The organism is Geobacillus stearothermophilus ATCC 12980, assembly GCF_030369615.1.
GTDB classification, from domain to species: Bacteria; Bacillota; Bacilli; order Bacillales; family Anoxybacillaceae; genus Geobacillus; species Geobacillus stearothermophilus.
On the sequence record NZ_CP128494.1, the window covers coordinates 2,558,816 to 2,674,158 of the forward strand.

Genomic DNA, 115,343 nt, shown 5'->3' on the forward strand with positions numbered 1-115,343 from the left:
CGACCATTGCAGCCGTCAATGAGCTGATCGATGTACCGATTGACTATTACGTGACAACCGATTTTGACGGGTTCCAGAAAATTGTCGATTCCTTAGGCGGCGTCACGGTGGATGTTCCGTTCACATTCAAAGCCCAACTGACCGGCTCCCTCAAATGGCATACGTTCCATAAAGGCAAACAAGAGTTGAATGGCAATGAAGCGCTCGCCTATGTGCGCATGAGAAAATCGGACCCCCGCGGCGACTTTGGCCGAAACGAGCGGCAAAAACAAGTCATTCGTGCCATTATTGACAAAAGCACATCCATCACCTCGCTGCCGAAGCTGGATGACATCATCGCCGATTTAGGGGATCACGTGCGGACGAACATCCCTCCGGCCGATTTGTTATCGTTCATCTATGTCTATCAAAAAATGAAAAACGCGGATGTAGAAAATTTGCATTTGAAAGGATACGACGAAACAATCAACGGCGTGTACTACTACATCCCCGACGAGCAATCGGTCAGCTCAATCAATAAAACGCTGCGGCAAGCGCTCGAGACGTCCAACGCCTCCCTCACGCGCAGCAATTCACCATCCACACAAAACCAAAATTAACGATCACAAAGAAGGTGCTCCCAAAAGCAATGGGGCGCCTTTTTCCATTTACAGCGTATATCATGCCGCAATGATGATGAAAGAACACAACTTTTCATGTCCTCTGTTTTTTTCTCTTTTTCAACAAAACTTTTCATTTTTTCTCATAATAGGACTGAATTCGGGTTGGATAAAACGGCAAAATTCGCTATGATAGTATAGAAAACGCAAACTTGAGAAAAAAGGGGGGATCGAATCCTTGAAAAAAACGCTTCTTTCCGTCTTGTTAGCGACTTGCCCGCTGTGGCCGTCGGCCGCCTTGGCCGCCGATGGAAGTCCGTCCTCATCCTCACCGACACTCATGGTCGCGGAGCATAACGCTTTGCTGAGGAGAGGAGCGACGGATTCCTATCAAATCGTCGAATCCATTTCCGCTGGCCAACAAGTAAAGGTCATCGACAAGTTCCAAAACGCTGCTGGCGAAACGTGGTATCGCATCGAATATAAGGGCATCACAGGCTGGGCGCGGGCAGACGACTTTTCTGAAGCGCATGTCTCTTCCGCCTTCCCTAACGTGATGTTCGCCAAGCAAGACTCGTTGCTGAGAAGAGGGGCAACCGATTCATATCGGTCCGTTGGCTCGATTCCCGCTGGCCAACAAGTGAAAGTCATAGACGAGTTTCAAAATGCCTATGGTGAAACGTGGTACCGCATCGAGTACGGAGGCGTCACCGGCTGGACGCGTGCGGACAGCTTTTCTAACCAACCGCCTTCCATGCTCGTCGGAAAGCGTGCGGTGATCGCCGCCAACGACATCGCGATGCGCAAGGGGGCATCCCCTTACTATCCGGTCGTCAAAACACTGTCTAACGGCGATGTCGTCTCCATCATTGCCGAGTTCACCAATTCGCTCGGGGAACAGTATGTGCGTGTGGAGTGGGCGGGAGTCAAAGGATGGGTGAAAACGGAACAGATCTACATACCCAAACAGCTTCCGACACTTTTGCCGACATTCATGAACGTTGTGCAGTCCTCCCCGGTTCGCCGCGGGGCGAGCGTCCATTACCGCGCCGTCGCCACAGTGTCACGCGGTCAATCTGTCAAAGTGATCGATTTGTTCGTCACAAATGGTCAGGAACTTTGGTGCCGCGTTGATCTCGGACATGTCCGAGGATGGGTGTCGGAAAAAGTGTTGACGATGTCATCAACCATGTCGGTTCCAAGCGGTGTCTCGGATACGTCCAGCGTCTCAGGCCAGCCGCTGACGGTCAGCGTTTCGGTCGCCAATGTGCGGCAAGCTCCATCTTTAAAAGCAAAAGTCGTCACCCAACTGAAAAAAGGAACCAAACTGAACAGCCTGTCAAGCGCCAAAGATGCGTCGGGAGCGCTTTGGTACAAAGTGCCCCTCAATGGAAAAACGCTCGGCTGGGTGCACGAGACGGTCGTAACCAAATCCTACCTTTCCCCACCAGCCAACCAGGGGATGCAAAAGCAGGTGACAACCGCTAATGCGGCGCTGTTTGCCGAACCTTCGTTGAGCGCCGCCGTCATCGAGCGGATTGCGAAAAACCGAACGGTCACGGTTTTGAAGACGACAGAAGCATCTCCGTTCGACTGGGTGCAAGTCACCTCTGCATCGGGGAAAACGGGATGGATGCCGGTGTTTGAAGTAAAAGCCCCATCCTACGTATACGTCAAACAGGCGGGCACTCCGCTGCGCCGAGGTGCATCTTCGAACTATCAATCGTTGAAGGCGTTGGCAGCGAATGAGCGACTTGCTGTCCTTTACGAATATCATGGATGGCTGAATGTCGAAACATCCAATGGCGTCCGCGGATGGGTGGAGGAATCAAGCACCTCTACCGTCGCCTTAAATAGTCTCGTTGAACCGACTTTTTCGACCATCAACGACAATGCCTATTTGACGTGGAAAAAAACGTCTAATTTCCGCGTCTCCTATTCGTTGTTGCCGGGCAATCGTCTGAAAATCACCGGCTCGTTTTCCTACGCTGAAGTCCCGTCGACCGATATTCCAGGCATACAAACCGTGGAATGGACCGGCAGCAGCCTGCTCATCACCTTTGAACCGGGGTACACGTTCACCCTTCGCCATTACAGCGACCGATTGGCGCTGAAAATTCTCGAGACCGGACTCAAGGGCAAAAAAATCATCATTGACGCAGGGCATGGGGCGCACGACACCGGGGCGATCGGCCCTGGCGGCACGCGGGAAAAAGATATTACTCTCGACACCGCCTTATTGCTAAAAGAAGAATTGGAGCGGGCCGGAGCGATCGTGAAATTGACGCGAAGCACCGACATCTTTTTGGAGCTGTCTGAACGGACATGGATCGCCAACAGTTCCGACTACGACGCCTTTATCAGCATTCACGCCGACTCGTACTCGCGGACATCTCGCGGAACGACAACGTACTACAACGTATCGAGCAACTTCAATGGGCCAAAAAGCGAGCAGTTGGCCGCCATCGTGCAAAAACATCTTGTCCAACAGCTCGGAACATATGACCGCGGCCATAAAACGCAAAACTTTTACGTCAACCGGAAAAACGAGCTGCCGAGCATTCTCGTTGAGCTCGCCTTCATCTCCAATCCAAATGAAGAGGCGCAGCTCAAAACGAAAGCGTTCCGCCAAAAAGCGGCCGTCGGCATTCGCGAAGGACTGGAAGAGTATTTCAGCCAATTCTAGTTTGTTCGCGTTCGGAGAATAATAGCATGAGAAGGCCGGTAATGCAACGGATTGCAAAGCTTTACGACGGAGTTCGTCAAACTGAGAAACATGGCAGCATCGCGTTTTCATTCCTTGCGATTCCTCATGAACCGAGCGAATCCGTTGTTTTTCACCGGCCTTTTAGGAAAGCTATTATTCTCCTTTCTTTCCATATCCAAAAACGGGGGAGATGAACATGATGAAACGAAAAGCCAAATGGGCCGTTGCTGCCAGCCTGGCGGTCGGAATGACGGCAGGCGCCCTCTTGTTTACGCCATCGGCGATGAAAGCATCAGAAGAAGTCGTGTTAGCGAGCGTCGACTGGGTGACTTCCCAGCTCAACCCGATGAAAAACGACATTGCCAACCTGAAAGCACAACTGGCCGCCCAGCAACAACAAATTCAACAACTTCAACAACAACTTGCTAGCAAACCCGCTTCGCCTTCTTTGCCTTCTGTCGTCTATGTAGTGAAAAACAATGCGGCCGTCCGCAGCGGAGCGTCAACGAGCTACCGCGTCATCACTTATAAACAGGCAGGGGCTTCACTGCAAGTGGTCGGGGCGCACCTTACTTCCCAAGGATTGTGGTACAACATCATCCTCTCCTCATCGTTGAAAGGTTGGATTTATTCCGGCGATGTCTCGACATCCGCCGTCAGCAGCGACAGCACCAAGCACGTCATCGCCACGGCCGCGGTCAATATTCGAAAAGGAGCGACGACTTCTTATCCGATTATTGCGACCGTTCCAAAAGGGACAGAGATGGTCTATATTCAGCCGTTTACCAACAGCAAAGGGGAGAAATGGTACAACGTGCAACTGTCTGATGGGCGTCAGGGTTGGATGGCCGCTGAATTTGGTGAGGTGAAGTAGACGGTGAAAAAATTGGCGTGGTTGGCCGTCGGCCTGTTTTTGCTCATCGTCTCTCCTTCCGCGTCGAACGCCGCTGGGGTGAAAACGTACAACAATACCGTGCAAGTCCTTTTATATAAAGGGACATCGGTGACAGTCGCCGTCGAAGGAAACTATCAAATCGTCAATAAAGAGACGTTGACGATCACCCCGCTGCCAAGCGGGACAAATCTGACATTTCAGTCTTCCTCTTCGACCGTGTTTGTCACGTACAATGGAAAGACGGATTTTTCAAGCACCGGATTTACCATTCAAGAAACGATCGGCGCGGCGCCGTTGTCGCTTGTCAAGGTGAACCAAACGCGGTATCGGGGAAGCGTCGACATTCGCCTGCAAAACAGCGCCTTGTATGCTGTCAATATTTTAGATATGGAAGATTATTTAAAAGGAGTCGTGCCGAGCGAGATGCCTGCCTCTTGGCCGCTTGAGGCGCTGAAGGCGCAAGCCATTGCGGCCCGAAACTATGCCTATAAACATAAAACAAGTTTGACGACCAATCCAAACACACAGACGTATAAAGGATATGATGGAGAATCTCCACGATCGAACGCGGCAGTGGATGCAACAAGAGGATGGTATCTGAAATATAATGGCAGTATCATTGAAACGTATTACCACTCGACAAGCGGCGGCAGAACCGCCAATGTAAGCGACGTCTGGAACTCGTCGCAAACCGCCTACCCATATTTGGCGAGCGTCGATGACCCGTATGAATCATCGCCGTACAGCCGATGGTCATTCACCTTCTCCCCAGCTGTGCTGTTGCGTTCGTTCGGGTTCAACGATCCATCGGTTGTTTTATACGACGTCTCGATCGCCAAAACCGGCGCGAACGGAGAAGTGGGGGCCGTCACGATTGAAACCTCGGCAGGCGAAAAAACGGTGAAAGGCAATGAAGCGATCATCCGCAAACTGTTCCCGCTAGACGGCAATCAATTTTACGGCATCTTGCCGTCCAACTGGTTTGACATTCAAGTGCAAAAAAGCGGCCCATCCGTGTCGATTCAAACGGCCAGCGGCAACATCGCCGCCTCTTCCTTGTCATCTTACTCCGTCCAAACAGGGATCGGAACCGTTTCGCTCGCCGGCGTCGAAGGAATCAAGGTGCAAACAACGGATGGCATCGTGCCGCTTTCCGCCTCGCCGTCAGGGGTTAGCTCGATCACTGTCACGGGAAAAGGATGGGGGCACCGGATCGGCATGAGCCAATACGGAGCAAAAGCATTTGCCGAGCGTGGATGGACGGCGGAGCAAATTTTAGAACACTACTTCCCCGGTGCTGAAGTCTCGTTCTAGCGACAGAGTCCATGATGTCATACGGGATTTTGCTCTCCACCTCGGCATCACTCGGGAACAAAAAAGGGCGTCCTTCTTTGTGAGCGGAACGCCCTTTCTTCTTTTTCTATTTTTCTGTCCATCTGACGGATTCGCGTTTTGTTTCATCGCCAAGGGCGTGAAGCAAATCGTCGACAATGCGAATCCATGAGTATTGCTCCACCGCCAACTTACGCCCATTTTCCGCCATCTTTTCGTATTCCTCGCTCGGAAGGCAAAGCAACTCGAGAACCGCGGCAGCGATCTGTTCAGGATTTTCTGGAGGAGCGATTTTTCCGCAATGGTATGTTTCTAAAATCTCGGCGCTCTCCCCTTCGCCGCAATACAGCACCGGGGTTCCGGTGGCGATCGCCGGGAAAATTTTCGACGGCCTTGCCCCTTTAAACAAATCGATGTTGCGCAGCGAAACGATGCTGTAATCGGTGATGGAGAAAATCTCCGGCATCTTCTCAACAGGAACGGATCCGTAAAACGTCACATTGTCAAGGCCGAGCTCTTCTTTTAACGCCATCAGCTTTTCTCGCTCTTGGCCATCGCCGACAAACAGGAAATGCGCCCGTTCATCTTTTGCTTTGACGATGGCCGCCGCCCGCAGCACCGAATCGAGCCCTTGGGCGTATCCCATCGTTCCGGCGTACGTAAACACCACTTTTCCTTCGAGCCCTAATTCCGCAAGCAACTCTTTGTTTTTCGGCAGCGGGCGAAACACATCCGTGTTGACGCCGTTCGGCAATAAAAAGACATCCTCGGGCGCCTTTCCTTGTTCAATCATATAATCGCGAATGCCTTCTGTCGCGGCAGCGATTTTCCAAGCCTTCCGGTATAAAAACAGCTCGAGCCATCTCGCCATTCGGATGAACAGCCGATTTTTCAAAATGCCGAGCTCAACGGCCGATTCCGGCCAAATGTCAGCGACGTTGAAGACAAACTTCGCCCGTTTCAACTTCGCGCCCACGTACCCGGTGATCCCTAAAAACAACGGCGGGGAATTGCAAATGATCACATCCGTCGGCTTCGCTTTCACAAGCAGCGAATAAAACGAGCTGAACGTAAACGAAAAATACGAAGCGAGTCGCTTCCAAAAGCTCCCCTTTGGCGACGGATAAATCCATGTCCGATGAACGGGAATGCCCTCCCATTGTTCGAACAAATAAAACAGGCCGCGGTATGGCTTGGGGATGACGCCGTGCGGATGATGCGGGAATGCCGTAAGCACTTCCACTTGATGCCCCCGTTTGATCAGCTCTTTGCTCACCTCATACACACGAATTTGCGGTGCGCCCGTTTCCGGCGGGAAGTGTTGGCATAGGTAAATGATCCTCATCGTCCGCTCCACACCACTTTCCCCCAAAATCGCAAACGAACGTTCCATTTTGAGCGCCAAGAGGCGAGCGCAAACGAGGCGTGGAAAAAGGGCAACGCCCCCCTGGCATCGTTCCGCTGTCCTTGGATGTATAGTCGTTGCCGTAAGCCAACGGCCATCACGAGCTTGCCAACGGAAAGCCGCCGGCTTCGCGTCCTAGCCGCCGCTTTCGGCAACAAACGAGCACCAACCGCGGCGGCTGATATGACGGCTTTGTTCCTCATCGACTCCCTCCACCGCCTTTCAACGTTTGTTCATACAATCGGATCATGCGCATCGCATTTTCCGTCCAATCGTAATGTTCATGAACATGGTTGACGCCGTTTTCCCCCATTCGTTGCCGCAGCCTCTCATCAAGCAACAGCCGTTCGAACGCCTCCGCTAGCTTTTCCGGACTGTTTTTCGGCACAATCAACCCCGTTGTTCCCTCACGGACGACTTCCGGCAATCCACCGACGTTGGAGACGACAACGGGAACGCCGCACGCCATCGCCTCGACGGCGGCAACGCCAAAACTTTCGCTGTCTTCAGTCGAAGGCACGGCGAAAATATCCATTTGATTGATGTACAGTGGCACTTGTTCGTTCGGAACTTTGCCGACAAACGTCGTCACGGATTGGATGCCGAGGCGGGCGCACAGCTCCTCGTATTCACTTCGCTGCGGCCCATCGCCGACGATCAACAGCTCCGTTTGTGGATGCCGCTCGTGCACAACGGCAAACGCTCGAATCAAATCAGCGATCCCGTACTTGTCCGAAAGAGCTTTCACTGTGCCGATCGTCACGGTCCGTTTCGGCTGTTTCGGCAATGGTTTGAAGCGGGCGACATCCACCCCAAACGGCGTCACCTCGATCGGTTTGTCCGTATACTTTCCGGTTTCTTTCGCCATCACATGACTTGTCGAACAAATGACATCCGCTCGCTGCAATGTATATTCAAGCATCCGTCGGTTCCAGCGATTGGCATTCGGAAACTGATACACGTCGCGTCCCCAGACGGAGACGTAAAACGGATGATACGAAGCAAGCGCCCCGATCAACCCGTAGCTGGAGGCATAATGGGCGTGCAAAATATCTGGTCGAAACGAAGCGAGCAGCCGCTTTAATGAAAAGACAGTGGAAAAATACGACAACTTCCCCGGCAGCCATTTCGGCAGCACGACTGTCTCGACTTCTTTCGCTTGCTCCGGCCCGTAATGGTCTTTAAACGTCACGACTTTCACATCGATGCCTTGCGTTTGGTAAAAGCGGGCCCACTTATGCGTATGGATCGATTTGCTTGGAGCCAATAAGGCGACTTTCATCGGAGGCCCCCCACCAACGTTTCTTTCACCTTTTCCACTCTCGCTTCCCATGAATGTTTCGCCATAAACGTCCGCGCAATGCGCAAGCGGCACTCCTCGAGCATGTCCGCCATCTTGGCGATCGCTTCTGCCATCGACGACGGGTTGTCGTCGCAAATGACGCCATACCCATCCGCTTCAATCAATCGCTTTTGCGCCGAGCAAGCGGTGGCGACAATCGGCAGGCCGCTCGACAGATAGTCGACCAGTTTGACGGGAACGGAAAAATCATTATACTCGCTCCGCCGCCGCGGGATGAAGGCGAAATCCATCTCCGCATACAAACGGTCGAGCGCTTCGCCGCTGACGTGCTCGACGCGCACTTGCAAGGCGGCAAGCTCTTCTTTCACCGCAAGCGGCTGCCGCTCGTACTCGTCTTTTCGGCAGACGACGGTGAGCGAAACAAGCGGCTTGCGGCGGTTTGCTAAGCGAATCGCCTCAAGCAGGAGCAAAAGCCCATAGTCAGCATTGTTGATGCCGCCAACATAAATGGCATTCAGCGGCTGTTTCGCCGTCCCGAACCGCTGAAACGGCTTTTGCTTCCCACCCGGCGGCAAATCGACCATCGGGCGGCGGATCGCGACATATGTTCCCATTTCGAGACTCGGCAAAAAGATGACATCGCAGTACCGCTCGTAAAACCGTTCTTCCCAACGGTACATCATTTGCATGGCCGCTTTTTTCCAACCGCGGAGCGGATACAAATCAGGAAACTTCCAATAGACGTCGCGGTAAAAGACGCCAATGGGAACGTTGCGGCCTTTCAGGTAGCGGAGCACATCCCGATCGACGAACGGACGTTGCGGCCGGTGTCCTGGGTCCGTGAGCCAAAGCGGAATCGTCTGGTTTTCCATATAACAAAACCAGACATCATCGAGCTTGCCTTGGCTGCGGAGCTCTTGAAATTGCTTCTCCCGCTCGGCTGACGTGCCGGCGATCAGAAGAACGTCCACTCCCTCTTTCGCTCCCCAGCGCAAAAACGCCTGATGCATTTCATACGGCCGCAGCTTTGACCCGCTGTTTCGTTCCGCGACGAGTGAAAACGGGTAATAAATCAATACGGTTTTCATCATTCATCCCTCATCCGTGATTCGCCTTTTCGCTGCAAACCATGCCCGTAAATCCCCCTGCACCCGCAGCCACAACGCCATTCCGCCAAACAATGCCACGAGCAGCACCCAGGTCGGATTGAACAAAAAATCGGTGAACCCACCGACGAGCGTGCGGGGGATGTTAATGGAAAAATAAACGAACAAACTTAAAAACAAAGGATTTTTTGGCAGCCGTAGAAACCCAATATACAACAGCTGCGTCACGACACCGACATACAGCGTGCCGATGACGATCCCCACATAACCGAAATTGGCATACGCCTCAGCAACAAAAAGGGTGTTCAACACTCCCCCTGTCCCGTCTTCAATCCGCTCTGGGAACACGTGCGCCATCACGAGGCGGGCGGAGCGGACATTCTCGACGTCAAACAACCCTGTTAAAATCGAGGGCAAGCTTTTTCCATAAAGAAATGGCAGCGCTTCGCCGAACAAATTCAAATGAAGAAACATCGGCGCGATTTGCGCCAAAATCATGCGGCCGATCGGGCCTTTGTTGTAAGACAAAAAGGTCGCAACATCTTGCACCCCTTGAATGACGGTGTACATGCCGACGAGCACCGCCGCCCCCACTCCCCCATACAACGCCAATTTCGCCGCCGACAGCCTTGTTTTTCCAATGTAGATGCGAATCAGCAAAAACATCATCACGTAAAAGAAAATCGGCGATTTGGCCAAATCATACACATTGACGAACACCGCTCCGACAAACAGACAGATAAACAGCAGCTTCCACCGCCACTCGTGCGTCAGCTCGGCAAACAAATAAGCGATAAACGACAAAAGCGGCGTGAGCGTAATGGCAAAAATATTGCGAACGAGCACGTTTCCGGCAAAATGGCGCGACGCCTCAATGCGCAACGCAGCCAAGCTCTCATCCGTCCCTGTCAAGAGCGCAAACACCGGAATCGTCGGCGTTTTCCAAATCATATACGCAATGGCGGCAAAACTGAGGAGCGACAGCGCCAAAAACGCATAAAACACTTGGCTGCCCGTCGCTCCAGCCAACGGAGAAAGCGGCTTTTGCAAATAGGCGCGAAACTCCTGCCTCGCTTCAAATCCGCACAGCCTTGAAACGACCACCATCGACAGCGGGAACACGATCATGACAAAGCATACGACAGCAAATCCAATCTGCCGGTATTCCTCGGGCCGAAACAGCTTGCGAATCATGTAGTAATCGTCCATCCCCAAGGCGATCAGCAGCGCGCCGATGAAGCTTGACAGAAGGAACGAGTAATAGTACACAATCGACACGAGATTCGGCGCCGTCCATGAAAGCGTCCCCGCTGCATAGCGAAACATCAAGGTGGAGACGACAAGAACAATCAACCCAATCAACACGTCCAACATGCCGACGCACCCTTATCGCTGTCCGATCGCCGCCACGATTTTCTCCGCCGCATGCCCATCGCCAAAGACGTCCGCATAAACAGGGGCGACTTCCTTGTGGACCGCCGCGACGATCTTCTCGCGGTCCGTGCCGGTTAAGATGTTCGCCCCGCCTTCGAGCGTTTCCACCCATTCGGTTTGTTCGCGCACCGTCACGCAAGGCACACGAAGGAAATACGCTTCCTTTTGTACGCCTCCTGAATCGGTGATGATTTTTTTCGCGCCGCTCTCTAACCGAAGCATGTCCAAATAACCGACCGGATCGATCAGCCGAAGCCCTGGAATCGCCGAAGCGTCCAAGCCGTACTCTTCAAGCTTATGCCGCGTCCGAGGATGAATCGGCCACACTTTCGTTCCGTCAATATCCCGAAAAGCAGCCAAAATGGCTTTCAATTTGTCGGGGTCATCGGTATTTTCCGCTCGGTGAATGGTGATCAAGTAGTAGGATTGTTCCGCCAGCGACAAATCAGCCAAAATCGTCGATTGGCGCTGTGCGAGCTCCTTGTTGTACAAAATGGCGTCATACATGACATCGCCGACATTCCAGACGTTTCGCGTAATATTTTCTTTTCGTAAATTTTCCACGGCCGTCTCCGTTGGACAAAATAAGAGCTCGGAGACATGATCGGTCATGATGCGGTTGATTTCTTCCGGCATCTGCTTGTTGAAGCTGCGCAGTCCGGCTTCGACGTGGATGACGGGAATATGGAGCTTCGCTGCGACAAGAGCGCCCGCGAGCGTCGAGTTCGTATCGCCATAGACGAGCACATAATCCGGTTTTTCCTGCATGACAATTTCTTCAATTTTCATCAGCATTTCGCCCGTTTGCTTTCCATGGCTGCCTGAACCCACCCCTAGATAGTAGTCAGGCGTCGGAATGTTCAACTCCTCAAAAAAAATGGCCGACATATTCGGGTCATAGTGCTGCCCGGTATGGATCAGCACTTCGGTATATTGTTTTCGCAAGACGCGCGAGACGGGGGCAGCCTTGATAAACTGCGGTCTGGCGCCTAACACGGTGGCGATTTTCATCCGAAGCACCTCCTAGATCAGATGAGCGGTTATCAAGTATTTTGCGCATTTTCATCCTCGATCGTGCGCACCGGACGGCGCAAATCACGATCAACCCGGCTGGCAAAGAGTGTGGCGGCAAACAGGCCCCAACCAGCGAGCACCCAGCCGTCAGCAATCGGCGCCTGCTGAACGTAGACGATGACGATGAGGGAGAGCAATGTGCCGACCAAAACCAAAGCCATCTTTTTCCATGACACTGGCACAGGATACACTTGCTGGCTTTTGCGAAAAATGAAAGCCACAGCGACCATATACGTCATGAGGCTGGCCGCGACCGCCCCCCAGCTGAGCCAAAGCGGCACCAAAACGGCGTTCAATGCAAGATGAAGAAGCGCCGCTAGCGTGAACACCCGTGAAATATAGCCGGTTTCCTTTGTCAAAAACAAGCCGGTGGAAACAATCAGATAATAAAAGTTCAAAAACGTGACGGCCGATAAAAACGGGATATAGGACGCTGCATCGCGATATTCCGGTTTGAAAAAGGTTTCCACAAGCCACGGGCTCGCCGTGGCGATCAAAAGCAACCCAAACGCTCCAATGAGCAAAAGCGCCATATACACTTTCGCAAACAGCGCACGGCTTTCCGGCCGGTCTTTCATCGACATCGAATACGGACGCCACGCCATCTGCACGCCGCTCGTGATGAGCGTGATCACGGTCGCGAGACGCAAGGCAACCCCAAACACCCCGACTTCCTCCAACGACGCAAACCGTTGGATGAAAAACGTGCTGACGTTGGCGATCACCCAAAAGGCGAGCGAAGTCGGCACGAGCGGGGCGGCGTAGGCAAGCAGCTCCTTTAACACGTCAAAGCGCACGCGCCACACCATATACTTTACGGTCAAATGCAGCATCAACAAAAACACGAGCGCGCTGCTCACGAGCCGGCCGATGAGCAACCCTTCCGGCGTCGCCGCGAACCACCGGAGCGCCGCATACGACAGCACAGCGACAAGCAGCATTTTCACGAGCGTCCAAATCACGACTTTTTTCGTCTGAAATTCAAACCGCAGCACCGTCGTCGCCATGACGAAAATCGTATCGAGCAGCAACGTCGCGATACTGATGTACAGCAAATCGACATAGCGAGGTTCTTGAAACAGCGCGCCTGCGATCCACGGACCGGCCAAAACGACAGCCAAAAATAAGATGGCGACGACAAACAGCCGGAAGCACATGACGTTGCGCACATACAAAAGGCGCTTCTCTTTGTCGTCCGTGTCGTAATAGTAAAAAGAGAGCGCCGAATCCGTACCGAAAATGACGAGAAATGTCAGCATCGACGTCCATTGGTCGATCAAGTAGACCGCCCCGTACTGCGCCTTGGACAAATAGCTTGTATAAATCGGCAGCATCAAAAAGGCAATCATCTTCGTGCCGACGTTCATAAACGCGTAAAGGAGCGAGTCCGCTCCTAAACGCTTGAATGCCGAGAACAATTTATAACAACTCCCGCTCGTCGACCATTTTGCTGAAGCGCGCCGGGAATCCTTTCACGACCGTCCTCGGTTCCGTATCTTTTGTGACGAGCGCCCCAGCGGCGACAAACGTCTCTTCCGCCACCGTCACGCCCGGCAGCAAAATCGCTCCGCCTCCGACGCGCGCCCCGCGCTTGACGGTCGCCCCTTTGATTTTGGCGAACCGTTCTTCCGTCCGCCCCATGTAGTTGTCATTGGTCGTCGTGACGCACGGGGCGATGAACACATGGTCTTCGAGCGTCGTGTAGGCCGTGATGTAGGAGTTCGACTGGATTTTCGTCCGATCGCCGATTTGGACGTGGTTTTCGACGCACACCCCGCGCCCGACGATCACATATTGGCCGATGTGCACGTTTTCGCGCACGCTCGCCAAATCAGCGATCAATGTGTAGGCGCCGATCACTGCTCCTCGATAGATGACAGCGTTGGCGCCGATCGTGCAATGGTCGCCGATGACAAGCGGCGGCAGCTCGCCCGACAGCTTGACGGTGCTCGTTTTCGCCGGCTTCGGCGGTTTGCCGAGCACCGCTCCGTCGGCGATCGTCACGCCGTCGCCGACGACGGTTCCTTCGTGAATCGTGACGCGATGTCCGATTTTAACGTCGTTTCCGATTTTGACATTCGCCTCGATGACCGTGAAATGGCCGATTTCGACACGTTCACCGCAAACAACAGAGGGATCGACAACGTTCATGGTTTCGTCTCCTTCGCTTACAATTTGACGTATTTGGCCGGTTTCGACACATCTTTCATAGCATTGCGTGTGTCAAACACGACCCGGCTGTGACGAGCGACCATTTCATAGTCGATGTTGGAATGATCCGTCGTAATCAAGACAAGATCTGACTGTGCAAGCAGTTCCGGCGTCAGCTCGACCGTCTCAATCACCCGGTTGCACGCCCGGAACGACGGAACATACGGGTCGACGACCGCAAATTTCGCTCCGTATTGCTCGAGCAGCTCGACGATTTTCAACACTGGCGATTCGCGCACATCATCAATGTCTTTTTTGTAGGCGACGCCGAGCACCGTCACTTTCGAACCGCACAGCGCCTTGCCTTCTTCGTTTAAAATGAGCATCGCGCGGTTGACGACATATTCCGGCATGGCGTTGTTGATTTCTCCGGCCAGCTCGATCAAGCGCGTATGGTAGTTGTATTCGCGCGCCTTCCATGTCAAATAAAACGGGTCGATTGGAATGCAATGGCCGCCAAGCCCCGGTCCCGGATAAAACGCCATAAATCCGTACGGCTTCGTTTTCGCCGCCTCGATCACTTCCCAAACGTCAATGCCCATCCGTTCGCACAAAATGGCCATTTCGTTCGCCAACGCAATGTTGATATGGCGGAACGTATTTTCAAAAATTTTCTCCATTTCCGCCACCGCCGGACTCGACACTTCGTGGACATCGCCTTCAAGCACAGCTCGATACATGGCCGCTGCCACTTTCGTGCACGTCTTTGTCACGCCGCCGACGACTTTCGGCGTATTTTTCGTCTTAAACTGCTTGTTGCCCGGGTCAACCCGCTCCGGCGAATAGGCAACGAACACCGTTTTCCCGACGACGAGCCCCTTTTTCTCCAGCGCCGGTTTCACGATTTCTTCCGTCGTGCCTGGATAGGTGGTCGATTCCAACACGACAAGCATCCCTTCATGGGCGTATTTAGCGATTTCCTTCGCCGAGTTTTCGACGTAGGACGTATCCGGCTGATGATGCTCATCGAGCGGGGTCGGCACCGCGATCGCCACGGCATCGACTTCCGCGATCCGGGCGTAATCGGTCGTCGCCACAAGCCGCCCTTGTTTGACCATCTCATGCAAATCTTCATCGACGACATCGCCGATGTAGTTGATCCCATTGTTCACTTGATCGACGCGGCTTTGTTGGATGTCAAAGCCAATGACATGAAACCCTGCTTTTGCTTTTTCGACTGCCAGCGGCAACCCGACGTAGCCAAGCCCGACCACGCCGATGACCGCGTCGCGTTTCTCAAACTTTTTCAACAGCCGTTCCGCGTAGTTCATTCCTCTCATTCCTTTCTACTCAGATAGTTGCACTCTTGTCCCCGTTTCCGCCGAACGCAAAATCGCTTCGATCAGCCGAACAGGAGCCAATCCGTCCAAACCCGTGACGATCGGCTCGCGGTCTTCGCGAATCGCTTGCACCATATCTTCAATGATCCATTGGTGCCCCGGCTTGCCAAACGGGTCGGCGTTGATCTCATCGATGAGCTTTGCCCGTTCTTCCTCGCTGACGCCTTCCGCTTCCCACGTTTCGATAAAGTTGGCCGTCCGGCCGCCGATTTTCACTGATGCCGTTTCGCCGAAAATGGCGATCGATTCCTCCAAGTTTTGCGGATAAATCGTCGTCGCTGCCTCAATGACGCCAAGCGCCCCGCTTTCAAACTCGACGACCGCCGCCGCGACGTCTTCCGTCTCAATCTTGCGCAGACGGGTCGCCGCCATCGCTTGCACCGCCTTGACCGGCCCCATCAGCCAAAGCAGCAAATCCAAATTGTGAATGGCTTGATTCATCAAGACGCCGCCGTCAAACTCTTTCGTCCCCCGCCACGCCGCCTGGTCATAATAGGCTTGATTTCGATTCCAGCGCACCGTGGCGTTCGCATGGCTCAGTTTTCCGAACATCCCACGCTCCATCGCCTCTTTCAGCTTCCGAATAGCCGGACGGAAGCGGTTCGGATGAACGACCGCGAGCTTCACGTCGTATTCTTTCGCCGCGCGGATCATCTCTTCAGCGTCGCTCACACGGAGCGCCATCGGCTTTTCCACAATGATATGACGGCGATAGCGGGCCGCCAGCTTGGCCAGCCGCGCGTGCAATCCAGACGGAACACAAATGTTGACGACATCGATCTGTTCGTTCTCCTTCAACATCGTCTCCATATCAGTGTAAACAGGAACGTCCGACACGTCGCGCAAACGTTCCAGATTCGTGTCGCACACGGCCGCCAGCTCGGCACCGTCCGCCTTTTCAATGGCATCGATATGTTTTTTGGCGATATGCCCCATGCCGACAATGGCAAAACGGATCATGAAGAATAGTACCTCCTCGCGTCCAATATATACTTCCAAAGCACGAGCCAAACGACCGTCAAAAACAGGCCGAGGACAAGGCCGACGGCCATCAGCTGCCCCGTATACGTTTTCGATTTCGCCACCGTTTCCGACAATACGGCCGGTTTTTCGTAAAAGACAAGATTGCCGCGGATGCGATTGACGCGCTCCATCACTTCAGTCAAGTTGTTTTCCGACTCGACCAACAAGTCGCTGATGTCATGGAGCTGTTCTGGATTCAAGCGGCCCGACTGTATTTGTTCGCTATAATAATCGACTTTTTGCTGCAAGGCGCGCTCCCGTTTTTCCAGCGCATGCAAGTATTTCGTGGTGACATCAATCCGCTCTTGCGAATGGCGCTTGAGCTCCTGGCTGTATTCCGACACAACAAGCTTCAATTCTCGACTCACGTCTTGTTCATCGTCGCCTTTGACCGTGATTTGCACGTACTGTTCTTCAGGAACGACGACATCCAAGTTTTTCACATCTGGAAACTTCGCTTCTATATTTTTCGGATCCGTCAACTCTTTTACATCAATCGATCCGGTAAACACGACAGCTTTCCCCGTATACTTCTCCCCCTGCAGCAAAAGCCGCCCTGCGATGACGGTCAACACGATCGTCGCAACCGGAACAACAAGAAACCACCATTTTCGCTGCCACAAAAAGCGCAAATATTCGTACAGCACAAACGGTCGTTTTTCCGCCGTCAATCCGGCCACCACCCCTTATCATAAAATAACAAAGTGTTGTGAACAAAACAAATGATCCAACGCCAAAGGAAACGCCATTGCTGTGCGCAAGTGACGTTTCCTTTGGCCGGTTGGACGATCAAGCGAAATGACGGTAAAATTCCGCGATTTTCTCGACGACGTACTGTTGCTGCTCCTCTTTCAGCTCTGGGAACATCGGCAGCGACAGCGCTTCTTTCGCCGCTTTTTCCGCCTCCGGCAACTGCCCTTCCTTATACCCGAGCGAAGCAAACACCGGCTGCAAATGCAGCGGCAGCGGATAGTACACCATCGTCGCGATCCCCTGTTCTTTCAAAAACGCTTGCAACTCGTCGCGCTTCGGCGCTCGAATCGTGTATTGATGGAACACATGATAGCGACCGTCGACTTCTTTCGGCGTCACAACAAGGTCGCCGACCGCCTCCTCGAGCAGGCGCGTATACGTCGCCGCATGCTTGCGCCGCTGTTCCGTCCACCGATCCAGATGCGGGAATTTGACGCTTAAAATCGCCGCTTGCATCTCATCGAGGCGGCTGTTGTAGCCAAGTACATGATGGTAATATTTCGGCTTGCTGCCATGAACGCGGATGACCCGGCATTTTTCGGCCAGTTCGTCATCATTCGTAATGATCATGCCGCCATCCCCATAGGCGCCCAAGTTTTTCGTCGGGAAGAAACTGTACGTCGCCGCCGTCCCAAGCTCGCCAACGCATTTCCCGTTGTATTTCGCGCCGATCGCCTGGGCGGCGTCCTCAATGACAACCAATCCATGCCGCTTGGCAATCGCGGCAATCGCCTCCATATCCGCCATTTGCCCGTACAAATGCACCGGGATGATGGCTTTCGTCTTCTCCGTCACCGCCGCTTCAACTTGCGCTGGATCGATGTTGAACGTCACCGGATCGATATCGACAAACACCGGTTTGGCGCCGGCCCGCGCAATCGATCCTGCCGTCGCGAAAAAGGTGAACGCCGTTGTGATGACTTCATCGCCCGGCCCGACGCCGGCTGCTTGCAAAGCAATATGTATCGCATCGCTTCCGTTGCCGCAGCCGATTCCGTGTTTCGCCCGGCTGTAGGCAGCAATATCTGCTTCTAGCTTTTTGACATAATCTCCTAAAATAAAGCGAGAGGAGCGCATCACTTCATCCAATACGCGCATGATCTCCGGCTTCAATTGTTCATACTGTTCGCTTAAATCCAACATTGGCACGTTCATCGCAAGTTCCTCCGAATCCAAAAAATATGTAGAATAACCATGTTTAGTTTATCATATTTTTGCGTCAATATATAATGACAGTTTTGTGGCAATCTTGGCCTTGCCGCAAAAAAATCAGCGAAGGAACGGCAGAAGCTGCATAAACAACGAAAAAGAAGGGCATAATTTTCCAAAGACGGGGCATTCCTGAAAAAAGCCGTTTGTCCCTTTCATGGCACAAACGGCTCATTTGCTATTTATCGGTCATTTCCGTATACTTTTCGGCTTCCCCGAAGCAGCTTACGAATAAAAGTCATAAACGGTTTGTACTGATCATTGACCAAGCCGATCAGTTCAGCCAGCAGTTCCACGAAGACGATCAAGGCAAAGACGATGAGAATGGACTGCCATAACGTCGAGGCGGAGAACAAAATCGCGCTGATGGCAAACATCAAGCCAAACGCATAAATGAGCAGCACCGTGTTGCGATGCGAAAAGCCAAGGGCCAGCAGCCGATGATGAAGATGCAACTTATCCGGCGCCGAGATCGGCCTTTTATTCACAATGCGGCGAATAATGGCAAATGTCGTATCGAAAATCGGCACACCCAAAATGATCACCGGAACGACGAAGCTGAAGAGCGTCACGCTTTTGTAAAGCCCTAGCACCGACAGGACGGAAATCGCATATCCTAAAAACAACGCGCCGGTATCCCCCATGAAAATTTTCGCCGGGTGGAAATTGTAAAACAAGAACGCGATGACGCTGCCTAAGAGGATCAAGCAGAGCGTGAAAATGAGCATTTTGCCTGCCATGCCCGCCATAACGGCAATGGCCGCAATCCCAATGGCGGAAATGCCCGCGGACAATCCATCCAATCCATCGATCAAGTTGATGGCGTTCGTAATCGCGACAATCCAAAATATCGTGATCGGGTAGCTCCACAGCCCCAACTCAAACGTGCCGACAAACGGAACGGTCAAAAGATCGACCTTCAGCCCGGAAGCAACAACGACGAACGCCGCCAGCAGCTGGCCGGCCAGCTTCACTTTTGGCGACAGCTCGTACAAATCGTCGAGCATCCCGACGAGCACGATGATGATGGCGCCGACCGTCATCCCCGTCACTTGCTCTTTATACACCCCGCCGACAAAATAGCCGACGGCGACACCGATAAAAATGGCCAATCCGCCAAGCCTTGGCATGACTTTTGTATGCACTTTTCTCCCGTTCGGCCGATCGACCGCGCCAATTTTGACCGCGAGTTTAATCACGAACGGGGTGATGACCAATACTGTGATAAACGAAGCCAAACATGCGGAAAATGCTTCCATATTCATATGCAATCACCTTGGCCTTATAAAATCGCGGAAACACACATCATCTTTATGTTACCATATACGATGAGTAAATCAATCTTTTTTTACACCCCTTTTTTGTCCCCAAGGATGGAAAATTTCTTTTTCCCTTGCCGCGAGAAGCTCGAGCGCCAATCCGGCGAACGATTCCACATTTTACATCCTCCCTCCACAGGAAACATCTTGTGCTATAATTAGGTTTAAAGCACTTGGTGTGAATCATGCCTGTCTAGGAGAGGAATGGACATATGTTTGCAAAAGTAAAGCAACTATTTGACGAAAGCGCGCGAGACGTGCAGCGTCTTGCCAAGCTGGCGGCGCAAATCAATGAATGGGAACCAACCATTTCTTCGCTGAGCGATGAACAACTGCGCCAAAAAACGGTTGTCTTCAAAGAACGGCTCGAACGCGGCGAGACGCTCGATGACATAAAAACCGAGGCGTTTGCCGTCGTCCGGGAGGCGGCGCGGCGCGTGCTCGGTCTGCGCCATTACGACGTGCAACTGATGGGCGGATTGGCGATGCATGAAGGAAACATCGCCGAAATGCAGACCGGGGAAGGAAAGACGTTGGCGGCCACTTTGCCAAGCTACTTGCACGCCCTCCTTGGAAAAGGCGTCCACATTATTACGGCCAACGAATATTTGGCGCGCCGGGACTGCGAACAAATGGGCCGTGTGTTCCGCTTTCTCGGCTTAACCGTCGGCCTGAATGTGTCGCAAATGACGGCCAGCGAGAAAAAAGAAGCGTACGCGGCCGATATCACGTACGGCACCGGCACCGAGTTCGGCTTTGATTATTTGCGCGACAACATGGTGTACCGCCTCGAAGATAAAGTGCAGCGCCCGCTGTATTACGCCATCATCGATGAAATCGACAGCATTTTAATCGACGAAGCGCGCACCCCGCTCATTATCGCCAATAAATCGGGAATCGGAGCCGAATTGTTCCCGATTATGGCGCGCATCGTCCGCACCTTCGAAGAAGGAAAAGAGTATGAACGGTCTTTGGAGACGAAACAAATTTTCCTCACCGAAGAAGGGGCGCAAAAAATCGAGTGGGCGTTTGGCATCGACAATCTATACGACTGGGAGCATCACGTGCTGCTCCATCATGCGATGCAGTCGCTGCGCGCTTGGTTTATCATGCGGCGGGATGTCGATTACATCGTCAAAAACGGCAAAGTGATGATCGTTGACCCGTTCACCGGCCGGGTGATGGAAGGACGCTCGTTCAGCGACGGCCTGCATCAAGCCATTGAAGCGAAAGAAGGTGTGGAAATCACCGAAGAAAACGACATCCAAGCCACGATTACGATCCAAAACTATTTTCGCATGTATGAGAAGCTAGCCGGGATGACCGGCAGCGCTACGCCGTCGAAAGAAGAATTTTGGCAAACGTACCAGCTGCGCGTTATTACGATTCCGACAAACCGGCCATCCCGCCGCACCGACTGGGACGACCTCGTCTACCAGACGTACGAGGCGAAAGTACGGAAAATTATCGACGAAGTGAAAAAAATGAATGCCATCGGCCGTCCCGTTCTCATCGGCACGACATCGGTCGCACAGTCGGAACGGTTGTCAGCGGCGTTTTCGAAAGCAGGCATCCCTCACCACCTGCTCAATGCCAAAACGGAGGAAGAAGAAGCGCGCATCATCGCGACCGCCGGGCAAAAAGGGCAAGTGATGATCGCGACCAATATGGCCGGGCGCGGGACCGACATTTTGCTTGGAGAAGGCGTCAAGGAACTTGGCGGGCTGCACATCATCGGCACAGAGCGGCATGAAAGCCATCGCATTGATATGCAGCTGCGCGGCCGGGCAGGACGCCAAGGGGATCCGGGGTCTTCCCAGTTTATCATTTCGCTGGAGGATGATTTATTTCAGCTGTACGATCAAGAGGAGCTGGAAAAATGGCGAAGCAAAGTCAAGACGGATGAAACCGGGCTCATCGTGTCGCCCGACCCGATCAAGTTCGTCCAAAAAGTGCAAACAACGATCGAAAACGCCCATTATTCGGCGCGATTGCATTTATTGAAATTGGACACCGTGATCGACCAACAAAGCAAAGTCATCTACCATATGCGCGATCGCGTCTTGGCGCTGAAGCAAGCAGAGGTGCTGTCCGAGCTCCTTCGGCACATTCAGCGTTATATCACGCAAACGATCGACCGTTATTGTCCGGAAAACGTCTTTTTTGAAGAGTGGAACATCGAAGGACTGCACAACGAGCTGCGCCGTGCCTTTTTCCGGTTTGCCTATCCGATTGATGATCTTCGCCATAAGCAAAAAGAAGAAATCGCCCAACTTGTTTGGGACGAATACCAATCGCTTGAAGCGGCGCTCGCCGATCTTCCGTGCGACGAAGAACAAACGATGCGGCTTAAGCATTTGATGGTTGAAACCATCGACGCCCACTGGATTCGCCACTTAAATCAACTGAATGTATTAAAAGAGGGGATTCATTTGCGCAGCTACGGCCAAGAGGATCCGTACCGCGCCTTTGAAATGGACGCCTACCGCGAATTCGTCGCGCTGCAGCAAGCGATCGACGCCGGCATTTGCACGAAAGCCATGAACTATTTGAAAAGCCAGTTTGTCATCGATGACGAAGCGGCCGCCGCCGCGAACGAACCATAACCGCGGCGCAGCACGCCGCCTCGTAAAGGAGGTTCCCTATGATTTTCCGACGAAAACAACGCACGCAACCGGAAGCCGAGCTGCCGGCGCAACATGTCAAACAGCCGGAGGTCGGAACGAAAACGACGCTGTCGTTTCATCCGGACTGGCAGCTGTCTCCGGAAGAAACGTACGTCTATCGCTTTTACCACGAACAGCTGCCGCCGCTTCAGCCAAACCAAATTTCCATTTCCGGCGTCAAGCTGGTCGAATACAACGATGGGTTTGTCGCTGTCGCCATTTTGCGCAACACGCTGCCGAAGCCGGTTCGCTTTGAACGAATCCGCCTGTTGCTGCTTGACGAGGATGGCACGGCGATTGCCCGCAAAGAGTTTGATATGAGCGCTTTCGGCGAACTGCCGCCAATGACGGCCCGCCCGTGGCGGTTTTTGTTCGCCGCCGAGGACAAGCTCGTCGATCAGTTGCCTCAAGATGGATGGAAGATCGCCTTTGAACTGACACCGCGGCATCGGCTCGATCTAGAGGAAAGCTGGGAGCAGACGCTGTCGGCCAAGCAGCGCCAACAGCTGCAAGCCCTCGTTGACTCGGTTCCGCCTCCCGCTCCCGGAGAGGTGAACTTCATGGGCATTGAAGCGAAACAGCTGCCTTCCGGTGAACTAGGCGTCACGTTGCTCATTCGCAACGGCAGCGACAAACATATCCATTTTGAACAAATCCCGCTTGAAGTGCGGGATTATGCTGGCGATATCGTCGCCCGCGGATTATTTCCGTGCCATCTGGAAGTGAAAGCCCACACCAGCAAACCATGGACGTTCCTCTTCCCACCGGAATTGCTGCGCAAAGCAGAACCGGATTGGACGTCCTGGAAGGTGACGATCCCATCCTCCCCGGCACAGAGCGAAAAGCAAGAAACGCAATCAAGCGAGGAGTAACCGGCAAAAAGCTGGCCCCCATGGTCGCCAAACGACCGATGGAGGCCAGCTTTCTTTGCATCGTTCCGTTCAAAACGACCGCGCTCCCGTTGTCCGTTGAGCCTTAGACGCAACAGCCGAACATTGCATCATCAAGAACGACGGCTATCCAACCCATCTCGACGGGAGGGCCTTATTTCGTAGAAGCAGCGGTTTGAATCTCCATGTAAGCACCTTTTTTCATCGCCACGCCGTCTTTGCTTTTCAACACCGGCGGAATGACCAATAAATAGCTCTGCCCTTTGGCCAGCTTCGCTGCCGGTTTGATCAAAAGCTCCGTACCCCGGCGGATTTGCGCCGTCACCGCCGCTTCCCGTCCGCCTAATTGATACAATTTTACTCCGCTTACCGCGGTATTGGCGAGCGGACGAGAGAAGCGGACGACAAACGTCTTATCGACCGGCGCATTGCGCAGCTTGCCGAGCGACTGATACCCTTTCAGCTGGCCAATCAGCAAATCGCGGTGAGCGGCATACAGCTCTTTCCCAACAACCGTCGGCACATCCGGCTTCACCCCAACATGATGAATCGGCGTCCCTTTTGGCGAGAAAAAGTGGGCGACGGTCAACTTCAACATGCTGCCGTCCGACAGCTCAAACATTTCCTGCATCGATCCTTTGCCAAACGTCCGTTGCCCATACAAAACGGCCGCCTTTTGCTCCTTCACCGCCGCCGCCAACATTTCCGACGCGCTCGCGCTCGACGCGTTGACAAGCAGCCGGATCGGACCCGCCATTTGCACCGGCTGTTTGACAGCGGCATACACTTCTGGGTGATTCGAACGGTCGCGCAACTGAAACGCCTGTTTCACATTCGGGAAAAAGCCGGCGATTTGCTGCGCCGTTTCCACATATCCCCCCGGATTGTCGCGGAGGTCAAAAATCCACCCTTTCACCCCGCTTAACGAGCGAATGGCGCGTTCGATCTCAGCAGGCGCTGTCTCATCAAAACTATATAGCTGAATATAGCCGATATTCCCTGCCAGCCGTTTGAACTCCACGTTCGGCCAGTCGATTTTTTCCTGCTTGATGGTGACGCTGACGGTTTCCTCGGTCGACGGCCGCCAAACGGTTACGGCCACCGTCGTTCCTTCTTCCCCTGCGATCAAGCTCAATACTTTTTCCATTGTCTCATTCGTTACCGGCTGCCCGTCAACAGCCTGAATCACATCGCCCGGCTGCAGTCCGGCGCGGGCGGCTGGCCCATTGTCCAAGACAGACATGATGTGGACGCCGTTCTCATCTTCCTCAATCATCACGCCGATGCCGACAGACTCCATATCAATCCACTTCAAAAATTCCTCGTATTCTTCCTTTGTCATATAGGCAGAATACGGGTCAAGCTGTTTGACAATATCTTGCGGGGTGCTCGCCTTCAGCACTTGATCGCTCACTGGTTCCACATAATACTGGCGGACAATTTTCCGCACTTCTTCGAGCACCTTCGTTGACGCCGGAGCCGTCGCCGCCTCCGCCGGCGGACTCCAAACCGAAAATGAGGCCGCAAGCAATAGAAGAGCCGCCGCCCATCGCTGAATCACCTTCATATCCATCTCTCCTCTCCCGACATGCGCCAGTTTATTCGATATCGACATCTAAGACAACCGGCGCTTTAAAATCATCGATATACACCGCCAGCTGCTTGCGCGTCGCCGCATCCACCACGTTTGGCAGCCACCGGTCGCAAAGCGACAGCAACCGCTCCGCCCGCGCGATATCCCCTTCATCATACGCATCAAGCAACTTGTCCATGGCTTTCATAATATTGATGGGATCATACGCGCGCTGCTTGACAGCCAAAGCCGGGCGTTGAAACCATCCTTCCATCTTTTCGCGCAGCGACGCTCCCGGAACGCGGCCGATGAGAATCGCTGTTTTGCGAATTTGATATTCCAGCGGACCGTAGGAATCGTACACAACATCCACATCCCCCGTCCGCAGCGCCCAGTCGACGTTGGCCGCCAAGGCGCGCAATCGCTCCCCGCTTTCGACCGCGCTGATATAGGCGGAAGCCTTTTTCATCGTCTGTTCTCCGGCCGCGATCCGTTTTTCCAACTGCGCCCTTGCCGTTTGCGGACGCACGCGCGCCACTTCTTTTTTTGCCGCCTCATAATCGCGTTTGACTTGGTTGAAGAGACGGTACGGCTTGGACCATTGATTGGCTTTCATCGCCCGCTCAAGCTGGGCGGCATGCTGTTCAAGCCTCTCCACATTCGGGAACGAGGCCGCTTCCACCTGAACAGTCAACAGCGAAAACGACAACCAAAACACCGCCAGCCATCCGATGATGGAAAATGCTTTTCTCCGTTTTCTCCTCACACTTTCACCTGCTATCTACAAAAATATAAAACATGTATTTCAATTTTACTGGAAAAGACACAAAATGAAAATATGTTCTGAAAAAAATCGAACTTAAGCCCTTCCAAGCATAAATAAGGCTGACTCTTCAGCCACCTTTTTGACTGTCAGAGCCAGCCTTGATCAACGAAAGTCCGGCCAGTTCGTTTGCTGCTGATCCCCGTCGATTTTGCTCAGCGTCCGGTAGCGAAACGGAATGATGGCCTGTTCTGGCTTTCCAAGAAACTCTTTCGCCCATTCGAACGGAATCAAATCGAACTGTTCCTTGTTTTCGGCAATGAAATAGACGCCGACGACTCTTCCTTGTTGATTGAGGTCAATTGTCAAAAAAGCCGGGTAATACGTGCCGTCTTGCGCCCACAGCACCGCTTTGGCCGTCACCAGGCCGTCCCCTTCGTCTTCCACATCCGGATTGGCGATTCGCTCCAACACTTTGATCGCCCATCCTTGTTTTTTATATCCTCCGACCAGCTTCGGCGGGTTTTTCCGCAACTGCTCCAACAACGTTTGTTCGTCCATCGTCAAGCTTTTGCCTCCCTTGCGGTTTGCCTATCCACTCGTTTTATAATATATACAATACTTTTCAGAGAAATGCAAATGCCCAGAAGAACAGCATGCAAGGACTTTCACGATTTCGGAACCACTATCGATGAGCAACATCCCTTGTTCATTCACCATCCTTCTAGGCGAGCAGGGGAGGCGAGCGCATCAGCGGAAGATGGCGCGAAGGCCGTCGATATAAATCGCTCCGGCGTTTTTCCGTCCCGCTTCCGTTTCCATATAACGCACCGGCATCTCCAGCATGAGCGGAAGCGCGACATCGCTAGGCACAGCGGCCTGCACATATTTCCAACCGATCCAATCGACATGGCGGGCAAAATCGATCCAAATGCGGCGCCCGCTTCCATCCTGCAGCTGGGCGCGCAGCCAATGGCCGCTTCCGTCTCCATACACCCACATGCCAATCGCTTGCGGCCGTTTCGAAATCCAAATCGCTTCCTCCCGACTAGCATAGACGCCGGATGTCCCTGGCATCCCGCGAAAATCATATGAAATTTTCAGCGCCTGCTTTCCTTCTCTCACCTTTTCTGTCGTCCGCTCGACCGCAGCCCCCACATAGTTGACGCCCGATGCATTCCACTTCAACTCGTTCTCAAAATCATCAAGCACTTCTTCGCTTTCCCCGTTCTCTTGCGTCTCTTTGTACACAACAAGAAGCGCATTCGCCACCGGACGCGCAAATCCATCAGACGGCTTGTTTTCGACTTTGAGCTGCCCGTTTGGCTGGCGGACGACAAAGGTCGAAGAACCGCCGCCATCGAGCGTCATCGCATCGACGGCGCCAAGCTCATGCATCAGTTTGGCCAGCTCATTCAACGTCATGCCTTGGCTATGAGCAGGCTGGCGGCCATCGACAACGACGAGCATGACATTTCCGTTCTTGTCAATGCCGACGGCTGTACGCGGATGGACTCCTTTAATCGAAAACGGCTGCACTTTTCCATCCGCCACCAACCGGTATCGGCCGCCGAGCGCTTCTTTCACCCCACTCCATTCGGGCTGGTCATACTGAAGGGAAATTTCCACCGCATCCCCTTCTTTCGCCTGCCGCAAATAGTCACTCGCCCGGCCATGGCCCGATAGCACGAGCTCTCCAGGCTGGAGCGGTTCATTGCCTTGACCGACTACCACTTTCTTCACCGTTCCGGTGACCGTTCCATTCCCGTTCAACACCCCTTGTACATTCGTCAGCACGACTTCCGTCCCAAGAGCGTTCGTTTTCGTGGAGGCAGCGAAATACGGGGTGTACAAAATCAACTGATGAGCGCGCCGCGGCTTGTTGATGCCATCGACGGGATATGAGCCTCCTTCTCCAATTCGAACGCCAATTTGAACATCTGGGTTTCCAATCATCGGCTTTCCATCAGCGCTGATGCCAAAAATCGTCCGTTCCGCCGCCGGCGTTGTATTCGTCATCACGATCTCTCCCCGGTGCACCATCAAATCGGTCGGCGAACCATCCTCTTTGAAATAATCGCCGTTCACCGCCGCCAGTACGATTCCGTCGCGGCCATCGTACCGTTTTGCCTGCTCAAGCACCGGTTCAATGCCAAGCACTTGATCATTGGACAGCGCCGTCTCAATGGCCAGCCTCTCATTCGACGTATCGATGTCAAGCTTGTACACATGCTGCTTGCCGCGCGCGCCGACGATTTCCATTTCCTCTTTTTCCACCCCGGAGGCGATGCGCGTCGACACCTCCTTTACCACCGTGCCGACCGCCAGTTGTTTCGCTCCGTACCACCCAGGATTGACAAGCTTCAGCTTCTCCTTTGACGGCGTTTTATACACAACATGCCCTTTGATATTGGTGACGTAATATCCACCGCCAACCCCGTATTGGCCGCCAAACGCCTCGTCATACGAATACACCCGGTACTGTTCTCCAGGCTGCAACACGCGGACAAACGTCAGCGCCCCGTTTTCCCGTTTCCATAGGTTAATCGGTTTCACGATCTCCAATTTTCCAATCTGCCCCTGCACGAGGCGCATGCCTTCCCAGTAGACGACATTCGCTCCGGCATCCGCTTCTGCCGCCTGCAGCGCCGTCCATGCGGCCAACACCGCCCCGACCCCAATGCGGATGATGTTCTTCGCTTTTCCCACTAGTCCTATTTTCCTCTCTTTCTATCATTTTGTTGCCACTGATTCTATTATACGACAAACTTCTACAAAAAGGGGGATCATTTTCCATTTATTTAGTCCAAAAAAAAGAACGTCCCAGCACTGCTGGGACGCCCTGTAGAAGCGAAAACATCATCCGCGGTCACGGAGTATAAAACTCTTGAGAGTAGTAGGGTTGATGAAATGAATTGAACGCCACCCCAACGCCGAGGCGGGTAAAGTCCGGATATAAAAGGTTTTGCCGATGACCGAGCGAGTGCATCCACGCTTCATGGACAAAAATCGCATCGTATTGTCCGTAGGCGATGTTCTCTCCCGCCACGCGATACGCGATGCCACGGCGCTTCAGGCGGTCAAACGGCGACAGGCCTTGCAAGTTCGTATGAGAGAAGTAGTGATGGACCGCCATATCTTCGCTATGTTCACGGGCGGCCGCCGCCGCCTTCGCATCCCACGCGAGCGCCGGAAGTCCGTGCAAGCGGCGCGCCGCATTTGCTAAATCAAAAATTTGATATTCATAGGCCGTGCGCAGCTCCTCCGTCGGCGTTCCGTAAAACCCGGGCTTTTCATCCTCGAGCGCCCGATTGACGACAAGCACGCCATCCACCCGGTTGTTGTTGTACCGGTCATAAAAGAAGGTGACGTAGCGGCCGTTGACAAGATAGGTCCCGTATTCGTCATTTTGAATGTCGTAGACGGCATCCTTTTTTTGGATGAAGGCGAGCGGCCGACCGTAGCGCGCTTCCACCACCGTTTTCGCCGTTCCGATGCCCGTTCCTTTTTTCGTTTGGACAATCGGCTGATTCGTGTACATCGCCGCCACCCGATCACGGTCATAGCTCACCATCAAAAAGTTTTTGTAACCGCCTTGATCATACGCCTCCCAATATAGGCCGTAGGCGTTTTTCGTCTTGCGCTTCGCCGTGCCGTACATCGCTTCGACCTTGGCGCGCGAGTCGCCGATCGCCACCCCGTTCATCGTGACATCCGCCATGCTTGTTTTCGCCTGCTGCACGCATAAAGCAGCGGCCAACTTCTCTCTTGACGGCGTTTCATAGCGGACGCGGGCATCGTTCTTGATCCCATATCCTCGGCCGACACCAAAATAGCCGCCGCCTAGCGCGTACACGCGATACACCGCACCGCTTGGCAGCGTCTTCACTGCTTTGTTCGACAACCATAGCTCTGTCGGCGCCACCACCGTCACCCGGCCGATTTGCCCGGGCTTCAGTTCAGCACCGTCCCACCACACTTTTTCCGTGCCGACACGTTCTCCGCATCCCCCCGCCTTGACCATGGATGAACTCGGCATCCAAAGCCATCCGGCCGCCGCCAACAGCATTCCAATTGCCACGGCCTGCACCCATTTCCTCACTTCCGCCCGCTCCTTCCTTTCTCTTTTTCTTTCATCATAGAGGTCTTTCCGTCAAAAGAAAAGAGAAAAAAGAATGATTTCGAAGAAAAAGAGGGGGCTTTGGTGGCGCAAAGGTCAACATTTCGTCAAACAAGCTTCTCACCGGACTTGGCTAAGGGGCGAAATATAGGTTAAAATGGATCATATTATTCTTCCATTTTCGTGAGAGAGGAGCATACTTTATGAAGATCATGAAAAAATTTCTAACAGTCTCAGCGCTAAGCGCCGGAATCCTTCTGTCGCCATTTCACACCCACGATGCGCAAGCAAAAGTTTGGTGGAATGGCATGGAATTGGTGCAGGGTAACTATTCAGCCACATCATAAAGTGAGCTGAATATTTTCTTCTTTCCTTGTCTATGATGTGAATATTGATAGACAAGGAGGTGAATCGCATGTTGACGGTACAACAAGCTGTATTTACAGTTGAGAGCTTAATCGGCAAAGTTCAACAACAAAAACAGCTCATTCATCAACTCATTCAAGAAAATGAACATTTGCGTCACGAAAACAAACAGCTACGCAAAGAAAATGAACAACTGAAGTACCGTGTTCAAGAGCTGGAAGCACGCACGAAAAAAAAACAGCTCCAATAGCCATTTGCCCCCATCTTCTGACCGTTTTGAGAAAAAGCGTTCCTCCCGCGAGCCGTCTGGCAAAAAGCCTGGTGGGCAAGAGGGACATGAGGGGAAGACGCTCCGTCAAGTGGAACATCCACATCATCGTGTCGTCCACCGTGTGCATACGTGTCAAGGATGTGGAGCTTCTTTGCGTGAAGTCAAACCGTTCAAAGTCGATATCCGTCAAGTGTTTGATGTCCCTCCTGTGGCGATCGAGGTGACACAACATGAACGTGAAGTGAAATCGTGTCCACATTGTCGATGCGTGCAACAAGCCGAATTCCCATCCCATGTCACGAATCATGTGCAATACGGTCCACGGCTCACGGCGCTCGTTGTTTATTTACATCATATCCAATTGATCCCGTACAAGCGTTTAAGTGATACAATCGAAGCGTTATATCAACACTCGATTAGTACAGGAACCCTTGCCAATATGGTGAAACGAGGACGCGAAGCGCTGGAATCAAATATGGACATCATCGAAGACGCCTTACTTGAATCCAACATCCTGCATGTCGATGAAACGAGTTTGCGCATCAATGGGAAACTCGCATGGGTGCATGTCGCGTGTACATCGAGATATACATACTTGGCTCCTCACGCTTCTCGTGGAAAAAAAGCGACCGATGAGATCGGGATTCTTCCCCGATATGAAGGGACGATGATGCACGATGCGTTCGGTACGTATCCGAAATACACACATGCCACCCATGCCCTTTGTCATGCCCACCATTTGCGTGAGTTAAAAGGATTCATCGAACAGGGGCATACGTGGGCGATGCGCATGACCACGTTTCTGTTAGCCGCCAAGCAAGCCGTCGAAGCCCATCACGGTGCACTTTCCGAAGAAGAAGCGAGACGGTGGGAACGAGTGTATGATCGCATCCTAGAAAGAGCACAACACCGATTAGAAACGATGACGCCTCTTCCGAAAAAAGCACTCGCTTTTGTTCGACGCCTTCAAAAACGAAAGGAAGAAGCGCTGCGTTTCTTACGTGAAGTACATGTTCCCTTTGACAACAACCAAGCCGAACGCGATCTTCGCATGGTTAAAGTCAAAGAGAACATTTCGGGTACATTTCGCGAAGAAACATTCGCGCAGTCGTTTTGCATCGCAAGAAGCATCGTTTCCACACTGACGAAACACGAAAAAAACGTGTGGGATTCGTTATGTCTTCTGTTGGCAGGCGAAACGATCGATCGAGTTCTTTCCGCTACCTAGGGCATTTTCTATGACCGAAATGCCCTATTTGTGCTGGGCTTTTTTATACACTAGCACTGGGGTGAATAGTTACGGTGCAGGGACAGATCGGCAAATTAACTGTTTTGAAAGATACCGAGCTTTATAAGTTACAAGGAGAGAAGAAAGTCTACGTCAGAACGTTAAAAACCGGCGGAGTCTATCGCATTTACACGTTTAAACCTGGCATGTTAGGTTTAGGCGGCGGATATTATGTCGATCGCGATGCCCGGGTAAAATACGAAACTCCTTCCAAAGCAAAACTCAATCAAGTTAAAATAGAACAGCTGTTCCGTGGAGTAAAACTCGGCATGTCCACTTCTCAAGTCAAGAAGTTGGAAACCGCAAAATTTATCCTACAAGAAAATATAGACGGCGTCCAAGCTTGGGTCTATTCGACTTCTCTTTTCGGATATCATACGCTGCTCGTCTATGGATTTGAGAACGGAAAGCTTGCCTTCTACGGCTACTCGTTCGATGCCGGCCAGGAGTATACAAACGATCAGCTCACAGCGATTTATAACAATCTGAAACAACAGCTCATCACGCTATTTGGAAACCAGTATGAACAGTCCGATTCTGGCCAAGGCTACCCGCCTGCACTCGCATTTCACAAAGACGGCCTTGTGATTGCCCTTTCCTATGATGCGGACGGGTTGGCGGTTACGGTCACGAGTGAACAATAACGTGCAAAAAGCGAGGCTGCCCTATTGATTCGGACTGCCTCGCTTTCTGTTTTTACTTCCCATTCACCAACTTCAACTTCTCCTTTGACGGCGTTTCGTAGCGGATGTGCGTGTCGATGTCGGTCACGTAATACCCGCCGCCGACCGCGTACTGCCCGCCGAAGCGCGCGTCATACCCGTAGACGCGGTACACTTCCCCAGGCTGTAAGATGCGGACGAACACAAGGCGCCCATCCTTCGTCCGTTTCCATAGATTGATCGGCTTTTGCACCGTCAAGCGGCCGATTTGCCCTTTTTTCAACTCCACGCCATCCCAGTAGACTTTTTTCACTTGGCCTGGAGGAGTGGTTGGCTTTCTCGGTTTCTCTTTTGGTTTCGATGGAGACGGTTTTTGCGGCGGTCTGGATGGAGGCGCTTCGTTTCCCGGTGGAGCTGTGCCGCCCGGCGGAACGCTCCCCCCAGGGGATGCGCCATCCGATGGACCACCGCTGCCCGGAGAGGTGCCGTTGCCTGGTGTTGCCCCTCCGTCATGGGACGGCGTTTCGCTTCCCGGAGAATCGCCGTTGCTTGGCGGCGTTGTCAACTTCCCTTCACGCAACTGCTTCGTCTCCAAATTTAGCACGTAATCTTTCGTATTTTTCGCAATGGCTCCACCGTCGTTTTTGAACACGGCTGCTTTGCTTTCCGCTGACGGTTCGATATGGATCGCCACTTCTTTTTGCTGCGGAGCCGGCGTAAAGGTGTAGACAAATGCCATCTGATCATTGATCGGCACCCGCTCGCCATTGATCGTCAAAACACCGTTTTTAATGGCATTGCCCTTGATCGTCACTTGACTCCCTTGTTTTTGCACCTCTTCGATGACCACCGGCATATCAATCCAGCGCAAAATGCGGTCTTCCACAACCATCGTATTGTTTCCTTCATTGTGAACGGTCACTTTCAAATCCGTGCCGATCGAGCCGTATCCATAATAACTGACATCATCATCCCCAACGTCTGCAGGCGTATGATCAGCCAGCCCTTCCTGATCCCACGACCCGCCTTTCACATACTTATACGTGATCGTTTCCCCTTCTTGCACTTCAGTTGTAAATTGCCAATCAGGCGTCACCGCTCCATTGCGCGACATTTCCCATGCCCCTGTGTTCCAGCCGTTCAGGCTGTTCGGAATCGTAATGCGGGCATCGAGCGGCGTATAATCCGGCGCTTTCACTTTAAAAATCACCTTCACCATCACAATGTCCGGCGTCACCTTGACCGTGTTCGACTCCACAACATTGCCGGCGCGGTCATACAACTTGACAACATACGTGTACTCGGTGCCGTTTTCGACATCGTAGTCTGTAAATGAATCGCCGATCGAAGTGGTTGTATGCACGATATCACCGTTGCGCTCGATGACTAACAAATAAGCATCTCCATCTTTTTTCCCAACAAACGTCCATGATAAATTCACTTGTCCGGATTCAACCGCAGGCTGCCGCAGCTCGATGGCGTCTGCTGGCGCTATTTGGTCGCTGCTGTCTGCCGCAAACGTCACTTGCTTCTCTGCTGTATACACCCATTCCTTGCCGAGATTGGTCGTCAGCGCATAACGATACGTATACGTCCCTGCGGCGAGCGGAGTGAAGGAAGCCCGGAACACGTTGGCGTCGCCGTCTTGTCCTTGGTAGGACGCTCTGTATTCTTTCCATTTTTCGTCATGCGGGCCTTTCACTTGCAACACCGCTTGCAACCCATCGGCTGCTCCTTTGCTTGTCACACCGTCGATGTTCACTTTGACATCGATTGGTTGCGGCTGGGACAAGTCGAGTGTGGCATTGCTTAACGTGGTCACGAACTGGACATTGTCGCTCGTCAGCGGATAATGAGGAACGACGCGATTCGTTTCCACCTTTGGCGACTCATTCCCGTTCTCATCGACGGCGGTAACGGCAAAGTAATACGCAGTCCCGTTCGCCAACGAATCGATCGTCACGGAAGTCTCGTTCGTTTCCACCGCTAACGTATAACCAGCCCCTTGAATGGTTGATTGGTACACCCGATACTTCGACGCTTGCCCTTCCCAAGTAAGCGTCACGCGACCAACCGCGGCGCTTGCCTCCAAACTTCTGACCGCGGCAGGTATTTTCACCGTCACCGTCCCAAACATCATCCGTCCATCCAGGGCCGGAATCGTGACCGTCAACGTTCCGCCAGCGACCGTGGCTTTCTCGCCATCATGCAACTCATCCGTGAGTACGGTGCCATTCGGAAGCAACGAAGCGACGTCAAGCGCCACCGTCTTGTCCTCATTGCCGCGGTTGACGGCAATGAGCGCCACTTCACGCCCGTATTGGCGGGCAAATACGTATACATCCCCTTGCGCATACACCGTCTTGATGTCGCCATGGGCCAACAACGATTGATGGCGCTGGCGAATGTGCCCCACTTTCTGATAATGGGACAACAGATTTTGATCTTCTTTGCCCCACGGATACGTGCGGCGGTTGTCTGGGTCTTTTGAGCCTGTTACTCCCGCTTCATCGCCGTAATAAATCGTCGGCGCCCCCGGATATCCCATCTGCAAAATCGCCGCTAGCTTGAGCCTCTTTTTCCCAAGTTCCTCATTATAATTCGGATCAAGCTCCGCCCGCTCGGATGAATCCGTTCCGTTCCCAAGCAGAAAGACCGCCCGCGCCGTGTCATGCGAACCGATTAAGTTCATCAGCGCATAAAACGCTTCACTTGGGTAGTCTTCTCTTATGGCCGTCAGCCGTTTGTCCGCCTCTTCTGCATTTCCGTTTTTCAAAAAGTCAAGCACCGCCCCGCGGAACCGGTAGTTCATCACGGAATCGTACTGGTCGCCTAGAAAATATTTCGATGCGTCATCCCAAATTTCCCCTAAAATGAGCGGCTGCTCCCTCTCTTTTAACGTCGGACCGCGGTCGTACGACCCTTGAAGCAATTCTTGGCGGAACTCGCGCCAAAACGCCGGATCCACCTCATTCGCTACATCCAACCGCCACCCAGAGGCGCCGCGGGCAATCCAGCTTTTCGCCACCGAATCCGATTCACGGAAAATGTAATTCGCGAGCGCATCGTTGTTTAATTCACTCGGATACGATACCTTCTCCCCTATCACGGACTTAAACTCAGGCAAGCTGTCATAGCCCCACCATGACTGATACTTATAACGACCATCGACTTTTTCGTTTTCAATATTGAACCAAAGATGAAACCCATACGGGCTGAACGTCTGTCCCTCTTGTTTGAACTTCTCTTCCACTTGTCTCCGCGCTTCTTCCTCGCTCAATCCTTTTTCATTCATCAAATCGTAAACCGCTTCCCAATATTCATACGCGCCGACGGTCGGATAGCGGTGGTAGCGGTCAAAGTAAATCGAATCGTCGGATACGTGGTTGAACACCCCGTCTAAGATGAGATGCATTCCCCGGTTCGCAAGCGCTTGCACAAACGATTGGAATTCTTCCGGGGAACCGAACATCGGATCCAATTCTTTGTAATTGCTCGCATCATATTTATGGTTCGATGGCGCATTGGCGATCGGATTTAAGTAAATCGTGTTCACCCCAAGCGACTGCAAATAATCCAACTTTTGTTCAATTCCGGCGATGTCTCCGCCGAAAAAGTCATTCGACCATTCGCCGTCGCCATCGTAGCCGCTCGTTCCTTTCAGGCGCGGATTATCGGGCAAATCCGACCAATCGCGATGCTCAATCGGCTGCGCCCCGCGTGCCTGCTGCTTGCTGTTGTCGTTGGAAGGATTGCCGTTAAAGAACCGATCCGGGAAAATTTGATACACAACCGCTTCTTTCATCCAGTCGGGCGTCCTGTAATCCGGATCATACACCGTCAACTGGAACAGCTCTGCACGGCTGTCCACGGCTTTCCCCCATTGCCCTTCTTGCGTATCTTCGCCGTATTCCACTTTCGTTCCGGCATCTTGAGCAATAAATTTATACCCGTACACCCCGGGCGTCGAAGGGGTGAACACAGCCTCCCAATATTCATCATCCCCGAGCACGCCGACTTTTTCCATCGTGTAGACGTTGGCCGTGCCGGTCGTCGTATTTTTCACATACACATCCGCTTTCGTCAAATCGCCTTTTTTCGCCGCTAAGCGAAGCGTCACCTTCGTTCCCGCTTTCACCGCCCCAAACGGCTGGCGGTACAACGTATCCCATGTATTGTGTTTTAATCGGTCTTTCTGAACAACACCGTCAGAGCCATTGGGGTTGTAGTCGGTGTACACCTCTTTTGTTTTCGCATTGAAGAAGAATGTAATGATCGTCGTTTCCAAAACATTTAAGCGTGCATTCTCTTGTGGGTAGCTCTCATTCCAATTGTTTCCGAGGACAATTTTATATTCATACGATCCTTTCGGCACCTGCGCCTTAAACGTGTACACCGAGTCAAAATCATCATCGGTCAACAGCGTCGTCGATGTCCCCGGAGTCCATCCGTTGCTCTCCCTCTCATAGCCGATGGCCGGCAGCACCGTCCCGACAAGACGCGGCTGTTTCTCCTTCGCAATCGCCGTATACCATGTCGAATCCGCGATCGCATGCGTCCGGTCATTGTAATAAAACGTCACCTCGGTTTGCCGATCCAGCTTCAACACCAGATTTGCGCCATTGCGCCCACCGGCGCCGTAATTTTCATCCCAGCTGCCGTTGACCGCAATTTTGTACTCATAGGTCCCGGCTGGCAGCGTCCCGGTGAATGTATAAAGCCCATTCCCTTCATCATGCATCCTCGTCGCCAATGCCCCCGGGTCCCATTCCGCCGTATGGCCCAACTCATCTTGCAAATTGCCGACTAGCGTGATCGTCCGTGGCTGCGAGGCCGTGGATTCGGCCGTCCACCGATGCTCCCCATTCCCTAGAGCGCTAGAACTTCCTGTTTCGTTCGCAGCGGCAACCGCCTGGAAAGGAGTCAATGCCAGCAACAACACCGATGCCAAAACCAATGATAGCATTCTCCTTGCCCTCTTGATCATCCCCCGCTCCCTTCTCCTTTGTTTGGCCAACTTCCTTCTCTCCTCTCCTTTTTATTTCTTTGTGCAATCGTTTGCACAAAATGGTTGGTGCAAACGATTTCATCAATCTTTATCTTATACCAATAAACAGAATATTTCAACTATATTCCCCTCTGTTTTTTTATTTTCGATTCACTCCTAACTCAAAATCGTTTAAATTCGATATTGAAAACGATCACAAATAAAAATTATAATAGACGTAACCGTTCGAGGTTTTGCTTCCTGTTTACTCTTTTTATGCAATCATTTCCCTTCATTTTTTGGAATCCAAACCGTCGAATGTAACATTTGATTAAGGGGGAAGGGCATTGTGCTAACGTTTCACCGCATCATTCGAAAAGGATGGATGTTCCTGCTCGCGTTTTTGCTCACTGCCTTGCTGTTCTGCCCAACCGGACAGCCCGCCAAGGCTGCCGCACCGTTTAACGGCACCATGATGCAGTATTTTGAATGGTACTTGCCGGATGATGGCACGTTATGGACCAAAGTGGCCAATGAAGCCAACAACTTATCCAGCCTTGGCATCACCGCTCTTTGGCTGCCGCCCGCTTATAAAGGAACAAGCCGCAGCGACGTAGGGTACGGAGTATACGACTTGTATGACCTCGGTGAATTCAATCAAAAAGGGGCCGTCCGCACAAAATACGGAACAAAAGCTCAATATCTTCAAGCCATTCAAGCCGCCCACGCCGCTGGAATGCAAGTGTACGCCGATGTCGTGTTCGACCATAAAGGCGGCGCCGACGGCACGGAATGGGTGGACGCCGTCGAAGTCAATCCGTCCGACCGCAACCAAGAAATCTCGGGCACCTATCAAATCCAAGCATGGACGAAATTTGATTTTCCCGGGCGGGGCAACACCTACTCCAGCTTTAAGTGGCGCTGGTACCATTTTGATGGCGTTGATTGGGACGAAAGCCGAAAATTGAGCCGCATTTACAAATTCCGCGGCATCGGCAAAGCGTGGGATTGGGAAGTAGACACGGAAAACGGAAACTATGACTACTTAATGTATGCCGACCTTGATATGGATCATCCCGAAGTCGTGACTGAGCTGAAAAGCTGGGGGAAATGGTATGTCAACACAACGAACATTGATGGGTTCCGGCTTGATGCCGTCAAGCATATTAAGTTCAGTTTTTTTCCTGATTGGTTGTCGTATGTGCGTTCTCAGACTGGCAAGCCGCTATTTACCGTTGGGGAATATTGGAGCTATGACATCAACAAGTTGCACAATTACATTATGAAAACAAACGGAACGATGTCTTTGTTTGATGCCCCGTTACACAACAAATTTTATACCGCTTCCAAATCAGGGGGCACATTTGATATGCGCACGTTAATGACCAATACTCTCATGAAAGATCAACCAACATTGGCCGTCACCTTCGTTGATAATCATGACACCGAACCCGGCCAAGCGCTGCAGTCATGGGTCGACCCATGGTTCAAACCGTTGGCTTACGCCTTTATTCTAACTCGGCAGGAAGGATACCCGTGCGTCTTTTATGGTGACTATTATGGCATTCCACAATATAACATTCCTTCGCTGAAAAGCAAAATCGATCCGCTCCTCATCGCGCGCAGGGATTATGCTTACGGAACGCAACATGATTATCTTGATCACTCCGACATCATCGGGTGGACAAGGGAAGGGGTCACTGAAAAACCAGGATCCGGACTGGCCGCATTGATCACCGATGGGCCGGGAGGAAGCAAATGGATGTACGTTGGCAAACAACACGCCGGAAAAGTGTTCTATGACCTTACCGGCAACCGGAGTGACACCGTCACCATCAACAGTGATGGATGGGGGGAATTCAAAGTCAATGGCGGTTCGGTTTCGGTTTGGGTTCCTAGAAAAACGACCGTCTCTACTATCGCTTGGTCGATCACAACCCGACCGTGGACTGATGAATTCGTCCGTTGGACCGAACCACGGTTGGTGGCATGGCCTTGATGCCTGCGATCGCGTTGTAAAGATATTCCGCTCTATCATTGAGACAAAAAACACGGCCTTGCCCGCCATGAATGGCGGCACAAGGCCGTGTTTGATGTTACCATCCATTTGCTTGCTTCAACTTCTCCTTTGACGGCGTTTCATAGCGGATGTGCGTGTCAATGTCTGTTACGTAATACCCGCCGCCGACCGCGTACTGCCCACCGAAGCGCGCATCATACCCGTAGACGCGGTACACTTCCCCAGGCTGTAAGATGCGGACGAACACAAGGCGCCCATCCTTCGTCCGTTTCCATAGATTGATTGGCTTTTGCACCGTTTGATGATTGTACCGTGATTTTCTTCGCGAGGAAGTGAGACGAAATGACGATTTTCGACCTTTGAACCATTTCATATATGTCTCAAACATTCCTGGGTTACCATTAAATCCCTAGTTGAAATTCGTGTACAGTATATTTGCTTTTTGTCACAACTCCCGGGTGCCGCAATGTTTCATGCACGTTCTCATGATACAACCGAACGTTTTCATTCATGACCTTCCACTCAACCGATCGTTGATGGCAAAACCCATCGATATCATTGTCGAGATGTTTCACATAGCGATAGGGGCTAATGATCCCAATGCTGAGCCATGCTCCATTGCGAACCAACACGATATCCCCTTGTTCCATCGTATGGACAAACGCCCAGATTGCGCCAAGAGCGTTGCCAAGCTTCGCCCCCGAATAATGGTACACGTTGCGCAATCGCTCTTTCCGTTCATCTTTGCTTATGCCGTCCAAATTGCCAATCAGCGGCCAGCCAATCCCAATGACCTGGTCGCGAATGAATTCGTCGTACCGCTGAAAAAAAGCGGTACACGTTGATCGCCGTCAGCCAGTTTTTCTTGTCTAATTTTTGTCAGGCTCTCAGATATTACTGCTCCATTCATTTCGTCTACCCTATGCTTTTCTAATTTTTGAGCTGTTGTCTTCTTCGTTACTCCCATTTAAGAGTCCGGCTATTCCACATTTTCCAATATTCATTTTCTTTTAAAATTGAGTCATATACAGGAAAAAGAAAATCTCGAATTTTCTCCATGACGAAGGGAAACTGTAGATCTTCTTTTATACCCGTTCTTTGCAAAAATGCCTTCCACTGTTTGTTTCGGCTCTCATCTTCTGCAAAAGAAGATGAAAACACAGGATGTTCTTTTTCTAAATTCGTTCGACGTCTTTGAAAGGTTTCAAATATGGCTTCCCATAAAACACGTCCATCAAAATTCTCGGTTGATAAAAGCGTGAAAACATCATAAAAATCCTTCATTCTACTGTTGACAACAGATAGTGAGATCATCGCCTCAAACTTTTCAGCTATTACTGAATAAGTTGAGTAGACTCGAATCTCCGGGGGCTTCATATTTAATAAAGTAGGATACTGCATCTCTTGTGGTTTTGGGATCACGACATCACCAAATCCAATATCCAGTTGCAATTGCTTTTTTATTTTGCCAAGTGCTGCCGGAATTTTAATACGAATCCCTTCATAATCAGCACCCTCTTTAATTCGTTCAGCCGTAATGCCCTTTACATCAAATTCGACTCCATCTTCTTCAGTGGCTAACGCACAAATGGACTCAAACGCAGTTTTGATATATTGAATATCATTCGAAATTTGTCTGGCTAAAAAGTCAATATCTTTGGTTGGCCTAGATTTAAATTGTGTTAAGGAAAATAAAAAGAGACCGCCTTTTAGAACAAATTGATCCCGATAATGAGAAATGGAAAGTCGATATAGCAACCTTTCTTGAAAATACAACAATAAAATGAAATCAAAGGTTTTTCCGCTTTGTTTAGCAATATTCTTTAGTCTTTCTCCAACTGAAGCAGGTATATTTTTAATATTTCCCATTATAAAAGCACCTCTAAGTATTTTAATAAAACCGTCTTGATGCGCATTTTCTCAGCACATTCCACCAGTTTATTTATGTTTTTTTCAGGACTTTGTAAATAATTTCGCAAACCTTCTTTCATTAAATCGATTCCTATTTTTTCTCTGTATCGAATAATGTCGCAAATCGTTTTTTCACGATTATAAATGCTTATTTTATGGCCGCCTATTTCCACTTCTTCAATTCCATATTCAAACTGTTTTTTTGAAAAATAGAAAATTTTAATTGGCGGATAATCGGGCAAACTGGGTTTCCTTGATTTTCTTTCAATAGCAATTTGGTACTCCCACGGGTTATAAGTTGTTAACTCATAAAAAGACAATGCCGACAAAAGACAAAGAACACCATTCGGGATCACTTTTGATACTTCAACCACTTCTTCATTTTGATCATTTTCAAATGCAGCATAACGGTACAGCCCACGTTTTATCCTAATGATGTCTCCATTTTGCTCGAACTTTCGAATATAATATTTGCTCACTCCTTTTCTGGTTAAGTCTTCTGTCTTCGCAAATCCTTTTTGACGCACAAAAATATCTTTTATGATTTTGCTTACTTCTTTATTCATTCATGATCACCACTCTTTTCACCTAAAAGTCGGCATTTATCATTCATTGCAAACATTTCATATACTTATTCTCCATTATTCACAATATCCCTCTTTTTTTCACCTTAATGCATTCACTTATTATTATATGCCGACAATAAGTAAAATTCCTACCGTTATTTTCACATATAATACTGAACCATTTCGCTCATGAAAACGTGATCCACTCCACTCCCGGAAAGACATCGTGTTAATATGGAGGGAGAGACATGATCGGCTGGTTGCCTCATATATCGCCATTCAAGCAAAATAATGCCTATGGAGGCTCCATACCATACTGACTGTGTTCCAAACTGTCCTTGGTCAACCGCAATGTCTATGGCTACACTTTAACAGCGACGTCACTGCCACTGACTATTACTCCGTCAAATGATTTGAACTGTGAGCATCATAACACCTTCATTCATTACCAACTAACTTGAACGCTCTCCCCCTATGCTTGCACTTAGAGGCGGGAGATTCTTGGGAACCCCCGCGGCAGGCTATGAACCAAGCCATCCCCGTGCATCCCACGGTTCAGCGATCTTACGAAGACAGCGATTCATCCCCCACTTATGCTCACGCGTAGAAGTGGGGTCTTCTCAATTCGGAATGATAAGCATGCAAAAAGCGAGGCTGCCCCATTCATTCGGACAGCCTCGCTTTCTTGCTTACTCCCCATTCACCAACTTCAACTTCTCCTTTGACGGCGTTTCGTAGCGAATGTGCGTGTCGATGTCGGTCACGTAATACCCGCCGCCGACCGCGTACTGCCCGCCGAAGCGCGCGTCATACCCGTAGACGCGGTATACTTCCCCAGGCTTTAAGATGCGGACGAACACAAGGCGCCCATCCTTCGTCCGTTTCCATAGATTGATTGGCTTTTGCACCGTCAAGCGGCCGATTTGCCCTTTTTTCAACTCCACGCCATCCCAGTACACTTTTTTCACTTGGCCTGGAGGAGTGGTTGGCTTCTCCGGCTGCTTTGGCGGGTTGGGCTTTTCTTCCTTCCAAAGCGGCAAGGCAAATTCATATTGGGCAAATCCGCTCGGCAAGGCGGTGACATAGCGGATGCTGCCGTCTTGCGGCAAGTATTTTTGCGCTTCCGGCGACGATTCAAACGTGACGGTCACCGGCGCTTTCCCTTTCACTGGCGCAAACCGCCAGTTGCCATCCGCTGACGGGTTGATCGTTCCGTTTTCCCGAATGTAATCGATGATCACTTGCCGGTTTTCATCCGGCGCGGCCAAAATCGTGTTTTTCCCGTCCGGATTGATGATCCGGTTTGTCGTCGCCCGATAGTTGTTCGTTGCGACGATAAATTCCATGTTCGGCGTCACTGGCTTGCCTTCGAATTTCAAGTTTTTAATCCGATTCGCGTTCGGATTGATCACATTTTGGTTTTTGTCGTATTTCGCCGGCTCGGTGACATCGATCTCGTACGTCACGCCATCAATAATGTCGAAGTTGTACGTCGGGAAGTCGTTGTTGATAAGCGGCTGAATGCCTGTCTTGTTCGGGTCGATTTGGTTGAATTGCCCCGCCGACCACTCAAGCCATTCTTTCAACTCGGCTCCCGTAATTTTCAGCGCATACACCGTGTTCGGATACAAGTACAAATCGGCGACGTTTTTAATGACGATTTCCCCTGCCGGAATATCCGTGTAATAGCTCGCCCCGCCGCGTCCGCCGGCTTTGAACGGAGCGCCGGCCGACAGCACCGGAAGGCCTTCATCATCTTTGGCGAGGAGACCCCGACTTCTAAGCGAGAGCGAAAGTCGGGGAGGAATCGCCCTTCCTCCTTTCTTTTGTATATGATAGAATAAGAATGTGGAGAAAACCGTTGAATCAAGGCACTCCAATCCCCGTTACTCGATGTAGGGAGTTGGTTGCAGGAAACGTTGCAACCGTAAAACATCGAGCGTACATCCGTCTGTTGTGCGTGGAAGTCAAGTACTGCCTACAGACATGCCGAGCCACTCGGTAGCGATATAGGCATGACCTATGTCGTTGGGTAGTCGTCAACCTGCCCCTGATGCAACCCCAAGTCAAGGAAGGAGGACGAAGTCCGTTCGCACTTCTAGGGAGTTGCAAGCCCCCGCTTCAAGCGTTAGCTAAGTGGGGGTAGTTGACAACGGATCTTCCTTGCGGCTCTCTGCCTCTATCGAGCTTTCGCAACTTTTGAGAAGCAACGGATGCCCCTCCGTTAAAAGGAAATCTCTATTTTTCCTTCTTCAATCCATTTTGCCAAATTGGCATTTTTAATTTCTGTATGGAATGACTGTCCATCTAACGAATAAATGACCTTCCTCGACTCGTTTCGACCGCTGCTGTGCACAAAAGCATAGATTTCTTCGGAGCTTAATTTCGTATTTTGAATGGATAATTGTAGAATACGGTCATAAGACAGCAGGATGTATTGCTGTTTAAATCCTAAAAAATCATCGATACCTAATATTCCAAATAAACTTTCGTTATTTACAAAAGTATTATACATCGTATATACACCTTTGCCGTCATCACTACATATATAGGCAGGACCGTAGTACTGATGAACAAGCAATAATGAGAAAAAACAAATAAAGCGCTCTCCTGCATTATTTCCGTTATGTAAAATGATTTGTCTCAATTTCGGAAGATCCGAAATGGAGGATAATTCACATCGTTCCAGGTTATGAATAATATCTCTATTTACTCTGAAAGCTTCCAAAGCTACTTGTTTCATCGCATCAAATATGTATTGCTTTTTCGTCATTCCTTTTTCTAATAATTGATAAATGGTTTCCATCGATATAATGTATAGCTGTTTCTTCGCCGATAATTGTTTGAAAAGCTCAAAGTAATAATTATTATACCGTTCCTTTGTGGGTATATTCCTAAAAGACTCTTCTAACACTACATCAGGAATAAGAAAAACCGGGGACTGATGAAACGCCTGCAGCAAAAGCGGCAAATTTGATATTTGTTTTCTGAATTTCGTTAAGATCATATTATCTAACATATAAAATGCTTGATGTTCATTTAGTGACTGGTACAGTTGGACCGTATTATCTGAAATAAACGGGCGAACGGATTCTAAAACAGGGGAATCGAGGACCTTCATCCTTTCGTCCCCCTTTGATCATGCACTGACGCCAACACTTGTTCATATAGCTTATCATAAAATTTTTTAATCGATTGAAGATCCTCCTCATACATCAATCCTTTTGCCTTTTCATATAATTCATCAAACCCGCTGATGTTTATCGTATAACTAGGCTCGAACAATGATTTGTCTATATCATGGGGAATACGATTTCTATAATCATAGTCCAATGCATCTTTTGCTTCGTTAATCGTGATCAATTCGTTTTGAGCAAGTTTCACAACTAACGCTTTGTACGGGATCTGGAAGACACTGATTAATCGCATAATTTTTTGGGGGAGAGATTGTTTCATGTGAGCGGTCTCCAAAAATCGAAAACTTCTTTCCAACACAAAATCATTAATTAAAAATTCGGCAGCGAAGAGATTAGGAAGCCGCTCTTTTTCATCATAAATATGATCAATCATGATAAAATTTTGGTCAGGGTTCTTAATTTTCTCCTTATCAAAAAAGAAATGATAAAACTCATGCGCCCACATGAAATTTTCATATATTCTCGGCTGTGCGGTATTAATATGGACATAATAATCACCGTTATAGTAATACACAAGCCCACCATAGTCAGCATGTTGAATCGGAAACTGCAATACATTTGCATGCTCGTAAAGATAAGTTTTTATAAAATCAAGCGGCTTTACATGAGCAAGAGGATCTCCGAGGGAGTAAATACGGTCCATTGCCCTTTTCATTTTCGGCAAATGTGTTTTGTTATGCTCTAGAATCATTTCAAGATTGTCTTTTGCAATCAATGGACTACCCCCTTGGATGTTCGGAATTTGTCACTGATTTTAACACATCGATCAGTTCAACAAATTCGCTGAAAAGATGCATGCCCTTTTTGAATTCTTCGTCCTCTGCACCGTGAAACGAAAGGGCCACATAATTCATAAATGAATCAGATCGGCTGCGGCCAAACGTTTTTTCTTTGAATTCCATATCTGCCTTGTAAAAAAAGAACGGATCGTTAATGCGGAACAGCTTATTGATCTTTGCAACATACTCCTCCACATTTCCTTCGCCTTTTAAGAAATTATAATAAGCTGTCTTCTTAATACCAGTGCGTTCCATCACCCATGAATGTTTAATGCCTTTCCCTTCTATATATTTTTTGACGTTCTGACCTACAATTTTGTTTGTATTTACCATACACTTCACCTCTCGTATATCTAAAATGACGAATCCAACCTTGAACATCCCTGCGATGCTCAATGGGATGATCCGTGTGGAGTTTTCATCAAACTTTTGACCTTGCTTCTACAATCAATTATAAACTGAGAACAATTGATTTTCCATGTATTTTTCCTCAAAAAGCGGAATATATGATTAGTTTATGTCAAAAATCATGCAAAAGTTCTTGATTAAATTCATTTTTTCCTTAAAAACGGGAATAAGGACGTCCTTCCGTTAATGCAAAAAGGCGCCCCAACGTTTGGGACGCCTTCTCCCTTGATTTCTACAGCAACTGAAGCAACGCCTTTTTGTTCGCTTGCACTTGGTCGTTCAACGCCTTGACTTTTTCTTTTACCTTCTGAATGTCTGCGTTGTTGGCGCCGACTTTCTTTTCAAGGGCGCGAATTTCATTCGTCACCGCCCGCAGCTGGTTGGACAGCGCGATGAGCTGGCCGATGAGGCCATCAATTTGCTCTTGTTTTTCTTCATCGAGTTCCTCTTGGTCTTCACCAACAGGTTGTGGAGAATTCGGAGACGGCGCCTCCGTTACCGTTTGCCCGCTGGAAGCTGGAGCGGCAGCGTCATTGGCCGCTATGGCTTGTCCACTCGGAGCGTCAGTTGCCGCTGTGACTTCTGTCGGTTGAGAAGCAGACGGCTCGCCCGTTGGCAACGAATCAGCAGGCGTCGTTTGCGTGTCCGTTGCCGATTCCGCTTCGCTCAATGCTTGAATGCGAGCGGTCACTTTGTCTAGCCGCTCTTCAATTTGGCCTACTTTTTTATGTAACTGCGCCAACTTTTGCGCAAGCCATTTTTGTTGCTTGGACGATTCCTGTTTTTTCTTCGCCTCTGTTTCCTTTTGTTCCGTCTTCTTCTTGACGACGACTTCCACTTTCTTCACCATCGTTTCGCGCTCATGCGCTTTGCCCGCAGGTTTGGCGGCCGCCCATGCCGGAGAGGAGACGAGCATCGACGCCACCAAAATCGGCCATCCTTTCTTCAACATTACCAATTCCTCCCTCTAGAAATGTTGATGTATCAAGGCTTTTCGGCCCCTCAGGGGTGTCCAAAAAATATTTTTCGACAAAATCCCTTACATCCTTTTTCAGTTTTGTGGATATCTTACAGACCTAGGGTGCGCTTCGCGGCCACGGCTGGGGATATTTTCCTGCCGTGGGGGGGAAGCATATTCGATGCACCCTTTGGATCTCCGCGTCGCTGATGAGGACGAACCCTCCCATGTCTCCGGGCGTCTTCGCGCCAACATTCCCTCGTTCGGTCTCGTCATCAGGCGGAGGCCGGCCAAGCTCCTTTAGGGACTCAAGGTCGAATGGATGAAATCACGCCAGCTTCTCCGGTGTCATCTCGTTGTCCAACGATTCTTCCGTTCGCAGGGGGAGGCCTTAGGCCGCCCGTTGCACTTGGGACAAGACGTCCTGTTTCATTCGCTCCGCGTCAAACGCTTGTTTCTTCGTACAAATCGCAAACAGCACATTCAACAGCTTCCGGCACAAGGCGACGATGGACTGCTTTCCGGTCAGCGGATTGACGGATCGGGTCGTATAATACTCATGCAGCTCGCGAAACGCCTCGTTATGCCGAATCAGCGGAATCATCGCCCGAAACAGCACCGAGCGCAACCGTTTCCGTCCCCGTTTGGAGATGTGCTTTTGCCCTTTGCGCTGGCCGGAGGAGTTCTCCTTGAGCGTCAGGCCCGCCAACTTCACCAATTGGCGCGGGTCCCGATAATGGGCGAAGCTGCCGATCTCCGCCAACAGATCGATGATCGTGGCGTCTCCCAACCCGTCGACCGTTTTCAACCATTGGTACTCCATCGTCGTTTGAACCAATGCCTTCAACTCGGCGTCCAGTGCAGCGATCTCCGCCTCCAATTGGCGGTATCGGCGGACGAGCGCGGCGATCTCAAACCGGGCCATCGCTGTCCCTTCCGTCACCCCAATCGAGTCCTTCGCGGTGTTGATCAACGCCTGAATTTTGGCCTTCTGCGGGCATTTCATCCCTTTGCTTTGCCGGTACACCTCGATGAGCTCCTCGGCGGTCCGACCGGCCATATCAGCCGGAAGCGGCGTCCACTCCAACACCGAAAGCGCCGTTTTCCCCAAGTCACGAAACACGGTCCAAAACTCTGGAAAATACCGATCCGTCCAGCGGACGATCGCGTTTTTCACCGCCGTCTGTTCCTTGCGGAGCTTCTCTTTGAGCGTGCTTCCCACGCGCAAATCGGCTTCGATCTCGTGCAGCAGCCGGGGAACGAGGAATCGTCCGTCTTTTGCCAGTCTGGCAATGACCAGGGCGTCTTTGGCGTCGTGTTTCGTCGGCAGGTTGTCATCGAGTTCTTTCGACCGGCACACATGCGCCGGGTTGACCATGACCAACGGGATCCCGTGCTCCTCGAGGAAGTAGGCCAGGTTCAACCAGTAGTGCCCGGTCGGCTCCACCGCGACGATCACCTCTGACTTCCCAAACGCTTGCATCGCCTCCTGAATCGCTTTATACAGCTGCTGAAACCCCTCTTTCGACTGGAAGATCGGGAACGACTTGCGAAGCACGCGCCCCCGGTCATCCACGAAGCAGGCGTAGTGGGTTCGTTTCGCGATATCGATGCCCACGACAAGCGTTTGTTCCGTAACTTGATCAATTTTATAGTTTTGTGTACAATTCATCTGAAGTCCTCCTTGGTATGGTGAGTGATGTGGTTGACACCCCTGCATCATACCAAGAGGGCTTTTTTTGATCAAGTCCCCGGAAAAGCTCCTAACGGGAATGCTCCTAAAATGCAAAAAGGCTATTGATGTACGTGCTTATACATCAATAGCCCTCTACCAGTGATATGGTTTCACGGTTCGCTCTCTCCTTCCTGCTCACGACAGTTATATAATAATGTCGGGAGTTTTTTGATGCTGGAATCATAGAGATTCCTTGTCGCTCATCGAATCTGCCATACATGGTTGGAATCCCTTTAGTTTTGTCGTGAGATTTCCGGAAGAAATGTCGTGAGTCGGTCTCATTCCCGGCTGATTCGTTCCAAGTAGCGGATATAGCTCTGCAATAGGTTCCGGTCGTCACGGTCTGCAATCCGGCGCAGAGCGGCTTCGATTTCCCTTTGACTAATCTCAATCTCCTCGTTCACCACCTCCTCCAGCAACAGCTGAACGAGCTCGTCCTCACTAAGCATCTCCCCGTAGCCGTCCAATCCGTAGCTGTATTCCCGGTAGTACGGCACTCCGTCAATGATGATGCGATGGTATTTTGCCATTTTCCCTTCCCCTTTCATTTGGTCTAGCCGTGATATTCTCGTACGAACATCCGCCAATCTTAGACATATATTTCGTAAGCAATTGGCTCCCCATTCTTTATCCACACCTCGTACAATTTCTCCCCCGTTTCCTCATCTCTTACAAATCCCGCTATCCACTCGTTTCCGTTCCCATCGACATACGCTAGAGTCTCAAAAAGCAGCGGATTCGGCAGCTTTTTCAGATGCTCTTCAGGCACAAGATAGTTGTCCAGCTCTTCGTGATAGAATTCGTACGCTTCATAGCCCACCTCGTCAATGTTGACTGCTACGTTGAACGTTCTCTTCATTGTCCTTACAAACCAATTCATGTGCAACATCTTCTCGTCTCCTCTCAAATATATCCTTTTTCTTTCAGCGACAAATATCGTTCAGGGCAAACAATCAAATGGTCTAGCACATCGATGCCAATCACCCTTCCCGCCTCTACTAACCGTTTCGTTACCTCAATGTCCTCCCTCGACGGCTCGCAATGACCGCTGGGATGATTATGGGCTACGATGATGGAAGCCGAGTTGGAGAGAATGGCAGCCTTCATCACCTCCCTCGGATGCACGATACTAGCGTTCAGGCTTCCGACATGGCAAACGTTGATGGCAGTCGGCTGGTTTTTCGTGTCCAAGCAGACAACGACAAACTTCTCACGGTCGGCTTCCACAAGAAACGGCTTCAGCAGCTTGTACGCATCTTCCGGAGATTTGATTTGACGCTCCTTGTACAGCACGCTAGACTCCCGAACCAGCTTCAGGCTGACAATGTTGACGCGCTTCGCTGGCTGTTTGGCTGGCACCTCTCTTTCTAGCACCCCTAGCTGCTGGCAGTTGATGGTTTGATACTTGCTCATCCTTTTCCCTCCTAAAACAAAAATAGCCTCAATTCCCTGAAAGGAATTGAGGCTTTGTGACTGTAGGTTCACAATCATAATATATATTTGAAATTATGTTTGGTACAGATTAAAAAAAAGAAAAGCCCCGCAGAGATTTCTCTCCGCAGAGCTTTTCGACAATCTTCTAGGTTTATCAGGAAATCATCCATTACGATGCTGATTTTGTACCAATTTGAATACCTGTAATAGTATAGTCTTTATAACCTACAACTTTACCGTTTTCATCAACTTCAATAATTGAGATATGTTGTCCGTCTTGCGCATCAACCTCTACTGTACCACTAGTTACTTCAGTACCATAAGTTGTTCGTACAGTAGTATCAGTATATGCAATACCTTTTACTGGAGCTGCTGCTGCACTTGAACCAGCCGCTGCTGCATATAATTTATGACCATTTGCTAAATCAGAAACTGCTAACAGTGTTTTACCAGTAGTAACTTGGTTACCACCAGTTGGAGTAACTGTTGCAGTGAAACCTGTTTTATCAGCTGCAACACTTAAATCAGCTGCTTCAACTGTAAATGTTTTGTAGCCAACAACTCTATCACTGCTATCTACTTCAATAACAGTAATAATTTGGCCAGCATTTGCAGCAACTTCTGTTGTACCTACAGTGATTTCATTTGCAAATTTAGTTGAATTACGTGTAGTTCCAACAGCTGGCGCAGGTACTGCTGAATCGTCTACAGCATAATATAATTTGTGACCAGATTTGATTTTATCTGTTGCAGTAAATTTAGTTTTACCTACACCAGTTACACCTGGCACTAAGTCTAGACCAGTTACAGTCACACCATCTTGAGTTGCAGCAGGAGCTTTAACTGTGATTGCGATTGGAGCAATCTTAGAATCTTCATTAAACACTAGTGTTAATGTTACTGTACCTGCTTTCTTAACAGCTAATCCAGAAATGCTAGCATCATCTTTTAAGTTATCAACATTAGATACAGAACCAATTACAGATGTGTCGCTGCTTACGATGCCGCTTAATACAGATTTAAGAGCTTGTAATTTTTCATTAGTGTTAGGAGTTGCAGCAGAGTCAACCATTGGATTACCGTTTTGGTCTTTGATATCTAAGTTAGCTAGTAACTTAGCTAAAGCATCACCATTATCAGCAGCATCAAGCTCAATAAGGTCTGCTTTCTTAGTTACTACAGTAGCTTTTAATGTAGTATCGATGACTTCAACATCTACAGTACCTAGAGTGACAGTTCCAAGCTTAACTGTTAAAGTTTCTTTACCTACTTTTTTGCTACCGTTGTCAGTGATTACGTATACAGTATCACCATTTGCAGTAGATTTACTTGCATTAACGATTACACCATTTGTATCAGTTGCTTCACTTGTAATAGTTACATCGTTAGTGATGTCGCCAACAATATTTCCGTTAGCATCTACAGCATAAACTTTTAATTGAACATCGTTGTTAGCTGGACTTTCAGTTGCGCTCTTGTCGATTTTACCATCGTCAAGAACTTTAATTTGGTAGTTAGCTACTGGTCCGCCAGCAACTACATTTACAGGTACTTTAACTTCTTTAGTACCACTCTTAATTGTGATAGTAGTAGAACCTTCAGCAACACCGTTCACAGTTACAGTGTACTCACTTTGACCAATGCCAGAGTTAGATACAGAAACTGTAGCTGTTTCAGTTTTGTCAGAAGTTACGTTTACATTACCAGTGAATTTGTTACCGTATTGGTCTTTTAATGTTACTTTGAATGTAGCTTTTTGACCTTTAGCAACGGATACACCTGTGCTGTCGACTGCAATTGTTTCTAATACTGGGTTAGCTTTAACAGTCACAGGGATTGTCTTAGTAACCTCACCATATTTAACCTTAACCAGTGCAGTACCTGGAACGATTGGAGTTACGCTACCATCAGGAGCAACTACTAACACTTCAGGATTTAGAGATTCAAATGTATAGTCAGTTCCAGCTACTTTTCCAGTTAATTCATTACCATATTGGTCTTTGAACTTAGCTGTTAATGTTAAAGTACCGCTAGAGATTTGGTTACCATCTTTATCAAATGCGTTACCATTTGCGTAAAGAGTTACAACCTCTTTGTTGTCCTTAGTTAATTTTAATTCACTAACTTCTGCAGCTTTTTCATCCTCAACTGCAAGGATTACGTTACCAGTTGTAACATTTGTGCCTTTTACAGTAGCGTTAACAATAACTGACTTCTTACCAGTAGTATTGATGAATTTACCTTGAGTTAATTTTTCACTTGAAGTGAATTCTAACTCGAAGCCAGATTTAATTACGTTACCAGCAGCATCCTTAACAGTTACGTATTTAGTCAAATCAACTGCACTATCTTCAGGTAACTTATTGAAGTTGAATGTAATAGAAGCTGGTACTGGCTTGTTGTAAGTGAATTCGTTTGTGCTAGTTTCAAATTCTTTACCAGCTGTATCTTTTAAACCAGATGTTACAACAGTGTAAGTTTTACCGTCTACTAATGTATCATAAAGAGTTACAGTAGCAGTTAATCCACTCTCAGATACTTCAACAGACTTAGGATAAAGTTTAGTTTCAGTACCTTTTAAAGTAATAGAGAAGTTTTTAGGAATTGCTGTTGCTTTGTCTACAGGCTTAGTAAATGTAACTTTGAAGCTTGTAGAGTCAATCGCACTTACACTCTCAACCTTCGGCGTCAATGCTGCTTCATACGCCGCCTTGGCGTCTTGTGCTGCTTTTTGCAGTTCGGCTTTGAACGCATCGGTTACTTTCGATACGTATTGGTTGACTTGGTCAAGCGCGGCTTTCGCTTTGTCCAAGTTGCCGGCTTTGACAGCGTCTTGCGCTTCACGCGCTTTCATGGCAACGGTGATGTCGTAGATCAATCTGTCGCGCAATGCTTGAGCATCGGCTTTGAACGTCGAACGGAGGAGTTCGCGCGTCGATTGGCCGTAGACGCGGTCGAGAATGACCGTGCGCGTTTTGAGCTCGTACGAAATTTTGTGGTAGAGCTCTTCTGCTTTTTTCAGATCTTTCGCATCGACGGCTGCTTTGAGTTCTTGGCGCATTTTGTCTAATTTTGTCGCATAGTTGTAAGCGTCGATGTACGTAGCCACGCGCGCTTCGCCCGATTTCGGGTTGGCTTTGAATACATACGTTTCGTATATAGCTTGCAAATCAGCCAAATACGCGTCTTTTTTCGCGCCGCCGGCTTTGTTCACGACAGCAACCGCGTTTGCATACGCTTGTTTTGCTTTGTTGTAGGCGGCATATACATCTTTAATGGTAACTATTCACCCCAGTGCTAGTGTATAAAAAAGCCCAGCACAAATAGGGCATTTCGGTCATAGAAAATGCCCTAGGTAGCGGAAAGAACTCGATCGATCGTTTCGCCTGCCAACAGAAGACATAACGAATCCCACACGTTTTTTTCGTGTTTCGTCAGTGTGGAAACGATGCTTCTTGCGATGCAAAACGACTGCGCGAATGTTTCTTCGCGAAATGTACCCGAAATGTTCTCTTTGACTTTAACCATGCGAAGATCGCGTTCGGCTTGGTTGTTGTCAAAGGGAACATGTACTTCACGTAAGAAACGCAGCGCTTCTTCCTTTCGTTTTTGAAGGCGTCGAACAAAAGCGAGTGCTTTTTTCGGAAGAGGCGTCATCGTTTCTAATCGGTGTTGTGCTCTTTCTAGGATGCGATCATACACTCGTTCCCACCGTCTCGCTTCTTCTTCGGAAAGTGCACCGTGATGGGCTTCGACGGCTTGCTTGGCGGCTAACAGAAACGTGGTCATGCGCATCGCCCACGTATGCCCCTGTTCGATGAATCCTTTTAACTCACGCAAATGGTGGGCATGACAAAGGGCATGGGTGGCATGTGTGTATTTCGGATACGTACCGAACGCATCGTGCATCATCGTCCCTTCATATCGGGGAAGAATCCCGATCTCATCGGTCGCTTTTTTTCCACGAGAAGCGTGAGGAGCCAAGTATGTATATCTCGATGTACACGCGACATGCACCCATGCGAGTTTCCCATTGATGCGCAAACTCGTTTCATCGACATGCAGGATGTTGGATTCAAGTAAGGCGTCTTCGATGATGTCCATATTTGATTCCAGCGCTTCGCGTCCTCGTTTCACCATATTGGCAAGGGTTCCTGTACTAATCGAGTGTTGATATAACGCTTCGATTGTATCACTTAAACGCTTGTACGGGATCAATTGGATATGATGTAAATAAACAACGAGCGCCGTGAGCCGTGGACCGTATTGCACATGATTCGTGACATGGGATGGGAATTCGGCTTGTTGCACGCATCGACAATGTGGACACGATTTCACTTCACGTTCATGTTGTGTCACCTCGATCGCCACAGGAGGGACATCAAACACTTGACGGATATCGACTTTGAACGGTTTGACTTCACGCAAAGAAGCTCCACATCCTTGACACGTATGCACACGGTGGACGACACGATGATGTGGATGTTCCACTTGACGGAGCGTCTTCCCCTCATGTCCCTCTTGCCCACCAGGCTTTTTGCCAGACGGCTCGCGGGAGGAACGCTTTTTCTCAAAACGGTCAGAAGATGGGGGCAAATGGCTATTGGAGCTGTTTTTTTTCGTGCGTGCTTCCAGCTCTTGAACACGGTACTTCAGTTGTTCATTTTCTTTGCGTAGCTGTTTGTTTTCGTGACGCAAATGTTCATTTTCTTGAATGAGTTGATGAATGAGCTGTTTTTGTTGTTGAACTTTGCCGATTAAGCTCTCAACTGTAAATACAGCTTGTTGTACCGTCAACATGCGATTCACCTCCTTGTCTATCAATATTCACATCATAGACAAGGAAAGAAGAAAATATTCAGCTCACTTTATGATGTGGCTGAATAGTTACCTTTAATGTCCGGGAATTGGCCCGTTTCCGTTACCGTATGGCTGTACGTATAGTATGCTTCTTTCATTTGCGCTTTCGCTTGGCTGACGACCGTCGCCACGTCCGTTGCTGCTTGGGAAGCATGCGGGTTGGCTGCGACGAAAGCGCTCGCTGCTACAGCGCTGGCTGTGGCGAGTTTGACTGCTTTCTTTTTGTCCATAAAGCCTAAAATCCCCCTTCGTTTTTATGAAACTTTAAGACAATGATCCTAAACGGCTGCCGTTTAGTAGATTCATTGCCTAAAAGGTGCTAACATGAACCAAGATCATCCTGTGTGTCCAGATGATAGACTTATTAGCAAGGCTATCATTCAGTGCTAGCACTTTCACATCATTCCTTAATGTTCTACGTCTTCTATAATAATACATTTTTTTTCTAAATTCTAGCCCTAAATACAAATTTTTTAGAGAATATGCCATTGAAATTATTTCCATCGATGGCGACATTGATATGAATATGCCTGTAACAGAAATTTAGAACAATATTTTGGCAGTTTGATGGTTTTGGTTGGCAAACATTTTGTGCAAAAACATCAATCGTTTTTCTTCACCGTGACGTCCATCGGTTGGCCAAGCGTCATTTTGACGACGTCATAGCGGTCATTCAAGTACAAATCGAGAAAGCGGAACTGTCCTGCGAATTGTTCCGGACTGTTCGTGATGGAAAATTGCAGCTGCATTGCGTAATCGCCGCTGTTGGCGAGCTGTTCGGCGATTTTTTCGATCTCTTCCTTCGGCACGTTGTACGCTTTTAAGTAAGAGATCGAGTCGGCGATCGCTTCGGCGTTGTCGTTGAAGAAAATGGAGAGCGTCACCGTTGCGCCGTCGATGCGGCCTTCAAGCGGCAATGACATATTTTGGCCGTATAAGTACCAGCCGAACAGACGATTTCCTTTTTGCCGCTCAATGACGAACGGAACGGATTCATTTCCTGCCTGAAGAATGTATTGCCCTTTCAATGAGCGGGCGACAAGGGCGAGAAGTTCGTCTTTTGTGAACGGCACGTATTGGATGGCGGCCCCTTGTTTGGCATACAGTCCGCCGCCGAGGCTGTAATAGACGGCGCCGCCTGCCCGTTTTTGGCTGTAGACGCGATACTCGCGCCCTTGTTTCGCCGTCATGGCGGTCTGCCATGCCGCTCCGTTCAGGCGGTATAGAGGCGTGTCGCGCAAAATGACGACTTTGCCGATCATGCCTTGTTTCCATTGGACTTGCCCCCATTGGACGGCGGCGTCAACTGTTTGTCCATTTCCTCCGAGGGCGATGGCGGCGGCGAGGCAGATGGCGGCTGCCATTTGGGATGCATGTTTCATCTTCGTTTTCCTCCTCATTTTGGTCATCGTTGTCGTTCCAGCATGCTAAAAGAACCGCTTCGCCCCCAAGTACCGCTGTTTCCAATACGGTTGGTCGAGGCGGCTCGTCGTCACGCCGGTCGAAGCGCCGCTATGGATGAACTGGCCGTTGCCGATATAGATGCCGGCGTGCGATGGGCCGTTGGTGGTCGTGGCGAAAAAGACGATGTCGCCGACTTCCGGGGCGGAAACCGATGCGCCTGCATTCCACATCAAGGCGACGGTGCGCGGGATGGGGACGCCTTGTTGCTGGAACAGGTAGAAAATGAAGCCGCTGCAGTCAAATCCCTCTTCCGGCGCATCGCCGCCCCAAACGTATGGGGTTCCGAGCAGCTCAGCCGCATCGGCGACGAGTTCGATGACGTCCAGCTTCGCCGCAGGGGCTTGTCCGATCAGGCGCTCGTATGTTTCGCCGTCAACAATGCCGGTTGCGGGGAGTTGGGCCGCTTGTTGGAAACGACGGACGGCATCGGCGGTGGCGGTTCCATAGTAGCCGGTGATGTCCGTCCAGAAGTAGCCGAGCTCTTTGAGCTTCGTCTGAATGCGCTTGACGTCGTCGCCGAGCGCGCCGATTGAGAGGCGAACCGCCAGGCGCTCGCGCTCGATCGGTGCAGGGGAGGTCGTTTTCGCTTTTACTGCGCTCGCGAGGCGGGCAACGGTTTGGTTGTCGACCGCGCCGGTCACTGGCAGGCCGTTGTCGCGTTGAAAGCGGCGGATGGCGTCGGCGGTCAGCACCCCATAGTAGCCGGTGATGTCCGAATAGGTAAAGTAGCCGAGTTGTTTAAGCTGCTGCTGCAGCTTGCGGACGTCGTCGCCGCGCGAACCGATCGTCAGCGCGTCAGATAACGTGGCCGGCTGACTTGTTGCTTTTTGCTTCAGCCGCTCAAGCGTCGCCCGGTCCGCCCGCCCGGTGGCGGGAAGCCCGTTCGCCCGTTGAAACTGCTTCACGGCATCGGCCGTCACCGCGCCATAGTAGCCGGTGATTTGCGGATAGCGAAAATAGCCGAGCTGTTTCAGCCGGCGTTGCAAATCACTGACGGCCGCACCGCGGGAACCGATGGCGAGCGTGTCGTTTGACGCAGGCTTTTTCAGCTTCGCGTAGGTGGCGTCATCGACGATGCCGGTCGCCGGCAAGTTCATCGCCCGTTGGAACGCCTTGACCGCTTTTTCGGTGATGGCGCCAAAGTAGCCGGTCGCTTGCGGATACGTGAAAAAGCCTTTTTCTTTCAAGCGCTGCTGGAGCTGTTTGATTTCAGGGGAACTCATGCCTTTTTTCCATTCCGCCGCCTGGCTGTCATCCGGGGCAAGAAAAAAGGACGAAACCATGGCAGCGGCAAAGAAGGCGTGATTCGGTTTCACGGATGCGTCCTCTCCCTTCGCCGCCCCTTCCGTTTGTTGTCGTCTTGTCCTGAGTGGATGTTCAAGATGAGGCGCGGCAATGTTCTATATTTTCAGTATATCGTATGAAAGCCATGAAAGGAAATGCTTTTTTCCATTGGGAGAAGAAAGAAGATCATGAACCGGAATGGGGTGTTCCCCGTTTCGGACGCGACAGATTGGCGAACAAGTGCGATACATGCCGGTCATCGACAAGGTAAATCGACTGCAGCACTTCATAAATGAGCTGTTTTTCCATCTCCAGCCATTCATCTGCGCGGATCGGGATGTATTTTTGCCTCGGTTCGTTCCATTCATAAAGGGCGACGGTAAACTTTTTTTGGCGAAGATCGAGCTTGACGATAAACATGTAAAGCTGGCTCGTGCATTTAAATACAAAATAGAGCTGGGCTTCCTTTGAGCAGGTGATCGTGCGGAACAGCGCCTCGCCTTCCGATGCAAAACGCATCCGTCCACCTTCGTTTTTCAGCGAGCGCAGCGAATCAGTGAAACTGGCCGGGGCGATCGTTTTCAGCCGCACGGAAAACGGATTTTTCATTTCCTTAATATAGATATGGTACATTTTTTGGGCGTGCTTCTCCCCGTTTCGTTCACAAATGACAAAATCGGCAAGATAGATGTTCACCTTGACCCCCTCTTTTTGGTTCATAATTTCCCATTTTTAACTAATTGTACTATGTCCTTCCTGGGCAAAAAAAGAGGCCGAACGACGAAATCACGGACAAATCCGTTCTGATTTAGAAACAAAGAGAGAAATGGGCGAAAAAGGAACAATCATTGGCTCCACGCTTTTCTATCTTTAAATAGTAATGATGAAAAGCGTGGTGACGAACGATGACAAACTTGGGGGAGACGCTCAAACAACTGCGAAAACAACGGCGCTGGACACAGGAACAGCTGGCCGAGCAGCTGAACGTGTCCCGCTCGCAAATCAGCAAATGGGAAAACGGCAGCCTGCTTCCTGACATTCAATCGCTCGAAAAGCTATGCCATTTGTTTAACGTCAGCGCTGATTTTTTACTCGGCAGCGAACTCGGACAGCGGGAAGTGCTGCGGGAAGTGAAGCGGCTGTATGGGGAAACGGAAATGGGTGAAAAGACGCTCGCTGTCGTCGATTATGTGCTGCGAAACCGCGAGATCAGCGACGCGGTGTACACGTTGGCGAAATTGCCGGAGAAAAAACGAAAACATGTCGAAACGATGCTGATCACGATCATTAAAGAGTGCGCCGAAGCCCTCGGCTGACTCCCGCCCTTCGACAAAAAAAGCGCTAACATCGGCTGCTAGCGCCATCGTTGGGGAGTCTTGCGAGGACACGTTCTTTCTCTTGGGGATTCGTTAAGAAAGGAATGAATGGGGAAACAAATCATCAAAACGGGAGAAAGGGAACGGATTCAGTGGCCCTTTACGGAAGTCGCGAATCCGTTTAGACGTGCTCCGGCCATTCTGGTTTCTTTCCGGAGTGGAGAAATTGGACGGACTCCGCGACGACTTCGGTGACATAGACGCGTTGACCGTCTTTTTTATCGTAGCGGCGCGTTTGGATTCTCCCCGTCACCGCCACCATCGATCCTTTTCGGCAATAATTGGCGGTATGTTCCGCTGTTTTCCGCCATAAGACGCATGGAACGAAATCGGCATCAATCCCTCCTTCCGCGTTTCGAAAATTTCTCGCCACCGCCAAGGTGACGGTCGTCACGGCTGCTCCTTCGGCTGTGTAACGGAGCTCCGGGTCTTTCGTCAACCGCCCGACAAGCACCACTTGATTGACCATACGCCGGCGCATCCCTCCTTTCCATCCACCGCATCCTTATGATAAACGATCGCGTTTTTTGCCGTAAAACTGCGATTTTTGCATTTTTCTGCGCAATCTATAAGTACAATCCTCGTCAAATGCGGACAATGCGCCAGCAATAGCGCAGCAAAATGGCGTTTTTGGCATTTCGCAGCAAAATATGTGGATGGCTTTGGCGGAGACAGGCGCATCATCCTGTTTTTCTTCCCTTCGTTGGCTATGGTATAATCATGAATAGACAATCGTGATGAGGTGGGCGACCATGAAAACGTTCAAGCTTGTCGGGCTCTCGGTGATTGACGAGGGGATGCACCGCCGGGACATTCCGTTTATTGACGGCCTGATCATCAATAAGGAAGACGGGCAAAACCGCTGGCTCGTCGAGGCGTATTTGGATGATGAATACGAACCGGTATTTGCCGGATTGAAGGAGCGGACTGAGTTTCAGCTGCAAGTGACGATCACCAACCCGGGCAACGATCCGGCGAACATGCTTGTTGCCGTCCGTTCTATCACGAAAATGAACGGCCATATTAGCGTGCTGATGGAAGGGTTGATGATCCCGCGGCGGACTCATTTGGCTGAAATGGTATTGGCCGGCCTTGTTGAGAAAGGGTTGCAAGGCGAGGCGCTGCTCAAAGAATTCCGCCAGCAAATGGATGAGCGGCAAGGCGTGAGAGCGAGGGACGGACGGACATAATAAAAGGCTAGAGAGCGCGACTCTCTAGCCTTTTTGTATATCCATCGAGATCGGACGGCCATCAAACGTGGGCAGCGAAATCGACATGCACAAACGAAACCGGACAGTGTGGGCAGGTCGCCGATACGCGCCATTGACGCGCGACAGCTTTCATTCACTGACGCATCCCTCGCCAAAGCGAATGCTGTCCATGTCCATTGGCATGGACAGCTTACCATTCATTGTGAACGCGTTCCAGCGAAACGGTCTGAACCGGGCGGGCGGTGACGATGTAGCGCTTCGGGGCGCGGCCGATGAGACGGAACGGATAGCACGTCGTCACCGTCAACGTCGGACGTGCCTTGTTGACGAGAACGGTCCGATCATCGTCATCGACGATGCGGATGCGGACGATGCGATAATGAACAGCTGTGTCCGCCGCCCGGATGACGAGGGCATCACCGATCCCTAGTTCCCCAAGGCGGCGAAACACCGTGTCGCGATGCCCTGACAGCACAACATGCCCCTTTCCCCCCGGCCAAGCGCTGGCCGGGTAATGGCCGGCGCCGCGGCGCAGCTCTTGCTCGCGGACGCCTTCGTATACCGGGATCGCCACCCCGAGCTTCGGAATGACCAGCTCGCCAAGATGCGCCCCCAGCGGAGCAGCGGCTTGTTCAACCGGACGGCGGGACGCGTGGGCGGCTTCGGCCGCCGATGATGGAGACGAGTCCAAGGCAGGCAAGCGGACCGCCTCTTGATTCGCTGCTTTCCAGCCAACGATGTACCAATAGCCGTTCCAACCTGCTGTTGCCGCTCCGATGGCGAAAACGGCTGCGGCCGCCCAGCGGGCAGCTTTGCGTTTCCATCGATACCGAGGCGCATCTTTTTTCCACACTGTCTGCTCCCTCTTCACAGCCGCTCACCCTTTAAGGCGCCCCGCCCGCCGGTAAAGGAGAGCGCCTGCGACAGCCAGCAGCAACCCGGCCGCCGCCTGCGGCAAATACGGCGACGCCGTATCCGGCAATTTTTCTCCTTGCATCATCCCCTTCATCTCAAGCGCCAGCAGCCCGGCTTCAATCCCTTTCTCCCCGGCGCGGACGATGTAGCCGGACGTCAACATGTCCCTTGTCATCGCGATATCGGCCATTTCTTCACCTTGGCGGTTATACAATTTCACGTCGATCGTCTTCGTATCGGCTGCAGCGGCCGCTGACGGCTCCATCTCCCGCCCGTTGACATAGTACTTGGCCTCAAGCTGCAGCAAACGAAGCGCTTTTTCCCAAAGGGCTCGCAGTTCGCGACGTTGCTCATCCGTCCACGGCCCCTCGGTCTGCTCAAACGGGCGCAGCTGCGCACGAAGCGCCGCCAGCCGCCCAGCCAATTGCGGGTCGTCAATCGAGGCGATATGGCGGGTGAAGGCGCGTACTTCTTGTTCCGTCATCCCGAGCACCCCAAGCAAGTCGTTGATTTGCTGCATGGCGGCGTTATGCTGTGAGTAAAAGCGGACGGCCCGGTCTAAGTCTTCAACAAATGTGTAGTCTTGCACCGTTTCGCCAAACTGGCCGAGCAGCGCCTCGAGCTCCTCGACCGTCAGCCCGTGCCGACGCAAAACGGCATGAAGCCGCTCGTCAGTGATGGGCGTGCCGAGCCATTGTTTCATCTCATCCATGGTGCGAAAATCGGCGGCTGTCAAGCCGTATTGATCCAAATAAGCCAACAGGTCGCTCACTGTCCAGCCGACACTCTCAGCATACTGCTCAAGCTCGCTTCGGCTGATGGCCGCCGCCCCAGCCGGAAACGAAGCGAAAACGGCGACAAGCACAGCCATTCCTAGCCATTGCCGCATTCGGTCTTCCTCCCTTTCGCTTTCTTTGACGTACATTGGTAGTATTTTCCGAACATGCCGCTCTTATGTACGCCAACCAGCGAAAAAAGAAGAAAGCTTGGCCTAGAGCGCTTGAACGTTCTCCCACCTACGCAAACGCTTAGAGATGGGAGATTCTCGGGGACACCTGCCATAAGGCAGACTGCCAGCCAGACCATCCCCGTCTGTCCCTGTGACTTGGCTGTTCCAACGAAGTCCTTCTTTCAAGATATTTTGAGCGGCGTTAGGGGACATCCATGATGGAAGACGCTGATTCATTCCCCCCTTCGGCTGATCGCGTGAAAGCGGGGGCTTCTCGGTACATAAGAACAGGCGCCCGAGTTTCGGACGCCTGTTTCGTGTTAGGAAAGGTGGCTTACAGTTGCCTGTTGGAAGTAGGCGTTGTACAATGCGCGCACCGCCTCGTTGACGACGTCTTCTTTGACGCCGAACATCATGCTCACTTCGGACGATCCTTGGTTGATCATCTCTAAGTTGATGTTGGCATTGGCAAGCGCCGTCACCGCTTTGGCCGCCATCCCGACCGTTTTTTCCATCCCTTCGCCGACCACCATGATGAGCGCCAGTCCGTATTCCACATTGACTTCGTCGACCGCCAGCTCCTCGCGAATGCGGGCTAAAATGCGCTCTTCTTTTCCGTCAGCGAGCTGGCTCGCCCGCAAAATGATCGACATGTTGTCGATGCCGGATGGCGTATGTTCATATGAAATGCCTTCGTCTTCTAAAATTTGCAGCACGCGGCGGCCGAATCCGATTTCGCGGTTCATTAAATATTTGCTGATGTTGATGCTGCAAAAGCCTGTGTCGCTCGCAATGCCGGCGACTGGTTCGTCGATATGATTGCGCTTGGCGACGATCCACGTGCCTGGAGCCGCCGGGTTGTTGGTGTTTTTGACGCAAACGGGGATGCCGGCGCGGTAGACGGGCTCCAGCGCCTCGTCATGGAAGACGGAAAAGCCGGAATACGACAGCTCGCGCATTTCCCGATACGTAATTTCCTTCAACTTGCGCGCATCAGCGACGATCGACGGGTTGACGCAATAAATCGAATCGACGTCGGTAAAGTTTTCGTACACGTCCGCTTTGACGCCCGCGGCGACGATTGAGCCCGTAATATCCGACCCGCCGCGCGGGAACGTGACAATATGGCCCGATCGGGAATAGCCGAAAAATCCCGGGATGACCAAAACGCCGCGACGTTCGCGCAGCTGCTTCAGTTTGTCGTACGACTCCGGGAGCACTTGGGCGTTGCCTGGCTCATCAGTGACGATGATGCCGGCTTCCAGCGGGCTGACGTAGCTCGCCTCAAGCCCAAAATCTTGCAAATAAATCGCCATCAGCCTTGCGTTATGGTCTTCGCCGCTCGCTTTCATGGCGTCAAACAGGCGGGGCGGATCGTTCCGATAGGCGCTGATTTTGGATTGTAAGTCATCCACAAGTTCAGCCAAAAATCCATCAGCTTCCAACTCAAGTTCATCTACAATGTCGGCGTATCGTTTTGTGATTTCTTGCATCGTTTGTTCATACGGCTCATCCGCTGCCACCTGTTCGGCGAGCCGAATGAGCATATCCGTCACTTTCACATCATCTTTATACCGCTTTCCAGGAGCTGATACAACGACGATGCGGCGCTCGATATCCGAGCTGACGATGTCGGCCACTTTACGGAATTGTGCAGCGCTCGCCACCGAACTTCCACCGAATTTAGCTACTTTCATCGTTCATGACCCTTTCTGTCGAAAGTATCTATAATTGTTTATCATATCACATTTTTCCGCCCATGGAACTATTCATTTTTTAGAAATTTCCGCCAACGTCCCAAAACGCCGCCATCGCCGGCCATGACTCTCTTCAAAACAGATGGCGCCGTGCTTCGTCAATGGAAAGAAGGTGCTGCAACAGCCCCCCCCCCCGCCTTGACAAACGGATGATGGTTCAGCACAGCGCCGTTTTTCCATCGTTCCTCCTCGATTTTTTCCGAAAACGGCCGCTCTGCCTCACGTTTGTGCCACATTGCCGCGGCGGACGTTGGCGATTCCTTCTTTGCAGACGCCATACGGCAGCCACGAGCAGTTGCGGCATAACTCGTCCAAATCATCCGGCTTGACCCGTTCCGCCGTCCGCCGGATCAGTTCAGACTTCCAATACACATTGCCCGGCTCCAAACCTAAATGGCGAATGACGTTTCCGTCAAGCGAACGGACGTGGGCCTCGGAATTGGGGCCGGCTTCACACGTTGTCTCTCCATGATGCGGACAGGCGAGGCACGCCTCATCGAGCGCCGCGACGACTTCAATCGGGAAATCGTCGTGTTCATCGCGAATGCGGGCCACGATCTCCCACATTTTTTCCACGAACGACGGGCTGTAGCCCATGCCGCGAAACCCGTGCACACAAAGCAAATGGTGGCCGCGCAGACGCAACGGCTTCATGCTCCTCTCTCCTTTCCTTCGTCTCGTTCGAGCATATGACAGGCGCGTGAAAATATGCCTGTCGCGCCGTTCTTTCATCTCTAAAATCATCATACGCCAACTGGTCCCTAGCAGCAATCATGTATTTGACCGGCGCCTTTCCAACTTCTTTTTCATTCAAGGATGGGGAGCAACATGGTACAATGAAAGCGGCAACTTCGCAACGAAAGGAATGGCGAATGATGACGAAAGACGAAGCGGCACGTTGTCTTTCCGTTTTGCTTCACGAACTGACCAAACCATGGCGAAAAGAAAAAATCCATTCCGATGTGCTCGAAATCATTATGAAACTGCGCATCCAGGCAGCGGATGACGAACGCTATATGAATAATTTGCTCAGCAACATCGCCTTCGCCGGCGAATCGGCGCATGCGTTAAAGCAAATTTGGAGCTACATGCTGCGTGAGCAAACGTTTCTATCGCCACAGACGATCGAGGCGATGCTCACGGACGCCCAGCAAGCGATCCGGCGCCGGCTGCCGGAGCTGACCGCCCGCTATGAGCGTCCGTTTTTGTCCATCGATGACCCGCTCGAGCGGAAACGCCAGCTTGAGCGCTCCTACGGTGCGCTTCTTTTGTTCAACCGGATCGCCACCGACTTTTTGCTTGAGTTCGTCCGCGAAGAAAACGAAACGGCAGCGAGCGTCTTTTTCGCCGCCGACCCGAACGAGGCGATCGAAGTGTTCCATCATCTTTGCAGCGTCTACGCGAGCCGCTGGCTGGAAGGCCTGGAAGTCGATTGATGGACAAAGACGATGACTTTCTTGATAAAGCGCTTGAAGGCTTCACGATGTTCGCTCTAAACCAAGGCGAAGTGTGCACATGCCCGTCGCGCGCCCTCATCCATGAGTCGATTTACGACGCCTTTATGGAACGGGCGCTTGAACGCGTCAAGCAAATCAAGCAAGGCAATCCGCTCGATACGGAAACGATGATCGGCGCCCAAGCCTCCTCCGAACAGCTCGAGAAAATTTTGTCATACATCGACATCGGCAAACAGGAAGGCGCCGAACTTTTGATCGGCGGCGAGCGGAACATGCTGGAAGGGGAACTCGCCGACGGATACTATGTCAAGCCGACGATTTTCAAAGGACATCACAAAATGCGCATCTTCCAAGAAGAAATTTTCGGCCCGGTGCTCGCGGTCACGACGTTTAAAGATCATGACGAAGCGCTTTCGATCGCCAATGAGACGCTGTACGGCCTTGGCGCCGACGTCTGGACGCGCGACATCAACACCGCGTACCGCTTCGGCCGCGGCATCCAGGCCGGCCGCGTGTGGACGAACTGCTATCACATTTATCCGGCCCATGCGGCATTTGGCGGCTACAAGATGTCCGGCATCGGCCGCGAAACGCACAAAATGATGCTCGACCATTACCAACAAACGAAAAACTTGCTCGTCAGCTATTCGCCGAAAAAACTTGGCTTGTTCTGACATTGGTCCACCTGCTCTTCCACAGCATTTTGCCCACTGTTGCATCCATTGCCGCCAAAACCACGCAAACGCCTTTTGATGATGGAATGGAAAACAACGCAGCAACCATTCCATTCGACGAATCCAGCGCAGCTGCGCCAGGCCGGCGCCTGTCTTTGACCGTGATGCAAAAGGAGGTGCATCCGATGCCTCATTGAACCGAAAGTCATCGCCACCGAAGCGGCGTTAAAATTGATTGAAAAATTAAAGGCGAAATACGGCCCACTTATGTTCCATCAATCCGGCGGCTGCTGCGACGGCAGCTCGCCGATGTGCTACCCGCTCGGTGAGTTGATCGTCGGCGATTCCGACGTGTTGCTTGGCGAAATCGGCGGCTGCCCGTTTTACATCGCCAAGGCGCAATACGAATATTGGAAGCATACACAGCTCATCATTGACGTCGTTCCCGGGCGCGGCGGCATGTTTTCGCTCGAAGGCCCGGAAGGCGTCCGCTTTCTCACCCGCTCCCGCGTCTTCGGCCAAAGCGAGGATGCAGGTGCGCCGTAAGCCGCCCATTGCGGGATGCCGCTGTGAACCCGCCATGTGCGATGCATGAATCGCTTGGCCAATGAAAAGCACGGAGCTCGACCGCTCCCCTTCGCCCCCGTTCCCAGATGCTTTATCCCCTTCGGAGCGGTTTGTTCGTCGCAACAAAAAAATGGCGGTCCGCCACCTGACCAAATGAGGCGCGGTCCGCCATGTCCTTTTCTTTACAGACCTGCGAGCGAGAAAGCCCACTCCTTGAGGAGTGGGATGAAAGCGAGCCGTTTTCTTATATTGAATGATGATGAAAAAAACGGTATCATGTAATCGTCGCAAGAAGGTGAATCCATGCCGACCATCACACTAAGGCTGGAACTGCACAACCCAACGAAAGTCAAACAGGACATGTATGAACGGATGACAGAAGTGAATACCGCGTTTGCGAATTGGCTGTTGGATCATCCCGAGCTGAATCAAGCGACGAGCAAAATTTTTAAAGCGTTTTCGTCGCAGCGGTTTCCTTCCGCCGTCGTGAATCAAACGATTCGAGAAGTGAAGTCCCAAAAGAAAAACCAGAAAACAAAGAAGTTTCGAACATTCTGGTGTTGCTTTAACAACCAAAACGTAAAGGTGGAAAAGAAAGGAGCGTTCTACACGGTTTCCTTCCCCACACTGGAGAAGCGAATTGGCGTGCCGGTCGTCACGCGCCCCTATCAAGAAGCATGGCTGAATCGGCTGCTTAACGGAACTGCTAAACAAGGGGCAGCCAAGCTCTACAAAAAGAGAAAGAAATGGTACTTGGCGATCGCGATCACCTTTGAAGTCAAGCCGCGGCACGAAACAAAGGTGATGGGCGTTGACGTTGGGCTTCGCTATATCGCTGTGGCCAGCGTGGGAACGAAATCACTGTTTTTCAAAGGGAACCAATGCGCCTTTGTACGCCGACGATATGCGGCTTTGCGGCGAAGGTTGGGCAAAGCGAAGAAGCTCCATATGATTCGCAAAATCGGCCGCAAAGAGTCCCGCTGGATGAAGGATCAAAATCACAAAATCAGCCGTCAAATCGTGAATTTTGCGCTCGCCAACGGTGTTGGCGTGATTCGAATGGAAGCGTTGACGGGGATTCGCAAGCGGGCAACATCGGCCAAAGAAGTGGGGCGAAGCCTTCATGCTTGGGCGTTTCATCAACTGCAAACGATGATTGCCTATAAGGCGGAAATGGCGGGCATTCGCGTTGAGTGGGTGAATCCAACCTACACGAGCCAAACGTGTAAATGTGGTTATCGAGAGAAAGCGAACCGAAACGGCATCCGCTTTCGATGCCAAAGGTGTGGATACACTCTCCACGCCGACTTGAATGGCGCCATCAACATCGCCAAAGCGATTTCGGGCTTCGCCGTCTAACCTAGCGCACTGGTCACAGGTGCGCCGCCCATGGGGGTACATCCTAACCCGATGGGATGGGGTGATGACACACCCCTGAACTTGGGCGTTGTCCGAACCAGAAATGGATGAGGACGTGAGCGACCCAAGAATCCCACGCCTTTAGGCGTGCGGAGTGTCAATCAGCCTCTTTTGCCTGCTTCATCGCCTCTGCCCGATCAGACAAGACAATCCGTTTCAAACCGAACACGAAAAGCAAGCCGACCGCGATAAACGCGAGCCCGAACCAAAAGACGGCTTGCAGGGAATCGACAAGCGATTGCTTCAGCACCGGCACGAACATGTCCCGAAGCGGCGCTGGAATTTTCGCCATCGCTTCCGGACTGAGCAAGACAGAATACAAGCCTTGCGGGTCGGTATGGATCATATCGGCAAAGCGGTCGACAAGCCCTTTCGCCTGCGCCGGCAGCGCTTCGAGCTTTGGCATGAGCCGCTCGTCAAGCAAGGCTCTCGACCGGTGGTTCATGATGGCGCCAAGCACCGTCATCCCAAACGTCCCGCCAATCGAGCGGAAAAATTGGCTTGAAGATGTCACCACACCAAGCTCCGATTTCGGAAAGCTTTCTTGCAGGGCGAGCGTCAAAATCGGCATCACGAGCCCTGTGCCAAGACCGAGAATGATCATATACATCGTCGCCGTCCATTTCGACGTCTCGACATCCATCGTGCCAAGCAGCCCGAATGCGGACGCCATAACGGCCATGCCGATGATCAGCTGCGGCTTCACCCCGATCCGGTATACCAGTCGACCGCCAAGGACGCTGCCGATGATCATCGTGATCATCATCGGCGTCATAATCGTTCCGGATTGGGTGGCGCTCACACCGACAATGCCTTGCATAAAAAACGGCACAAACATAATCGCGCCGAACATACCGACGCTCATAAAAAAGCCGATGCCATTGAGCAGCGTAAACGTCCGGTTGCGGAAGAGCCAAAGCGGAATGATCGGCTCCTCCGCCCGTTTTTCCGCCCAAACAAACAAAGCGAAAAAGACAACCGCGGCCGCAAATAACGAAACGATTTGCCACGACCCCCACGGATATCGGTCGCCGCCAAACGTCAACCCCAACAACAAGCTGACGACGCCCGCCGTCAACGTCGCCATCCCGGCGATGTCAAATTTCACCGGCCCTTCGGCTTTATATTTGCTTAACCCCATCGCAATCAGCACCGTGGCGAGAATGCCGACCGGCAAGTTGATGTAAAACACCCAGCGCCAGTTCAAATGGTCGACGATAAAGCCGCCGATTTGCGGGCCGAGCACTGAAGCGAGACCGTACAAACCGCCGAACACCCCTTGCCATTTCGCCCGCTCCTTGCCGGTAAACACGTCACCGATGACAATCATCGCCATCGGCATCATAATCCCGCCGCCCAGTCCTTGAATGCCGCGGTAAACGATGAGCTCGGTCATATCGTTCGCCATGCCGCAAAGCGCTGAACCAACCATAAAAATGACCAACCCGCTCACATAGACAATCCGACGGCCCAATAAGTCGGCGAGCTTGCCGGCGATCGGCACGACCGTCGTCGACGTCAACATATACGCTGTCGTCAGCCACGTCATAATCCCCAATCCGTGAAGCTCCCCGACGATGCGCGGCATCGCCGTGCCGACGATCGTCCCATCTAATGCCGCAAACAGCATAGCAATGATCAGCCCGGTAATGAGCAACGGGCGATGACGAATGGTGCTCGTCGGCACTTCTATCGCTTTTTCCATACTTCTCTCTCCCATCCGTTTTGTCGTTGGTATTCATCCATTTCTTTGACCAATGCATCCAAAGCCGGTGCCAGTTGAGGCGTTTGTTGATGACGCAAATACAACAGCAGCGCTTCGACGATATAGACGCGGGGCGGCGCGTGCCGTCCAAGCAGCTCCTCCTCCAGCGCTGCTATGGCTTCGAGCACATCGCTTGCCTGCTTTGGATCGAGACCGTTGACAGCCTCCCGGACGGCGGCGAACGCGGAAACCAGCCGCTCCCGCTGACGCTCTCGCTCCTGCTCCTCCATCTTCACCCATGGCGCAAACGACTCTTCCGTCAAAAGCGGGCGCTCATCAGCCGTGAAGCTGGCGACAATCGCATCAATGCGCCGCACAAGAAAACGAGCTGCCTCGTCCGCATCAAACGCCTCCTCGCGAAAAAAGAAGTAAAACAAATATTGCCGGATGATGCCGTTCGTCATCATGGCGACATCATACACATACGGACCAACCGCCTCGCCATAGACCTCCGTTAGGCGCGTGCAATACCATAAAAAAAGGCGCCCATGCTGGCGAAACATATACCGCTCCACTTCCGGATTGACTTTCGGCAATTGTTCCGACATGATCATGCGCAAAAAGTCTTTGTACTCGCGAATGTGAGAAAAATGGGCCGCCAACTGGCGGACAAACCGCTCCTTTTCCGGGCCATCCCCGCCGGATGCCGTGAAATCTGCGACCATTTTTTCGCTGTAATAGCGAAGCACTTCAAGCAACAATTCCTCCTTCGAGGCGAAATGATGGTAAAACGCCCCTTTGGAAATGCCCCACGCCTCGACCAAATCTTGAATCGAGGTGGCATGATACCCTTTTTCCGCAAACAGTTTCATCGCGGTTTCAATAAAGCGAACGCGCCGTTCATCCATGGCAACGACTCATTCCTTTCCCATTCGCCCTCATCCATTGCCGGTACGACGGCAACACCGCGCGCGGTTTCACTAAATCGGCGCGCACACCTTGTTGTTGCAGCCATTCCACCAACCGTCGAGCATGGATCATTGTCCTCGCCTCCATATCACTTATGACTGGATGGTCAAAATAATTATAAACTAATGTTATACAGATTTGCAACTCAAAAATGATTTTTTTGACCAATAGGTCGATTTTTTGCTAATTCTGTTGAACAATCGGTCAATATCCCTGCCTTCAAACAAAAAACGGCCCCACCGCCTGATTGAAGACGGTGAACGGCCGTCCTTGCTATTCGATCGCTCTCGCCGCAAGCGCCAACGCGCCTGCGATGCCGGCGTTGTCGCCAAGCCCTGGAAGGACAATATACTCATCAATCCGTCGCAAAATCGCCTCATGCTCGACATACCCGTTGAGCAGTTCCTGCACATAGCGGCGCACAAGCGGCAACACGTGCGTCTGTTTCATGACGCCTCCGCCCGTGATCACCTTTTTCGGCGATAACACGAGAATGTAGTTGGCAATCGCCTGGGCAAGATAAAAGGCCTCCAACTCCCATACTTCACGGCGGTCCGCCAATTCCGCCCCTTTTTTCCCCCAGCGCCGCTCAATCGCGGGACCAGACGCCATCCCTTCTAGACAGTCGCCGTGGTATGGACAGACGCCGGCAAACGCGTCATCCGGATGGCGGCGGACTAAGATATGCCCCATCTCCGGGTGAAGCAGCCCATGCAACAGGCGGCCCTCGACGATTGCCCCAACGCCGATACCCGTTCCGACCGTCATGTACAGGCAGCTGTCAAGCCCTCGCGCCGCCCCCCAGCGCTGTTCGCCAAGCGCCGCCGCGTTGACATCCGTGTCAAATCCGATCGGCACGGGAAAATGCTGCTTCATCGTGCCGACAAAATCAAACTGTGCCCACGCCTGTTTCGGCGTGCTCGTAATATACCCGTACGTCGGACTGTCCGGACGCAAATCAACCGGGCCGAATGACCCGATCCCGATCGCCTCCACGTTGTGGGGGCGGAAAAAATCGATAACGTGCGCCATCGTCTCTTCCGGCGCCGTCGTCGGAAACACCGCCCGCTCATGAATGTTCCCTTGTTCATCGCCGATGGCGCAGACAAATTTTGTGCCTCCGGCTTCAATGGCTCCCAAAATCATATGTACGCCTCTCTTTCTTCATCTGCATCTTTTGTTGTATCTATTTTACTGGAAAAAGGGAGAGGATATCAATGGCAAAAAGCTGCGGATCAGCGGCTTTTTGAAACATAGGGAAATCAATTCTATTGTCCGCCGGGGTTGTTGATCTACACCGCTGATCGGCTCACCCCTTCACCGACCCCGCGAGCAAGCCGCGGACGAAGTATTTGCCGTGGAAAATGTACACAAGCAAAGTCGGCAGCGCGGCGAGCAAGACGCCTGCCATTTGCACGTTCCATTGGACGATTTGACTGCCGGATAAGTTTTGCAAGGCGACCATGATCGGCTGTTTGTCCGATGTCGTGATCGTCACCGCGAACAAAAACTCGTTCCAAATGTTTGTAAACTGCCAGATCGCCACGACGACAAATCCAGTGATGGACAAGGGGAGCATAATATAACGAAAAATACGGACAAACCCAGCGCCGTCGATTTTCGCTGATTCAATCATCTCATCCCCTTCGCGAATGAGCCAGCGGATGATTTCCGCTTCATGCAGCCCTTCGCCGATGTCAGGCAATTTAAATTCGTAGATCATGCCATATCCCCTTCCCCTTGTTCTCATGCTGTGATGGGAAACAAACACAATGGTGCAGCATCCATGGTGCGGCGATCATGAGGAAACATAGGAGTTAAGCGCTTACAAAAAACGTGGTGACCATTCGTTTTTTCTACCAAAATATAAAATGAATATTTTAAATTTTTAAACCTACAAGATTTATGATAGTCTATAGATTGTCAAACTGTCAATATAAGGAGAGCAGACATTTTTCGCCCGCTTCGACAATCATCGACAACCCCTTCTATTATCGCAAAATAATAATTCCTGGTTCGATTTGACCGAAACACCGAGAACAGGCTCAACCGCTGCTGATTTCAGTGATGGGTAGGCAGTTTTCCGAAAAACATGGAAGGACGTGAAACATGGCTGTCTCGTACCAATGAGCGGAAATGGTTCAAAAAAAGTTAATTGTACGAGGTTTCTCTAAGAAGAATGAATAAGTTCAATGGTATTTTGCAATACATCACTCGTCTTATAAGAGGAGGAAGCAATATGCGCCTTGCCACGATTCACCATATCGCTTTGATTTGCTCGGACTATGAACGATCAAAACGATTTTATACAGAAATTCTCGGATTTCGCCCCATCCGGGAGCAATACCGCGCTGAGCGCCGTTCGTACAAACTCGATTTGGAGGCTGATGGCGGCATTCAGCTTGAGCTATTTTCCTTTGAAAACCCGCCGAAGCGCCCAAGCTACCCGGAAGCGTGCGGACTGCGCCATCTTGCTTTGGCGGTGGACAACCTCGATGAAGCCATTGCCTACTTGCGCCAACACGGCATCGATCCCGAACCCGTCCGCGTTGATGAAGCGACCGGCAAACGATTCACCTTCTTCCAAGATCCGGACGGGCTGCCGATCGAGCTGTATGAAAACTAGAGAGAAAAGCACAGTTGCTCCATGACGATGACAAAACGAAGCCTCTCCGTTGATTTGTGGTACAATGGGGGCGATACAAATGAAGGAGGCCAAACAACATGATTCGATTCGCAACCATCGGCACAAACTGGATCACCGAAGCATTTCTTGACGCCGCGCGCCTCGTCGATTCCTTCGAACTCGCCGCGGTCTACTCGCGAACCGAGGAGACCGCAAAGCAGTTTGCCGACAAAGTCGGGGCGCCGCGGACGTTCACGGACTTGCAAAAGCTGGCCGAAAGCGACGGCATTGATGCCGTCTATATTGCCAGCCCGAACGCACTTCATGCCGAGCAGGCGATTTGGCTCATGAACCACGGCAAGCACGTCTTATGCGAAAAACCGCTCGCCTCCAATGCGAAAGAAGTCAAAGCGATGATCGAAGCGGCCAATCGAAACGGCGTCGTATTGATGGAAGCGATGAAGGCGACGTTGCTTCCCACATTCCGGTCCATCCGCGAGCACTTACCGAAACTCGGCCGCATCCGCCGCTATGTGGCGAACTATTGCCAATACTCATCGCGCTATGACGCCTATAAGCAAGGAACGGTGCTCAACGCCTTCAACCCCGCTCTCTCGAACGGGGCGTTGATGGACCTTGGCGTCTATTGCCTGTACCCGATGGTCGTTTTGTTCGGCCAACCCCGCAGCGTGAAGGCGCAAAGCGTGAAGCTCGAATCCGGCGTTGATGGCGAGGGCTCGATCGTGCTCGATTACGGCGACATGGACGCGGTCGTCTTTTATTCGAAAATCACGAACTCACACTTGCCTTCGGAGATTCAAGGGGAAGACGGAAACATGATCATCGACGCCATCCACACACCAGCCAAAGCGGAAATCCGCTACCGCGACGGACGCGTCGAGGACATCACCGCGCCGCAGGACAAGCCGCCGATGTATTATGAAGCACAAGAGTTTATCCGTTTGATCGAAAACGGAGAACACGAATCGGCCATCAACTCGCACCGCCATTCGCTTTGGACGATGGAAATCATGGACGAAGCGCGAAAACAAACCGGCATCGTGTTCCCAGCCGACGAGCGATAATAAAAAGGTTCCAACCTAGTCTTCCTGGGGCTCGGTTGGAACTCTTTTTCTTTCTGTCTCATTGGATTTCCTTGGCCGCCGATAAGCCATGGCTGTCACCTTCTGCTAAAATACGGGCCAAGCCATCCGCTTTCATGCGTCATGACAAACGTCCAGTTGAACTCACTGTCCACCACATATAGATCGATTTTGTCGTTTTCCGTTGCCAGATCGGCGGCTTTCAAGCCGGACGCATCCTCCACGGTGAACGCATCGTCGCCATGTTGAAAGAAAAGATAGCAACATGTTTTCTCTTCTTGATCAAACGCCATTTCCGCTTCTTCTCCTGTGAAACAGCCTCTCATCCCATAGCTGAACACATGCCATAAGTAGCCGTTGACTCCATTCCGATTATGAAGGTGGATGTGTTGTTTTTCTTCCGCTGTCAAATGGCCGGCAAACACCTCTTCCCACTGTTGTCGCCATTGCGCTCCGAAACCGGACTGTTTGCGGATTTTGATGTTTCGGCGAGCTAACTGATGAAATAACTCCATTTCGTTTCTCCTCCTGTGACCTAATGTGGCACCGCCTTCATCGATGTGCTCATTTCGTCTATCAACAAGATGGCTTCTCACCATCTTCGTCACGCTGAGCGGTTTTCGTCCGCCCAGCCAATTCCCCGTTTCCGGCCGCACTTCGACGAGCAGTTGCTGCGCACCCTATGCAAGATAGTTTCCCCGCTCTTTGCGCCTGCCTCGCTGCACCGCCCCTATTCCCCCGTCTCGGCAAACCGGCGGATGCGCGCGCCGATTTCATCGCGGACGCGGCGGAACACCGCGAGTTTCTCCTCTTCGGTCCCTTCCGCTTTCGCCGGGTCGTCAAAGCCCCAATGGACGCGCTTCACGTGCGGCGGTGTGACCGGGCAGTGGTCGGCCGCATGGCCGCACAGCGTCACGACCAAATCAGCGCGGTTGAGGAGATCCGGGTCGATGACATCAGACGTTTGGTTCGAAATGTCGATGCCGACTTCCTTCATCACTTTCACCGCATTCGGATTGAGGCCATGCGCTTCAATGCCGGCGCTGTGCACTTCCCATTCCTCACCAAGAAGTTGTTTCGCCCAGCCTTCCGCCATTTGACTGCGGCACGAGTTGCCGGTGCATAAAAAGTATATGACTTTTTTCTTCATCGCTGGTTCCCACCTTTACGTTGATGTTGGATTGCCCGAAGAAAAATACTTTCGCTGAAACGCCAATGCTACGTTGACAAGCGCCAGCATCACCGGCACTTCAATGAGCGGACCGATAACTGCCGCAAACGCCGCGCCCGAATGAATGCCAAACACCCCAACGGCGACGGCAATGGCCAGCTCAAAGTTGTTGCTCCCCGCCGTAAACGCCAGCGTTTAAAGTCAGCACCCGCAGCGGGCCGCGGGATTCGCTGTCTCGATTTTGCGAATGTTTTCGCCTTGGTCCGGAACGTACGACAACACCGCTTGCAGCAGCGAGTAGTATTCACTTTGCGGCCGGAGCGAATAATACACCCATTGCCCCCTCCGCTCCTCTTGGATCAGCCCGGCGTCTTTCAACTTGCGAAGATGCTGGCTGATCGCCGGCTGGCTGGTCGAAAACACCTCAAGCAGCTCGCACACACAGCACTCCCGCTGATTCAAAATCGCCAAAATCGTCAGCCGCGTCGGATCGCCGAGCAGCTTCAACACCCGAGCGGCTGCTCCTATCTCCATTGCGAGTTGCGGCATATCACCCCTCCATTCATCATCATATCATGATTTGCTTATATAAAAACGAACATCCGTCATGAAACGGCCACGCCGACCAATGAAATGGTTTCCGTCAATCAGTATGATATAAGTTAACCATGATGTATCGACAAAAGCAAGAAAAGCGAGCGTGCCGCATGTTTCCGCCGTACGCCCGCCAATGTCAGTCCATCCGCTTTTTCGCCGCCGACAGAAGATCGATTGCCTTCGTCCCCACCCCGACGAATGTTTCCAAAATCGCTTGCGCCCCAGCGATCGAAAAAATAAAAATGAACGGCATGGCGATCTTCGGGATGAATAAATACCCAAGCGCGAGAAAAATCGCGCTCCACACCCCCGCGCACCAGTAACAGTTCAACAAATAGCCGAATTTCGATTTCGGCACTTTTTTGATTTCCGTATGGCCGTCCTCATGCCGGATTGTCTCTTTTTTCATAAACGGATTGCGAATGAATTCGGTGATCTTATCAAAGACGATCAAGTGGGTGAACCTATAGCTGGCTAAAATGATCATGATGTACGTCATCCAGTCGAGTTCTCGAAGCATGGTGGGTTCCTTTCTTTTTCCATCTTTTTCTTTAGTATGAACCAAAATGCGTTTCTTTATGACCTCCGATGGTTAATGGAGCCGGTCGAGGGAACAAACACGTTGTTCATCCCATGCGCCTCCAACGCCCCTAAGGCCATTTCGTCATTATGGGCAAAGACCGCTTGAATGTCTTTATGGCTTTGCAAAATGTTTTCCATGAACGATAATCCTTTGGCCCGGTCAAAATCCGCCGCCTGTTTGGCCACGACTTTCATCCTATTTCGCGCAGGAGACTCCCACTTCAACGACCAAAGGGAGTAAGTGGGAGAGGAATGCGCGTTCCCCCTTTCTTTTGTGTATGATAGAATAAAGGCGTGGAGAAAACCGTTCAATAAAGGCACTCCAATCACGGCTACTCGATGTATGGAGTTGGTTACAGGAAACGTTGTAACCGTAAAACATCGAGCGTAGGTCCGTCTGTTGTGTGTGGAAGCCAAGTACTGCCAACAGACACACCGAGAGAATCAGTAACGATGCAGGCATGACCTGCGTCGTTGGGTAGTTGTCAACCTGCCCCCTGATGCAACCCCAAGTCAAGGAAGGAGGACGAAGTCCGCTTGTACTTCTGGGGAGTTGCAAGCCCCCACTTCAAGCGTTCGCGAAGTGGGGGTAGTTGACATTGGCTGCTTTGTCGATCACTTGGTGGAATCCTTCTCCCCGTTCACGTGCGGCCGAGGAGCCCGGAATCCCCTCCAATTCCACAATGTTTCCGCCGTTTTTCAAGTGGTCGACGATAAATTGCGCCGCCATTTTTCCCCCAGCCACATTGTCAGAAGCGATATGGGTGACCACTTTCCCGCCGTCCGCGCTGCGGTCGACGGTAATGACCGGGATGTTGGCGCTGTTGGCGGATTCAATCGCAGACGTGACAGCGCTCGAGTCCGTCGGGTTGACCAACAGCACATCGACTTTTTGCCTCATTGACTTCGTTCCTGTTCGGCCAAAAATGATTCCACCTCCTCTCGTCTCGGCATCCCAGCTTGCGCCCCGAGTTTTGTCACGGACAGAGCCGCAGCCGCATTGGCAAATCGGCACGCTTCATGAAGCGCCTTCCCTTCCGCGAGCGCCACGGCAAGCGCCCCGTTAAACGTATCGCCCGCGCCCGTCGTATCCACGACGGGAACGTGGAAACTTGGAATGAGCCGTTCTTGTCCATCTTGCCAAATGCGCACCCCTTTGGCCCCTTCGGTGACAATGAGCTGATCGACAAACGATTCTTCATCCATCTTGTCAAACAAAATGCCCCGTTCATGTTCATTCGGCGTCAAGAAACTCGCCTGCTCGAGCACCACGAGCGGCAGCGGCTGGGCTGGAGCTGGGTTCACGATGACGCGCACGCCGTGGCGATGCGCGATCGAAACGGCCCACTCCACAACAGGAAGCGGGATTTCCAGCTGCAGTAAGCACACATCGCTTTCGGCGATCACGGATTCATATGGATCCAGATCCTCCGGCGTCAGCGCATGATTCGCCCCAGGGACGACAATAATGCGGTTGTCCCGCTCAGAAATCGTAATCGCAGCAATGCCTGTACTCCCATGTGTAACCGACTTCACACAATCGACGGAAACGCCTTCATTTTGCAACGAACGGATGAGCTCTTGACCAAACGCATCATCCCCCACCGCGCCAATCATCCGCACATCGGCGCCGAGGCGAGCGGCGGCCACCGCCTGGTTCGCCCCTTTGCCGCCGGGAGTGGTGAGAAACTGTTCGCCTAAAATCGTCTCTCCTTGGTTTGGAAACCGCGCCGCCACAGTGACTAAGTCCATGTTGAGGCTGCCGATCACCGTAATCGATGGCCGAGCCATCTTTCTTCCCCCTCCTTGTACGAAACAAAAGCGATAGACTCCCGCGCCTCGACGTTTTCCCGAAGCCATATTGTGATTTGCCCGGATCACGGTTATAAATTAATAAGATAAAAGCATAGGATAAAAAACTGGACATTGACAACTGCCAATGCCCTGACCAACACGCACAGCGACCGCAAAAAGTGCAACGGTCTAGAAATAGGCAGAATCGCCCCACCCCCACCTACACCTAGTAGAGGACTTTTCTTTTGATACCGCACAACGACTGTCGCGACCAACGACGCAAACGAAATGATCAGCGACAACCACAGCAGCCATCATCCATTAGCCCCTTTTTATCAAGGGAGTTGCCGCTGCTCCCGTGCATGAAACCGTGCATCTGTATTAACCAGCATGTCTTAGAACACCTAAGGCGTTCGATCATTGCCTAACGCCCCTCTGCAAGCTTCTCACTTTTCCCTCCACCGTTCGCTTGCTTCATCCGCCCGTTTCGCCACCGCCATCATGCTCATGATGACGAGCATCACAAACGAACCCACAAACATTCCCGCGATAAACGCGACCATGGCCCTCTCTCCCTTTTCTCACAAACTCGTTATTGGCCATTCTTTCCGTTTACATCTAAATCTATACGATGGGAGAGCTTTGTTCTATTATACGCCGCGTTTGACCGCCCGATGCTTGGTCCTTGCCCAACAGCGGCAAGCCCATACAATCAAAAGCGCCAGGAGCGCCCCACATGAATCAATCGCCACATCTTTTGGCGTCGCCGTCCGTCCTGGTTCAAACGATTGATGCCACTCGTCGGTTGCCGCATACACTGTCGCAAACAGCCAAGCGCCCGCATACGCAAACCGTTTTGGCGCAAGCGCCCGCCACACAAGCGCGGCCAAAATGCCAAACTCGGTCAAATGCGCCGCTTTGCGAATCAAAAAATTCAAAAATGACGACCCCTCTTCATCCCCGCCGCCGAACGGCAAGTACGATAAAATCACCTGCAGCACATGCGCCGTATTCGCCCCGGTGAACCAGGAAGACTCGCTGAAGCTGTAAATGACGAGGCACCAGAGAATGACGGGGAGCCAGCGGGAAAGGAAAGCTCTCATCGTTTCACCTGCCAACAACCTTTTTCCCAACAAAAAAAGGTATCTAAACAACAAACGAAAGTAGACACCTTGTTCGCTGAACCCTTTATCATCATAACAGGGAGGGTGATCTTTTTCCATTTTCTTTTTTGAAAGCTGCTTTACCATTGCTTGAAAATCGTTCGCTCACAGGCTGGAAAGAAGATTTCTTTTCCGTTCCCCTCTTTTCTTTCGATCATTCCCCTTTTAAGGGAGATTCTCTCTCTAGTTTATGTTTTCATGAACAAGGGTATGGGTATAGTAGTAAAAGGAAAATGTGTACATTTTTTTCGGTCAGCATTATAATTTTTAGAAAGGAGAATCAATGAGGTGATCAATATGCCCTCCGCTTTGGAAACGAAAATGAGGGTGACACTGTCTTGCACGGAACAGACCAATAAACCGGATAAGGATCTTCCATTTGCCGAATTACGGAAAAAAATAGCCAAACCTTCTCCCTTTGGCAAAAAATTAGTGGACATCTACAAACAAGGACGGTAGCCGATTATGTCTTTTGTGATGACATATGAAGATGCCATAGATGAACATTTTGGACAAGCGTCTATATACATGCTCATTGAAAAGTTAACCTTCGCATAAGCGGTGCCCACTCTGGTTATACTGCTCCTAAGGAAAAGCATGGGAAAGGAGCGGAATTCTGCATGAAACGTCTCAACATCACCGACAACCATGGATGGACGCCCCGGAAACTCCGCAAGCAGGAACGGAAGATCAAAAACGCTCATCTCCGCCAACGTGTGATGGCCGTCCGCCTGGTCATGGAAGGCTATTTGGGCAAAGACGTGGCCTCCATGGTCAACGTGTGCCGCCAAACCGTTTCCCATTATGTGTCGCTGTTTAACGAAGGGGGCCTGGAACTCCTGCTTCATCGGGATTTTGCCCCTGGGCGAGAGCCGTTTCTCACCGAAGAACAGCAGGAAGAGATCAAACACCTTGTGTTGACCACGACACCCGCGGAGCTGGGCTGGGACATCGCTTCGGCGTGGAATACGAAGATCCTTCAATCCTATGTACACCACCATTATGGCATCTCCATGTCCCGCGAAGCCTTGCGAAAACTCTTGCATCGAAAAGGGCTTTCGTGGACCCGGCCGACTTACACGTTGGCGAAAGGAGATCCGGATCGGCAAAAACACTTCGAAAAACAAATGGATCTAATAAAAAAAACTTAATCGATCCAGATTCCGTCCTGTTGTACATCGATGAAACGCATATCCGATCGTATCATGTGTTGCGTACGACATGGTCAGAGGTTGGCCGTCAAAAGCAAGTGCCGACGTTCGGCCATCATGCTCACGTATCGCTGTTTGGCGCCGTTAACGTCCATGATGGCGAAACAGTTCTTTATCAAGCAGGAGCGGCCAATGCGACAACGTTTTTGGATTTCCTGCGGGTTCTCAAAGAGCGTTACCCGGATCGTCTCATCGTCTTGGTGCTGGATAACGCCCGAATTCATCATGCCAAAATGGTGAGAGAGTTTTTGCGGGAAGAAGGACGGAGTTTTCACTTCATTTACCTTCCTCCGTATTCTCCGCAACTGAACCCGATCGAACGCTTGTGGAAATGGCTGAAAGACACTGTCATTGCCAATGTGTTTCACAAAGATCAAAACGATATCTCCCAAGCCATTGCCCGGTTTGTGGACTACATCCATGAACGCCCGAAGGAAGTGCTACAACGCCTAGGGTGTGCAGTGTAATCCAGAAGTTAACTTTTCAAGGTGCATCTATCCTGAAAACACCATTTAAGACAAAAAACGGAGCCCACCTAGCCTTCGGAATCGGATTCCAAAGGAAGGTATTTCAGTATATATATGGTTAATAAGTGCTATGCACTCGTTTTTTCCAGTTTCACTTCGTACCCTAACCCCTCTAATCGTTTCACCGTTTGACGCACGATGCTCGCTTCTCGCTGCCGATCCCAGTAGTCGGCTCCCAACCCTCTATACGGTTCCTTTCGAGTTAAGATGTAATAGATCATTTCTAAAATCGTTCTCCCGACCGCGACACTCGCTCGATTCGCTCCTCTTCGTTTGGCGATCCGATGATACTTGGCCGATAGGTACGTGTTCTTCGTTCGGGCGGCGGCACGGGCGCATTCCACGAGGCACGACCTCAGCTTCTTGTTCCCTTTCCTCGTTCGACCTGACAACCGTTTCCCTGCACTCTCATGATTCCCGGGAGCCATTCCGGCCCATGAGGCCAAGTGCGCGGCGGTAGGGAACCGGCTCATGTCCGTCCCGATTTCCGCTACAATTTGTTCCGCGCTTTGCCGCCCCACTCCCGGGATCGTATCGATGAGCTCCAGCGCTTCATGAAAAGGGCTCGTTCGTTCCTCGATTTCTCGATCCAACCGGGCAATCGCTTCATCTAAATACTCCACATGACGCCATTGCTCGGCCAGCATCATGCGTTGATGCGGCCCCATCACTCCTTTCAACGCGCGCCGGAGCTCTTCCGTTTTTTGTTTCAGCCGCCCTTTGGCGAGCTGGGCGAGGGCCGCCGGATCGTCTTTTCCTTCGATAAGGGCGCGAATGATGAGCCGGGCCGACATCCCGTTGATGTCGGATACGACCGAAGAAAGCTTGATATTGGCTCCTTCCAGCACTTTTTGGATGCGGTTGAGCTCCCGTGCCCGTTCCTCGATCAAACTGCGCCGATAACGGACCAGTTCAGTTCCCGGAGCTCCCGCTGAGCTCGATGAGGGATGTAACTCCCTTTTAGCAATCCATGGCGAAGTAAGTCCGCGATCCATTCGGCATCTTTGACATCGGTCTTTCGCCCGGGAACCGCTTTGATGTGTTGGGCATTGACGACAAGCACTTCGATCGGCTCTGTTTCGAGGAGATTATACACTGGCTTCCAATATACGCCCGTCGACTCCATGGCAACGTGCGTCACCTTTTTTTCTTTCAGCCAATCCACCAACTCCTCGAGATCGTCGGTCAGCGTACCAAACGTGCGAATCTCTTTTCCTTCAGGGGTAAGGGCGCAAGCCGTAATCGATTGCTTATGCACGTCCAATCCGCAACAGCGTTCATACAAGACGCGCATCGGTCCCCCTCCCTGCTTCGTTCTCAAAAACAGCTGGTGCAGTAGCCTTTGTTCAAGCATTCTATCCTGCGTGCTTCCCTCAAGGGAGCGACATTCCGTAGTGCACCAGACTACTGGGGTCCGTCTATATATCGGACTTTTACGTACCATAGATACAACGACCTCATGACCCCAGCCGCAAGGAGACCATTCGACAGAAGGTTGTTTTCATCCTTCCGATGGTGACGAAATTTTTTTGTCATGGGAGTCTATATAATTAAATGAAATGCCTGGTAAATATTAGGTTGATTTTTTACATCCAATTCTTTTTTGTTTTTCATTCAAATAAATGTTTGAATAATAAAAGAAATGAGGTATAATATATTCAAACGGAAATTTGAATATGAAAGGGGGATAATGAATGAGTAAGAAAGATACATGTGAAATTTATTGTTATGACGAAGAAAAAGTCAATCGAATACAAGGGGAATTGCAAAAAGAAGATATATCCAGTGTTGTCCTGTTGTTTAAAGCACTGGCAGATGAAAATAGGGCAAAAATTGCCTATTCACTTTGCCAAGATGAAGAGTTATGTGTATGTGATATTGCCAATATCATTGGGGCTTCTGTTGCAACCACTTCCCATCATTTACGGACTCTTTATAAACAAGGGATTGTAAAGTATCGAAAAGAAGGAAAGCTAGCATTTTATTCGCTGGATGATGACCATATTAAGCAGTTAATCATGATTGCGTTAGCACATGATAAAGAGGTGAAAGTCCGTGTCTGAACAACAAGCAAAATTATCTAAATCAGAAGCGAAAACCTACCGTGTTCAAGGATTTACTTGTGCAAACTGTGCGGCAAAGTTTGAAAATAATGTAAAATCATTGCCAGGTGTTCAAGATGCTAAAGTAAACTTTGGAGCATCTAAAATTACCGTTTGGGGTACAACAACCATCGAAGAATTAGAAAAAGCAGGAGCTTTTGAAAACTTAAAGGTTCGGGAAGATAAAGAAAAAGCAGTCAAGCGTGAACCTTTTTGGAAGCAAAAAGAGAACATTAAAGTGTATATTTCCGCCGTTTTGCTTGTGATCAGTTGGTTTTTAGGGAAGCAATACGGAGAAGAGCATATCTTTGCGACAATTGGATATGCTGCAGCAATTTTAATCGGTGGATATTCGTTATTTATAAAAGGTTTCAAAAACCTAGTTCGATTGAATTTTGATATGAATACGCTGATGACAGTGGCGATTTTAGGAGCTGCAGCGATTGGTGAATGGGGAGAAGGTGCAACGGTTGTTATTCTATTCGCCATTAGCGAAGCCTTAGAGCGTTATTCCATGGATAAAGCTCGTCAATCCATTGAATCGTTGATGGATATTGCTCCAAAAGAAGCATTAATTCGTCGCGGAAATGAAGAAATGATGGTCCCTGTTGACGATATTCAAGTCGGAGATATTATGATCGTAAAGCCTGGTCAGAAATTAGCGATGGATGGAATCGTCATCAAGGGTACATCTACGCTAAATCAGGCTGCCATTACGGGAGAAAGTGTTCCAGTAACCAAAACAGTCGGTGATGAAGTCTTTGCAGGAACATTGAATGAAGAAGGGTTATTGGAAGTAAAAGTGACAAAACGAGTGGAAGATACAACTCTTTCGAAAATCATCCATTTAGTGGAAGAAGCTCAAGCAGAACGAGCACCTTCTCAAGCGTTTGTAGATCGTTTTGCCAAATACTATACACCAGCCATTATCATTTTTGCTCTTTTACTAGCCGTTATTCCTCCATTATTTATGGGTGCTGATTGGAGCGAATGGATTTATCGAGGTCTAGCTGTATTAGTGGTTGGTTGTCCGTGTGCGTTGGTTATTTCCACGCCTGTTTCGATTGTAACTGCCATTGGAAATGCAGCGAAAAACGGTGTGTTAATTAAAGGTGGTATTTATTTAGAGGAAGCAGGAAACTTAAAAGTGATTGCTTTTGATAAAACAGGAACATTAACAAAAGGTGTTCCTTCCGTCACCGATGTGGTCACTTATAATGGCGATGAAAATGAACTAATGACCATTACAGCAACCATTGAAAAAGGCTCACAACATCCACTTGCTTCCGCCATTATAAGAAAAGCAGAAGAAGATGGATTGAATTTTAATGATGTATCGGTTGAAGAATTCCAATCCATTACAGGTAAAGGGGTAAAAGCCAAAGTAAATAACGCAATGTATTATGTCGGAAGTCCAGGTCTTTTTGAAGAACTTCTTCCAAATGGCATCCAATCAGAAATAAAAGAACAAATTACAACCCTTCAAACACAAGGGAAAACGGTCATGATATTAGGGACGGAAAAAGAAATTCTGGCGTTAATTGCCGTGGCAGACGAAATAAGAGAATCATCCAAAGAGGTTATTCGAAAACTTCATCAAGTCGGTATTGAAAAAACGGTGATGCTGACGGGAGATAACCAAAGAACAGCCGAAGCCATCGGAAAACAAGTCGGTGTTTCCGATATTAAAGCCGATTTACTTCCAGAAGATAAACTGAATTTCATCAAAGAGCTTCGTGACAAGCATCAAAGCGTGGCGATGGTTGGAGATGGTGTGAACGATGCACCAGCTCTTGCAGCTTCAACCGTTGGTGTGGCAATGGGTGGTGCTGGAACCGATACAGCCCTAGAAACAGCCGATATTGTCTTAATGTCTGATGATTTAAGCAAATTGCCATATACGATTAAATTGAGCCGCAAAGCTTTAGCGATTATTAAGCAAAACATTACTTTCTCTTTAGGGATTAAGGCATTGGCATTACTGTTAATTGTGCCTGGTTGGTTAACGCTATGGTTAGCGATATTTGCCGATATGGGAGCAACATTAATCGTAACATTAAACAGCATGCGATTGCTAAATGTGAAAGAATAATGCAATAGTTGAAGAAGACACACAAAAAGACCGAATTTATTTCGGTCTTTTTGTGTGGTTTAAAAATCAACATTGAAATTTAACAAAGCCCTGATTAAAAACAGTCAAAACTAACAAAACAAATGACCTAAATTTTAGAGATCTTAATTAATTAAATGGGATTTTAATATATACATCGATGCTTGTTTTATTTTGGCCTATATGGACTCCAATGATCCAAGGGGAGATAAGGTATGTGAAATCCTCCAAAAGTGGCATAACGAAGGTGTAACGAAATTAGGGATCAGTACACATGTATTTGGGGAAGTAGTACATAACTTATTCATTCAAGAAATTCTATTACCATTAGAAATCCACCATAAAAATCAATCCAATTTACGTTCAAAGTCTCGCCATAATCATCACCTTGGGGAATCAGAAGAAAGCGTATCCTTCCTATATAACGTTTGGAAAAAACAGATGCCAAGTTTCTACAAGAAGAACGTTTTTATTAATATTTCAGAATTAATCAAATTAGTGAAGATGAATTATCCCTCAAAAAGAAACAAGTTGCAAATCTTCTACAACAATTCCATTGATCGATATAATGAATTTTTATCTGCCCTAAGGCAACATTTCCACATTGAATTCCTAACAACAGATGCCAACATTCAAGATTTAGCCTTGGCTCAAATGCGGCTGTTCCAGCTCGAAGCCTATGATGCCTTGCATTATGCCATTGCAACATACCACCATTATGGCTACTTCGCTACGCTTGATGGCGATTTTGTCCATACTCTTTACAACCAAGACCTCGACCTAGCACCGATCACAAAAATTGTCAAAATCGCCTAGCCTTGTGTCTTGATCGAATCGAAGCCCAAAACTAACATTAAGGAAGGCAAAGAGTTCCCATGCTCTCTTTATTTCCTTTATCCACTCACGCGAGCTGCACCAAGTTCAACCATGTGAATTGGTGACAAAGAAAGAGCATGCAATACATATCGATCCGCCTTTATGATGTACAAAAAAGCGGAAGCATCCTACTCTGCTTCCGCCAACAGTTTCAACGTCGCGGCGACAAACATTTGCACGCCAATCTCAAGCGCGTCTTCGTCAATCGTAAAGCGCGGGTGGTGGTGCGGGTAGACGATCCCCTTTTCTTCGTTTCTAGCGCCGACGTAAAAGAAGCTGCCCGGCGCTTTTTGCAAGAACGCCGAAAAATCTTCGCCGCCCATGTTCGGTTTCAAGCGAGCCACTGCCTCTTCACCGAACAGCTCGCGCGCCGTTTCTTCGATGACGCGGGTCACTTCATCGTAGTTAATGACCGGGCGGTAGCCATAGTCAAATTGAAACTCATACGAGGCGCCGTGCGCTTCGGTGATTCCTTTGACAATGCGCTCCATCCATTGCGGCACCGTCTGGCGCAGCTCGGCGTCGAACGTGCGCACTGTCCCTTGGATTTCGACCTCCCCTGGCAGGACATTATGGGCCGTACCCGCCACAAATTGTGTCACGGACAGAACAAGCGGCTCGAGCGGATCGACATAGCGTGAGACGATGTGCTGCAAGTTCGTCACGACTTGCGCCCCGATGGCGATCGCATCGATCGTTTGGTGCGGCATCGCTCCTTGGCCGCCTTTGCCGATGATGCGGATGAAAAAGCGGTCGGGTGCGGCCATCATCGGTCCATACACAATGCCGATTTTTCCACGCTCAAGCGGCGACCAAAGGTGAGTGCCGATGACGACGTCCACCCCGTCCATGACACCCGCTTGCACCATCTCCTCCGCCCCACCCGGGGACAGTTCTTCCGCGTGTTGGAACAAAAAGCGAATCTCACCATGAATGTGATCGCGAAGCTGGTCAAAAATTTTCGCCGTCCCCAACAGCATCGCCGTATGGCCGTCATGCCCGCACGCATGCATGACGCCTGGGGTTTTGGAGGCAAATTCAAACGTGTTTTCCTCTTGAATCGGCAGCGCGTCCATATCGGCGCGAATGGCGACGACCCGGCCTGGCTTTGGGCCGACAAGGCGCGCCATGACGCTCGTTTTCGTCGGACGGGTAATCTCGAGACCGCCGAACGATTGCAGCGTCTCGTACACAAATTGCGCCGTTTTCTCTTCCTGGAATGACAATTCAGGATGGGCATGCAAGTGGCGGCGCCAGGCGATGACGTCCGCTTTCACTTCATCGACGAGCCGTTTGATTTCTTCCTTTGTCATCACGTTTCCTCCTCTTTTCCGCTTTCCTAATATTATAAACGGAAATTTTTGAATTTTCATTTCTCTATATTCATGAAGAAAGGCAGCCCGCTGCACGTTTAGTGAGTGAGCTGCTGTCCCAAACGTCATTCGTGATGCTCCACCGTTTCCTTTATCGCGCTTTGCCATCCGACCACCACCGGCCGCCCAATCGACTCGTAGATTAAGCCGGCGGCTTCGGCCGCCTTCGGGTCGTAGCAATTCCGCCCATCCACCACAAGCGGTGTTTTCATCAGCGTCTTGTAACGGTGAAGGTCAAATTGCAGCACAGCCGGCCATTCGGTGAAAATGAAACAAACATCCGCGCCGCGAATGGCTTCCTCGATCGTCTCGCAACAAACAACCGCATCGCCAAAACGGCGGACGACATGTTCGAGAGCGGCTGGGTCCCAGACGCGCACGACTGCTCCTTCGGCAATGAGCCGCTCGATGTTCGCCAAGGCAGGAGACTCGCGCACATCATCGGTGCCCGGCTTGAATGCGGCGCCAAGCACGGCGACCGTCCGGTTGCGGAAATCCCCAATGTGCAGACGCGCTTTGTCAAGAAGTTTCCATTTTTGTTTCTCATTGACGTCGATCGCCGCCCATACCGTTTTGAGCGAATAGCCGTGGGAAGCCGCCAAGGAATAGAGGGCATTTGCATCTTTCGGCAGGCAAGAGCCGCCATACCCGACGCCGGCGCGCAAAAAGCGGCGGCCGATGCGCGGATCCATGCCGATTCCTTCCGCCACCGCCTGAATATCAGCGCCTACCAACTCGCATACATTGGCGATCTCGTTGATGTACGAAATTTTCAACGCCAAAAACACATTGGCCGCATACTTGATCATCTCAGCGCTTCTCCGGTCCGTCACGACGTACGGGAGGGCAAACGGGGCGTACAGCTCCTTCATCACCCGTTCAGCCCGGTCCGAATCCACTCCCAATACAATGCGCGGCGCCTGCAGTGTATCGCGCACTGCCGTTCCTTGCGACAAAAACTCCGGGTTGGATACGACGTCGAATTTCACCTCCGGCCGTCCGTTTTCCGCCAAAAAACGGGCGGCTTCATCGCCAGTGCCGACGGGCACGGTCGACTTGATAACGACAAGGCAATCGCGTTCGGCCGCCCTGGCGATGCGTCGCAATGCGCCCCATACATCATCAAGCCGCACAGACCCGTCCGGCTGCGGCGGCGTGCCGACGGCGATCATGATCACTTCCGCCCGTTGATACGCTTCCACATCGTTGGTCGTAAAGCGAAGGCGAACGCCGTTTCGCTGAATAAGCGAGTCAAGCCCCGGCTCATAAATCGGGACGATCCCTTCATTTAATAGGCGAATTTTCTCTTCGTTCACATCGACGCATGTCACATCATGCCCTTTATCGGCCAGACAAGCCGCGGTCACAAGTCCAACATATCCCGTTCCCGCAATCGCTATCTTCACGATTCCTCACACCTTTTCATCCATTGCGGCGATCGTCGCTTGTCCTCATTATATCGAATCGCCTGCCGGTTTTCACGGGTTCCGCCCCGCTGCTCGAACAAAAAACTATTTTCCACACAAAAAAGAGAATGCCCCAAAAGCAACGAGGCATCCTCCCTTCTTCCATATATATACATCAGACGGGTTTTATATTCATATTATTCCCCCGACCGGGCGTACATGACCTTTTGAGTCAGCCCTTTACGCCGCATGTTTCCGTTTCGTTGCGGACGGCCGATCGATCATCAAGCCAAGCGCAGCGCCAATCAGCGCAGGGACAACCCAGCCGAGCCCGACTGAAAACAGCGGCGCCCATGAGAGGAGCGGTTCTAACCATGCCGTCTCCAGCCCGATCGTTTTCAAACCGTCATACAGGCTGAACATGCCGGTAAAGAGCAACGCCATCCCGTACACTTTCGCCGAACCATGGTAAAAGCGGCGGAAAAACGACAGGGCGACGAGCACGATCGCCAATGGATACAGCATCGTCAACACTGGAACGGAAACAGCGATCAACGCATTTAAGCCGAGGTTTGACATCAAAAAGCTAAATAAGGTTAATACAATGACATACGTTCGGTACGAAACAGTCGGGGTGAGCTCTTGAAAGTATTGCGCACAAGCAGCGACTAGACCAACCGCCGTTGTTAAGCAGGCAAGCGCCACGATCACGCCCAACAGCAACTTCCCTCCGCTGCCAAACAGCAGCGATGACACGTATGACAATAGCTCGGCTCCGTTGGCAAATGAGCCGACACCAGCCATTCTAGCACCAATGGTGGCAATACCGCCATAAACGAGCGCGAGTCCCAATCCAGCGATCAATCCGGCTTGCACCGTGGCTTTTGCCTGCAACGCCGGCCGGTCCACCCCGCGGTCACGGAGCGCATGAATGACGACGATGCCAAAGGCAAGGGCCGCGATCGTATCCATCGTTAAATACCCTTCCAGCATCCCTTTCACAAACGGCGCCGAGGCATACTTCTCAGCCGGCATCGCCTGTGGGTCGTCAAGCCGGATTAAACCGGTAAGGCAAAGCACAGCAATGGAAAGCAGCAACATCGGCGTCAACAGCTGGCCGATTCGATCCACAAGCTTCGAGGGGTTTAAGCTGAGCCAGTACACAAGGGCGAAAAAGAGACCCGTAAACAGCCACATCACCAAAGATCCGCTCTCAGGGAAAAACGGCTTCGCTCCAATTTCATAGGCGACGCTAGCCGCGCGCGGAATGCCGAAAAACGGGCCGATCGCCAAATACACAGCGAGTGAAAAACAAAGGCTGAACAGCGGATGAACAGCGTTGCCGAGCGAACGGATGCCGTCTTTGGTGAACGCCACCGCCGCGACCGACAACAGCGGCAGCCCAACACCGGTGACGATAAATCCAAGAACCGCCGGCCATACGGCCGTTCCCGCTTCCATCCCTAAATACGGAGGAAAAATCAAGTTGCCCGCGCCGAAAAAGAGGGAAAAGAGCATCAATCCAGTAAACAGCACATCTCTCGTTTTCATTTTATCCCCCATTTCTATTATTTCGAAAAAGAATTTAATATTCTGGTATATAATAAAACAATAGTGTTAATTAGGATAACAGTCGATTATTATTATCCTAATCCTTTATAAATATTAAACTTTTTTAACTATTGCGTCAACCAACTTCCACCCTTTCGCCCTTGCAGCCCTCAGGCAAACGCCTTGAAAAGCTAATGGCCCTCTATGGTCAGCCAGCGGTGATCCAAACAAGGCGAGGCGACAAAAAGCGCCCCGAAAATCCGGGGCGCTTTTTGTCATGCCGCAGTAGATCCGTTATCCACTTTTTAGAAAAGGGGCGTACTATTGAAAATAATGGCGCATGGCGTTCACGATGGCCGTCGTCACCGCTTCTTGATAACCGTTTGTCGCCACAACCGCAGCGTCCGACCGATTGCTTAAATAGCCGAGCTCAAGCAACACGGACGGCTTCTCGTTTTCTCGCAACACGTAATAGTCGCCAAAGGCGATGCCGCGAAACGGCAATGCGGAAAGTTGCCTGAACAGCCCTTGGAACGATTGCGCCAATTCGTAATCCGCAAACCGATCGTAATAGTAAATGGTGATGCCGGACGCATCTGGATCAGCGGCGCTGTCGTAATGCAAGCTAATAAACGCGTCCGCCTGATACAGGCGGGCGGCGGCAACACGCGCCGACAGCGGCACATACTCATCGCTGGAGCGCGTCAGCACGACGCGAGCGCCGTAAGATTGCAGCTTGTTTTTTAGAAGCCTCGCCGTTCCCAACGTCAACTCCTTTTCCTTAACGCCAGCGACACTTTTCGCACCGCCGTCTTTGCCTCCGTGGCCAGGGTCAAGGACGATCGTTTTTCCGGCCAGCGCCTGAACAGGACCGCTCGTCCAGCTGTCTGCATAAAGGCGCGAGTCGCTAGGCGCGATGATGGAAGGCAGCGAGCGGCCAGCCGACTGGGGCACTTCCGCTTCCTTTTCATTGGCTTGTCCACCCTTTACCTGCACATACGCGGACGAAACCCAGCCACCAAGCCCTGTTGAGGAGGCAATTTTGTACCATCCCGGCTTCTTTTCCACAATGTCAACTTCTTCGCCACGAACAAGACGGCCGATCCGCGGGGCGTGAAGCGACGGTTCAGCTCGCACGTTGAGTGAATCGGCGGCCACCGTTCCAGTCTGTTGTGAAATCGAGCGGGCCTCGGCTGGCGCCAAATACGATGCAGCGGCCCAACCGATGGCGTCTTCCGTCACGACCTGTTTCCAGCCGCCTTCTTCCCCAATCACCAACACCGTTTCCCCTTGCGCCAAATGTCCGATAATTCGCCCGTCTCGGCTCGGCTCTTGGCGAAGGCGGAGCCGGTCTTCTTGCACGACGGCTGTCTCTTTTGCCAACGCGACGTACCGCGCCGCGAGCCACCCGGTCCGATTTTTCTCCCATTCAATTTTCAACCAACCGTCTTTCACATCCACCAACCGGTACACGTCACCGCGGTGGACGCTTGCCACCGGGTGGTACGGCACCCCCGGCCCTTGGCGGACATTCACGCGATCCGCCGTCACCACCGCCAGACGCTTCGTTTCTTCCGTTTCTTTTTCTCCTTTCACTCCCGACGGCCAAAGGACCGCCAGCAACCAAAGCAAACAAAACGATGCGGCGAGCCATCCCCCCCGCCTCATGCGCGCTCCCTCCTAGTTCCCTCTCATTCTACTATATGGTTCGCGCACAATAGGCCATTTCCTGTCTGTCGGCCAGGAAAACCGCTCGACAGAACAGGCGCCGCCAACGTCCATGAACCGACAATGAATGCCCTGTTTCCGCACAATGTCCTCCAGCGCGACAGCCGCCAACAAACAAGACGCGAATGCTGCCGAGAACGCAACAATGGCGCAAATCCCGTCTGCACAAGCGCCCTTCGATGCCTCAAATTGGCGCAATCGCACGGCTGCCCCATTTCCTCACAAGCGCCCATCATAGAAAAAGAGGATGCCTCGTGTCGAGACATCCCCTTCCCCTTTACACCTTGGCGGATGGCCGGTCAAACCGAACAAACGCCTCCATGTAAGGAGCGGCCTGCGGCGGGTAGACACGTTGGACGGCCGCCAATGCGCCGTTGTTGGTGAACGCGGCTTCCAAGCACATGCCGGGCTCGACGTACGATTTCACCGATAGCGGCAAGCGCCAGTGGAACTGTTCGCCCGTCTCCAACCAGCGGATCACGGCCTTTTCCCGTCCGACGCTCACCACCTGAAACATCCCGGTTCGATACTCCTCTTTCCTTTCTACCATTTCTTTACAAATAATGTCAGCCATCCCCATTGGCAAATCAGGGCGATGATACAATCGAAGAAGGCGGACCGCTTTTAACAACGACTCCTGCAATTCCGTCACGAGTTGGCGCACGACCCGGGCATGGCTTGTCCGATAGCGGCCGTCCAGCCATTTCGTGAACGCCTGAACGCCGCTTAATACTTGTTTCGCTCGATTGATGCTTATGTCAGGAGAAAACATGACGTAGTGAAATGCCAAACATTGCTGCCAATGGCGTGCTTCTAGCGCATCCCACGATGACAGCGGCGTCGTCTGCAAGTAATGGCCGACCGCCGTCACACTGAGGCGGTATTTCGCTTTCGTCGCCTCTGATTTTCCTTCCGTTTTTTCTTGGTAAAAACGGACGAGGTCGGCGCCGAAAAAGCGCATTTTCCATTCCGCCGGCATGGCAAAATATCCGCCCTCATCGAGCCGTTGCAATACTTGAACAGACGTTGTCCGCTTGATCTTAGGCGTCACAAATGGCGAGAGCGGCAAACCGTAGCGGGAACGGATGCTGTTCGTATCGACCATCACCGGACTGCCTTCTTGGCGGAGAAGTTCGAACGCATGGTACTCATATGCGCGCAGCCATTGCTCCACTGTTTCCTGCTCGCCGCTCATGGCCAATTCGTGAACGGACCGTCCCCCCCATTCTTCATGCGGCACATGCAGCGTCTGCTCTAGCATCACCGCACTGTTGGCCACGAGCGCCATATATGACGGCTCACTCGGCGGCAACTGGACGTCGTATGACAGCAACTTCACTCCTTTAGGGACAAGGTGTGTCTTCGCTGACCGCGATACAACCGTCGCCGGCAGCCCCATTGCCTCAAGCGTCTTCGTCAGCACCCTCTCGGCGTCCGCATCAAAGGTGAAGAGCGTCATCGTCCGCCCCTGCCCCTCTACAAAGCCGGCTAGTTCGTTCAGATAAATCGGGCTGGAGGCAAGATCATCGTGATATTCATACATCACACCGCGCAACGAACCTTTGACGGCTTCATCAGTTTCCTCATCAACAATCACGATTCCATTTCGTTCCAGCTGACGGAGAGCGTTGCGCGCATCGGACATGTCGTAGATGACCGTCCATTGTTCAACTGCTTCCGTCCCGCGCTCCGATAATGAAGAAGCGCCGAGACATGCGCCGACAATATCAAGAAAATGGGAAAATGCCAGCTTTTCGTACGGCATGTTCGTCTCTTGGAGAAGAGTGCGTATTTTTTCTTCGGCCTCCCCTACCTCATTCGGTCCGACGATGGCAACAGCGCCTTGAATATAATAACCGTCGTCAAACGGTTCGAGGAATGCAAACATACCGCCCCATGGAACTACGTTCGGCATCATCTCACAAAATGGCAGAAACAACGTTTCCCCCGTCAATCGATCGACCACCACTCCTCCATCTTCACGGCGGTCGACAAACTGAACGAGGCGCGGAACAAGCTGAACCCATCGGTCAAGCATGTTTCGCAGCTCCAACGATAAGCGACGCCCTTTCTCGCGTCGAAACCATTCAACGCCGCGCATCCCGTTTGGGAAACGGTGAACGAACAAGTACCAAAGCGTTTCGAGCGGCTCAAGCATCTCACCTTGTTTCGTTTGCCGAACCGCCTGGCGAAACGCATGTTTTGCCGCTCGCTGTTCAGCGTACGGCAGCACCTCGTCCAAGAAGCGGTGCACTCGTTGCGACAGCTCATACTTCTGTTCAAAAAACCGATGTTGCCGCGCCCTTTTCGCCTCTTCCTCCATCGCTTTGTTCATGCAGCATTTTTTATACTTTTTCCCGCTCCCGCACGGACACGGGTCGTTTCGGCCGACCGACATACGGCTCCCTCCTTGAATCAATTTCGTTTTCTAATTTCTATCACCATTATTATTATTTTGATTCTTTCAGAAACAGGTTAAACTATAAGTATACAAAAACAATCCTAAAAAAGGAGACGATATTCATGGAAGAGAAAAGACTCATCGACTTGATCGACGAATTGATGACGAAGCTTAATTCAACGAAAACTTCCCATCCGCACGGTCGATGGACGGAAACACCAAAAAGCAAAAGCACGACATCAAAGAAACCGCGTCGCTCCAAAACCGCCTATCAGTTAAAAATATCCTTAAACGGCATCCGCCCGCCGATTTGGCGGCGCGTCCTTGTTCCCGGACATGCGACATTTCACGAGCTTCATCTCATCATCCAAGAAGCGATGGGATGGGAACAAGCCCATTTATACGAATTCGATTTCGGAAGCGTTCTCATCGGCATCCCTGACGGCTGGGATTCGTTTCAGCTGGAAAAAGAACTGATGGACGCCCGCCGCATCCCATTACAGCAATGGCTGACGGAAGAAAAACAAAAGTTTCTATATATTTACGATTTTGGCGACTACTGGCGCCATACCGTCACTGTTGAAAAGATTGAAACACTCCCAAAACCGTTGGAACGCGCCGCTTGCCTGAAAGGAAAACGGGCGTGCCCTCCCGAGGATTGCGGCGGCGTCTATGGCTACCTGGAGCTGCTGGAAGCGGCGGTGCAAAAAGACTCTCTTGCCGATCCCGAATTGCGCGAGCTGGTAGACTGGATGTACGACATGAAAGGCGAAGATTTTGATCCTGATGCCTTTGACGTCGAGGAAGCGAACGAGCGGCTGGCCTATATCCGATTGTAACGCATGCGAAAGAAGGTATCCGTCATCTCTCAAGGGCACCTTCTTTCGCATCCATCTGTCCTTTGTTGCCTGCTTTGTCCATCGCCTTACAAAAATCCCCGTTCAGCAAACGTCTCCCAGACGAGCTCCTCGAGCTCCTTGCGCAACTCAGCTGCATCGACTCCTTCAAGCAACCCGTCCTTTTTCCATGTTCGGATCGCTTTGTCGATCAAGCGATGGACTTGATCAACGTCCCAGCCCTCGCAATCAAACAACTCCTCAACTTGGTCAAGCCATTCCTCAATCGCACGGTCCAGCTCATCGCCATCCTCCATCCCACCGTCGTCGAACCAGATCTCATCACCGTCATCCCCATCGTCAAAGAGCCACTCATCATCATTCTCGCCCTCATCATCTCCATCATCGAGCAACTCTGTGCGAAATAAAAACAATTCCATCACAGCGGCTTCCACTTCCTCTACAGGAACGCCGTAGTGTTCCGCAACCTTTTCCATATTGACAAATTCTCTTCCAGCCATTTCACTCGCCAAATAACGAAGTGCAGCCGCATACACAGCAGGATTCTTGATGACCGGTTCATCCATTACGCAATATGCGCGCCAAAGGAACGCAGCCTCGCTGAGCACTAGGGAGGAGGTTGTTTCTTCCTTTTTCTTTAATTCGCGAAAAAACATCATCTTGATCTCGATCCCCCCAGTCCTTTTCGCTCAGCAGCTGCCACAACAGCTCATGGACCGCTATTTCAAGCAATTCCGGAAACGACTCGCGCAAAAACACTTCACACGTTTTCGTATCCGGATTCCATTCCGCTTGAAGCGCCCGCGCAAGCCGATCCTTCCCGCTCTTTAGAATCGGCAGCACCTTCATGAAGTACGTCCACTCGTCCCCATGCGGAACGAGGCATCCTACTAGCACGTCCCCCTCCCTAGCAGACGGAAGCTCCTCCGGCGTCAAAAAACGGACGTACTTTTCTTTTCTGGTCAACAGATCGCGTACAAGGAAACGCCGCTCATCCTCGATATGAATGATCTCGTCAAACGACGGAACCGCCTCGTCCCATCGCTTCAAATGAGTTTGCACTGCTGGACGCCACCGCGTGCGGCGCCGGCTTCTCATATAGGCTGAAAAAATTGTCATCCCTTTGTCATCAACGTGTCTGTGAAAAATCGCCCAGTTCGTCAGCAATAAATTGGCGCTGGTCTCCAGCTCGTTAGGAAGCCCTTGAAATGGAGAACCAGACATCATGAAAGCAAGCTCTTCCTCATATCGCTCTAACGCAAACGAAAACACATCTTGCATACATTTGGCCACTTCACGGTCAATTAGAGATTCTATCGATACTGCTTCTTTCTTCCCACAACAATGCTTGTACGTTTTCCCACTGCCGCATGGACAAAGATTGTTTCGCGATGCCTTCACCATATAGCTACCTACTTTCTTTGTATCATAGTCATTGAACGTTCTCCCCCTCTACGCTAACGCTCGGGCCAGCTAAACACTTTGGGGAGACATTCACGATCAACGTGTGATGGAACTGCTTTCAGCAACACATATCGCAAGCACTTTGGGACTTCCGCCGCTCATGTCGAGAACATCGATTCGCATTCCATTTTTTATGCCTAACCAAAATCCTGGTTCTTCACCAAAAGGTGTCCTTGGCTTTTTCAAAACATGCCATATTTCCTTCTCCAAGGAGAAATCAGCCAATCCATGATTTTCATGCCGGTTGACACTCCGCACTCCTAAAGGTGTAGGATTCTTGGATCATTCGCGTCCTCATCCGTTTCTCGGTAAAACGAGAAAAACCCTGCTTCTCAAGCACACGTTATGGTGATGGCCCAAAATCCTAAGAATAGAATATGAATGACTCTTACCATTGGGCTTGCCTGCATAATGGAGAATCATAGAGGCCGAGCCGAGAGAAACAAGCGCCCCGTCATTCATCGGGACGCCTACGGCCGGCGAAGCAAACGGGACAACGAGGCAAGCAGGCGCTCTTGAAACGCAGCCCGTTCTTTCTCCACCTTGTCTGGCCACTCTTGCAGCGCCTGAAGCCACGACTCTACGTACGGAGAGAAAGACGGCGGATATACGCGGGCAAGATCGTCCAGCTTGCCGTTGCGATCGGTCGCGGCGACGATATACATGCCCGGCAACAGATGCGGCTCTGCCCGCTTCGGAATGTCCCATGTCACCGTTCGGTTATGGGCAAGCCAATCCAGCACCGCCTTCCCCTGCTCCACACGCTTGACGCGGAAAAACGAGAAACCGACGGAAAGGGGAATAGGCAAACCAAACAAACGAGCAAGCTGCCAAGCCATCAGTTCCTCATCCGCCTTTCCGTTCTCGCCCCTCCATTCATCCAGCAAAGCAAAGCAATGTTCCAATTCGCTTCTGACCTCTTCCAGCACGGCACCAATAACAGTTCGATGATTCGTTCCATAACGGCGGTCCAGCCAATCGGCCCACTCAAGCAACATATCGAGCGCTCGGCTCACCACTTCCCATGAAAACGAACTCCATCTTGACGGGATTTGCTCGACGATGCATTGTTTCCAGTCTTCTTCTCCTACGTCCTCCCACGATGAAAACGTCCGCCCGGTCATATATTCACACACGAGCAAAACCACGGCCCAACACGCCTCTTTGGCTTCTTTTTCTTCGCTCACGATGACTTCGTTATAAAACGCCAATGCGTCATCGGTAAAATACATCCCTTCCCATTCCGCGCGGATCAACAATGTCTCGGTTCTTTCCGGCCCCATCCATTTCATTTTCCATAAGTCCGAAAGACGATGTGATGAGCTAAACGGAGATGGGGGCAATCCATAACGGGAGCGAATGGAATTCACTCCGATGAGCACCGGCAAATTGGCTCGTTCTTGCATGTTAAATAAATGGAATTCATACTCTTTCAGCCACTCATCCACTTCCTGCACACGCCCCTCGCGCGCCATTTCGTGAGGGGTTTTTCCATTCCATTTCTCAAGCGGGGTGTGAAGGGCTTTTTCCATTTGAACATCCAATCCGGCCATCGTTGCCACCCAAGGGGGAGAGTCTGGGTCTGAATCAATATGAAGCGAAACGTTTTCGATCCCTTTTCGGCGCAAAACGGCTTCTGTCCCCCGTTTTCGTTCTTTTGGGGAATACCCAAACGCCTGCAGCAGCGACACGAGCTGTTCGGCCGTCCCTTCCTCCTCGGTAGACAACACGAGACGCGACCGATGAGCGGATAATGACCCGCCTAATTCAAACACATGAATCGGCTTGGGGGAAATCACTCCGACATAATGGTACACATTGGTGCACCATGAACCTTCCACTTTCTCCCCATCGTCATGATCAATGTGAGCGCGTCCGATCGAAGCAAGCTTCCTCATCGCCTCAGCGGCTTCCTGGCATTCGTATTCATACGTCCATCGCGTGCACTCCTCTTGCACATCGTCCGCCCTCGGAGGATAGCCTGCATCAACGATATCGAGAAAATGTTCAACGGCTACCTTTTCATACGGCCAATCGGTTTGCGTCAACAAGACGCGAATGTTCTCTTCCGCCCGTTCCACGCCCTTCGGATCCACAATCGATGATACACCGCAAACGTAATAGCCGCCGTCAAAGGGCTCCAAAAAGGCAAACATGCCGCCCCAAGGGCGCACAACCTCCAATGTCTCGCAATACGGCATGAGAAGTTTCTCGCCCGTCAACCGGTCGACCGCCACTCCTCCTTCATCATGCAAATCGACAAATTGCACAAGCCGCGGCACAAGTCGAACCCAGCGGTCCAACATTTCCTTGAGCTCCGGAGACAGACGACGCCCTTTTTCCTGTTGAAACCATTCAACGCCGCGCAATCCATTCGGATAACGATGGAGGAAAAAACGCCAAAGCGTCTCAAACACCTTCAACTCTTCACGATGATCCTTTTGTTCGATCATTCGGCGAAATGTACGGTTGACCGCTTCGCGTTCATCATAAGACAGCGATTCATCCAAAAACCGCTGCACCATTTGCGACAGCTCATATTTTTGGTCAAAAAAGCGGCGCTGCCGCACCCGCTTGATTTCACGCTCCTGCTGTTTGTTCATGCAGCACTTCTTATACTTTTTCCCGCTTCCGCACGGGCACGGGTCATTTCGGCCGATTGCCATGCAAAATCCTCCCTTCTAATCATTCCTTTCCAAAACGGCGACCAAGATATTAAAAACTGTCGGAATCGCGCACAAAGCCATTTTTCCCAATCCATTATGGATTCGGTCAAAACCGATCGTTCCCCGCCACTTTTTTGGAGTTTCACGAATGGAACGCATTCCATTCCCTGTTTCTACTTATAGAGGGCTTGGGTTGAGCCCAATGATGTTTGAATGAGAGAGCCCTTGTGGAACCGGCTTTCCTTTCTGACGAAATGCCGCTGACTTGCGCGCAGCGCCCGTTTTTCTGCCAGCTTCTAGATGAATCCCCGATCGGTGAAGATCTCCCACGCTACATCACGGAGTTCTTTACGCAATTCTTTTTCATTCACTTCCTCAAGCAGGCCTTCATTCCGCCACGAACGGATGGCGCGGTCAATATGACGGTTGACTCGCTTCTCGTACCATCCTTCACGCATCAACATCAGATCGATGTCATCGATCCATTCATTGATGCGCGCATCAAGCTCATCCCCTTCCTCTTCGAACCAGTCTTCCTCCCAGTCATCGAGCCATTCCTCGTCGTCTTCATCATCAACAGCCATCAGGAAAAAATCCAACGCCGCCGATCGCACATCTTCTGGCATCACGTCATACCGATCGGCGATGTCTTCCACCTCCGATCCTTCCGCCTTCATCAAATGCCCAGCCACATAGCGGAGCGCCGCCGCGTAGACGGGGACCGAATAAGGGAGGCGGGATGTTTTTCCGCAATAGATCGCCCATATGGCGAACGCTTGATTGAGCAGCGCCGCTGGCGCCTCCGGCTCGTTTTCATCGAGCTCGCGAATGACGGCCGCTTGTTTCGGATCATCCCATTTGAACTGTTTGGCGAACTGCCAAAGCCACTCCAAGAGCACATCGGAAAGCACAGCGACGAACCGATCGCGCATCCATAAAGCCGATGGCTGACCGCTCCACTCCCCTTCTTGTTGAATCGCCCGAAGCAATCGATCTTTCCCTGACGCCGGGAGCGGAAACACCGCTGTGAAACACGTGAACACGTCTTGGTACGGCACAAGGAAGCCGAACACCACATCTCCTGTTTCGATCACGCTCGGCCATTGATGGGAAGCCAATAAATGAACGATCTTTTCCCCTCCCGTCAACAAATCCCGGACAACGGGGCGATTGTCGTCCTCATAGCCGATGAACTCGCCAAGCGACGGAACGGCTCCTTCCCACCTCTCGATGTGAGCCTGAACGGACGGGCGCCACCGCTCCCAATGACGGCTTTTCCGGTAAGCAGAAAAGATCGTTTGTCCTGTTTCATCAAGCGGCCAACAAAACAACATCCAATTCACCGCCATGATCTGCACGCCAAGCTCGAGTTCCTCCGGCATCTCATCAAGCGGGAACTGGTCTAAAAGCTCTTCCGCCTCCCTCTCATACCGCTGTAAAACAAACTGACGCATATCATTCATGCATTCGATCAACTCGCGGTCAATCAATGACGAAATCGAAACCGCCTCTTTTTTTCCGCAACAATGCTTGTACTTTTTGCCGCTGCCGCACGGACAAAGGGCATTCCGCGACACCATCATATCGTCACCCGCTTTCCTTCGATTCGGCCTTGCCGTTATGTTCATTGTATCATAACAGAGAGAAAAGCAGGAATAAATCTCACGCCAAACAAACATAGCAACGGTACAATCCGCCATGCTATAATAATGTAGATATAAAGAATGAACGGAAAACGGGGGCTTTCTTCGGGAACCCATGATGCACAATGGACGGAAAGGACGGACTGATATGTTGCAGACCGCAATCTCCAAACCTCTGTTGCAAAAAGCCGCTGCCGACTTGCAGCGGGAATGGTCGTTTTCTCTCTTCCAACATGTCATCCAAAAAGGGCGGGAATTGTCACGGCAAGGGTTGGTGTATAACGTCACGGTCATAGACAGCGATTTTATCGAAGGAAAAGTCATCGACACCGCCATTCATGACGTGACGCTTGATTTGTCGGACATCTCCCTCCACAGCTGCACATGCGGGACGGAAGATCTTTGCCCGCACGTACTGGCGCTGTTCTTTTACGTGTACGGAAATGTATTTGACAACGGCGAGTTGTTGCGGCAATGGAAACAAGGAAAGAAAAAACCGAACCGGAAAGCGGCATCGGTCCAAACACCGTCTGAACCAAACACAGCGGAATCGGTCGCCCAATGGCGGAAGCAGTTCGCCGACCTATTGGACGAGTGGAGCGCCCGCCACCGCCGCCGCAATGATTGGCCGTACCGCTTGTCCCATCAACTGTTTCCGCGACTCGTCAAAAACAGCCCGAAACACAGCGCTGTCCGTTTGTTGCATCGCTTCCATGCGGCCTTGTTTTTGCTTGACCATTTGTTCGAATACGGACGCGAACGCGGTTGGGACCGTGGGCTGTTGTTCGGATCATACGAGCAGTTTTCGTGGCAACAAGACGTCGATTATATCGCCGACGAATGGTTCGAAACGTTGGAACGGTTTCCGTCCGAACTGCTGCCCCCGTCTGTTGAAACGCACATCGAACAGACGATCCCGTATGTACGGGAGTTGTTGCTGCGGTGGGGAAAGGCGTCCCCTTCACTCGTCTACAGCCTATACACAACCGCTTGGGAGCTGCTGTTCACGAAAGAAGCGCAGCGCCGGCAAGAGAAAGAAACGCTGATCCGCCTGGCAACGGAAAAACAGTCAACCACTCTGTTGCTAGCTGCCGCCCATCTCGCCTTTTTACTCGGCGAAGATGACGAAGCGCTCGCCATCTACCGCCAACATCCCAAGGAAGCGGCTCCGTTTTTTATCGATTGGATGGAGCGGTTCGCATCCTCGCATTCGCCGGAACGTTTCGCATCATTTTGGGCGAAAGGAAAGCAAGAGCTTGCCTTCTACATATCCGCTCTTCCAGAGATGGAGCGGTCGCCGTTTGTCAACGAAATCGGTCGGCTGTACGAATCATACGCTCGCCAACACAACAAATGGGACGACTATGAGAAGCTGTTGGCCGCATGCTTCCCATACAGCGCGAACCGCTACGTTCATTGGCTGCTCGATCAAAGGCGCTACCATGATGTAGTCGACTTATACTTATGGGGGGACGCCACCGCCCATGACATTGATCCAACATTTCTCGCCATGCTGCAAAAACAAAACCCGGCGCTCGTCTTGCCATTGTATCACCGAGCGGTCATGCGTTTTGTCGAGGCGAAAAACCGCGCAAGCTATCGCGTCGCCGTGCAATATTTAAAAAAATTGCGTGCGTGCTACCGATCGTTGAAACGAATGAACGAATGGCAGATGTATCTTGAACAGCTGTTAGCCAAAACAGCGCGCATGCGCGCGTTTCATGAAGAAGTGGAGAAAGGAAAATTGCTTCTATGATGGAACAAGCGTTGCAGACGATTACCCTTTCATGTGAATGGAGCGAAGAAGGACGATGCTTCTGGCTCAGCGGCCCGGACCGTGTTTCGAGCTGGGCGCCGCTTGTGTTCGCCTGGCATGAAGAAACCTTTTACGGCACCTTGCTTGATGTCGCGACCGTCCACGGACGCGACGCGGTGCGGCTGTCCCCGTGGCAGGCGCTCACGTTTTTCGCCTGGCGCCCGTCCAACCGTTTTCTTTCCATCAAATGGGGAGATGAGTTCACCGCCCAGCTTGAAACATGGGCGAAGCAAATCATCGACGATGTGCGCACACGCTGCTTCCGCCCCGATTTCTCGGCGTGGAAACAAGCGCAGCCGTCTGAATGGGCCGAAGCTGAGCGGACGCGTTGGCGCGGGCTCAAAGACGATCCGCACCCGCTTGTTGCGGCATGGCGGTCGCTGGCAATCGCCGACTGGCTGTCGCGCGACCCAGAGCTGCGCGGCATTTGGGGCGACATCGTTCGCGCTTATCCATTAATCGCCTCCCCCAGCGGCCAATGGATCGGAACGGAAGACGATTGGCTGGAACAAATCGGCTGGCTCGGCGACCGGCCGCCGTTTACGGTCGGGCTTCGCCTCGTCGAGCCGCCTGAGGACGGCGACGCATGGACGCTGGAAACGGTGTTCATCGCCATCGACGACAGCGTCATCGCCTCTGCCCGTGATATTCCGCGCGCCTGGCGCCCATATGAATCATCGATCCAGCGCGCCATTCGCCGCATTTGCGCGATCGTGCCGTGGCTTGACGCCGGGGAGGGTCTGCGGACGGAACTGTCTAATGAAGAAGCGTGGCGTTTTTTGTCCGAAGACAGCTTAAAGCTCACCGAAGCGGGCGTACGCCTCTTGCTTCCCGACTGGTGGCACGACATCCGCCAGGCGCAGCTGTCGATCAAAGCGAAACTGTCGCCTTCCGTCAACGCCGAATCACTGTTCGGCCTTAAGCGGCTCGCTGATTTCGATTGGCGCGTCGCGACCAACGGGATTGAGCTGACGGAAGAGGAGTTTGCCGCTTTGGCGGAACAAAAGCGGCGCCTCATTCGCCTGCGCGGCCAATGGCTCATCCTTGACCCCGCCCTTGTCCGCCGCGCCCAGGCGCTCATGGAAAAGGCGAAAAAAGAAGGCGTGCCGATCCACGATATCGTGGCGCAAACGCTGCTTTCGGAAGCAGAGGAGCGTGAAGAGGCAACGGACGAATCGATCCCGATCCACATTGACGTCCATGATCAGTTCCGCGCGTTCATCCGCCAGCTCCAGCAGCCGGATGGATTGCCGAAAGCGAATGTGCCGCCGTCGTTTCGCGGCACGCTCCGCCCGTACCAGCAGCGCGGTGTCGACTGGCTCGTCTTTTTGCGCCGATTCGGCTTTGGCGCCTGCTTGGCCGATGACATGGGGCTAGGCAAAACGGTGCAGCTGCTTGCCTATTTGGCCTATGTAAAAGAAATGGAACGTCCAGACACGCCGGCGTTGCTCATTTGTCCGACCAGCGTGATCGGCAACTGGCAAAAGGAATGCGCCCGCTTCACCCCAGACTTGCGCGTCTACGTGCACCATGGACCGAACCGGGCGAAAAACGATGCGTTCGTGCAAACGGCAGGCGAGGCCGATCTCGTCATTACGTCTTACAACCTTGCTCATTTGGACCAAGACGATTTAAAACAGATTCATTGGCATGCGATTTGCCTTGATGAAGCGCAAAACATTAAAAACGCGCAAACAAAACAAGCGCGCGCCATCCGCCGCTTGAGCGGAAAACATAAAATCGCCTTATCCGGCACGCCGGTTGAAAACCGTCTCGGCGAACTTTGGAGCATCTTCCACTTCCTCAACCCTGGCTATCTCGGCAGCCGTGCGGAGTTTGAGCGGCGCTTTGCCGGGCCGATTGAAAAAGAAGGAGATGCCCGCAAAAAAGCGGCGCTGCAGACGCTCATCCGCCCATTTCTCTTGCGGCGGACGAAAACGGATGAAGCGGTTGCGCTCAACTTGCCGGATAAGCTTGAACAAAAAGAGTATTGCCCGCTCACGGCCGAACAGGCTGCCTTGTACGAGCAGCTCGTCAACGACACACTCGAACGGGCAAAGGAAGCCAGTCCGTTTGCGCGGCGCGGCTTGATTTTGCAAATGCTAAACGGTGTGAAGCAAATTTGCGACCATCCGGCGCTGTATTTGAAAGAACGCCGCCCCCGCCAGCTCGTTGAACGGTCGCACAAGCTCGAAAAGCTCATCGAACTGATCGAGCAAATTCGCGCCAACGACGAATCGTGCCTCATCTTCACGCAATACGTGCGAATGGGCGAGATGATCCAACAGCTGCTTTCCGACCTGTTTGATGAGCGGGTGTTGTTTTTGCACGGAGGCGTCCCGAAACAAACGCGCGATCGAATGATCGAAGAGTTTCAAGCACGAAAAGCGCCGATTTCCTTTTATCGCTCAAAGCAGGCGGCACCGGGCTCAACTTAACAGCTGCCAACCACGTCATCCATTTCGACCGTTGGTGGAACCCGGCGGTGGAAAACCAGGCGACCGACCGCGCCTACCGCATCGGACAGACGAAATTCGTCCACGTCCATAAATTGATCACCGTCGGGACAATCGAAGAAAAAATCGACGAGATGCTCGAACAAAAACAAGCGCTCGCCGACATCATCACCGAAGGCGAGGCATGGATCACCGAACTGTCCGATGACGAACTGCGCGACTTGCTCGCCTTATCGGCCGCAGCGAAAGGAGGCGCTTGAGCATGGCGGAAGAAAAACGAAAGCGCAAGAAAAAAACGGCGGAAAACCCGTGGGAAAAGCTGCTGAAGCGGATGGAAGAAAAGTTGAAAGAGCGAGAAAAGCGGCAAAAGCAACCTTGACACTCCACACGGCTAAAGCCGTGGGATTCTTGGGTCGTTCGCGTCCTCATCCATTTCTGGTTCGGACAACGCCCAAATTCAGGGGTGTGTCATCACCCCGTCCCATCGGGTTAGAGTGTACCCCGATGGGCGGCGCACCTGTGACCAGTGCGCTAGGTTCGACGGCAAAGCCCGAAATCGCTTTGGCGATGTTGATGGCGCCATTCAAGTCGGCGTGGAGAGTGTATCCACACCTTTGGCATCGGAAGCGGATGCCGTTTCGGTTCGCTTTCTCTCGATGACCACATTTACACGTTTGGCTCGTGTAGGTTGGATTCACCCACTCCACCCGAATGCCCGCCATTTCCGCTTTATAGGCGATCATCGTTTGCAATTGATGGAACGCCCAAGCATGAAGGCTTCGCCCCGCTTCTTTGGCCGATTTTGCCCGTTTCCGAATCCCCGTCAACTCTTCCATCCGAATCACGCCAACACCGTTAGCGAGGGCAAAATTTACGATTTGACGGCTGATTTTGTGATTTTGATCCTTCATCCAGCGGGACTCTTTACGGCCGATTTTGCGAATCATATGAAGCTTCTTGGCTTGGCCCAGCCTTCGCCGCAAAGCTAAAGAGCGTGGGCTTTCTCGTTCGCGAATCTGTAAAGGGACATCACCCGGGCGATGAACATCCTGTTGGACACAAAAAAACTCCATAAGCACGTATTGCTCTTGGTCCAGCCATGAAAAGGGCCAGTCCAGACGCACGTGTGTTCATCGAAACATCTCATGGGCAACGTTTTGCCCTTCACCCGGGCATGAACATGAATCATCAAGGCACGCGCATTTTCACGGAAAGGTTCATGGGCAGCACGCTTTGTCCTCCACCCGGGGATGAAAATCACGCGCCAGTCCTGCATTTTCACGAAAACAGCGCGGGATTGATCCCACGCTGTTCGCTTTCAAGCCATCCTCTCAGCGCCTTGTCAACGAAACAATTCGGGCATGTCGATTGCAAGCCCCGGAAAATACACAGACCATCAAGAGAAGGTCTATCGCGCCGATCCTTTCGCTAAACGGAAGCGTACATTCGGTCGAGCTCTTGCGCTTCGTATTTCGCAAACGGGTCGATGAGCGAAATTTTTTGCGCCTCGGCGTCGCCGACGCCGGCGTACAGCTCAGCCGTGCCGTCGCCTTTGCGGATGAGTCCGCCGCTAAAGACAACGTTCGCCAAATCCGGCCGTTTCGCCGGACCATCCAAAAAGTGGGAGCGAAGCGCAAGCAATTGCAGCTCTGAACGCTCCATCGTCTCCGGGTTCAACACGAACACCATCGGGTAGTAATGGCGGTTGCCGTGCTCGTCAAAGCAAGCGATATGGCCAAGCGCCCCCACAAGCCCGTTCGCCAGCAAATGCGCCTCATTCACGCCGCCCCATTCTTCATCCATAAATTGGGCGTCCAAAATCGGCGCGGCCTCAATCACGTCCGGCGTCAACTCATCGAGCGAGAAAATGCGGGTGAACCCGATTTTCCCGCGTCCGCCTTTTTCCCCTTGCGGCCGGGTGAACACGCCGATCGAGCCATCTTTCAGCTCGACAAGGCGAATGTCCTTCATTCCGTCCGGCCCTTCGGCGAACTTTTTCAAACTGCGAATATTGCGGCCGCGGTAAAAGACCGTCCGCCAGCTCAGCTCGCCGTCAAACACCGGATGCGGAAACGTCTCCACGCCGCCGAACACCAACTGACCGTGAATGCGCGCCACAAACGGATCCTGCAAGGCGAACACCGGCGCCCCGTCACGAGGAACCCAGACGCCGTCGCGCTCGACGAAAAAGTACACTTCCGATTGCTCGCTGTCGCGCGCCTCGACGCGCCCAGCGATCACCCATTCTCCTTCATCCACAAACGGTGCAGAAATATTGTAAACGTCCCGGTCCCCGACACCCGCAAAGCGAAGCTTTTCCGGCTCAAACGGCTGCGGGGCCGAACGAAATTCGTCTACTAACACTTGACATGTCTTTAATGTTGGCAATGAGAATAACATGATTCATCCCTCCGGATGGCGCCAAAAACGCCCACATTGGCATTTTTGGCTGTTTTTCCTGATCGCGGTTCGAACAGGAAACGTTCTCCAACTTCCTTTCATGCCAGTCTAATCAATCGGACATGGATGGCTGCGCCACCTCCTAGGCTAGGCAAGGAAGTCAATGAAACTGGTTTGTGTGTTATATTATAATATGATATGAAGGATTGTGAAACACGTTATTCTTTGCCAAAAAAAGAAGGGCCAATCGTCTGTCAAGGCCCTTTTTTTCTTATTTTTATTTAATATGAATCAACCATTTGGATAAATGACTCGTCGATATCAACGACCACAAATTCCACATCCTCAACCGGCGCGAGCACCTCGCGAAATAACCTAGCCACTCTCGCTTTGTCAAGCCGGCCGACTCCGGTTCCCAAGGCCGGCAACGCCACCTTCTTGATTCCGTTCTCCCGACAGTGCGCGACAAGCCGCTCGAGACACGCCCGAACGATGTCATACGACGTCGCCCCTGCAGGCTGCTTCATCGTCACTAAGTGAAGGACCCCGCGAAACGGCAGCGAGCCTGCTCCTGTCACGTACAAATCGCCGGGCTTAGGGTCTTGCGCTTGACAGACGCGGATCGCTTCCTCCTCGATCACACGTCCCCCCGCCCGACGGATCGCCGCCGCCACGCCGCCGCCCATCGGCCCGATGCCGTTGGCGGCATTGCAAATGTACTCGACTCCTTCCACTTTGGTCAGATCGCCGACCATGGCACGAATCATCCGAACCCCTCCTTAGCCATGTTTATTCCCCCGCTTCCTCCGCCTCCATAAGCTCATCCAGAACACGGTTGATGGCAGACGATGCTTCATCGATGGCTTCCACTTGTATGAACTGCAATTCATCATCGATAATGCTTCGATAGCAGAATCTCCTTTTTGTCTTCATCCCTAAAAAACGACAAGCTGTCATGCAAAACATGAAATGCGACCGACTGATGGTTGAATTAGCTGCTCTTCGATCCCTTCGCCTCGGCCACCACCCGCTCCAAAAACGAAAGCAAATCGGCGCGCAGCTCCTCGTTTTGCAAGGCAAATTCAATCGTCGTTTCGATAAAGCCGAGCTTCTCGCCGACATCGTACCGTTTTCCTTCAAACTCGTAGGCAAAGACGCGCTGAATTTCATTCAGCCGCCCGATCGCATCGGTGAGCTGAATCTCCCCGCCTGCGCCGACTTCCTGCTTCTCCAAAAACAAGAAAATTTCCGGCGTCAACACGTACCGCCCGACGATCGCGAGGTTCGACGGCGCTGTGCCCGGAGCGGGTTTTTCGACAAAGCGGCGCACTTGGTAGCGCCGTCCCTTCTGCTCGAGCGGGTCGATGATCCCGTAACGGTGCGTCTCTTCCTCCGGCACGCGCTTGACGCCGATCACCGAGCTGAACGTTTGTTCGTATTGCTCAATGAGCTGTTTTAAACAAGGTTTTTCCGCTTGGACGATATCATCGCCCAACAACACCGCAAACGGCTCGTCTCCGATGAAATTGCGCGCGCACCAAACAGCATGCCCCAGCCCTTTTGGCTCTTTTTGGCGAATGTAGTGGATGTCCACTTTTGATGGCTCTTTTACTTTCTCAAGCAAGTCCAATTTTCCTTTTTGCTTCAGCAGCTGCTCGAGCTCAAACGCATAGTCAAAATGGTCTTCAATCGCCCGCTTCCCTTTCCCGGTGACGATGATGATGTCCTCAATGCCTGATGCCATCGCCTCTTCAACAATATATTGAATCGTCGGCTTATCGACAATCGGAAGCATCTCCTTCGGCATGGCCTTTGTCGCCGGCAAAAACCGCGTCCCAAGGCCCGCTGCCGGAATGATCGCTTTGCGCACTTTTTTCATGATTCCGTCCCCCTCTTCTAGCCGATAATGACTCGTTCTTTCGGGTAATGGTAGCTATCTTTCACCGCTCGGCCGCGGACAAGCCATAAAAACGAAATGATGCCGACCCGGCCGATGAACATGACGATCACCAACACCAACTTGCCAAACGGGCTGAGCTCAGAGGTAATGCCGAGCGACAGCCCGGTCGTCCCAAACGCTGAACATACTTCAAACAAAAGCATAACGACAGGAAGCGACGATTCCGAGACGGAAAGCGCAAAAACCGCCGCAAAACAAAGGAACAGCGCACCGATAAAGACAACAAACGATTTTAAAATATCTTCCTCATGAATTTCACGCCCGAACACTTTGACCGCTGAGCGCCCTTTCGCATAATGCCAAACCGTTAACAAAATCACCGCCAACGTCGTCGTCCGGATGCCCCCGCCAACGCTGCTCGGGGAAGCACCGATAAACATCATCGCGCTCAAAAGCAATAACGTCGGGTCGGAAAACTCGTTCATATCCATCGTCGCCAGCCCGCCGCTGCGCGATGACACCGACTGAAACAAGGCGTAAAAGAGCGACCGGTGCCACGGCTTTCCAGCGAAAAAATGGCTCCATTCAAGCGCATAAATCGCCACCGTGCCAAAGAAGACGAGGGCAAAAAACGTCACCGTCGTCAACTTCGTAAACAGCGAAAACCGGTAGCGCCCTCGGTCGCGCGCAAACAAAAACTCCTTCACCTCAATGAGCACAGGAAAGCCAATCGCGCCTAGAATGATCAGAATGATATGGATGACTTGCACGAAATAATCACCGGCGAACGGAATCAGCGACTGGCCGGTAATATCAAATCCAGCGTTCGTCGTGGCACTGACCGACGCAAACACCGCCTGCAAAAGCGCCTCCGGCCACGTCGGAAAATAACGCAAAAAATACACGCCCAAAATCAGCGCACCGACCGCTTCAATGGCCAAAATCAAGAAAAAGATGTCCCGCGTGAGCTTCACGAGCCCTGAGAGCGCAAGACGGTTTTGATCGGTCATGATCAGCTGCCGCTCACGAAACCCGATTTTTTTGCCAACTAACAGCCAAATGAACGTACTAAGCATCATTAACCCTACGCCGCCCACCTGCATCATCACAATCAACAAAACAATCCCAAACGTATTAAACGTCTCCGGAATCGACACAACCGTCAACCCGGTCACACTAATGGCGCTCGCCGCCGTAAACAGCGCATCAATCCAGTGAAGCTCCACTCCCGGCTGATGCACAATCGGCAGCCATAACAGCACCGTCGACACCGCGACGGCCGCCAAATAAAACAGAATGATCAACTGAATCGTCGACAACTTCAACCATAATGAACGTTTGATTGTCATGCCGTCACCACCATTGCCCCGACCAGCGCGCGGGCAGCTTCCGTACGCCGAGTTCACATCGTAATGGATTGTCCCGATCAATCGACGTTTTTTCCATTATATCAAATCCCTTTGCCAAGAAAGAAACAAAAGGAAGAACTTTCGACAGAAAAGCGCCTAGGGAGCCACAAGCCAAAAAAAGAAACGCCCGACGCATCAGGCGTTTCCCGTTTACAAGTTCATTCCTTGACAAGCGAATCCAAAATCTCGCTAAGCTTCAGCTCGACGCACGCCATCGACGTATCCGCGGCACCATAATACATTTTTACGATATCGCCATCGACAATCGCCCCGCATGAAAACACGACGCGGCCGAAAAAGCCGTTCACCTCATAATCCGCTTCCGGCTCGACAAGCGGCTGCTCCGAGCGGGCGAGAACTTTGGATGGGTCGTTCAAATCGAGCAGCACCGCCCCCATGCAATAGCGGTGGTCATCCGACGCGCCGTGGTACAACTCAAGCCAGCCGCGCTCCGTTTTGATCGGCACCGCTCCGCCGCCGATGCGGGCGCTGTCCCACTTCCCTTCGCGCAGACCGAACAAAAAGCGATGATTCCCCCAATGAAGCAGATTCTCCGACTCCGCGATCCACACCTCGGGGCGGCCGTTGCTTCTCGGCACCGGGCGATGAAGAGCGTAATACTTGCCGTTGATCTTCTCCGGAAAAATGAGCACATCTTTGTTTTCCGGCGCGAAAATCATGCCGTGGTGCGTCACCGTCTGAAAGTCTTTTGTCGACACCATCACCTCGCCGACTCCTTTTGGCGACACGGCGCTGAAATAAATGTAATACGTGCCGTCAATGCATGTAATGCGCGGGTCTTCAATACCGAATGTCTCGAGCTCATTCGATGGATAGACGAACGGGCGGTCGTCGATCACAAACCGCCGCCCGTCCCGACTGCGGGCGAGGCGCAAATACGAAAGCGACGTCAAATAGACGAACCGCTCCGCCCCCGCCTCTTTAATAACGCGCGGGTCGGAAAAATCGTAGCGCGGATCGTCTTTGCGAAATTCGTAAACCTCGACCTTCCCCGTCTTTGGATTCCATACCGGCGCTTTCACGATGTTCGGGTCATCCGACACGGGACGCTCCGCCACCCGAAGAAGCAGCAACACTTCCCCTTGAAATTTCGCCACCCCAGCGTTAAACGCCCCGATCACTTCAAACCCGTCGTGGTGCGGCGGCACATCGTTCGGCGTAATGAGCGGGTTCTCTTCATAGCGGTAAAGGTGCATCGTCACCCCTGCCTTTCGTATTTCGTAAATGGATCCACGATCGTGAGTTTTTGCGCTTCTGCGTCACTTGTTCCAGCGTAAAAATCGGCCGTGCCGTCCCCGTTGCGAATCAGTCTGCCGCTAAACACGACATCCGCTCGGTGAAAATGCCAAACATCAAACCGACCGCCAAAATCGTCACGGTATAAAACAAAGGGTACAGCATCGGAATCGTCACGTGCCAAACCCGCTTCCAGCCAATCGCGCCGTCCATTTCCGCCGCTTCATACACTTCTTTCGTGCAGCTTTGACAACGGGCAGCTGTCGCAAATCGCGACGCCGAAAATCACGACCGTCGACATCGACCTGAAGCGCTACGGCAAACGAGCGGTGGAATTGTTGCGATGGCGGTGGGACAACCCGAACGAACCTTTTCAGGAAGTGCTATTGTCTACGAAACTGATCAAACGGGAATCCACAGCAGCAAAACCAACGCGCTAGGGCGGGGCTGGCCTTTTGCCCCACCTGTTTGATTTCCATTCACTTGAAGCCGCTTTGTTTCATTTCCTCAATCTCCGTCACAGGCAATCCGGTCAGTTCGTGAATCGTCTGCGCATCAAACCCTTTCATCAACATCCGTTTCGCAATGTGCCGTTTTTCTTGTTCCGCTCCCTCTTTGCGCCCTTCCTCCCGTCCTTCCTTTCGGCCTTGAATTTTTCCCTTTTGCTCGTACGAAATGATCAATTCCAGCACGCGTTCTTTTTCTTTCGTCTCCATTTGTTCCACCTCGCTTCGAAGCTGTTGTTCTTCTTCATCGGACAGCTTCACATACGTTTCAAAAAAGCCCATCAACAAACGCTGTCTTGCCTCGTCTAGCTCAAGACGCACCAACATGCGCAAAAATTGCTTTTTCAGTTCCACTCGTTCACTTTCAGTATACCCCATTTTGCTAAGCAGCGCAGCCGCCACCGGGTTGTCGGTGCGGATGAATTGGCGCCAGTTTTGCTTGCGCAACTCCACATGGAAAAAGCGAAAGTCAAGCACATCGCCAAACGGAAAGGAGAGCGTGAACAAAGAGGGTTCATCTCGGATGGCATCATAGCTGAAGACGGCAATCGGAATGATCGGAGTGCGGTATTTTTCAAACAAGCGTCTGAAGTAAAGAAACATTCTTTCTGGAAATGACGATTGAACGTACGCTTGGTTTTCTACGTGAACAATGATCAATCCGTCTTTTCCTTTGAACTTCGTCTCGACGAGCAGGTCAACGCGGTACTTCTCCCCAGCCGTTACGTCCGTAAACAGCTCTTCGGACAAAAACGACAAATGGTTGAAATCAATATGCTCGTGCATATCCGGAAAGAAGAGAAGCACAAATTCCTCAAAAAACGTCTGCAACAACTCCTTGAACAACCGGTCGTGATCGATCGCCATACATTCACCTCACACGAATACGTTTCGTATTCTCTTTTTCGACATCATCAAGCAAAATCCTGCCGATGGCACAAAAATGGCTGTCCCTTTTCAAGAAGAGACAGCCAAGACGCCGACCGCAATGTGAAGCCCCCTCCATTCCTGGATATGAATGTTTCGCCACTTGCACGCAAGGCCTAGAAGTGGGGGATTCCAAGGCGGCTACATCCCCGCCTTCCTTCCCCCAGCCGCCACTTTCGCCCGGCGGAAACGGGCGATCACGTTATCCATCCCCCCGCTGCCGAACAACACGCCCGCGACGATGAAAAGAAAACCAGCCAGCTGCATCGGCGAAATCGGCTCGCCCAGCAGCCAATGCGCCCCAAGAAGTGAAAAAAACGGATTGAGATTGATGAACACCGCCGACTCAGCGGGACCAAGATGTTGAACAGCCTGGTTATAAAACATATGGCCAAGCGCCGTCGCGACGACCGCCGAAGCAAGGAAAATCATCCAAAGCGGAAGCGTTCCTTCTTTCAAACTCGATAGGCCGCTCGGCTCGAGCACGAGGCTTAAGACAAACAGCCAAAGCGACCCGAAGACAAGCATCCACCCAGTCATCAACCGCGCCTCGACCGTCGCTTTTTTGATCATAATAAAGCTGATCCCTTGCGCCAAAACAGCCAAAAAGACGTACACATCCCCAATGGACAAATGGCCAAGGCCCCCGTCGCCGCTCGCCACAACAAACACGACGCCAAAAAACCCAAGCGCAATGCCAAGCAGCCGAAACAACGTCGGCCGCTGGCCTAAAAACACGATCGCCAACAGCGCCGTCACAAGCGGCACAAGCCCTAACACAAGACCCGCATTCACCGCTGTCGTCCTCGC

At 51.5% G+C, this 115,343-nt stretch carries 91 protein-coding genes and 14 pseudogenes (2 of these 105 running past the window's edge); 27 read left to right on the forward strand and 78 right to left on the reverse strand.

Annotation, left to right across the window (positions count from 1 at the left end):
• From QSJ10_RS13975 to QSJ10_RS13990, 4 genes are all read left to right on the forward strand, one after another.
• On the forward strand, positions 1–599 hold the 3' portion of the coding sequence (locus tag QSJ10_RS13975; protein ID WP_033014930.1) for an LCP family protein. It extends 409 nt beyond the left edge of the window; the window shows 599 of its 1,008 coding nt (coding positions 410–1,008); the start codon falls outside the window, past its left edge; it ends in the stop codon at positions 597–599.
• Between the two features lie 238 nt (positions 600–837).
• On the forward strand, positions 838–3,285 hold the full coding sequence (locus tag QSJ10_RS13980) for an SH3 domain-containing protein (RefSeq protein ID WP_053532159.1): 2,448 nt from the start codon (positions 838–840) through the stop codon (positions 3,283–3,285).
• Positions 3,286–3,502: 217 nt separating this feature from the next.
• Positions 3,503–4,180, forward strand: a complete 678-nt coding sequence (locus QSJ10_RS13985) for an SH3 domain-containing protein (RefSeq protein WP_033014923.1) — start codon at positions 3,503–3,505, stop codon at positions 4,178–4,180.
• A gap of 3 nt (positions 4,181–4,183) precedes the next feature.
• Complete coding sequence (locus QSJ10_RS13990) at positions 4,184–5,515, forward strand: SpoIID/LytB domain-containing protein (RefSeq protein ID WP_053532158.1); 1,332 nt, start codon at positions 4,184–4,186, stop codon at positions 5,513–5,515.
• A 106-nt stretch (positions 5,516–5,621) separates the two neighbouring features.
• On the opposite strand, the gene QSJ10_RS13995 is transcribed toward QSJ10_RS13990, so the two are convergent.
• The 12 genes from QSJ10_RS13995 to QSJ10_RS14050 form a co-directional block, all read right to left on the reverse strand.
• Complete coding sequence (locus QSJ10_RS13995; RefSeq protein ID WP_033014918.1) at positions 5,622–6,878, reverse strand: glycosyltransferase family 4 protein; 1,257 nt, start codon at positions 6,876–6,878, stop codon at positions 5,622–5,624.
• 259 nt (positions 6,879–7,137) lie between these two features.
• Positions 7,138–8,220 carry a glycosyltransferase gene (locus tag QSJ10_RS14000; RefSeq protein WP_033014914.1) on the reverse strand — a complete coding sequence of 361 codons (1,083 nt, stop codon included), beginning with the start codon at positions 8,218–8,220 and terminating at the stop codon, positions 7,138–7,140.
• Positions 8,217–9,332, reverse strand: a complete 1,116-nt coding sequence (locus QSJ10_RS14005) for a glycosyltransferase (RefSeq protein ID WP_049624566.1) — start codon at positions 9,330–9,332, stop codon at positions 8,217–8,219. Before QSJ10_RS14005 ends, QSJ10_RS14000 begins: the two co-directional genes overlap by 4 nt.
• Positions 9,333–10,721, reverse strand: coding sequence for an O-antigen polymerase (locus QSJ10_RS14010; RefSeq protein ID WP_053532157.1), 1,389 nt, complete (start codon positions 10,719–10,721; stop codon positions 9,333–9,335).
• Positions 10,722–10,733: 12 nt separating this feature from the next.
• Positions 10,734–11,792, reverse strand: coding sequence for a non-hydrolyzing UDP-N-acetylglucosamine 2-epimerase (wecB, locus tag QSJ10_RS14015; RefSeq protein WP_025950142.1), 1,059 nt, complete (start codon positions 11,790–11,792; stop codon positions 10,734–10,736).
• 32 nt (positions 11,793–11,824) lie between these two features.
• Complete coding sequence (locus tag QSJ10_RS14020) at positions 11,825–13,273, reverse strand: lipopolysaccharide biosynthesis protein (RefSeq protein WP_049624565.1); 1,449 nt, start codon at positions 13,271–13,273, stop codon at positions 11,825–11,827.
• A 1-nt stretch (position 13,274) separates the two neighbouring features.
• On the reverse strand, positions 13,275–14,006 hold the full coding sequence (locus tag QSJ10_RS14025) for an N-acetyltransferase (RefSeq protein ID WP_033014903.1): 732 nt from the start codon (positions 14,004–14,006) through the stop codon (positions 13,275–13,277).
• A gap of 17 nt (positions 14,007–14,023) precedes the next feature.
• Complete coding sequence (locus QSJ10_RS14030) at positions 14,024–15,337, reverse strand: nucleotide sugar dehydrogenase (protein WP_053532156.1); 1,314 nt, start codon at positions 15,335–15,337, stop codon at positions 14,024–14,026.
• A 15-nt stretch (positions 15,338–15,352) separates the two neighbouring features.
• Positions 15,353–16,366: a Gfo/Idh/MocA family protein gene (locus QSJ10_RS14035; RefSeq protein WP_049626156.1), complete on the reverse strand. Its 1,014-nt coding sequence runs from the start codon at positions 16,364–16,366 to the stop codon at positions 15,353–15,355.
• A complete protein-coding gene (locus QSJ10_RS14040) occupies positions 16,363–17,100 on the reverse strand; it encodes a GumC domain-containing protein (RefSeq protein ID WP_053532170.1) in 738 nt (245 codons plus the stop codon). Before QSJ10_RS14040 ends, QSJ10_RS14035 begins: the two co-directional genes overlap by 4 nt.
• Positions 17,101–17,218: 118 nt before the next feature.
• On the reverse strand, positions 17,219–18,337 hold the full coding sequence (locus tag QSJ10_RS14045) for a DegT/DnrJ/EryC1/StrS family aminotransferase (protein ID WP_033014895.1): 1,119 nt from the start codon (positions 18,335–18,337) through the stop codon (positions 17,219–17,221).
• 236 nt (positions 18,338–18,573) lie between these two features.
• Positions 18,574–19,656, reverse strand: a complete 1,083-nt coding sequence (locus QSJ10_RS14050; RefSeq protein WP_049626155.1) for a glycosyltransferase family 4 protein — start codon at positions 19,654–19,656, stop codon at positions 18,574–18,576.
• Between the two features lie 266 nt (positions 19,657–19,922).
• Here QSJ10_RS14050 and secA2 point away from each other — a divergent pair, with 266 nt between their 5' ends.
• The gene (gene secA2 / locus QSJ10_RS14055) at positions 19,923–22,316 is read left to right on the forward strand and encodes an accessory Sec system translocase SecA2 (RefSeq protein ID WP_053532155.1); all 2,394 of its coding nucleotides are present in this window, start codon (positions 19,923–19,925) and stop codon (positions 22,314–22,316) included.
• A 38-nt stretch (positions 22,317–22,354) separates the two neighbouring features.
• Positions 22,355–23,248: an accessory Sec system S-layer assembly protein gene (locus tag QSJ10_RS14060; RefSeq protein ID WP_049626153.1), complete on the forward strand. Its 894-nt coding sequence runs from the start codon at positions 22,355–22,357 to the stop codon at positions 23,246–23,248.
• 172 nt (positions 23,249–23,420) lie between these two features.
• On the opposite strand, the gene QSJ10_RS14065 is transcribed toward QSJ10_RS14060, so the two are convergent.
• From QSJ10_RS14065 to QSJ10_RS14085, 5 genes are all read right to left on the reverse strand, one after another.
• Positions 23,421–24,833, reverse strand: coding sequence for a S41 family peptidase (locus QSJ10_RS14065; RefSeq protein ID WP_033014874.1), 1,413 nt, complete (start codon positions 24,831–24,833; stop codon positions 23,421–23,423).
• Positions 24,834–24,864: 31 nt separating this feature from the next.
• Entirely contained in the window at positions 24,865–25,605 is a 741-nt protein-coding gene (locus QSJ10_RS14070) for a hypothetical protein (protein ID WP_033014872.1), read from the reverse strand.
• 162 nt (positions 25,606–25,767) lie between these two features.
• Positions 25,768–26,169 (reverse strand): hypothetical protein, encoded by a 402-nt coding sequence (locus tag QSJ10_RS14075; RefSeq protein WP_049626152.1) that lies wholly within the window; start codon positions 26,167–26,169, stop codon positions 25,768–25,770.
• Positions 26,170–26,352: 183 nt separating this feature from the next.
• Entirely contained in the window at positions 26,353–28,311 is a 1,959-nt protein-coding gene (locus QSJ10_RS14080; RefSeq protein ID WP_053532154.1) for a phosphodiester glycosidase family protein, read from the reverse strand.
• A 160-nt stretch (positions 28,312–28,471) separates the two neighbouring features.
• Complete coding sequence (locus tag QSJ10_RS14085; RefSeq protein ID WP_049624557.1) at positions 28,472–29,704, reverse strand: CAP domain-containing protein; 1,233 nt, start codon at positions 29,702–29,704, stop codon at positions 28,472–28,474.
• 221 nt (positions 29,705–29,925) lie between these two features.
• On the opposite strand from QSJ10_RS14085, the gene QSJ10_RS14090 reads away from it, so the two are divergent.
• From QSJ10_RS14090 to QSJ10_RS14100, 3 genes and pseudogenes are all read left to right on the forward strand, one after another.
• Positions 29,926–30,069: a hypothetical protein gene (locus QSJ10_RS14090; protein WP_172698507.1), complete on the forward strand. Its 144-nt coding sequence runs from the start codon at positions 29,926–29,928 to the stop codon at positions 30,067–30,069.
• A 68-nt stretch (positions 30,070–30,137) separates the two neighbouring features.
• Positions 30,138–31,587: pseudogene (locus tag QSJ10_RS14095) on the forward strand (IS66-like element ISBst12 family transposase).
• A 74-nt stretch (positions 31,588–31,661) separates the two neighbouring features.
• Positions 31,662–32,291, forward strand: coding sequence for a hypothetical protein (locus tag QSJ10_RS14100; RefSeq protein WP_053532785.1), 630 nt, complete (start codon positions 31,662–31,664; stop codon positions 32,289–32,291).
• A 52-nt stretch (positions 32,292–32,343) separates the two neighbouring features.
• Here QSJ10_RS14100 and QSJ10_RS14105 read toward each other — a convergent pair whose 3' ends face one another.
• Positions 32,344–37,326, reverse strand: a complete 4,983-nt coding sequence (locus tag QSJ10_RS14105; protein WP_053532784.1) for a pullulanase X25 domain-containing protein — start codon at positions 37,324–37,326, stop codon at positions 32,344–32,346.
• A gap of 355 nt (positions 37,327–37,681) precedes the next feature.
• Between QSJ10_RS14105 and amyS the strand changes: the two genes are divergently transcribed.
• Positions 37,682–39,295, forward strand: a complete 1,614-nt coding sequence (gene amyS / locus QSJ10_RS14110; RefSeq protein ID WP_033014961.1) for an alpha-amylase — start codon at positions 37,682–37,684, stop codon at positions 39,293–39,295.
• Positions 39,296–39,392: 97 nt separating this feature from the next.
• Here the strand turns inward: amyS and QSJ10_RS14115 are convergent.
• From QSJ10_RS14115 to QSJ10_RS14205, 19 genes and pseudogenes are all read right to left on the reverse strand, one after another.
• Positions 39,393–39,617: pseudogene (locus QSJ10_RS14115) on the reverse strand (hypothetical protein); the annotation flags it as partial.
• 100 nt (positions 39,618–39,717) lie between these two features.
• Positions 39,718–40,077 (reverse strand): DUF8426 domain-containing protein, encoded by a 360-nt coding sequence (locus QSJ10_RS14120; RefSeq protein WP_014196820.1) that lies wholly within the window; start codon positions 40,075–40,077, stop codon positions 39,718–39,720.
• A 196-nt stretch (positions 40,078–40,273) separates the two neighbouring features.
• On the reverse strand, positions 40,274–41,185 hold the full coding sequence (locus tag QSJ10_RS14125) for a nucleotidyl transferase AbiEii/AbiGii toxin family protein (RefSeq protein WP_014196821.1): 912 nt from the start codon (positions 41,183–41,185) through the stop codon (positions 40,274–40,276).
• Positions 41,185–41,793, reverse strand: coding sequence for a type IV toxin-antitoxin system AbiEi family antitoxin domain-containing protein (locus QSJ10_RS14130; protein WP_033014861.1), 609 nt, complete (start codon positions 41,791–41,793; stop codon positions 41,185–41,187). The genes QSJ10_RS14125 and QSJ10_RS14130 overlap by 1 nt, the downstream gene beginning before the upstream one ends.
• 689 nt (positions 41,794–42,482) lie before the next feature.
• A pseudogene (locus tag QSJ10_RS14135) lies at positions 42,483–43,544 on the reverse strand (5'-nucleotidase C-terminal domain-containing protein); the annotation flags it as partial.
• A 473-nt stretch (positions 43,545–44,017) separates the two neighbouring features.
• Positions 44,018–44,914: a hypothetical protein gene (locus QSJ10_RS14140; protein WP_053532783.1), complete on the reverse strand. Its 897-nt coding sequence runs from the start codon at positions 44,912–44,914 to the stop codon at positions 44,018–44,020.
• Complete coding sequence (locus QSJ10_RS14145; protein WP_011232654.1) at positions 44,911–45,705, reverse strand: ImmA/IrrE family metallo-endopeptidase; 795 nt, start codon at positions 45,703–45,705, stop codon at positions 44,911–44,913. Before QSJ10_RS14145 ends, QSJ10_RS14140 begins: the two co-directional genes overlap by 4 nt.
• 4 nt (positions 45,706–45,709) lie before the next feature.
• Positions 45,710–46,102, reverse strand: a complete 393-nt coding sequence (locus QSJ10_RS14150) for a hypothetical protein (RefSeq protein ID WP_053532782.1) — start codon at positions 46,100–46,102, stop codon at positions 45,710–45,712.
• Positions 46,103–46,409: 307 nt separating this feature from the next.
• Positions 46,410–47,129 (reverse strand): hypothetical protein, encoded by a 720-nt coding sequence (locus QSJ10_RS14155; protein WP_053532781.1) that lies wholly within the window; start codon positions 47,127–47,129, stop codon positions 46,410–46,412.
• A gap of 397 nt (positions 47,130–47,526) precedes the next feature.
• Entirely contained in the window at positions 47,527–48,807 is a 1,281-nt protein-coding gene (locus QSJ10_RS14160; RefSeq protein ID WP_033013870.1) for an IS110 family RNA-guided transposase, read from the reverse strand.
• Positions 48,808–49,148: 341 nt separating this feature from the next.
• A complete protein-coding gene (locus QSJ10_RS14165) occupies positions 49,149–49,400 on the reverse strand; it encodes a hypothetical protein (protein ID WP_053532812.1) in 252 nt (83 codons plus the stop codon).
• 59 nt (positions 49,401–49,459) lie between these two features.
• Complete coding sequence (locus tag QSJ10_RS14170; protein ID WP_230847161.1) at positions 49,460–49,750, reverse strand: hypothetical protein; 291 nt, start codon at positions 49,748–49,750, stop codon at positions 49,460–49,462.
• 23 nt (positions 49,751–49,773) lie between these two features.
• A complete protein-coding gene (locus QSJ10_RS14175; RefSeq protein WP_053532810.1) occupies positions 49,774–50,283 on the reverse strand; it encodes a JAB domain-containing protein in 510 nt (169 codons plus the stop codon).
• A gap of 190 nt (positions 50,284–50,473) precedes the next feature.
• Positions 50,474–53,518, reverse strand: a complete 3,045-nt coding sequence (locus tag QSJ10_RS14180) for an Ig-like domain-containing protein (RefSeq protein ID WP_434543310.1) — start codon at positions 53,516–53,518, stop codon at positions 50,474–50,476.
• Between the two features lie 137 nt (positions 53,519–53,655).
• Positions 53,656–55,104 (reverse strand): IS66-like element ISBst12 family transposase, encoded by a 1,449-nt coding sequence (locus QSJ10_RS14185; protein ID WP_076611637.1) that lies wholly within the window; start codon positions 55,102–55,104, stop codon positions 53,656–53,658.
• A gap of 68 nt (positions 55,105–55,172) precedes the next feature.
• On the reverse strand, positions 55,173–55,394 hold the full coding sequence (locus QSJ10_RS14190) for a hypothetical protein (protein ID WP_289493440.1): 222 nt from the start codon (positions 55,392–55,394) through the stop codon (positions 55,173–55,175).
• 372 nt (positions 55,395–55,766) lie between these two features.
• The gene (locus tag QSJ10_RS14195; RefSeq protein WP_053532859.1) at positions 55,767–56,546 is read right to left on the reverse strand and encodes a hypothetical protein; all 780 of its coding nucleotides are present in this window, start codon (positions 56,544–56,546) and stop codon (positions 55,767–55,769) included.
• 45 nt (positions 56,547–56,591) lie between these two features.
• Positions 56,592–57,944 carry a C40 family peptidase gene (locus QSJ10_RS14200; RefSeq protein ID WP_053532858.1) on the reverse strand — a complete coding sequence of 451 codons (1,353 nt, stop codon included), beginning with the start codon at positions 57,942–57,944 and terminating at the stop codon, positions 56,592–56,594.
• Positions 57,945–58,098: 154 nt separating this feature from the next.
• Positions 58,099–58,608, reverse strand: a complete 510-nt coding sequence (locus QSJ10_RS14205; protein WP_033013768.1) for a hypothetical protein — start codon at positions 58,606–58,608, stop codon at positions 58,099–58,101.
• Positions 58,609–58,817: 209 nt separating this feature from the next.
• Between QSJ10_RS14205 and QSJ10_RS14210 the strand changes: the two genes are divergently transcribed.
• Positions 58,818–59,228, forward strand: coding sequence for a helix-turn-helix domain-containing protein (locus QSJ10_RS14210; protein WP_049624694.1), 411 nt, complete (start codon positions 58,818–58,820; stop codon positions 59,226–59,228).
• 181 nt (positions 59,229–59,409) lie between these two features.
• On the opposite strand, the gene ssb is transcribed toward QSJ10_RS14210, so the two are convergent.
• A complete protein-coding gene (gene ssb / locus QSJ10_RS14215; protein ID WP_183084012.1) occupies positions 59,410–59,769 on the reverse strand; it encodes a single-stranded DNA-binding protein in 360 nt (119 codons plus the stop codon).
• Positions 59,770–60,040: 271 nt separating this feature from the next.
• On the opposite strand from ssb, the gene QSJ10_RS14220 reads away from it, so the two are divergent.
• Complete coding sequence (locus tag QSJ10_RS14220) at positions 60,041–60,478, forward strand: YwpF-like family protein (protein ID WP_033013755.1); 438 nt, start codon at positions 60,041–60,043, stop codon at positions 60,476–60,478.
• Positions 60,479–60,689: 211 nt separating this feature from the next.
• Here the strand turns inward: QSJ10_RS14220 and QSJ10_RS14225 are convergent, their stop codons facing one another.
• The 4 genes from QSJ10_RS14225 to QSJ10_RS14240 form a co-directional block, all read right to left on the reverse strand.
• On the reverse strand, positions 60,690–61,352 hold the full coding sequence (locus tag QSJ10_RS14225; protein WP_049625969.1) for a class D sortase, LPxTATN-specific: 663 nt from the start codon (positions 61,350–61,352) through the stop codon (positions 60,690–60,692).
• Positions 61,353–61,376: 24 nt separating this feature from the next.
• On the reverse strand, positions 61,377–62,303 hold the full coding sequence (locus tag QSJ10_RS14230) for a processed acidic surface protein (RefSeq protein ID WP_053532857.1): 927 nt from the start codon (positions 62,301–62,303) through the stop codon (positions 61,377–61,379).
• Between the two features lie 380 nt (positions 62,304–62,683).
• Positions 62,684–64,060 (reverse strand): aspartate kinase, encoded by a 1,377-nt coding sequence (locus QSJ10_RS14235; RefSeq protein WP_049624691.1) that lies wholly within the window; start codon positions 64,058–64,060, stop codon positions 62,684–62,686.
• A gap of 279 nt (positions 64,061–64,339) precedes the next feature.
• Entirely contained in the window at positions 64,340–64,774 is a 435-nt protein-coding gene (locus QSJ10_RS14240) for a DUF1284 domain-containing protein (protein WP_053532856.1), read from the reverse strand.
• Between the two features lie 221 nt (positions 64,775–64,995).
• On the opposite strand from QSJ10_RS14240, the gene QSJ10_RS14245 reads away from it, so the two are divergent.
• The 4 genes and pseudogenes from QSJ10_RS14245 to QSJ10_RS14260 all read left to right on the forward strand — a co-directional run bounded on the left by QSJ10_RS14245 (position 64,996) and on the right by QSJ10_RS14260 (position 68,177).
• Positions 64,996–65,556, forward strand: a complete 561-nt coding sequence (locus QSJ10_RS14245) for a hypothetical protein (RefSeq protein ID WP_230581305.1) — start codon at positions 64,996–64,998, stop codon at positions 65,554–65,556.
• Between the two features lie 5 nt (positions 65,557–65,561).
• Positions 65,562–66,251 (forward strand): annotated as a pseudogene (gene adh, locus QSJ10_RS14250) (aldehyde dehydrogenase); the annotation flags it as partial.
• A 192-nt stretch (positions 66,252–66,443) separates the two neighbouring features.
• Positions 66,444–66,797 (forward strand): DUF779 domain-containing protein, encoded by a 354-nt coding sequence (locus QSJ10_RS14255; protein ID WP_033013749.1) that lies wholly within the window; start codon positions 66,444–66,446, stop codon positions 66,795–66,797.
• A gap of 324 nt (positions 66,798–67,121) precedes the next feature.
• Positions 67,122–68,177 carry an RNA-guided endonuclease TnpB family protein gene (locus QSJ10_RS14260; protein ID WP_053532855.1) on the forward strand — a complete coding sequence of 352 codons (1,056 nt, stop codon included), beginning with the start codon at positions 67,122–67,124 and terminating at the stop codon, positions 68,175–68,177.
• 157 nt (positions 68,178–68,334) lie between these two features.
• Here QSJ10_RS14260 and QSJ10_RS14265 read toward each other — a convergent pair whose 3' ends face one another.
• The 5 genes and pseudogenes from QSJ10_RS14265 to QSJ10_RS14285 form a co-directional block, all read right to left on the reverse strand.
• Positions 68,335–69,942, reverse strand: a complete 1,608-nt coding sequence (locus QSJ10_RS14265; RefSeq protein WP_033013747.1) for an MDR family MFS transporter — start codon at positions 69,940–69,942, stop codon at positions 68,335–68,337.
• Entirely contained in the window at positions 69,927–70,850 is a 924-nt protein-coding gene (locus QSJ10_RS14270) for a TetR/AcrR family transcriptional regulator (protein ID WP_033013746.1), read from the reverse strand. The genes QSJ10_RS14265 and QSJ10_RS14270 overlap by 16 nt, the downstream gene beginning before the upstream one ends.
• A complete protein-coding gene (locus QSJ10_RS14275) occupies positions 70,843–70,983 on the reverse strand; it encodes a hypothetical protein (RefSeq protein ID WP_033013745.1) in 141 nt (46 codons plus the stop codon). Before QSJ10_RS14275 ends, QSJ10_RS14270 begins: the two co-directional genes overlap by 8 nt.
• Positions 70,984–71,184: 201 nt before the next feature.
• Positions 71,185–72,057: an ROK family protein gene (locus QSJ10_RS14280; protein ID WP_049625316.1), complete on the reverse strand. Its 873-nt coding sequence runs from the start codon at positions 72,055–72,057 to the stop codon at positions 71,185–71,187.
• Between the two features lie 163 nt (positions 72,058–72,220).
• Positions 72,221–72,553, reverse strand: a pseudogene (locus tag QSJ10_RS14285) (carbohydrate ABC transporter permease); the annotation flags it as partial.
• A 597-nt stretch (positions 72,554–73,150) separates the two neighbouring features.
• Between QSJ10_RS14285 and gloA2 the strand changes: the two are divergent.
• Positions 73,151–73,537: an SMU1112c/YaeR family gloxylase I-like metalloprotein gene (gene gloA2, locus QSJ10_RS14290; protein WP_033011380.1), complete on the forward strand. Its 387-nt coding sequence runs from the start codon at positions 73,151–73,153 to the stop codon at positions 73,535–73,537.
• 98 nt (positions 73,538–73,635) lie between these two features.
• The gene (locus QSJ10_RS14295; RefSeq protein WP_033013742.1) at positions 73,636–74,622 is read left to right on the forward strand and encodes a Gfo/Idh/MocA family protein; all 987 of its coding nucleotides are present in this window, start codon (positions 73,636–73,638) and stop codon (positions 74,620–74,622) included.
• Positions 74,623–74,717: 95 nt separating this feature from the next.
• Here the strand turns inward: QSJ10_RS14295 and QSJ10_RS14300 are convergent, their stop codons facing one another.
• The 10 genes and pseudogenes from QSJ10_RS14300 to QSJ10_RS14345 form a co-directional block, all read right to left on the reverse strand.
• Positions 74,718–75,155 (reverse strand): DUF4275 family protein, encoded by a 438-nt coding sequence (locus QSJ10_RS14300; protein WP_053532854.1) that lies wholly within the window; start codon positions 75,153–75,155, stop codon positions 74,718–74,720.
• Between the two features lie 215 nt (positions 75,156–75,370).
• Complete coding sequence (gene arsC, locus QSJ10_RS14305; RefSeq protein ID WP_011232692.1) at positions 75,371–75,790, reverse strand: arsenate reductase (thioredoxin); 420 nt, start codon at positions 75,788–75,790, stop codon at positions 75,371–75,373.
• Between the two features lie 15 nt (positions 75,791–75,805).
• A pseudogene (locus QSJ10_RS14310) lies at positions 75,806–76,006 on the reverse strand (arsenic resistance protein); the annotation flags it as partial.
• A gap of 6 nt (positions 76,007–76,012) precedes the next feature.
• Positions 76,013–76,360 (reverse strand): ArsR/SmtB family transcription factor, encoded by a 348-nt coding sequence (locus QSJ10_RS14315; RefSeq protein ID WP_053532853.1) that lies wholly within the window; start codon positions 76,358–76,360, stop codon positions 76,013–76,015.
• 184 nt (positions 76,361–76,544) lie between these two features.
• Positions 76,545–76,928, reverse strand: a complete 384-nt coding sequence (locus tag QSJ10_RS14320) for a DUF1360 domain-containing protein (RefSeq protein ID WP_033006683.1) — start codon at positions 76,926–76,928, stop codon at positions 76,545–76,547.
• A gap of 116 nt (positions 76,929–77,044) precedes the next feature.
• Positions 77,045–77,197, reverse strand: a pseudogene (locus tag QSJ10_RS14325) (D-ribose ABC transporter substrate-binding protein); the annotation flags it as partial.
• Positions 77,198–77,585: 388 nt separating this feature from the next.
• Positions 77,586–77,891: pseudogene (locus tag QSJ10_RS14330) on the reverse strand (substrate-binding domain-containing protein); the annotation flags it as partial.
• Positions 77,888–78,781, reverse strand: coding sequence for a ribokinase (gene rbsK, locus QSJ10_RS14335; RefSeq protein ID WP_053532852.1), 894 nt, complete (start codon positions 78,779–78,781; stop codon positions 77,888–77,890). The pseudogene QSJ10_RS14330 and the gene rbsK, both read right to left, overlap by 4 nt.
• Before the next feature lie 449 nt (positions 78,782–79,230).
• Entirely contained in the window at positions 79,231–79,347 is a 117-nt protein-coding gene (locus tag QSJ10_RS14340) for a DUF3789 domain-containing protein (protein ID WP_011232702.1), read from the reverse strand.
• Positions 79,348–79,434: 87 nt separating this feature from the next.
• A complete protein-coding gene (locus QSJ10_RS14345) occupies positions 79,435–79,887 on the reverse strand; it encodes a VanZ family protein (protein WP_053532861.1) in 453 nt (150 codons plus the stop codon).
• 680 nt (positions 79,888–80,567) lie between these two features.
• Here QSJ10_RS14345 and QSJ10_RS14350 point away from each other — a divergent pair.
• Complete coding sequence (locus QSJ10_RS14350; RefSeq protein ID WP_050368156.1) at positions 80,568–81,098, forward strand: helix-turn-helix domain-containing protein; 531 nt, start codon at positions 80,568–80,570, stop codon at positions 81,096–81,098.
• A gap of 20 nt (positions 81,099–81,118) precedes the next feature.
• Positions 81,119–81,625: an IS630 family transposase gene (locus tag QSJ10_RS14355; protein ID WP_289493441.1), complete on the forward strand. Its 507-nt coding sequence runs from the start codon at positions 81,119–81,121 to the stop codon at positions 81,623–81,625.
• A gap of 128 nt (positions 81,626–81,753) precedes the next feature.
• On the opposite strand, the pseudogene QSJ10_RS14360 reads toward QSJ10_RS14355, so the two are convergent.
• A pseudogene (locus tag QSJ10_RS14360) lies at positions 81,754–82,979 on the reverse strand (IS110 family RNA-guided transposase).
• Positions 82,980–83,379: 400 nt separating this feature from the next.
• Here QSJ10_RS14360 and QSJ10_RS14365 point away from each other — a divergent pair.
• The 3 genes from QSJ10_RS14365 to QSJ10_RS14375 all read left to right on the forward strand — a co-directional run bounded on the left by QSJ10_RS14365 (position 83,380) and on the right by QSJ10_RS14375 (position 86,713).
• Positions 83,380–83,748 (forward strand): ArsR/SmtB family transcription factor, encoded by a 369-nt coding sequence (locus QSJ10_RS14365; protein ID WP_011230088.1) that lies wholly within the window; start codon positions 83,380–83,382, stop codon positions 83,746–83,748.
• On the forward strand, positions 83,741–85,879 hold the full coding sequence (locus tag QSJ10_RS14370) for a heavy metal translocating P-type ATPase (RefSeq protein WP_033013733.1): 2,139 nt from the start codon (positions 83,741–83,743) through the stop codon (positions 85,877–85,879). The genes QSJ10_RS14365 and QSJ10_RS14370 overlap by 8 nt, the downstream gene beginning before the upstream one ends.
• A 201-nt stretch (positions 85,880–86,080) precedes the next feature.
• Positions 86,081–86,713: a PIN domain-containing protein gene (locus tag QSJ10_RS14375; RefSeq protein ID WP_230847113.1), complete on the forward strand. Its 633-nt coding sequence runs from the start codon at positions 86,081–86,083 to the stop codon at positions 86,711–86,713.
• Positions 86,714–86,901: 188 nt separating this feature from the next.
• On the opposite strand, the gene QSJ10_RS14380 is transcribed toward QSJ10_RS14375, so the two are convergent.
• From QSJ10_RS14380 to QSJ10_RS14400, 5 genes are all read right to left on the reverse strand, one after another.
• The gene (locus QSJ10_RS14380) at positions 86,902–88,086 is read right to left on the reverse strand and encodes a M20 family metallopeptidase (RefSeq protein WP_053532370.1); all 1,185 of its coding nucleotides are present in this window, start codon (positions 88,084–88,086) and stop codon (positions 86,902–86,904) included.
• A gap of 125 nt (positions 88,087–88,211) precedes the next feature.
• Positions 88,212–89,552 carry a UDP-glucose dehydrogenase family protein gene (locus QSJ10_RS14385; RefSeq protein ID WP_049626585.1) on the reverse strand — a complete coding sequence of 447 codons (1,341 nt, stop codon included), beginning with the start codon at positions 89,550–89,552 and terminating at the stop codon, positions 88,212–88,214.
• 240 nt (positions 89,553–89,792) lie between these two features.
• Positions 89,793–91,103 (reverse strand): branched-chain amino acid transport system II carrier protein, encoded by a 1,311-nt coding sequence (gene brnQ / locus QSJ10_RS14390; RefSeq protein ID WP_049624258.1) that lies wholly within the window; start codon positions 91,101–91,103, stop codon positions 89,793–89,795.
• 321 nt (positions 91,104–91,424) lie between these two features.
• Positions 91,425–92,771 (reverse strand): N-acetylmuramoyl-L-alanine amidase family protein, encoded by a 1,347-nt coding sequence (locus QSJ10_RS14395; protein ID WP_033013728.1) that lies wholly within the window; start codon positions 92,769–92,771, stop codon positions 91,425–91,427.
• A gap of 337 nt (positions 92,772–93,108) precedes the next feature.
• Positions 93,109–95,229: a YecA family protein gene (locus QSJ10_RS14400; RefSeq protein ID WP_033013727.1), complete on the reverse strand. Its 2,121-nt coding sequence runs from the start codon at positions 95,227–95,229 to the stop codon at positions 93,109–93,111.
• Positions 95,230–95,354: 125 nt separating this feature from the next.
• On the opposite strand from QSJ10_RS14400, the gene QSJ10_RS14405 reads away from it, so the two are divergent.
• A complete protein-coding gene (locus QSJ10_RS14405; RefSeq protein ID WP_033013726.1) occupies positions 95,355–96,071 on the forward strand; it encodes a plasmid pRiA4b ORF-3 family protein in 717 nt (238 codons plus the stop codon).
• 86 nt (positions 96,072–96,157) lie between these two features.
• On the opposite strand, the gene QSJ10_RS14410 is transcribed toward QSJ10_RS14405, so the two are convergent.
• The 5 genes and pseudogenes from QSJ10_RS14410 to QSJ10_RS14425 form a co-directional block, all read right to left on the reverse strand.
• On the reverse strand, positions 96,158–96,655 hold the full coding sequence (locus tag QSJ10_RS14410) for a hypothetical protein (RefSeq protein WP_223813580.1): 498 nt from the start codon (positions 96,653–96,655) through the stop codon (positions 96,158–96,160).
• Positions 96,648–97,370: a hypothetical protein gene (locus tag QSJ10_RS14415; RefSeq protein WP_230847114.1), complete on the reverse strand. Its 723-nt coding sequence runs from the start codon at positions 97,368–97,370 to the stop codon at positions 96,648–96,650. The genes QSJ10_RS14410 and QSJ10_RS14415 overlap by 8 nt, the downstream gene beginning before the upstream one ends.
• 75 nt (positions 97,371–97,445) lie before the next feature.
• A pseudogene (locus QSJ10_RS15610) lies at positions 97,446–97,493 on the reverse strand (SEC-C metal-binding domain-containing protein); the annotation flags it as partial.
• Positions 97,494–98,023: 530 nt separating this feature from the next.
• Entirely contained in the window at positions 98,024–100,219 is a 2,196-nt protein-coding gene (locus QSJ10_RS14420; RefSeq protein WP_053532369.1) for a YecA family protein, read from the reverse strand.
• A 296-nt stretch (positions 100,220–100,515) separates the two neighbouring features.
• Positions 100,516–101,802 carry an SEC-C domain-containing protein gene (locus QSJ10_RS14425; protein WP_033013724.1) on the reverse strand — a complete coding sequence of 429 codons (1,287 nt, stop codon included), beginning with the start codon at positions 101,800–101,802 and terminating at the stop codon, positions 100,516–100,518.
• A 208-nt stretch (positions 101,803–102,010) separates the two neighbouring features.
• On the opposite strand from QSJ10_RS14425, the gene QSJ10_RS14430 reads away from it, so the two are divergent.
• Together QSJ10_RS14430 and QSJ10_RS14435 are read left to right on the forward strand one after the other, a co-directional pair.
• Entirely contained in the window at positions 102,011–103,618 is a 1,608-nt protein-coding gene (locus tag QSJ10_RS14430; protein ID WP_053532368.1) for an SWIM zinc finger family protein, read from the forward strand.
• Positions 103,615–106,394 (forward strand): annotated as a pseudogene (locus tag QSJ10_RS14435) (DEAD/DEAH box helicase). The gene QSJ10_RS14430 and the pseudogene QSJ10_RS14435 overlap by 4 nt, the downstream one beginning before the upstream one ends.
• Before the next feature lie 282 nt (positions 106,395–106,676).
• On the opposite strand, the pseudogene QSJ10_RS14440 reads toward QSJ10_RS14435, so the two are convergent.
• From QSJ10_RS14440 to QSJ10_RS14475, 8 genes and pseudogenes are all read right to left on the reverse strand, one after another.
• A pseudogene (locus QSJ10_RS14440) lies at positions 106,677–107,129 on the reverse strand (RNA-guided endonuclease TnpB family protein); the annotation flags it as partial.
• Between the two features lie 433 nt (positions 107,130–107,562).
• On the reverse strand, positions 107,563–108,534 hold the full coding sequence (locus tag QSJ10_RS14445) for an MTP-1 family protein (RefSeq protein ID WP_053532366.1): 972 nt from the start codon (positions 108,532–108,534) through the stop codon (positions 107,563–107,565).
• A gap of 281 nt (positions 108,535–108,815) precedes the next feature.
• Positions 108,816–109,301 (reverse strand): macro domain-containing protein, encoded by a 486-nt coding sequence (locus QSJ10_RS14450; protein ID WP_033013718.1) that lies wholly within the window; start codon positions 109,299–109,301, stop codon positions 108,816–108,818.
• 224 nt (positions 109,302–109,525) lie between these two features.
• Complete coding sequence (gene galU / locus QSJ10_RS14455; RefSeq protein WP_015375962.1) at positions 109,526–110,413, reverse strand: UTP--glucose-1-phosphate uridylyltransferase GalU; 888 nt, start codon at positions 110,411–110,413, stop codon at positions 109,526–109,528.
• A 17-nt stretch (positions 110,414–110,430) separates the two neighbouring features.
• Positions 110,431–111,783, reverse strand: coding sequence for a TrkH family potassium uptake protein (locus QSJ10_RS14460; protein WP_033013717.1), 1,353 nt, complete (start codon positions 111,781–111,783; stop codon positions 110,431–110,433).
• A 218-nt stretch (positions 111,784–112,001) separates the two neighbouring features.
• Positions 112,002–113,060 carry a BtaManbiosPhlase gene (locus QSJ10_RS14465; RefSeq protein WP_053532365.1) on the reverse strand — a complete coding sequence of 353 codons (1,059 nt, stop codon included), beginning with the start codon at positions 113,058–113,060 and terminating at the stop codon, positions 112,002–112,004.
• Positions 113,061–113,062: 2 nt separating this feature from the next.
• A pseudogene (locus QSJ10_RS14470) lies at positions 113,063–113,197 on the reverse strand (DUF1861 family protein); the annotation flags it as partial.
• Positions 113,170–113,313 carry a hypothetical protein gene (locus tag QSJ10_RS14475; RefSeq protein ID WP_375153662.1) on the reverse strand — a complete coding sequence of 48 codons (144 nt, stop codon included), beginning with the start codon at positions 113,311–113,313 and terminating at the stop codon, positions 113,170–113,172. The pseudogene QSJ10_RS14470 and the gene QSJ10_RS14475, both read right to left, overlap by 28 nt.
• 26 nt (positions 113,314–113,339) lie before the next feature.
• On the opposite strand from QSJ10_RS14475, the pseudogene QSJ10_RS14480 reads away from it, so the two are divergent.
• Positions 113,340–113,540 (forward strand): annotated as a pseudogene (locus tag QSJ10_RS14480) (substrate-binding domain-containing protein); the annotation flags it as partial.
• A gap of 39 nt (positions 113,541–113,579) precedes the next feature.
• Here the strand turns inward: QSJ10_RS14480 and QSJ10_RS14485 are convergent.
• Both QSJ10_RS14485 and QSJ10_RS14490 read right to left on the reverse strand, forming a co-directional pair.
• Positions 113,580–114,473, reverse strand: a complete 894-nt coding sequence (locus QSJ10_RS14485) for an Rpn family recombination-promoting nuclease/putative transposase (protein WP_053532364.1) — start codon at positions 114,471–114,473, stop codon at positions 113,580–113,582.
• Between the two features lie 201 nt (positions 114,474–114,674).
• Positions 114,675–115,343 carry the 3' portion of a DMT family transporter gene (locus QSJ10_RS14490; RefSeq protein WP_053532363.1) on the reverse strand. The gene runs 264 nt beyond the window's last position, so only the last 669 of its 933 coding nucleotides appear in the window; the start codon falls outside the window, past its right edge; it ends in the stop codon at positions 114,675–114,677.

What these genes read in the sequence shown, in the direction of transcription:
- QSJ10_RS14275 (WP_033013745.1), bottom strand. Translation starts at nt 70,983, where the DNA reads ATGATCCATGCTCGACGGTTGGTGGAATGGCTGCAACAACAAGGTGTG.
- QSJ10_RS14050 (WP_049626155.1), bottom strand. Translation starts at nt 19,656, where the DNA reads ATGAATATGGAAGCATTTTCCGCATGTTTGGCTTCGTTTATCACAGTA.
- QSJ10_RS14265 (WP_033013747.1), bottom strand. Translation starts at nt 69,942, where the DNA reads ATGGAAAAAGCGATAGAAGTGCCGACGAGCACCATTCGTCATCGCCCG.
- QSJ10_RS14130 (WP_033014861.1), bottom strand. Translation starts at nt 41,793, where the DNA reads ATGAATAAAGAAGTAAGCAAAATCATAAAAGATATTTTTGTGCGTCAA.
- QSJ10_RS14315 (WP_053532853.1), bottom strand. Translation starts at nt 76,360, where the DNA reads ATGCCGCAACTCGCAATGGAGATAGGAGCAGCCGCTCGGGTGTTGAAG.
- QSJ10_RS14465 (WP_053532365.1), bottom strand. Translation starts at nt 113,060, where the DNA reads ATGCACCTTTACCGCTATGAAGAGAACCCGCTCATTACGCCGAACGAT.
- QSJ10_RS14460 (WP_033013717.1), bottom strand. Translation starts at nt 111,783, where the DNA reads ATGACAATCAAACGTTCATTATGGTTGAAGTTGTCGACGATTCAGTTG.
- QSJ10_RS14345 (WP_053532861.1), bottom strand. Translation starts at nt 79,887, where the DNA reads ATGAGAGCTTTCCTTTCCCGCTGGCTCCCCGTCATTCTCTGGTGCCTC.
- QSJ10_RS14415 (WP_230847114.1), bottom strand. Translation starts at nt 97,370, where the DNA reads ATGCAAGATGTGTTTTCGTTTGCGTTAGAGCGATATGAGGAAGAGCTT.
- QSJ10_RS14300 (WP_053532854.1), bottom strand. Translation starts at nt 75,155, where the DNA reads ATGGAGTTATTTCATCAGTTAGCTCGCCGAAACATCAAAATCCGCAAA.
- QSJ10_RS13995 (WP_033014918.1), bottom strand. Translation starts at nt 6,878, where the DNA reads ATGAGGATCATTTACCTATGCCAACACTTCCCGCCGGAAACGGGCGCA.
- QSJ10_RS14030 (WP_053532156.1), bottom strand. Translation starts at nt 15,337, where the DNA reads ATGAACTACGCGGAACGGCTGTTGAAAAAGTTTGAGAAACGCGACGCG.
- QSJ10_RS14150 (WP_053532782.1), bottom strand. Translation starts at nt 46,102, where the DNA reads ATGGTAAATACAAACAAAATTGTAGGTCAGAACGTCAAAAAATATATA.
- QSJ10_RS14395 (WP_033013728.1), bottom strand. Translation starts at nt 92,771, where the DNA reads ATGAGGCGGGGGGGATGGCTCGCCGCATCGTTTTGTTTGCTTTGGTTG.
- amyS (WP_033014961.1), top strand. Translation starts at nt 37,682, where the DNA reads ATGTTCCTGCTCGCGTTTTTGCTCACTGCCTTGCTGTTCTGCCCAACC.
- QSJ10_RS14475 (WP_375153662.1), bottom strand. Translation starts at nt 113,313, where the DNA reads ATGGACGGCGCGATTGGCTGGAAGCGGGTTTGGCACGTGACGATTCCG.
- QSJ10_RS14065 (WP_033014874.1), bottom strand. Translation starts at nt 24,833, where the DNA reads ATGAAGGTGATTCAGCGATGGGCGGCGGCTCTTCTATTGCTTGCGGCC.
- QSJ10_RS14220 (WP_033013755.1), top strand. Translation starts at nt 60,041, where the DNA reads ATGAAAACGTTCAAGCTTGTCGGGCTCTCGGTGATTGACGAGGGGATG.
- QSJ10_RS14025 (WP_033014903.1), bottom strand. Translation starts at nt 14,006, where the DNA reads ATGAACGTTGTCGATCCCTCTGTTGTTTGCGGTGAACGTGTCGAAATC.
- QSJ10_RS14350 (WP_050368156.1), top strand. Translation starts at nt 80,568, where the DNA reads ATGAAACGTCTCAACATCACCGACAACCATGGATGGACGCCCCGGAAA.
- QSJ10_RS14400 (WP_033013727.1), bottom strand. Translation starts at nt 95,229, where the DNA reads ATGTCGGTCGGCCGAAACGACCCGTGTCCGTGCGGGAGCGGGAAAAAG.
- QSJ10_RS14035 (WP_049626156.1), bottom strand. Translation starts at nt 16,366, where the DNA reads ATGATCCGTTTTGCCATTGTCGGCATGGGGCATATCGCCAAAAAACAT.
- galU (WP_015375962.1), bottom strand. Translation starts at nt 110,413, where the DNA reads ATGAAAAAAGTGCGCAAAGCGATCATTCCGGCAGCGGGCCTTGGGACG.
- QSJ10_RS14000 (WP_033014914.1), bottom strand. Translation starts at nt 8,220, where the DNA reads ATGAAAGTCGCCTTATTGGCTCCAAGCAAATCGATCCATACGCATAAG.
- QSJ10_RS14160 (WP_033013870.1), bottom strand. Translation starts at nt 48,807, where the DNA reads ATGAATTGTACACAAAACTATAAAATTGATCAAGTTACGGAACAAACG.
- arsC (WP_011232692.1), bottom strand. Translation starts at nt 75,790, where the DNA reads ATGAAGAAAAAAGTCATATACTTTTTATGCACCGGCAACTCGTGCCGC.
- QSJ10_RS14420 (WP_053532369.1), bottom strand. Translation starts at nt 100,219, where the DNA reads ATGGCAATCGGCCGAAATGACCCGTGCCCGTGCGGAAGCGGGAAAAAG.
- QSJ10_RS14365 (WP_011230088.1), top strand. Translation starts at nt 83,380, where the DNA reads ATGAGTAAGAAAGATACATGTGAAATTTATTGTTATGACGAAGAAAAA.
- QSJ10_RS14280 (WP_049625316.1), bottom strand. Translation starts at nt 72,057, where the DNA reads ATGATTTTGGGAGCCATTGAAGCCGGAGGCACAAAATTTGTCTGCGCC.
- QSJ10_RS14195 (WP_053532859.1), bottom strand. Translation starts at nt 56,546, where the DNA reads ATGAAACATGCATCCCAAATGGCAGCCGCCATCTGCCTCGCCGCCGCC.
- QSJ10_RS14375 (WP_230847113.1), top strand. Translation starts at nt 86,081, where the DNA reads ATGGACTCCAATGATCCAAGGGGAGATAAGGTATGTGAAATCCTCCAA.
- QSJ10_RS14010 (WP_053532157.1), bottom strand. Translation starts at nt 10,721, where the DNA reads ATGTTGGACGTGTTGATTGGGTTGATTGTTCTTGTCGTCTCCACCTTG.
- QSJ10_RS14485 (WP_053532364.1), bottom strand. Translation starts at nt 114,473, where the DNA reads ATGGCGATCGATCACGACCGGTTGTTCAAGGAGTTGTTGCAGACGTTT.
- QSJ10_RS14005 (WP_049624566.1), bottom strand. Translation starts at nt 9,332, where the DNA reads ATGATGAAAACCGTATTGATTTATTACCCGTTTTCACTCGTCGCGGAA.
- QSJ10_RS14295 (WP_033013742.1), top strand. Translation starts at nt 73,636, where the DNA reads ATGATTCGATTCGCAACCATCGGCACAAACTGGATCACCGAAGCATTT.
- QSJ10_RS14240 (WP_053532856.1), bottom strand. Translation starts at nt 64,774, where the DNA reads ATGAAGCCGTTGCGTCTGCGCGGCCACCATTTGCTTTGTGTGCACGGG.
- gloA2 (WP_033011380.1), top strand. Translation starts at nt 73,151, where the DNA reads ATGCGCCTTGCCACGATTCACCATATCGCTTTGATTTGCTCGGACTAT.
- QSJ10_RS14210 (WP_049624694.1), top strand. Translation starts at nt 58,818, where the DNA reads ATGACAAACTTGGGGGAGACGCTCAAACAACTGCGAAAACAACGGCGC.
- secA2 (WP_053532155.1), top strand. Translation starts at nt 19,923, where the DNA reads ATGTTTGCAAAAGTAAAGCAACTATTTGACGAAAGCGCGCGAGACGTG.
- ssb (WP_183084012.1), bottom strand. Translation starts at nt 59,769, where the DNA reads ATGCGCCGGCGTATGGTCAATCAAGTGGTGCTTGTCGGGCGGTTGACG.
- QSJ10_RS14405 (WP_033013726.1), top strand. Translation starts at nt 95,355, where the DNA reads ATGGAAGAGAAAAGACTCATCGACTTGATCGACGAATTGATGACGAAG.
- QSJ10_RS14140 (WP_053532783.1), bottom strand. Translation starts at nt 44,914, where the DNA reads ATGAAGGTCCTCGATTCCCCTGTTTTAGAATCCGTTCGCCCGTTTATT.
- QSJ10_RS14165 (WP_053532812.1), bottom strand. Translation starts at nt 49,400, where the DNA reads ATGGCAAAATACCATCGCATCATCATTGACGGAGTGCCGTACTACCGG.
- QSJ10_RS14320 (WP_033006683.1), bottom strand. Translation starts at nt 76,928, where the DNA reads ATGCTTCGAGAACTCGACTGGATGACGTACATCATGATCATTTTAGCC.
- QSJ10_RS14190 (WP_289493440.1), bottom strand. Translation starts at nt 55,394, where the DNA reads ATGGACAAAAAGAAAGCAGTCAAACTCGCCACAGCCAGCGCTGTAGCA.
- QSJ10_RS14380 (WP_053532370.1), bottom strand. Translation starts at nt 88,086, where the DNA reads ATGACAAAGGAAGAAATCAAACGGCTCGTCGATGAAGTGAAAGCGGAC.
- rbsK (WP_053532852.1), bottom strand. Translation starts at nt 78,781, where the DNA reads ATGGCTCGGCCATCGATTACGGTGATCGGCAGCCTCAACATGGACTTA.
- QSJ10_RS14230 (WP_053532857.1), bottom strand. Translation starts at nt 62,303, where the DNA reads ATGCGGCAATGGCTAGGAATGGCTGTGCTTGTCGCCGTTTTCGCTTCG.
- brnQ (WP_049624258.1), bottom strand. Translation starts at nt 91,103, where the DNA reads ATGAAAACGAGAGATGTGCTGTTTACTGGATTGATGCTCTTTTCCCTC.
- QSJ10_RS14090 (WP_172698507.1), top strand. Translation starts at nt 29,926, where the DNA reads ATGAAGATCATGAAAAAATTTCTAACAGTCTCAGCGCTAAGCGCCGGA.
- QSJ10_RS14235 (WP_049624691.1), bottom strand. Translation starts at nt 64,060, where the DNA reads ATGAAAGTAGCTAAATTCGGTGGAAGTTCGGTGGCGAGCGCTGCACAA.
- QSJ10_RS14260 (WP_053532855.1), top strand. Translation starts at nt 67,122, where the DNA reads ATGCCGACCATCACACTAAGGCTGGAACTGCACAACCCAACGAAAGTC.
- QSJ10_RS14125 (WP_014196821.1), bottom strand. Translation starts at nt 41,185, where the DNA reads ATGGGAAATATTAAAAATATACCTGCTTCAGTTGGAGAAAGACTAAAG.
- QSJ10_RS14155 (WP_053532781.1), bottom strand. Translation starts at nt 47,129, where the DNA reads ATGTTGAAGAAAGGATGGCCGATTTTGGTGGCGTCGATGCTCGTCTCC.
- QSJ10_RS14425 (WP_033013724.1), bottom strand. Translation starts at nt 101,802, where the DNA reads ATGATGGTGTCGCGGAATGCCCTTTGTCCGTGCGGCAGCGGCAAAAAG.
- QSJ10_RS14185 (WP_076611637.1), bottom strand. Translation starts at nt 55,104, where the DNA reads ATGTTGACGGTACAACAAGCTGTATTTACAGTTGAGAGCTTAATCGGC.
- QSJ10_RS14450 (WP_033013718.1), bottom strand. Translation starts at nt 109,301, where the DNA reads ATGATTCGTGCCATGGTCGGCGATCTGACCAAAGTGGAAGGAGTCGAG.
- QSJ10_RS14245 (WP_230581305.1), top strand. Translation starts at nt 64,996, where the DNA reads ATGACGAAAGACGAAGCGGCACGTTGTCTTTCCGTTTTGCTTCACGAA.
- QSJ10_RS14445 (WP_053532366.1), bottom strand. Translation starts at nt 108,534, where the DNA reads ATGTTATTCTCATTGCCAACATTAAAGACATGTCAAGTGTTAGTAGAC.
- QSJ10_RS14170 (WP_230847161.1), bottom strand. Translation starts at nt 49,750, where the DNA reads ATGAATTGGTTTGTAAGGACAATGAAGAGAACGTTCAACGTAGCAGTC.
- QSJ10_RS14410 (WP_223813580.1), bottom strand. Translation starts at nt 96,655, where the DNA reads ATGGATGAACCGGTCATCAAGAATCCTGCTGTGTATGCGGCTGCACTT.
- QSJ10_RS14175 (WP_053532810.1), bottom strand. Translation starts at nt 50,283, where the DNA reads ATGAGCAAGTATCAAACCATCAACTGCCAGCAGCTAGGGGTGCTAGAA.
- QSJ10_RS14340 (WP_011232702.1), bottom strand. Translation starts at nt 79,347, where the DNA reads ATGGTCGCGTTTATCGCGGGAATGTTTGTGGGTTCGTTTGTGATGCTC.
- QSJ10_RS14045 (WP_033014895.1), bottom strand. Translation starts at nt 18,337, where the DNA reads ATGAACGTGCCAATGTTGGATTTAAGCGAACAGTATGAACAATTGAAG.
- wecB (WP_025950142.1), bottom strand. Translation starts at nt 11,792, where the DNA reads ATGAAAATCGCCACCGTGTTAGGCGCCAGACCGCAGTTTATCAAGGCT.
- QSJ10_RS14430 (WP_053532368.1), top strand. Translation starts at nt 102,011, where the DNA reads ATGTTGCAGACCGCAATCTCCAAACCTCTGTTGCAAAAAGCCGCTGCC.
- QSJ10_RS14060 (WP_049626153.1), top strand. Translation starts at nt 22,355, where the DNA reads ATGATTTTCCGACGAAAACAACGCACGCAACCGGAAGCCGAGCTGCCG.
- QSJ10_RS13985 (WP_033014923.1), top strand. Translation starts at nt 3,503, where the DNA reads ATGATGAAACGAAAAGCCAAATGGGCCGTTGCTGCCAGCCTGGCGGTC.
- QSJ10_RS14270 (WP_033013746.1), bottom strand. Translation starts at nt 70,850, where the DNA reads ATGGATGAACGGCGCGTTCGCTTTATTGAAACCGCGATGAAACTGTTT.